94 protein-coding genes, 2 tRNA genes and 13 pseudogenes (2 of these 109 running past the window's edge) are annotated in these 115343 nt (G+C 67.2%); 57 read left to right on the plus strand and 52 right to left on the minus strand.

Annotated elements, in window-relative coordinates; genetic code table 11:
• Window positions 1–478, plus strand: the 3' portion of a protein-coding gene (locus tag L6444_RS24820; protein WP_236984413.1) for a hypothetical protein. 167 nt of this gene lie to the left of the window's left edge; the window shows 478 of its 645 coding nt (coding positions 168–645); its start codon lies beyond the left edge, outside the window; it ends in the stop codon at window positions 476–478.
• 198 nt (window positions 479–676) lie between these two features.
• Here the strand turns inward: L6444_RS24820 and L6444_RS24825 are convergent, their stop codons facing one another.
• The 4 genes from L6444_RS24825 to L6444_RS24840 form a co-directional block, all read right to left on the minus strand.
• Window positions 677–1666, minus strand: a complete 990-nt coding sequence (locus L6444_RS24825) for a hypothetical protein (protein ID WP_236977815.1) — start codon at window positions 1664–1666, stop codon at window positions 677–679.
• Between the two features lie 138 nt (window positions 1667–1804).
• A complete protein-coding gene (locus L6444_RS24830; protein ID WP_236977817.1) occupies window positions 1805–2542 on the minus strand; it encodes a glucose 1-dehydrogenase in 738 nt (245 codons plus the stop codon).
• Window positions 2543–2559: 17 nt separating this feature from the next.
• Window positions 2560–4014 carry a flavin-containing monooxygenase gene (locus L6444_RS24835; RefSeq protein WP_236977819.1) on the minus strand — a complete coding sequence of 485 codons (1455 nt, stop codon included), beginning with the start codon at window positions 4012–4014 and terminating at the stop codon, window positions 2560–2562.
• 44 nt (window positions 4015–4058) lie between these two features.
• Window positions 4059–5069 (minus strand): LLM class flavin-dependent oxidoreductase, encoded by a 1011-nt coding sequence (locus L6444_RS24840; protein WP_236977821.1) that lies wholly within the window; start codon window positions 5067–5069, stop codon window positions 4059–4061.
• Window positions 5070–5253: 184 nt separating this feature from the next.
• Between L6444_RS24840 and L6444_RS24845 the strand changes: the two genes are divergently transcribed.
• From L6444_RS24845 to L6444_RS31285, 4 genes and pseudogenes are all read left to right on the plus strand, one after another.
• On the plus strand, window positions 5254–5874 hold the full coding sequence (locus tag L6444_RS24845; RefSeq protein WP_236977823.1) for a TetR/AcrR family transcriptional regulator: 621 nt from the start codon (window positions 5254–5256) through the stop codon (window positions 5872–5874).
• A gap of 293 nt (window positions 5875–6167) precedes the next feature.
• Window positions 6168–7318 (plus strand): annotated as a pseudogene (locus L6444_RS24850) (IS3 family transposase).
• Window positions 7319–7889: 571 nt separating this feature from the next.
• Window positions 7890–8060, plus strand: coding sequence for a hypothetical protein (locus tag L6444_RS24855; protein ID WP_236977825.1), 171 nt, complete (start codon window positions 7890–7892; stop codon window positions 8058–8060).
• Complete coding sequence (locus L6444_RS31285) at window positions 8038–9057, plus strand: tyrosine-type recombinase/integrase (protein ID WP_459561258.1); 1020 nt, start codon at window positions 8038–8040, stop codon at window positions 9055–9057. Before L6444_RS24855 ends, L6444_RS31285 begins: the two co-directional genes overlap by 23 nt.
• 33 nt (window positions 9058–9090) lie before the next feature.
• Here L6444_RS31285 and L6444_RS24865 read toward each other — a convergent pair.
• The 5 genes and pseudogenes from L6444_RS24865 to L6444_RS24885 all read right to left on the minus strand — a co-directional run bounded on the left by L6444_RS24865 (window position 9091) and on the right by L6444_RS24885 (window position 13439).
• A tRNA-Ala gene (locus L6444_RS24865) sits at window positions 9091–9163 on the minus strand.
• Between the two features lie 49 nt (window positions 9164–9212).
• Window positions 9213–10280 (minus strand): divisome protein SepX/GlpR, encoded by a 1068-nt coding sequence (gene sepX, locus L6444_RS24870; protein WP_236977827.1) that lies wholly within the window; start codon window positions 10278–10280, stop codon window positions 9213–9215.
• 246 nt (window positions 10281–10526) lie between these two features.
• The gene (locus L6444_RS24875; RefSeq protein WP_236977829.1) at window positions 10527–11180 is read right to left on the minus strand and encodes a GNAT family N-acetyltransferase; all 654 of its coding nucleotides are present in this window, start codon (window positions 11178–11180) and stop codon (window positions 10527–10529) included.
• 12 nt (window positions 11181–11192) lie between these two features.
• Window positions 11193–12487: pseudogene (gene glp / locus L6444_RS24880) on the minus strand (molybdotransferase-like divisome protein Glp).
• Window positions 12488–12515: 28 nt separating this feature from the next.
• On the minus strand, window positions 12516–13439 hold the full coding sequence (locus L6444_RS24885) for a UTP--glucose-1-phosphate uridylyltransferase (RefSeq protein WP_236977831.1): 924 nt from the start codon (window positions 13437–13439) through the stop codon (window positions 12516–12518).
• Between the two features lie 67 nt (window positions 13440–13506).
• Here L6444_RS24885 and L6444_RS24890 point away from each other — a divergent pair, with 67 nt between their 5' ends.
• From L6444_RS24890 to mscL, 5 genes are all read left to right on the plus strand, one after another.
• Window positions 13507–14112 (plus strand): 5-formyltetrahydrofolate cyclo-ligase, encoded by a 606-nt coding sequence (locus L6444_RS24890; protein WP_236977832.1) that lies wholly within the window; start codon window positions 13507–13509, stop codon window positions 14110–14112.
• A 76-nt stretch (window positions 14113–14188) separates the two neighbouring features.
• Complete coding sequence (locus L6444_RS24895; RefSeq protein ID WP_236977833.1) at window positions 14189–14533, plus strand: FmdB family zinc ribbon protein; 345 nt, start codon at window positions 14189–14191, stop codon at window positions 14531–14533.
• A gap of 68 nt (window positions 14534–14601) precedes the next feature.
• Window positions 14602–15261 (plus strand): SAF domain-containing protein, encoded by a 660-nt coding sequence (locus L6444_RS24900; protein ID WP_236977834.1) that lies wholly within the window; start codon window positions 14602–14604, stop codon window positions 15259–15261.
• A gap of 68 nt (window positions 15262–15329) precedes the next feature.
• Window positions 15330–16214 (plus strand): polyprenyl synthetase family protein, encoded by an 885-nt coding sequence (locus L6444_RS24905; RefSeq protein ID WP_236977835.1) that lies wholly within the window; start codon window positions 15330–15332, stop codon window positions 16212–16214.
• Between the two features lie 124 nt (window positions 16215–16338).
• Window positions 16339–16812, plus strand: coding sequence for a large-conductance mechanosensitive channel protein MscL (mscL, locus tag L6444_RS24910; RefSeq protein ID WP_236977836.1), 474 nt, complete (start codon window positions 16339–16341; stop codon window positions 16810–16812).
• Window positions 16813–16825: 13 nt separating this feature from the next.
• On the opposite strand, the gene L6444_RS24915 is transcribed toward mscL, so the two are convergent.
• The 5 genes from L6444_RS24915 to rpmF all read right to left on the minus strand — a co-directional run bounded on the left by L6444_RS24915 (window position 16826) and on the right by rpmF (window position 21432).
• Complete coding sequence (locus L6444_RS24915; protein WP_236977837.1) at window positions 16826–17371, minus strand: MogA/MoaB family molybdenum cofactor biosynthesis protein; 546 nt, start codon at window positions 17369–17371, stop codon at window positions 16826–16828.
• Window positions 17371–18846, minus strand: a complete 1476-nt coding sequence (locus tag L6444_RS24920) for a S1C family serine protease (protein ID WP_236977839.1) — start codon at window positions 18844–18846, stop codon at window positions 17371–17373. Before L6444_RS24920 ends, L6444_RS24915 begins: the two co-directional genes overlap by 1 nt.
• Before the next feature lie 115 nt (window positions 18847–18961).
• On the minus strand, window positions 18962–20467 hold the full coding sequence (locus tag L6444_RS24925; protein WP_236977841.1) for a HAMP domain-containing sensor histidine kinase: 1506 nt from the start codon (window positions 20465–20467) through the stop codon (window positions 18962–18964).
• Window positions 20467–21153, minus strand: a complete 687-nt coding sequence (gene mprA / locus L6444_RS24930; RefSeq protein ID WP_236977843.1) for a two-component system response regulator MprA — start codon at window positions 21151–21153, stop codon at window positions 20467–20469. The genes L6444_RS24925 and mprA overlap by 1 nt, the downstream gene beginning before the upstream one ends.
• A 105-nt stretch (window positions 21154–21258) precedes the next feature.
• Complete coding sequence (gene rpmF, locus L6444_RS24935; RefSeq protein WP_236977845.1) at window positions 21259–21432, minus strand: 50S ribosomal protein L32; 174 nt, start codon at window positions 21430–21432, stop codon at window positions 21259–21261.
• Window positions 21433–21664: 232 nt separating this feature from the next.
• Between rpmF and L6444_RS24940 the strand changes: the two are divergent.
• From L6444_RS24940 to L6444_RS24985, 10 genes and pseudogenes are all read left to right on the plus strand, one after another.
• Window positions 21665–23366: pseudogene (locus L6444_RS24940) on the plus strand (acyclic terpene utilization AtuA family protein).
• The gene (locus L6444_RS24945; protein WP_236977846.1) at window positions 23363–24511 is read left to right on the plus strand and encodes an acyl-CoA dehydrogenase family protein; all 1149 of its coding nucleotides are present in this window, start codon (window positions 23363–23365) and stop codon (window positions 24509–24511) included. Before L6444_RS24940 ends, L6444_RS24945 begins: the two are co-directional and overlap by 4 nt.
• Before the next feature lie 52 nt (window positions 24512–24563).
• Window positions 24564–26153: an acyl-CoA carboxylase subunit beta gene (locus L6444_RS24950; protein ID WP_236984415.1), complete on the plus strand. Its 1590-nt coding sequence runs from the start codon at window positions 24564–24566 to the stop codon at window positions 26151–26153.
• A 5-nt stretch (window positions 26154–26158) separates the two neighbouring features.
• Window positions 26159–28147: an ATP-binding protein gene (locus tag L6444_RS24955; protein WP_236977847.1), complete on the plus strand. Its 1989-nt coding sequence runs from the start codon at window positions 26159–26161 to the stop codon at window positions 28145–28147.
• A pseudogene (locus L6444_RS24960) lies at window positions 28144–29311 on the plus strand (acyl-CoA dehydrogenase family protein). Before L6444_RS24955 ends, L6444_RS24960 begins: the two are co-directional and overlap by 4 nt.
• Window positions 29311–30087, plus strand: coding sequence for an enoyl-CoA hydratase family protein (locus L6444_RS24965; RefSeq protein ID WP_236977848.1), 777 nt, complete (start codon window positions 29311–29313; stop codon window positions 30085–30087). The pseudogene L6444_RS24960 and the gene L6444_RS24965 overlap by 1 nt, the downstream one beginning before the upstream one ends.
• 81 nt (window positions 30088–30168) lie before the next feature.
• A complete protein-coding gene (locus L6444_RS24970) occupies window positions 30169–30771 on the plus strand; it encodes a DUF1707 SHOCT-like domain-containing protein (RefSeq protein WP_236977849.1) in 603 nt (200 codons plus the stop codon).
• Between the two features lie 111 nt (window positions 30772–30882).
• Window positions 30883–31188, plus strand: coding sequence for a WXG100 family type VII secretion target (locus tag L6444_RS24975; RefSeq protein WP_236977850.1), 306 nt, complete (start codon window positions 30883–30885; stop codon window positions 31186–31188).
• Complete coding sequence (locus L6444_RS24980) at window positions 31185–31772, plus strand: hypothetical protein (RefSeq protein WP_236977851.1); 588 nt, start codon at window positions 31185–31187, stop codon at window positions 31770–31772. Before L6444_RS24975 ends, L6444_RS24980 begins: the two co-directional genes overlap by 4 nt.
• Entirely contained in the window at window positions 31769–32815 is a 1047-nt protein-coding gene (locus L6444_RS24985; RefSeq protein ID WP_236977852.1) for an alpha/beta hydrolase, read from the plus strand. The genes L6444_RS24980 and L6444_RS24985 overlap by 4 nt, the downstream gene beginning before the upstream one ends.
• Window positions 32816–32838: 23 nt before the next feature.
• Here the strand turns inward: L6444_RS24985 and L6444_RS24990 are convergent, their stop codons facing one another.
• The 7 genes and pseudogenes from L6444_RS24990 to L6444_RS25020 form a co-directional block, all read right to left on the minus strand.
• Entirely contained in the window at window positions 32839–34827 is a 1989-nt protein-coding gene (locus tag L6444_RS24990) for a vWA domain-containing protein (RefSeq protein ID WP_236977853.1), read from the minus strand.
• Complete coding sequence (locus tag L6444_RS24995) at window positions 34820–36202, minus strand: ATP-binding protein (protein WP_236977854.1); 1383 nt, start codon at window positions 36200–36202, stop codon at window positions 34820–34822. Before L6444_RS24995 ends, L6444_RS24990 begins: the two co-directional genes overlap by 8 nt.
• A gap of 106 nt (window positions 36203–36308) precedes the next feature.
• Window positions 36309–36887, minus strand: a complete 579-nt coding sequence (locus L6444_RS25000; protein WP_236977855.1) for an LGFP repeat-containing protein — start codon at window positions 36885–36887, stop codon at window positions 36309–36311.
• A gap of 70 nt (window positions 36888–36957) precedes the next feature.
• Window positions 36958–38526: a bifunctional phosphoribosylaminoimidazolecarboxamide formyltransferase/IMP cyclohydrolase gene (gene purH / locus L6444_RS25005; protein WP_236977856.1), complete on the minus strand. Its 1569-nt coding sequence runs from the start codon at window positions 38524–38526 to the stop codon at window positions 36958–36960.
• Window positions 38523–39152, minus strand: coding sequence for a phosphoribosylglycinamide formyltransferase (gene purN / locus L6444_RS25010; protein WP_236977857.1), 630 nt, complete (start codon window positions 39150–39152; stop codon window positions 38523–38525). The genes purH and purN overlap by 4 nt, the downstream gene beginning before the upstream one ends.
• 61 nt (window positions 39153–39213) lie before the next feature.
• Complete coding sequence (locus L6444_RS25015) at window positions 39214–40617, minus strand: cell division protein PerM (RefSeq protein ID WP_370653023.1); 1404 nt, start codon at window positions 40615–40617, stop codon at window positions 39214–39216.
• Window positions 40618–40670: 53 nt separating this feature from the next.
• A pseudogene (locus L6444_RS25020) lies at window positions 40671–41583 on the minus strand (DUF5336 domain-containing protein).
• Window positions 41584–41836: 253 nt separating this feature from the next.
• On the opposite strand from L6444_RS25020, the gene L6444_RS25025 reads away from it, so the two are divergent.
• The gene (locus L6444_RS25025; protein WP_236977859.1) at window positions 41837–42685 is read left to right on the plus strand and encodes an LLM class F420-dependent oxidoreductase; all 849 of its coding nucleotides are present in this window, start codon (window positions 41837–41839) and stop codon (window positions 42683–42685) included.
• A gap of 116 nt (window positions 42686–42801) precedes the next feature.
• Window positions 42802–44200: pseudogene (locus L6444_RS30285) on the plus strand (PE family protein); the annotation flags it as partial.
• 46 nt (window positions 44201–44246) lie between these two features.
• On the opposite strand, the gene L6444_RS25035 reads toward L6444_RS30285, so the two are convergent.
• Window positions 44247–45746 (minus strand): acetyl-CoA acetyltransferase, encoded by a 1500-nt coding sequence (locus L6444_RS25035; protein WP_236984416.1) that lies wholly within the window; start codon window positions 45744–45746, stop codon window positions 44247–44249.
• A gap of 202 nt (window positions 45747–45948) precedes the next feature.
• On the opposite strand from L6444_RS25035, the pseudogene L6444_RS30850 reads away from it, so the two are divergent.
• From L6444_RS30850 to L6444_RS25050, 3 genes and pseudogenes are all read left to right on the plus strand, one after another.
• A pseudogene (locus tag L6444_RS30850) lies at window positions 45949–46587 on the plus strand (PE family protein); the annotation flags it as partial.
• 167 nt (window positions 46588–46754) lie between these two features.
• Window positions 46755–47075, plus strand: a complete 321-nt coding sequence (locus L6444_RS25045; protein WP_236984650.1) for a hypothetical protein — start codon at window positions 46755–46757, stop codon at window positions 47073–47075.
• 596 nt (window positions 47076–47671) lie between these two features.
• A pseudogene (locus L6444_RS25050) lies at window positions 47672–48897 on the plus strand (PE family protein); the annotation flags it as partial.
• Between the two features lie 155 nt (window positions 48898–49052).
• Here L6444_RS25050 and sucD read toward each other — a convergent pair.
• A complete protein-coding gene (gene sucD, locus L6444_RS25055; RefSeq protein WP_236977862.1) occupies window positions 49053–49967 on the minus strand; it encodes a succinate--CoA ligase subunit alpha in 915 nt (304 codons plus the stop codon).
• A gap of 17 nt (window positions 49968–49984) precedes the next feature.
• Window positions 49985–51148 (minus strand): ADP-forming succinate--CoA ligase subunit beta, encoded by a 1164-nt coding sequence (gene sucC / locus L6444_RS25060; protein WP_236977863.1) that lies wholly within the window; start codon window positions 51146–51148, stop codon window positions 49985–49987.
• A gap of 278 nt (window positions 51149–51426) precedes the next feature.
• On the opposite strand from sucC, the gene L6444_RS25065 reads away from it, so the two are divergent.
• Together L6444_RS25065 and L6444_RS25070 are read left to right on the plus strand one after the other, a co-directional pair.
• A complete protein-coding gene (locus L6444_RS25065; RefSeq protein WP_236977864.1) occupies window positions 51427–52494 on the plus strand; it encodes a M23 family metallopeptidase in 1068 nt (355 codons plus the stop codon).
• A 3-nt stretch (window positions 52495–52497) separates the two neighbouring features.
• Window positions 52498–53067: a hypothetical protein gene (locus L6444_RS25070; RefSeq protein WP_370653024.1), complete on the plus strand. Its 570-nt coding sequence runs from the start codon at window positions 52498–52500 to the stop codon at window positions 53065–53067.
• 76 nt (window positions 53068–53143) lie between these two features.
• On the opposite strand, the gene pcrA is transcribed toward L6444_RS25070, so the two are convergent.
• The gene (gene pcrA / locus L6444_RS25075) at window positions 53144–55465 is read right to left on the minus strand and encodes a DNA helicase PcrA (protein WP_236977865.1); all 2322 of its coding nucleotides are present in this window, start codon (window positions 55463–55465) and stop codon (window positions 53144–53146) included.
• Window positions 55466–55518: 53 nt separating this feature from the next.
• Window positions 55519–57546 (minus strand): PPE family protein, encoded by a 2028-nt coding sequence (locus tag L6444_RS25080; RefSeq protein ID WP_236977866.1) that lies wholly within the window; start codon window positions 57544–57546, stop codon window positions 55519–55521.
• A gap of 375 nt (window positions 57547–57921) precedes the next feature.
• Here L6444_RS25080 and L6444_RS25085 point away from each other — a divergent pair, with 375 nt between their 5' ends.
• The 3 genes and pseudogenes from L6444_RS25085 (at window position 57922) to pgi (ending at window position 60630) form a co-directional block, all read left to right on the plus strand.
• Window positions 57922–58236 (plus strand): chorismate mutase, encoded by a 315-nt coding sequence (locus L6444_RS25085; protein WP_236977867.1) that lies wholly within the window; start codon window positions 57922–57924, stop codon window positions 58234–58236.
• Between the two features lie 76 nt (window positions 58237–58312).
• Window positions 58313–58962, plus strand: a pseudogene (locus L6444_RS25090) (alpha/beta hydrolase-fold protein).
• A gap of 9 nt (window positions 58963–58971) precedes the next feature.
• Complete coding sequence (pgi, locus tag L6444_RS25095) at window positions 58972–60630, plus strand: glucose-6-phosphate isomerase (protein WP_236977868.1); 1659 nt, start codon at window positions 58972–58974, stop codon at window positions 60628–60630.
• Between the two features lie 171 nt (window positions 60631–60801).
• On the opposite strand, the gene L6444_RS25100 is transcribed toward pgi, so the two are convergent.
• From L6444_RS25100 to cobF, 7 genes and pseudogenes are all read right to left on the minus strand, one after another.
• Window positions 60802–61551 (minus strand): SDR family oxidoreductase, encoded by a 750-nt coding sequence (locus L6444_RS25100; RefSeq protein ID WP_236977869.1) that lies wholly within the window; start codon window positions 61549–61551, stop codon window positions 60802–60804.
• Window positions 61552–61569: 18 nt separating this feature from the next.
• A complete protein-coding gene (locus L6444_RS25105; RefSeq protein ID WP_236984419.1) occupies window positions 61570–62028 on the minus strand; it encodes a zinc finger domain-containing protein in 459 nt (152 codons plus the stop codon).
• Between the two features lie 162 nt (window positions 62029–62190).
• Window positions 62191–62433: pseudogene (locus L6444_RS25110) on the minus strand (DNA-formamidopyrimidine glycosylase family protein); the annotation flags it as partial.
• A gap of 15 nt (window positions 62434–62448) precedes the next feature.
• A complete protein-coding gene (locus L6444_RS25115) occupies window positions 62449–63960 on the minus strand; it encodes a PE family protein (protein WP_236977871.1) in 1512 nt (503 codons plus the stop codon).
• A gap of 99 nt (window positions 63961–64059) precedes the next feature.
• A complete protein-coding gene (locus L6444_RS31290) occupies window positions 64060–64446 on the minus strand; it encodes a hypothetical protein (RefSeq protein ID WP_459561259.1) in 387 nt (128 codons plus the stop codon).
• A 703-nt stretch (window positions 64447–65149) separates the two neighbouring features.
• Window positions 65150–65785, minus strand: a pseudogene (locus L6444_RS31295) (PE family protein); the annotation flags it as partial.
• A gap of 136 nt (window positions 65786–65921) precedes the next feature.
• Complete coding sequence (cobF, locus tag L6444_RS25135) at window positions 65922–66698, minus strand: precorrin-6A synthase (deacetylating) (RefSeq protein WP_236977874.1); 777 nt, start codon at window positions 66696–66698, stop codon at window positions 65922–65924.
• Window positions 66699–66826: 128 nt separating this feature from the next.
• Here cobF and L6444_RS25140 point away from each other — a divergent pair, with 128 nt between their 5' ends.
• From L6444_RS25140 to L6444_RS25155, 4 genes are all read left to right on the plus strand, one after another.
• Window positions 66827–67732: an AurF N-oxygenase family protein gene (locus L6444_RS25140; RefSeq protein ID WP_236977875.1), complete on the plus strand. Its 906-nt coding sequence runs from the start codon at window positions 66827–66829 to the stop codon at window positions 67730–67732.
• A gap of 203 nt (window positions 67733–67935) precedes the next feature.
• Window positions 67936–68889: a DUF4873 domain-containing protein gene (locus tag L6444_RS25145; RefSeq protein WP_236984420.1), complete on the plus strand. Its 954-nt coding sequence runs from the start codon at window positions 67936–67938 to the stop codon at window positions 68887–68889.
• Window positions 68890–69324: 435 nt separating this feature from the next.
• The gene (locus L6444_RS25150; protein WP_236977876.1) at window positions 69325–70092 is read left to right on the plus strand and encodes an STAS domain-containing protein; all 768 of its coding nucleotides are present in this window, start codon (window positions 69325–69327) and stop codon (window positions 70090–70092) included.
• 76 nt (window positions 70093–70168) lie between these two features.
• Window positions 70169–71038, plus strand: a complete 870-nt coding sequence (locus L6444_RS25155; protein ID WP_236977877.1) for a TIGR03619 family F420-dependent LLM class oxidoreductase — start codon at window positions 70169–70171, stop codon at window positions 71036–71038.
• Between the two features lie 3 nt (window positions 71039–71041).
• On the opposite strand, the gene L6444_RS25160 is transcribed toward L6444_RS25155, so the two are convergent.
• From L6444_RS25160 to L6444_RS25170, 4 genes are all read right to left on the minus strand, one after another.
• Entirely contained in the window at window positions 71042–71857 is an 816-nt protein-coding gene (locus tag L6444_RS25160; RefSeq protein WP_370653025.1) for an enoyl-CoA hydratase/isomerase family protein, read from the minus strand.
• A 440-nt stretch (window positions 71858–72297) separates the two neighbouring features.
• Complete coding sequence (locus L6444_RS30855) at window positions 72298–72732, minus strand: GAF domain-containing protein (protein WP_370653026.1); 435 nt, start codon at window positions 72730–72732, stop codon at window positions 72298–72300.
• Window positions 72733–73249: 517 nt separating this feature from the next.
• Entirely contained in the window at window positions 73250–75175 is a 1926-nt protein-coding gene (locus L6444_RS25165) for a fumarylacetoacetate hydrolase family protein (RefSeq protein ID WP_236977878.1), read from the minus strand.
• Complete coding sequence (locus L6444_RS25170; protein ID WP_236977879.1) at window positions 75172–77448, minus strand: ATP-dependent DNA ligase; 2277 nt, start codon at window positions 77446–77448, stop codon at window positions 75172–75174. The genes L6444_RS25165 and L6444_RS25170 overlap by 4 nt, the downstream gene beginning before the upstream one ends.
• A 48-nt stretch (window positions 77449–77496) precedes the next feature.
• Between L6444_RS25170 and L6444_RS25175 the strand changes: the two genes are divergently transcribed.
• The 5 genes from L6444_RS25175 (at window position 77497) to L6444_RS25195 (ending at window position 84412) form a co-directional block, all read left to right on the plus strand.
• On the plus strand, window positions 77497–78714 hold the full coding sequence (locus L6444_RS25175) for a serine hydrolase domain-containing protein (protein ID WP_236977880.1): 1218 nt from the start codon (window positions 77497–77499) through the stop codon (window positions 78712–78714).
• Between the two features lie 14 nt (window positions 78715–78728).
• Window positions 78729–79601 (plus strand): carbohydrate kinase family protein, encoded by an 873-nt coding sequence (locus L6444_RS25180; protein WP_236977881.1) that lies wholly within the window; start codon window positions 78729–78731, stop codon window positions 79599–79601.
• 90 nt (window positions 79602–79691) lie between these two features.
• Window positions 79692–80618, plus strand: coding sequence for a non-homologous end joining protein Ku (ku, locus tag L6444_RS25185; RefSeq protein WP_236977882.1), 927 nt, complete (start codon window positions 79692–79694; stop codon window positions 80616–80618).
• A 99-nt stretch (window positions 80619–80717) separates the two neighbouring features.
• Window positions 80718–81842 carry a phosphate ABC transporter substrate-binding protein PstS gene (gene pstS / locus L6444_RS25190; protein WP_236977883.1) on the plus strand — a complete coding sequence of 375 codons (1125 nt, stop codon included), beginning with the start codon at window positions 80718–80720 and terminating at the stop codon, window positions 81840–81842.
• Window positions 81843–82171: 329 nt separating this feature from the next.
• Window positions 82172–84412, plus strand: coding sequence for a serine/threonine-protein kinase PknD (locus L6444_RS25195; RefSeq protein WP_236977884.1), 2241 nt, complete (start codon window positions 82172–82174; stop codon window positions 84410–84412).
• Between the two features lie 6 nt (window positions 84413–84418).
• On the opposite strand, the gene pstA is transcribed toward L6444_RS25195, so the two are convergent.
• From pstA to pstS (L6444_RS25210), 3 genes are read right to left on the minus strand one after another with little or no spacing between them, the layout of a single operon-like run.
• Complete coding sequence (pstA, locus tag L6444_RS25200) at window positions 84419–85330, minus strand: phosphate ABC transporter permease PstA (RefSeq protein WP_236977885.1); 912 nt, start codon at window positions 85328–85330, stop codon at window positions 84419–84421.
• Complete coding sequence (gene pstC, locus L6444_RS25205; protein WP_236977886.1) at window positions 85327–86301, minus strand: phosphate ABC transporter permease subunit PstC; 975 nt, start codon at window positions 86299–86301, stop codon at window positions 85327–85329. The genes pstA and pstC overlap by 4 nt, the downstream gene beginning before the upstream one ends.
• A gap of 12 nt (window positions 86302–86313) precedes the next feature.
• Entirely contained in the window at window positions 86314–87438 is a 1125-nt protein-coding gene (gene pstS / locus L6444_RS25210; protein ID WP_236977887.1) for a phosphate ABC transporter substrate-binding protein PstS, read from the minus strand.
• 243 nt (window positions 87439–87681) lie between these two features.
• Between pstS (L6444_RS25210) and L6444_RS25215 the strand changes: the two genes are divergently transcribed.
• The 4 genes from L6444_RS25215 (at window position 87682) to L6444_RS25230 (ending at window position 91039) form a co-directional block, all read left to right on the plus strand.
• Window positions 87682–88473 carry an SDR family oxidoreductase gene (locus L6444_RS25215; protein ID WP_236977889.1) on the plus strand — a complete coding sequence of 264 codons (792 nt, stop codon included), beginning with the start codon at window positions 87682–87684 and terminating at the stop codon, window positions 88471–88473.
• A gap of 10 nt (window positions 88474–88483) precedes the next feature.
• Window positions 88484–89563, plus strand: coding sequence for an NAD(P)H-dependent amine dehydrogenase family protein (locus tag L6444_RS25220; RefSeq protein ID WP_236977891.1), 1080 nt, complete (start codon window positions 88484–88486; stop codon window positions 89561–89563).
• Window positions 89564–89645: 82 nt separating this feature from the next.
• Window positions 89646–90872: an Nramp family divalent metal transporter gene (locus L6444_RS25225; protein WP_236977893.1), complete on the plus strand. Its 1227-nt coding sequence runs from the start codon at window positions 89646–89648 to the stop codon at window positions 90870–90872.
• Window positions 90873–90892: 20 nt separating this feature from the next.
• The gene (locus L6444_RS25230; protein ID WP_236977895.1) at window positions 90893–91039 is read left to right on the plus strand and encodes a hypothetical protein; all 147 of its coding nucleotides are present in this window, start codon (window positions 90893–90895) and stop codon (window positions 91037–91039) included.
• Between the two features lie 49 nt (window positions 91040–91088).
• Here the strand turns inward: L6444_RS25230 and L6444_RS30860 are convergent, their stop codons facing one another.
• Window positions 91089–91349, minus strand: coding sequence for a DUF3761 domain-containing protein (locus L6444_RS30860; protein WP_305071304.1), 261 nt, complete (start codon window positions 91347–91349; stop codon window positions 91089–91091).
• A gap of 283 nt (window positions 91350–91632) precedes the next feature.
• Here L6444_RS30860 and L6444_RS25235 point away from each other — a divergent pair.
• Together L6444_RS25235 and L6444_RS25240 are read left to right on the plus strand one after the other, a co-directional pair.
• Window positions 91633–92061 (plus strand): annotated as a pseudogene (locus tag L6444_RS25235) (gamma-glutamylcyclotransferase family protein); the annotation flags it as partial.
• Between the two features lie 52 nt (window positions 92062–92113).
• Complete coding sequence (locus L6444_RS25240) at window positions 92114–92932, plus strand: LLM class F420-dependent oxidoreductase (RefSeq protein WP_236977897.1); 819 nt, start codon at window positions 92114–92116, stop codon at window positions 92930–92932.
• Window positions 92933–93771: 839 nt separating this feature from the next.
• On the opposite strand, the gene L6444_RS31300 is transcribed toward L6444_RS25240, so the two are convergent.
• Both L6444_RS31300 and L6444_RS25245 read right to left on the minus strand, forming a co-directional pair.
• Window positions 93772–94257 (minus strand): carotenoid oxygenase family protein, encoded by a 486-nt coding sequence (locus L6444_RS31300; RefSeq protein WP_459561290.1) that lies wholly within the window; start codon window positions 94255–94257, stop codon window positions 93772–93774.
• The gene (locus tag L6444_RS25245; protein ID WP_459561260.1) at window positions 94145–95293 is read right to left on the minus strand and encodes a carotenoid oxygenase family protein; all 1149 of its coding nucleotides are present in this window, start codon (window positions 95291–95293) and stop codon (window positions 94145–94147) included. Before L6444_RS25245 ends, L6444_RS31300 begins: the two co-directional genes overlap by 113 nt.
• A 93-nt stretch (window positions 95294–95386) precedes the next feature.
• Here L6444_RS25245 and L6444_RS25250 point away from each other — a divergent pair, with 93 nt between their 5' ends.
• From L6444_RS25250 to L6444_RS25260, 3 genes are all read left to right on the plus strand, one after another.
• A complete protein-coding gene (locus L6444_RS25250; RefSeq protein WP_236977898.1) occupies window positions 95387–95947 on the plus strand; it encodes a TetR/AcrR family transcriptional regulator in 561 nt (186 codons plus the stop codon).
• 122 nt (window positions 95948–96069) lie between these two features.
• Window positions 96070–96142 (plus strand) — tRNA-Arg (locus L6444_RS25255).
• A gap of 272 nt (window positions 96143–96414) precedes the next feature.
• Window positions 96415–97275: a PE family protein gene (locus L6444_RS25260; RefSeq protein WP_236977899.1), complete on the plus strand. Its 861-nt coding sequence runs from the start codon at window positions 96415–96417 to the stop codon at window positions 97273–97275.
• 138 nt (window positions 97276–97413) lie between these two features.
• Here L6444_RS25260 and L6444_RS30295 read toward each other — a convergent pair whose 3' ends face one another.
• Window positions 97414–97707 (minus strand): hypothetical protein, encoded by a 294-nt coding sequence (locus tag L6444_RS30295; protein ID WP_459561261.1) that lies wholly within the window; start codon window positions 97705–97707, stop codon window positions 97414–97416.
• Window positions 97708–97725: 18 nt separating this feature from the next.
• Window positions 97726–98118, minus strand: coding sequence for a TetR/AcrR family transcriptional regulator (locus L6444_RS25275; RefSeq protein WP_236977900.1), 393 nt, complete (start codon window positions 98116–98118; stop codon window positions 97726–97728).
• Between the two features lie 144 nt (window positions 98119–98262).
• Between L6444_RS25275 and L6444_RS25280 the strand changes: the two genes are divergently transcribed.
• Window positions 98263–99414 (plus strand): acetyl-CoA C-acyltransferase, encoded by a 1152-nt coding sequence (locus tag L6444_RS25280; protein WP_236977901.1) that lies wholly within the window; start codon window positions 98263–98265, stop codon window positions 99412–99414.
• Between the two features lie 25 nt (window positions 99415–99439).
• Here L6444_RS25280 and L6444_RS25285 read toward each other — a convergent pair whose 3' ends face one another.
• Window positions 99440–100999: a flavin-containing monooxygenase gene (locus tag L6444_RS25285; RefSeq protein WP_236977902.1), complete on the minus strand. Its 1560-nt coding sequence runs from the start codon at window positions 100997–100999 to the stop codon at window positions 99440–99442.
• Window positions 100996–101865, minus strand: a complete 870-nt coding sequence (locus L6444_RS25290) for an alpha/beta hydrolase (RefSeq protein WP_236977903.1) — start codon at window positions 101863–101865, stop codon at window positions 100996–100998. The genes L6444_RS25285 and L6444_RS25290 overlap by 4 nt, the downstream gene beginning before the upstream one ends.
• A 234-nt stretch (window positions 101866–102099) precedes the next feature.
• On the opposite strand from L6444_RS25290, the gene L6444_RS25295 reads away from it, so the two are divergent.
• Genes L6444_RS25295 through L6444_RS25305 form a run of 3 tightly spaced genes read left to right on the plus strand, consistent with a single transcriptional unit; the run spans window position 102100 to window position 104857 of the window.
• On the plus strand, window positions 102100–102507 hold the full coding sequence (locus L6444_RS25295) for a Zn-ribbon domain-containing OB-fold protein (protein ID WP_236977904.1): 408 nt from the start codon (window positions 102100–102102) through the stop codon (window positions 102505–102507).
• A complete protein-coding gene (locus L6444_RS25300; RefSeq protein ID WP_236977905.1) occupies window positions 102504–103634 on the plus strand; it encodes a thiolase family protein in 1131 nt (376 codons plus the stop codon). The genes L6444_RS25295 and L6444_RS25300 overlap by 4 nt, the downstream gene beginning before the upstream one ends.
• Window positions 103635–103642: 8 nt before the next feature.
• A complete protein-coding gene (locus tag L6444_RS25305) occupies window positions 103643–104857 on the plus strand; it encodes a cytochrome P450 (RefSeq protein WP_236977907.1) in 1215 nt (404 codons plus the stop codon).
• Window positions 104858–104917: 60 nt separating this feature from the next.
• Here L6444_RS25305 and L6444_RS25310 read toward each other — a convergent pair whose 3' ends face one another.
• The 4 genes from L6444_RS25310 to L6444_RS25325 all read right to left on the minus strand — a co-directional run bounded on the left by L6444_RS25310 (window position 104918) and on the right by L6444_RS25325 (window position 109632).
• Window positions 104918–106255: a DEAD/DEAH box helicase gene (locus L6444_RS25310; protein WP_236977909.1), complete on the minus strand. Its 1338-nt coding sequence runs from the start codon at window positions 106253–106255 to the stop codon at window positions 104918–104920.
• A 236-nt stretch (window positions 106256–106491) separates the two neighbouring features.
• Window positions 106492–107250 carry a YoaK family protein gene (locus L6444_RS25315; protein WP_236977911.1) on the minus strand — a complete coding sequence of 253 codons (759 nt, stop codon included), beginning with the start codon at window positions 107248–107250 and terminating at the stop codon, window positions 106492–106494.
• A gap of 129 nt (window positions 107251–107379) precedes the next feature.
• On the minus strand, window positions 107380–108510 hold the full coding sequence (locus L6444_RS25320; protein ID WP_236977913.1) for a fatty acid desaturase family protein: 1131 nt from the start codon (window positions 108508–108510) through the stop codon (window positions 107380–107382).
• Window positions 108511–108519: 9 nt separating this feature from the next.
• Window positions 108520–109632: a ferredoxin reductase gene (locus tag L6444_RS25325; protein ID WP_236977915.1), complete on the minus strand. Its 1113-nt coding sequence runs from the start codon at window positions 109630–109632 to the stop codon at window positions 108520–108522.
• Window positions 109633–110072: 440 nt separating this feature from the next.
• Between L6444_RS25325 and L6444_RS25330 the strand changes: the two genes are divergently transcribed.
• From L6444_RS25330 to L6444_RS25350, 5 genes and pseudogenes are all read left to right on the plus strand, one after another.
• Window positions 110073–110939 (plus strand): PucR family transcriptional regulator, encoded by an 867-nt coding sequence (locus tag L6444_RS25330; protein WP_236977917.1) that lies wholly within the window; start codon window positions 110073–110075, stop codon window positions 110937–110939.
• A 254-nt stretch (window positions 110940–111193) separates the two neighbouring features.
• Window positions 111194–111634, plus strand: coding sequence for an STAS domain-containing protein (locus tag L6444_RS25335; RefSeq protein ID WP_236977919.1), 441 nt, complete (start codon window positions 111194–111196; stop codon window positions 111632–111634).
• Between the two features lie 279 nt (window positions 111635–111913).
• Window positions 111914–113131 (plus strand): annotated as a pseudogene (locus L6444_RS25340) (acetyl-CoA acetyltransferase).
• A 2-nt stretch (window positions 113132–113133) separates the two neighbouring features.
• Complete coding sequence (locus L6444_RS25345) at window positions 113134–114657, plus strand: carotenoid oxygenase family protein (protein ID WP_236977921.1); 1524 nt, start codon at window positions 113134–113136, stop codon at window positions 114655–114657.
• Window positions 114654–115121 (plus strand): VOC family protein, encoded by a 468-nt coding sequence (locus tag L6444_RS25350; RefSeq protein ID WP_236977923.1) that lies wholly within the window; start codon window positions 114654–114656, stop codon window positions 115119–115121. The genes L6444_RS25345 and L6444_RS25350 overlap by 4 nt, the downstream gene beginning before the upstream one ends.
• Before the next feature lie 12 nt (window positions 115122–115133).
• On the opposite strand, the gene L6444_RS25355 is transcribed toward L6444_RS25350, so the two are convergent.
• Window positions 115134–115343: the end of a hypothetical protein gene (locus L6444_RS25355; RefSeq protein WP_236977925.1), read on the minus strand. The gene runs 216 nt beyond the window's last position; 210 of the gene's 426 nt are visible here — the last part of the coding sequence; the start codon falls outside the window, past its right edge; it ends in the stop codon at window positions 115134–115136.

Below are 115343 nucleotides of genomic sequence, written 5' to 3' on the forward strand. Positions count from 1 at the left end.
GGATGCCTGGGCAACGGTTGGTCACCCCGAACTCTCGGCAGGCATACCAATCTATGCTGCCGTCGACCACATCCACGACTACGTAGTCCAAGCCCGGGGCGCGTTCGACCAGACAGTGCTCGGTGTACTACAGCTGAAAGATCGCAGCCAGCGAGTTGAAATCCGTGTCGTATTGCACGCGATCACCGCGCCACGCCTGCGCGAAACGTGCTCATGGAACGCCCGGAACCTCCCCTTCGTCGACCACGTCGCACTGATGGGCATGGAACACACCGGCTTCGCGATCGCCAACGAAGACACACTGTGGATCGACCCCGTCGACTACCAAGAGAAATTGAAGGCCGGCGTCCATATCCTCGCAGCAGCCGGGGTGAGCGTATCGATCTACAACCTCCCACTGTGCGTCCTCGACCCCAGCGTGAGACCCTTCGCAGTGCAATCGATCTCAGACTGGAAGAACGCCTACATCCACGAGTGAGAAGGATGCTCAGCCCGCAGCCAATGTGCGGGCTTCTTCTCCACCGGGCGACCCTGGTTCAGCCGAGGCATAGCAGCGATCTAGATTGTCCTGTCGCTGTCTCGGCCCGCAGACGTTCTCCGAGTCGCGGTTGGCCGGCTGACCTGACCAAGTGGTCAGTGCGACAAATCAACAGGTCCTCAGCGGCGACTGGAAGACTCACCACCGAGCGCACGCTTCAGCGACAGAGCGCCCCCCGTCGACGGTGTCGTGCAATCGCCGTTCGGGGGGGTCGAACGCGACAGCTGACGGCGTAGCGGAGGTACTCCCGGCGGGAAGCCTTGCGTCATCGTTGTCATCAGCGCTTGACCAGGGCAGCTTCAACGAGTCATCGACGACCCGGTCGTCGGGGGCCACGGGCAAAGCCAGGTCGGTCAGCGTCGCCATGGCGCAGCCGACCCTCGCCAACTCTTCAGCCGGTCTGACTGTAAGACCCATGACCCGCCAGGTCACTCGCGCCGGGGGGAGTTTTCGGGAAGCCTTCGCAGCAGCCAGATATTCACGCACGCCCACGTAACAATAACGAGGATAAAACTGATAAAGATCGGTGAATAGAAATAGGAATCGATAAAGCTGTAAGCGGCCAGTAGCGCTAGGGCTTGGGGGATTTGCGTCAGTTGCATAAGGACGGACTGCCCCTGACGAGATTGCCTGCGAATCATTAGAGCTGTACTGAATGGAAGTGGCGAAAAGACCGTCACGGCAAAGCTGACGAAATAAAGTTCGTCGTTTATCGCATCCTTTACGAGAAGCCAAAAAACGGACAAACCTACCGTGGCCAGTATCACCAGAACGGTAAAACCCTTCTGTTTCAGGAAGGGGGAAGGTTTCCGCACGACCATAGCGGGCAACAAAGTAGATCAACAGCATTTCGAGCGGGACAGTAATAAGCAGCACAAACCACCACGCTTTGCACCACCAGTGGCCGTACTGGTTGAACCATTTGTCATAGTAAACCAGGAATGATAAGTCGTGAGCGAAAATAAATATTGCGGTGGCCAGAGGTACTGCGTAGACCTTTTGCGAAATGGTCAATCTTATCGCTTCTATAAAGTAGACGAATCCAGCCAACACCGCAACGGCGTAAAACAGCAAAATAGATAGTGTATGGCTGTCGATTGCTTCCAATGCGGCATGCGGGTCGTACATAGCTACCTCGTTTATTCATGGTGTGAGACCTGGAGTAACAAAGGGGCCTGCGGTGATTTCCTGTTGGTTGAACCGGTCGTTCGGGTTTAATCCATCCAAGCGGTGAATGAGTAGGGACCCTGTGGGCTGCACGTTCAGTCAAGAGGCGGACCAGCCGCCGTCGGCGGTGAACTCGCAACCGGTTGTGTAGCTGGACTCGTCGGACGCCAGGAAGAGGATCATGTTGGCGATCTCGTCCGCTCTCCCGATCCGGCCCAGAGGCAGGTTCGGAGGAAGTATCTGATCAACTATGTCCCGTATGCCGCCCAGGATCGGGGTGTCGATCACGCCTGGGTGCACGGAGTTGACCCGGATGCGATCTGCGCCCAAGTCGAGGGCGGCTGACCGGGTCATGCCGCGCACCGCCCACTTCGACGCGCAGTAGGCCAGCGACTGCGCCATACCGACGAGACCGGCCAGAGACGACACGTTGATGATCGAGCCGCCCCCTGCGCGGCGCATGGCCGGGACGACCGCTTGCAAGCCGAGGAAGGTACCGAGGGCGTTGATGTCCATAACTCGGCGGAACTCGGCTTCCGCGAGATCGTCGATCGGAGCGCTTGAGGCGACGCCGGCACTGTTTACCAGGACGTGCACTGGGCCGAGCTCGGTGTTCACGCGCTCGAGGAGGGCGGTCCAGGCGGAGCCGTCGGTGACATCCAGCCTTGTCGGTCGGGCCTGCGACCCGATCTGCTCGGCGACTGTGGCAGCACCGGTCAGGTTGATGTCGGCAAGGACAACAGTCGCCCCCTCGGCCGCCAGCCGCCTGGCGGTTTCGGCGCCGATTCCGCTGGCTGCTCCGGTAATGATTGCGGTCTTGCCCGCTACCCGCTCCACGTCGGAGGTCCTTCCGGTCAGCCGACGGCGGGCAGCAGCGCCCGCCGGGTGGTGGCATGAAACATGGTGGCATCCACGCGGCGGCTGCGGCGGAGCATGTGGCGCATCGTTCCTGCGTACACCGCATGTACGTCGCCGCTGGGGTCCTGGTACCAGCTGTCGCAGCCGCCCGCGCCGAACACCGCCTTTGCGTGCTTCTCGCGTTGCTCTTGCTTCCAGGCATCGACCACCTCGGCCCGAATGTCCAGACTGGCCGCGCCCAGTTCGACGCGTGTGCGCAGCGCGGCGACGATGTAGTTGAGCTGGGCCTGCACCATCACGAAGTTGCAGCCGGTGCCCGCATTCGGGCCCCAGATCTGATACGCGTTCGGGAAACCCGGGACGCTGCTGCCCATGTACGCCTTGGGGTTGTCCCCGTACACCTCTGCCAGGGTGCGCCCATTTCGTCCGAGCAGCCGGGCTAGGAACGGCGGGTCAACGGTGTGGAAGCCGGTCGCCCAGATGATGGTGTCCACTTCGTGTTCGCTGCCGTCCTCGGCGACTATGGAGTGTTTTCGTACCTCTTTCAGCCCGTGTCCGACCACGGTGACATTGGTACGGGTAAGCGCGGGGTAGTACACGTTCGATGTCATGAATCGCTTGCAGCCAATTACATGGTGTGGCGTGAGGGTCCGGCGCAGCTTCGGGTCGCGCACGCTGGCCAGCAGGTGCAGCCGCCCGACCACGTGCAGCAGCCGGGCCAGGCGCACGCGCAGAAAGAGCATCAACACCAGGTCGTCGAAGGTGAATTGCAACCAACGGGCGAACCGCAGCAAGGTCGTCGAACGACGGTAGAGCGCGTACTCGAGCCGGCTGGTCCGCCAGTCCGGCTTGGGCATCACCCATCCTGCTGTCCGTTGCAGATAGGTCAAGTGAGCCACGTCCGGCTGAATCGAAGGGACAACCTGCACGGCGGTAGCGGCGGACCCGACCACCGCCACGCGCTTGCCGCGCAAATCATGGTCATGATTCCACCTGGCGGAGTGGAACTGGACGCCCTGGAAATCCGCGACGCCCGGCACGTTCGGTATGAATGGCTCGTTGAGGGCGCCGACACCGAACACCAGGGTCGCCGCAGCGAAGGCTCCGTTGGTGGTGTCCACCAACCAGCGCTGGGTGTCCTCGTCCCAGACGGTCCGGGTCACCTCGGTGCCCAGCAGGGCGCGGTCGGTAACCCCCAACTCGTCGGCCACTCGTCGCACGTAGGCCAGAATCTCGGGCTGAGGGGCGAACATCCGCGACCAGTTCGGGTTGGGAGCGAACTCGAAGGAATACAGCAGTGACGGGATGTCACAGGCGGCGCCGGGGTAGGTGTTGTCGTTCCAGGTGCCGCCGAGGCCGTCGCTCTTCTCGATGAGCAGAACGTCGTCAATCCCGGCCTCCTTGCGCAGCCGGACCACCGCCGCAATCCCGGAGATTCCTCCGCCGATCACGATCGCACCTCGCTCCTGGCGGACGGAGTCATTGACCTGACCGTTCACTGGGCATCACTTCCTCGGCGGAACGCATCGAGAACCTGCTGGTAGGCGTCGGCCGTCTCGTCAGCGGACAGCGGTGGCACATAGGGCGGATGCAACATCACGTGATCGATAACACCTTCCCAGCAGGCCAATTGTTCGCGACCTTCGTCGGGGGTGCCGGCGATGCTGAACGTGCGCACCAGCTCGTCGTCGGTCACCTCCGCCAGCGCCGCCGGGCCGCCGCTCATGATGGCGTCGCGTACCTCGTCTACTTGTTTGCGCAGTCCGTGAGCATCAATAACCCCGTCACTGACCGGATTTAGCACCAGCTGACCGACGTGGATGCGGGCGCGGCGCATCGCCACCTCTCGGTCCGGGTGCACGCAGCACACCACTTGGGTGATCGTGTCGAGTTCGGCGGCGTCGCGACCGGCCCGCTCGGCACCGATGGCCAGGTTTGGCCGCACCACGTCGGTGACGAATGTCCGCGAGTAACCGCCGCCTACCAGTCCGTCGCCAAGCTCACCGGCCAGCTGAATCATCTTCGGATTCATCCCGCCGAGGTACAGCGGAACTCTCCGGCGCACTGTCCGAGTGCCCAGCGGGTTACCCGGCAGCGGGGTGAACTGATAGTAATCGCCGCTGAGGTCCTCGGCCTCGCCGCCACTGAGGTAGGCCCAACTGCTCCGCAGCGCCAGCACGTACTCCCGCATGCGGGACAGCGGTCGATCGATCGCCGCGCCGTGCAGGGTAGCCATCAGCCCAGGAATGCCCAGTCCGACGCCGAGCAGTAGCCGGCCATCGGACAGGTCATCGACGTCGGCCGCGGCATTGGCCAGCTCGAACGGCGTCCGGGCCAAGGCGGTGACGACTCCAGTACCGAGCTGTATCCGGTCGGTGCGCATCGCGACGGCGGCCAGGACAGCCAGGGGGTTCTCGTACACCTCGTAGGTCCACACCGAGTCGAAACCAGACTGCTCGGCAGCTCGCGCCATCTCGGGGTATGCCCGCAGTGGATGCTTACCCATAGGCATAGTCACGCCGACTTGCACAGCGCTCCTTCCATACAGCTCGAAGTCGCTCTCACGATGAGTCGCATGAAATAATCTCAACAAAAAACGCTCTGTGTCAATGTTTGATAGTTCGGCACACCGTTGGGGTAGAGCTGGTCTGCCAAGCACGCAGCCTGCATCGAGCTCTAGAGTGAACAGCGTGTCCGCGTTGTCTCCCACTCCTGCGTCGGGCCACCGTAAACGCGGTCCAAAATCGATCCTCGGCGAGAACCCGCGTGACCGAATCCACGATGTCGCCTTAGCCTGCTTCGAACAACAGGGAATCGCCGCAACCAGCATGGACGATGTTGCCGGAAACCTCGGCGTATCTCGGCCGACGCTCTATTACTACTTCTCTTCCAAGGACGAACTAGTTCTCGAAGTCGTCGCGCGCCAGGGCGGAGCAATCCTGCGCGACCTGCCACACCGCCTGACTGCCACCGGCCTGGAGCGAATCGCCGAGGCCGCCTACCTCGGACTGATTGCCTCCCTGGATAATCCGTACGCTCGGCTGACAGTTGAGGCCGGCGCAACTTCGTTCACCGGTGCCGCGATGGAGAGTCCCCGGATGTGGGAGCTGCAACGGGCCTTCTGGCTACCACTGCTGGAGTATGCTCAGGGAAACTCTGACCTGCGGGGCGACCGCAGCCTCGACGAGATCATGAAACTGATTGTTTTCACCCAGTTCTCGCTAGCTACAGCTGGCATCGCGTTCGGCATGACTCGCGAGCAGATGCGCGAAATAATCACGACTTACCTGATCCCAGCTTTGCGTGGATAAAGTCCGGCCCTACCGTCGTGGTTGGCCGGAAATGCCACTGGCACAACGTATCGAATTCACTGACAATCTGTCTCTAGCGTCAATATTAACGACCGTCCCCGCCCGAAGCCGAGGGGGCCATCTGCGCTCCGATCGCAGCGTCCACCGCCAAGCGCAAGGCCGCGCGCGTCATCAAGTACAAAGGCAACAACAAGCTGGTTGCCGAGCGTGAACAAGAGGGTGATGTGCCCCGGGTTGCATGGAGTCAGTTTGCTTGACTTTTGGTCACGACATCCGATGAAGGAGCCGTGTCCGTGCCCAAGCGTTATCCCGAGGAGTTCCGCCGTAAGGTGCTCGATCTGGTGGCCGCTGGCCGCCCCGTGGCCCAGATCGCTGCCGATCTGGGCATCAGTGACCAGACGATTTACGGCTGGCGCAAACAAGAACTGATCGACACCGGGCAACTACCCGGTTTGAACCGCGCCGAACAAGCCGAGCTGACTGCGGCCAACAAGCGCATCCGCGAACTGGAGAACGAGGTAGTCATCCTGAAAAGGGCTCGTGAGCTGCTGCGGGAGCCGGACGACCCAAAAGGCGGTACGCGGCCATAGCCACGATGGCCGCGGAAGGACTGCCCGTGCAGCTAGCCTGCCGACTGTTGTCGGTGGCCGAATCGGGCTATTACGAGTGGCGCTCACGACCGCCGTCAGCGCGGGCTGTTCGTCATGCGTGGCTGACCGAACAGATCCGCGCCGTGCACAGCGCCTCACGGGGCACCTACGGCGCCCGCAGGGTCCACGCTGAACTGACCCTCGGGCTCGGACTGCAGGTCGGCCACAACCAGGTCGAGTTGTTGATGGCGCGGGCAGCGATCAAGGGGCTGCCGGGTAACCGCCGTCCTCGGCCGCGTCACGAGACACCGACAGCCGCTGATCTGGTCGAGCGAATGTTCACACGTGAAGCGCCAAATCGGTTGTGGGTCACCGACATCACCGAACATCGCACCTACGAAGGCAAGGTGTACTGCGCGGTGGTTCTTGACACCTTCTCCCGCCGGGTCGTCGGGTGGTCGATCGATTCCAGCCAGACCGCAGCGCTGGTCACCAACGCGCTGAGCATGGCCATCGCAAACCGTGATCCGCAGGGCGGTGGCGTCATCCACTCCGACCACGGCGTGCAATTCACCTCTTGGGCATTCACTGATCGAGCCAAGCGCTCGGGGCTGGTGCCCTCGATGGGCTCGATCGGGGATTGCTATGACAACGCAATGATCGAATCATTCTGGGGCAGAATGCAAACCGAGCTACTCAACCGCAAACGCTGGAAGACACGCATCGAGTTGGCCAACGCCATCTTCGACTACCTGGAAATCTTCCACAACCGCCAACGCCGCCATTCCGCCCTCGGGATGCGCACTCCGATAGAGTTCGAACTGCTACACCAATCCGCCCAACCCGTGGCCTGAAACCAAGTATGACGACACCGCCGAACCCGGGTACATCAGAGTCTCCGGACATGCCGGGGCGATTCAGAAACCTGTTCTGTGGTCATGAATTCGCCGCCATCCACCGGGCGCAGTTGTGGCGGTTGACTCGGGGGCATTCCGTTGCTCCTTGTGTTGGCGCGCCATCAGTTAGGGCGCTCTAGGTGCCAATGGTGCAGCACGCCGTTGACAGCGCCCACGTACAAAAGGCGTTATCTAGCAACGGAATTGCGCTTATGCCACCATTTGGTGGTTGCACCGCAACCAATCTCGGCGTGCACGGCACGTAGGCATAGGACGGCCACAAGCGGTGTGACCTGCACATTCACCTTGCAACCACAGGCACCCAGGGTTCCGGCCGCAAGAGGAGTTGTCCAGTTCGGCGAGGTCGTGGTTGTTGTCGACGTTGCCGAAGGCAATTACCTGGAACAGACTTAGTAGTCATGTTGACCTGGCGCACAGAACTTTTGCAATTCGTTCAACGCGTTGGGCACTTCGGTTGCACAGTGCATCATGTTGGTGGAAAGCCCACTAGCTACCAGGGCGGACAGACATGGCAACGAAACGCAATCGGCGCGCTGGCGTGGAGGACCGTTGGACGAAAACAGTGCGCGATGCCGATGGCAATGCCACGACGGTGCACCGCGCCACGCATGGCAAGGGGAAGCGTTGGCGCGCAATGTATGTGGACGATGCGGGCCGTGAGCACGGCAAGGTTTTTTGAACGGAAGGCGGCCGCGCAGCCGTGGCTCGATACCGAGGTGACCGCCAAGTTCGCGACGGGCAGTTATGTTGCGCCTTCGGCCGGAAAGGTCACCGTCGCCGCCGTCTACGCGGTGTGGTCGGCGGCGCAGGCGCACGTGTTGCCTGAGACAGTGGCGTCGCGGCGCAGCAGTTGGCGTAGCCGCGTTGAACCGCAGTGGGGCGACATGGCGGTGGCCGACGTACGGACAGCGGCGGTCCGCGCGTGGGTTGCGGCCATGGCAGCGGAAGGTGCTGGTGTACCGACAATGGAGAATGCGTTCGGGCTGCTGCGGCAGGTGCTCGGCGCGGCTGTCGAGGACGGCGGCCTTGCCCGCAACCCGTGCCAGGGTGTGCGGCTGCCTAAGCGTCAGCACGCCGACCGGGGTTACCTGAGCCATGTGCATGTGGCCGCGCTGGCCGCGGCCGTTGACCGCCAACCGGAGGTCATTCGGTTCCTTGCCTACACCGGATTGCGGTGGGGCGAGATGGCGGCGCTGCGGGTGTGCGACTTCGATATGCTGCGCCGCCGCGTCAACGTGTCACGGCCGGTCACCGAAGCTGGTGCGCTGGGAATGGCACCGAGCGCCGCTCCCACGTCTTCGGCGTTGACCACACAAGGCCGGCGGGGTGCTGCGGAATTCCAACTACCGCGGCCGCGTCTTTCAGTCCGCCGTGGAGACGTGCCAGGAGGCCGCGCTGGAACAACGGGCGAAGGAGACCGCAGCCAGCGGCATACCGAGCACCCCCGAGTTCCCGACGATCACACCGCACGACCTGAGGCACACCGCAGCCTCGCTCGCTGTGTCGGCGGGAGCCAACGTCAAGGCAGTGCAGCGGATGCTGGGGACGCGAAGGCGTCGATGACGCTCGACGTCTATGCCGACTTGTTCGACGACGACCTGGACGCCGTAGCGGCGAATTTGGACGCGGCGATCGAATCTGCTGCGGCACGACTGCGACACGCAGGCAATTCTTGAAATGTCCGGCCAGCGAAACCGCTGGTCAAGTTGTGGAGCTATGGGGAATCGAACCCCAGACCTACTCGATGCGAACGAGTCGCGCTACCAACTGCGCCATAGCCCCTGACCGCTAGCAGGCTACCAGCCGCTGGCCCGTTGGGCCGAACCGCGGGCTACTGGCCGACGGCGCGGGGAAGGTCGCGCGGCCAACCGTAGTTGCGGGCGGCCACCGCGTAGTCCAGGTGCTCGAAGATCGGGTCCTCGTCGTCGATCTCGAGGACCACCGCGCCCGGGCGCCGCAGCCGCGAGGGCACCACGTCGTAGTCGCGGTCCTCGGTGTTCTCCACACCCATGCGCGCGCGGGCCATCCGGCGCATCCGCCGCCGCCGCACCTGCTCCTCGATCTTGGTCTGCCGCCGCAGGTAGGCCAGGTAGAACAGGGTGATCGTGGTGGCGATCCCGCACACCCACCAGGCCAGCGAGGTCACCTCGAACGCCGCGATGGCCGAACCGACCAGGACCAGCGCCATCACCACCAGCACCCGCTTGCGGAAGGCGTACTTGCGGGCGCTGACCGCCGCAGCGGTCTTGTTGTCGTAGCGGCGGCGCCGCGACGCACCCGACGCGTAGGTCAGCGGCGCGTCCTCTTCGTCGTCCTCCTCGGGCTCCAAACCCGAAGAGTCGTCGACGTATTCGTACTCGTCCTCGGCGAGGTCCGCGTCGGTTTCGGTCTCGGTGCCGGTTTCGTCGACAGGCTCGGCCTCGTCCTCGGCTACCTCGTCTTTGACCACGAGCAGCGCCGCGCCGTCGGCAGCGGCGGCGCCGGCACCCACCGGCAGTGCGGGCGCATCCTCGTCGACGATATCGACGTCGAGGTAGTCGTCCCCGCCGTCTGCTGCGGCCTTGTCGGCCTTGGTCAGCGTCGCCACGGCGGACCGCTGGCCCACCACCACGTCGGTGTCGACGTCGTGGTCCTGGTCAGCGTCGGCGTAGGCCCCGTCGATGCGGTCGGTGTCCCACTCCTCCTCGGGCTGCCAGTCGGGATCGGTGCGGTGACCCGCGGCGGGTCCGGTCCGTTTGAGCAGGCGGGAACCGGCGCCGCCGTTGAGGACTCTGGTCGCCAGGGCCACATCGCTGGTGCGCCGTACCGCGTCCCGTTTGCTGATCAGCATCGGCACCAGCACGAACAACCAGAGCACCACAAGCGAGATCCACAACAACGACTGCGGGATGCTTGGCATGATGACCTGCTCTCTTCGGTTCCGCTATCCGCGAGGCACCTCGTTGGCCAGCGCGGCCGGGTCTGTCGTGACCAGGGCAATTACACACCTGTAATTTGCCTCTTTCAAGCATCACACGCCACATATGTCACGCCAGCCACACTTTTATTTCGATTTACTCAGCAAAAGCGCGCCCGGATCGTGTCCCAGTGCCTCCCAGCGCCTCCCAGCGCCCTTCGAGACGCCCGGCCGGCCGCGCCCCCGGGCTCAGACCCAGCTGGCGCGACCGGCCCTGACCAGCGTCGATGCCACCGACCCGTACACCTCTTCCACCGTCAGCCCCACCAGCAGATGGTCGCGCCAACCGCGGTCGACCTCGAGATATCGGCGCAGTAGGCCCTCTTCCCGGAACCCGACCTTGGCCAGCACGGCGCGGCTGGCCGCGTTCTCCGGGCGCACGGTGGCCTCCACCCGGTGCAGTCGCACCGGGCCGAAGCAGTGATCCAGGCCCAGCGCTACGGCTCCGGTTGCCACGCCGCCGCCGGTGCATTCACTGGACACCCAGTAGCCGATCCACGCTGAGCGCAGCGCCCCGTGCGTGACGTTGCCGATGGTCAGCTGCCCGCAGAACTGCCCGTCCAGCTCGATCGCGTAGGGCAGCATCCGGCCCTTGCGCGCCTCGGCACGCAGACTCGAACACACCGCCGGCCACGCGGCAGTGGAATGACGGATCGCCCAGTCACCGTCGGCGCTGGGTTCCCACGGCTCGAGGTGCGCCCGATCCGACAACCGAATCCGGCTCCACTGCGCGCCGTCGCGCATCCGCACCGCGCGCAGCCGGATCACCCCCGCGGCAACCCGTAGCGGGCCCACCGTCATCGGCCAACCCGGGTGCCGGGCACTGGAACGCAGCAGGTTCACGCGCGGTGGGGCTCAGCCGTGCTGAGCCAGGAAGGCGACGTCGACGATCTCCCCGGTACGGATCTGCTCCGCCCCACTGGGAACCACCACCAGGCAGTTGGCCTCGGCCAGCGTCGCCAGCAGATGCGACGACGCCCCCGGCCCGCCACCCAGGGCCTGCACCAGGTACTCGCCGCTCTCCTGATCACGCATCAGCTGACCGCGCAGATACCCCTTGCGCCCGGCCACCGAGGTGATCGGCGAGAGCGTGCGCGCCTGTACCACCCGCCGCATCGGGTGCCGTCGGCCCAGCGACAGCCGGATCAGCGGACGGACCATCACCTCGAACACCACCAGCGCGCTCACCGGATTGGCCGGTAGCAGAAAGGTCGGCACACCGTCTCGGCCCAGTTGCCCGAATCCCTGGACGGAGCCCGGATGCATCGCGACCCGGACCACCTCCATGTCCCCGAGTTCGGACAACACCGCACGCACCCCTTCGGCCGCGGCGCCGCCCACTCCCCCCGGCGATCACCAGCACCTCGGCCCGGTTGAGCTGCCCCTTCGACCACCTGGCCGAGTTCCTTGGGGTCGTTGCTGACGATGCCGACACGGTTCACCTCGGCACCGGCATCGCGGGCGGCGGCTGCCAGCGCGTAGGAGTTCACGTCGTAGACCTGCCCGTTGCCGGGGTTGCGGGAGATGTCGACAAGCTCGCCGCCGACGGCCATCACCGACACCCGCGGCCGTGGATGCACCAGCACCCGCTCCCGGCCGACCGCCGCCAGCAGTCCGACCTGGGCGGCACCGATGATCGTCCCCGACCGCACCGCCACATCACCGGGCTGCACGTCGTCACCGGTGCGCCGCACGTATGCGCCCGACGGCGCACCGCGCAGGATCCGCACCCGGTTCATCCCCCCGTCGGTCCAGCGCAACGGCAGCACGGCGTCGGCGAGCGTCGGCAGCGGCGCACCGGTCTGCACCCGGGCTGCCTGGCGGGGCTGCAGCCGGCTGGGCGTGCGCGCGCCGGCCTCGATGGTCCCCATCACCGGTAGGGTCACCACCTCACGACCTTCGACACCGATCTCGCCGCCCTCGCCGCCGAACGCGACTTCGACCGGTCCCGAATCGCCGACCCCGAGCACGTCGACGCTGCGCACCGCGTAGCCGTCGATGGCGGCCTGATCGAACCCGGGCAGCGGGCGTTCGGTCACCACCTCTTCGGCGCACAACAGTCCCTGCGCCTCGGCAATGGCAACCTTGATCGGCCTCGGAGCCACAGCGGCTGCCGAGATCCGTGCCTGCTGCTCCTCCACAGAACGCACAGTGCGCCTTCCTGCCGCCGGCTTGCGCCTACTGTTCGGTCAGGCCCAATCGCGCTACCAACCACCGCCGAAGTTCCGGGCCGTAGTCGTCACGATCCAAAGCAAAGTCAACCGCAGCCTTGAGGTAGCCGCCGGGATTTCCCAAGTCGTGTCGGGATCCGCGGTGCACCACGACGTGAACCGGATGCCCCTCGGAGATCAGCAGCGCGATGGCATCCGTCAGCTGCACCTCACCGCCGGCGCCGCGGTCGATGCGGCGTAGCGCGTCGAAGATCGCCCGGTCGAGCACGTAGCGCCCGGCTGCTGCGAGCAGCGACGGAGCATCCTCGGTCTTGGGCTTCTCGACCATGCCCTTGACCTTGAGGACATCGGGGTTGGCGGCCCCTGCGTCACCGGCCAGGGGCTCGACGTCGAACACGCCGTAGGCGCTGATCTCGTCGGGCTCGACTTCGATGGCGCACAAGACCGTGCCGCCGTGCTGCGCGCGCACCTGCGACATCGTCTCCAACACCCCGGTCGGGAGCACCAGGTCATCGGGGAGCAGCACCATCACCGCGTCCTCGTCGGCCGACAGCGTCGGTTCCACGCAGCCGATGGCGTGGCCCAACCCGAGCGGCTCGGCCTGCACCACCGACTCGACCTTGAGCAGCGCGGGCGCCCGGCGGACCTTGGCCAGCATGGCCTTCTTGCCCCGGGCCTCGAGGGTGCCCTCCAGCACCAGGTCCTCGACGAAATGGGCGACCACGCCGTCCTTGCCTTCGGAGGTGATGATCACCAGCCGTTCGGCACCGGCGTCGGCGGCCTCCGCGGCGACCAGCTCGATGCCCGGCGTGTCGACGACGGGAAGCAGTTCCTTGGGCACCGTCTTGGTCGCGGGGAGGAAGCGCGTTCCCAGTCCGGCAGCGGGGACGATCGCCGTGAACGGGATCGGGTTTGGCGAGGGTAGTGACATCGATTCACACCATAACCTGCTGCGACGCTGTGGCGCCGGGAACACCGCAGCTGTCATGGTGGACGGCATGACCGACGGCGGTGGCGCAGCGAGTAAGGCTGCCTGGCGAGAACGGCTGAGCGCGGCCCGGTCAGAAGTTGCCGACGACGTCCGCGCCGCCGAGGCCGCGATGCTCACCCACCACCTCGAGGCAGCGGTGACCAGCGGCAGCACGGTTTGTGCCTACGTGGCGGTGGGGTCGGAGCCGGGTTCGATCGCCATGCTCGACGCGTTGCTGAGCCGCGCCGCCAGGGTGCTTTTGCCGGTGGCGCGCACCTCGACCAACGACGCCGCGGAGCCCCTGCAGTGGGGGGAATACCGAACCGGAAACCTGGTGACCGCGCGGTGGGGGCTGCGCGAACCGCCCGGGCCGTGGCTTGCGGCCACAGCCCTGGCCGAAGCGGATCTGGTGCTGCTGCCGGCGCTGGCGGTCGACCGGCGCGGCGTACGGCTGGGCCGCGGACGCGGCTTCTACGACCTGTCGCTGCCGCTGCGCAATCCGCGGGCCCGCCTGGTTGCGGTGGTGCGCGACACGGAACTGGTCGACGAGTTGCCGTGCGAACCGCATGATGTGCCGATGACGCATGCGCTCACCCCGACGTTGGGACTGATCGCACTGCCGATCCGGGAATGATTGCGATCACGTGGCGGTTCTAGCACTTAAGACGGTAGAGTGCTAACTCAGACTTACTCATCATCCGGAGGTTTTTGTGCCCACGTACAGCTACGCGTGCACCGAGTGCGGCCACCGCTTCGACAAGGTGCAGGCCTTCACCGACGACGCGCTGACCACCTGCGACCAGTGCTCCGGCCGGCTGCGCAAATTGTTCAACTCGGTCGGGGTCGTCTTCAAGGGCAGCGGGTTCTACCGCACCGACAGTCGCGAGGCGAGCAAGAAGAGTTCGACCAACGGCTCCTCGTCCAGCGATTCGGGGTCCAACGGCTCGGGCTCCGGCGACACCAAGTCGTCGGCCTCGGGTGAGAGCAAGTCGTCGGGGTCCGGTGAGAAGGCCAGCAGCTCGCCTGCGCCCGCCGCGGCCGCGGCATCCAGCTAGACCGGTTATCCACACCCCCGTCGCCCCGCGGACCCCATCGGCGCGCTACGCCACCTAACGTGGCGGACGTGCGGGAGTCACCGACGCTCAACCCTTCGCTGATCGACCGGATCGGCGCGCTCGTGCGTCCGGATTGGGCGCGCACCGTGCTGGCCCGGCGGGTCGCTGCCGCTGCGCTCGTGGTGCTGGCAGGCATCGCGGCGCTCCGCGCCAATCCCGAGGGCGACCGGGTCGACGTGCTGGTGGCCAGCCACGACCTGACCTCGGGAACCGCGCTGACCCCGGACGACGTGCGGCTGGAAAGACGGTTGAGCACGACCGTTCCCGACGGCTCGCAAGCGAAGCTGGAAACCGCACTGGGTTCCACGCTGGCCAGTCCGGCCCGCCGCGGCGAAGTGATCACCGATGTGCGGCTGCTGGGCAGCCGGCTGGCCGAGTCGACGGCGGGGCCGGGCGCCCGGATCGTGCCGCTGCACCTCGCCGACTCCGCGCTGATCGACCTGGTCAGGGTCGGCGATGTGGTCGACGTCCTGGCCGCACCGGCCGGCGAGGCGTCGGCATCCTCCCGCGTGCTGGCCGCCGATGCGACGGTGGTGCTGATCTCGGCTCGATCCAAGACGCACACCGACAGCGACGACCGCGTGGTGTTGGTGGCGCTGCCGGCCCGGCTGGCCGCCGCGGTCGCGGGCGCGGCGCTGGGTCAGACGGTGACCGTCGTGCTGCACTGACACGCACGAATCGCTGCCGGCAACAAGGCAACTCAGCGCGATACCGGCCCAGCCCCTATGTTGTACGCGTGAGCTCTGCATCCGAGAACGCGTGCCGTCGGCTGGACGACGCCCGGTTCGCCGCCGGCGTGCGCGACGGTGTCTCCCGGATCGCAGACCTGATCGACCGCGAACTCGCCCTGGACGACGACGTCGTACACGACGGCGTCACGCAGGACGACGTCGTTGCCGCAACCACCCAGCTGCGAGCGCTGTTCACCGTCCTGGCCGCACAACTGGGCCCCGACCCAGACGCGTGGCAGGTCACGACCGTCGGCGCAGCACTCGAGTTGATGCACCAGGCCACCCTGTGCCACTACGACGTTGCCGAAGACGAAGACGACGTTGCCGAAGACGAAGACGACGTTGCCGAAGACGCCGCCTCCGAAGACGGCGGCGCCGAGGGCAGGGCCGCCTACCGCGCACGGGTCAGCTCGGCCATTCTCACCGGCGACCACCGGTACGCGACAGCCTCGCGCCTGGGCTCGCGGCTGGGCCCGGAAGCCTTCGGCGTGATCGCCGAGACGTTCGCCGAAGTGGTCACCGGTCAAATGCGTCAGAAACGTTATACTGCAACACATTTCGAAAACGCCGAGCACCACTTGCGCATTGCGCGGGAGAAATCCGGCTCGCTGCTCGCGGCGTGTGGGCGGCTGGGTGCGCTGTGCGCCGGCGCGCCGGACGACGTGATTGCCCGCATGGGGCGGTTGGGGCACCTGGTCGGTGTCACGGTGCATCTGGGTTCTGTCGAAGCCTCGGGCGAACTGCCCGGCATCAGGGCCGCGGCCGCGAGCCATGCCGCGCGCGCACATCAGGAACTGGTCGAGCTACCCGATTCCGAGATCCGACAAGCCTTCTCGATCCTGGTCGACTCGGTGTACCCGGGCGGCGAATCCGAGCAGCGTTCGCACTGACCGGAACTGCCGCCGCAAAGGCGCGCCCCACACTTAGTCGTGGCAAATCGCGCCGACTGGGTTAGGTTTGCCCTGGGGTAGGAATTCTGAGATCAACCGAAGCCCACTGCAGAAAGGACGTCCCATGCTCAAAGGGTTCAAGGAGTTTCTCTCGCGGGGCAATATCATCGACCTGTCGGTCGCGGTCGTCATCGGTACCGCGTTCACGGCGTTGGTCAAGAGCTTCACCGACAGCGTCATCAACCCACTGGTGAGCTCGGTCGGCTTCAACCAGGAGTCGAAGCACGGCATCCTCAACCTGCACATCCCGGGCACCGACCTCTACATCGACCTCAACACGGTGCTGTCGGCCGCGATCAACTTCTTCCTGGTCGCCGCGGTGGTGTACTTCCTGATCGTGTTGCCGTACAGCAAACTGCGCAAGCAGGGCGAGGTGGAGCAGGCCGACGACGCACAGGTCGTGCTGCTGGAGGAGATCCGCGATCTGCTCGCGCAAACCAACGGCGCAGCCTCCTCGGGCCGGCACGGCGGCGCACCCGCAGCCGGCGAGGTTCCGCTGTCGCCGCCGCCCAACTACGGACCGCGCGGCGACCGCTGAGCCGGAGGCAGCCTCAGATCTCGAGGCTGGACAGCTGCCCGATGATGTGGGCTGCCAGGGGGTTCAGGGTCGCCATACCGTCCCGCACGGCGTAGCGCGAACCGGCCAGGTTCACCACCAGCGTGCTGCCGGAGACCCCGGCCAGCCCGCGGGACAAGCCGGCGTCCGTGATGCCGGCGGACAGGCCGGAAGCGCGGATGGCCTCGGCGATGCCCAGGATCTCCCGGTCCAGGATGTCGCGGGTGGCTTCCGGGGCGACGTCGCGCGGCGTGACGCCGGTCCCGCCGACCGAGACCACCAGGTCGACCCCGCCGATCACGGCGGTGTTCAACGCATTGCGGATCTCCACCTCGTCCGCCTCGACCGCCACGACACCGTCGACGACGAACCCCGCCTCGGTGAGCAACTCGGTGACCAGCGGGCCGCTGTGGTCCTCGTCGCCGTGCGCGGTGCGATCGTCGACGACCACCACCAGCGCCCGGCCGACAACCAGCTCCGCGTCCTGTTCCATGGGTGCGACCGTATATCCGAGGTCGGACAGCTGCCCCTCGGCCTTCATCACTGATCCGCCTTTCCGAGCGTGACCTGCACCGTGCGGCTCCCGCCGGCAGGATCCTCAAATGTCAGCGACACCTTGTCCCCCGGCGCTTTGGAACGCACCGCGGCGACCAACGCGTCGGCGCTGTTGATCGTACGGTCGTCGACTTTGGTGACGATGACCCCCTTGGGCACCCCGGCGTTGGCGGCGGCGCCGTTGGCGACGACCTCCATCACCTTGGCGCCGGGGACGCCCTTGTCGGTGGTCACCTGCACGCCCAGCGAAGCGTGCGAAGCCTTACCAGTGCTGATCAACTCGTCGGCGATGCGCTTGGCCTGGTCGACCGGGATCGCGAAGCCCAATCCGATCGAGCCGCTCTGCGCGTCACCGGAGTCAGCGCCCAGCGTGGCGATCGCCGAGTTGATGCCGACGAGTTGCGAGTTCATGTTGACCAGTGCACCGCCGGAGTTGCCCGGGTTGATGGCGGCGTCGGTCTGAATCGCGTCGAGCACGGTGTTCTGGTTGCCGGCCTCACCGGTGGTCGACACCGGCCGGTTGAGTGCGCTGACAATGCCGGTGGTGACGGTACCCGCCAGTCCCAGCGGCGAGCCGATGGCCAGCACCGGCTGCCCCACCCGCAGACCCGCCGATGAACCCATCTGGATCGGGGTGAGCCCGGAGGCGCCCTGCACCCGCACGACGGCGATATCGCTGGTCGGGTCCGCTCCGACGACGGTGAAAGAGGAGGTGTGCCCGTCGGAGAACGTCACCGTGGTCTTCGGCGGCGGGCTGCCGGCCGGCGGTTTCGCGGCGGCGGCCACGACGTGGTTGTTGGTCAGGACCAGACCGTCAGCGGACAGGATGACTCCGGAACCTTCCTCGGACTGACGCCCCAGGTCGGTCTCCAGCATCACGACGCTGGGCACCACCTTGGCCGCGACCTGTTCCACCGAGCCGGGCGGCATGTTCGCCGCCGGGACGCTGGGCGCCGAACCCGAGGCCACCGTGGTGCCGTGCGCGCCGCCGGACTGATGCCCCAGCTCGACCACCGTCGCCGCCGCGCCACCGATTCCCGCCGACACCACCGCGATGGCCAGCGCGCCGAAGATCAGTCCGCCCGAACGGCGTCGCCGCGGCGGGGGACCCATCGGCGGGTACATGCCGGGGATGGGGCCCGACATCGTCGCTCCCGGTAGGGGGCCGTGCATGGTTGCGCCGGGGACCGGACCGACCCCGGTGCCACCGGGAATGGTGCGGGCGCCGGTTCCGCCGGGTATCGGGCCGGGCCCGGTCCCGCTGGGAACCGGGCGTCCCCCGGTGCCGCTCAGCGGGTCGAAGGATCGGTACTCCGGCTGCGTGGCCGATTGGTAGCGCCAGTCGAACTGCTGGTTGTAGCTTTGCTGCCCCTGGGCATAGGCGGGCGGCACCGGCTGGTTGGACGCGGCACTGTAACCCGGCTGTTGCGGCGGTGGCGAATACCTCGGGTGATTCGTCATGGCGCTAAGACGCTCTTCCTCTACTACTACGTGGGGCTTGCTTACGGCCTAGAACATGCGTGGCTTGCATGGCTCAGGTTTTCAACACTAACTGCAACCAGCGTCCGCGCGCGGACTAAGAGTCCACTGAGATAACGTTCGCCGAACCCCGTGAGTTCTCGTTGTGACCAGTTTCTTCGTGCCGCATTTCCGCGGCAGCCGGGGGGTAGGCGCCCGGCGGCATCGGCCGGCCGGGTAACAGCACGTGAATCGAGGTTCCCGGCGGTTGAGCGGTGGGATCGGTGTCCTCGACGCGCAGTGATCCACCGTGGTTGAGCACCACCTGTTTCACGATCGCCAGACCCAGACCGGAGCCCGGCATCGCGCGCGCCGAGGTGGACCGGTAGAAGCGTTCGAACACCAGGCGCCGCTCTTGGGGCGGGATTCCCGGCCCCTGGTCGGACACCACGAGTTCGGCGTGCGACGGATCGAGCTGGCGCAGCACGACGCCCACTCGCCCGCCCGGCGGGCTCCACTTGGCCGCGTTGTCCATCAGGTTCAGCGCCGCCCGCGACAAACCCGCGGAATCGCCGTAGACCTGCCAGGGAACGACATCGACGTCGAAGTGAATGTCGTTGCGCCGCCGGCGAACTCGTTCCAGGCTGCGGTCGACCACCTCGGCCAGGTCGACCGGCTCGTGCACCACCTGACCGGCGTCGCCGCGGGTCAGGTCCACCAAATCGCCGACCAGCGTGGACAATTCCTCGATCTGCGCCAGCACGTCGGCGCGCAGGTCGACCATCTCCTGCTCGGGCAGCCGGGGGGCGCCGGGCTCCATCGAGGCCATCAACAGCTCGACATTGGTGCGCAAAGACGTCAGCGGGGTGCGCAGTTCGTGCCCGGCGTCGGTGACCAGGCGCGCCTGCCGCTCGCGCGATTCGGCCAGCGCCCGCAGCATCAGGTTGAACGCCTCGGTGAGCCGGGCCAGCTCGTCACTGCCGAACACCGGGATGGGCCGCAGGTCGTCGGTGCGGGCCACCCGCTCGGCGGCCTCGGTGAGACGCCCGACCGGTCGCAGCCCCGCGCGGCTGACCATGCCCCCGGCAACCGCGGCCACCGCGACGCCGACCCCGCCGACCATCAGCAGCACGAACCGGAGTTTGGCCATGACGTGATCGGTGGGTTTGAGGCTCTTGGAAATCAACAGCGAGCTGCCGTTGGGTAGGTGGATGGCGAGTACCCGCTGGTCGGAGGCGGTACGACGGGACATGAACAACTCACCGCGGATGACCGCCTTCTCCGGCGAGCCGACCGGCAGGGTCTGCCCCGGCTGGTTGGCGGTGTAGATGGACCGGCCCGGGTTCACCAGCATCGCGTTGACGTCCGAGTAGGCGGTGCCCTCGATGGCTTTGCCCGGGTCCGCGGCGAGCGAGCCGCTGGCGATCAGCAGCTGCGCGCGGCTCTGCAGTTGATTGTCCAGGTCGCTGTAGAGGGCAGCCGAGATCACCGCATAGACGGCGAACGACATCAGCACCACGCCGAGGGCGACCATCGACATCGCCAGCAGCATCACCCGCCACCGCAGCGACAGCGAGCTCGTCGCGCGCAGCGGCACGCGCCTCTTGCGGCGGAGCGAAAGCATCAGGGCGGCGTTTCGCGTAGCACGTAACCCACCCCGCGCACGGTGTGGATCAGCCGCGGCTCGCCGTCGGCCTCGGTCTTACGGCGCAGGTACCCGACGTACACCTCGAGCGCGTTGCCCGAGGTGGGGAAGTCGAATCCCCATACCTCCTCCAGGATGCGGCTGCGGGTCAGCACCCGGCGCGGATTGGCGATCAGCATCTCCAGCAGGGCGAACTCGGTGCGGGTCAGGCTGATGCGACGCTGACCGCGGGTGACCTCGCGGGTTACCGGGTCCAAGGTCAGATCGGAGAAGACCATCGCCACCGAGTCGGCGGCGTCCTCGGGCTTGGTCCGGCGCAGCAGCGCGCGCATCCGGGCCAGCAGCTCTTCGAGCGCGAACGGTTTGGGCAGGTAGTCGTCGGCTCCGGCATCGAGACCCGCGACGCGCTCGGAAACCGAGTCGCGGGCGGTCAGGACCAGAATCGGCAGGTCGTCGCCGGTGCTGCGGAGCTGCCGGCACACCTCCAGGCCGTCCAGCCGGGGCATCATCACGTCCAGAACGACCGCATCGGGCCGGTCGCTGGCTATCCGCTCGAGAGCCTCCACCCCGTCATGGGCCAGCTCAACCGAGTAGCCGTTGAAGGAGAGCGACCTGCGCAGCGACTCGCGCACGGCGCGATCGTCGTCGACGACAAGTATTCGCACGGAGCCTAGTTTCGTACGAGCGCCTGAGACTGGGCTGAGAGGCGCGCCGACGCCCGACGAGGAGGCGCTGCTGCGCAGCCGGTCAATCCAGCGCCGACCGTCGGGTCAGCGCTTGTCGAGGTCGATCAGGCCCAGGCGTGCGGCCTTGAGCAGCCGGCGCGGCACCTTGTGCTTGTGACCTGCGACGTTGACGCCCACCAGCTCGGTCGAGGTGGCCTTCCACTGCGAGCGCCGGCTGCGGGTATTCGAGCGCGACATTCTGCGCTTGGGTGTGGCCATGGTCGGGCCTTACTCCTCGATCGGGTTTTCGGGTGGGGCGTGTCGCAGGGGCCGTTGCTGACCGGATGTGGCGACAGTTGTCGATCAGGATAGTCGGTGGGCCTGCCGCTCACCAAAATGACTTCGGCCGCGGCGCCTCATCCCGGGGCGGTGCCGGTTGACGGGACACCCGACAGACGGGCTAACCTACCGGTTGGTTGGTCGTGTTCACGCCGATCCCGGGAGGATGCGCATGGCAGCTCTGGACGCCGTCCGGATCGCGAACTGCTCCGGTTTCTACGGCGACCGGCACTCGGCGATGCGCGAGATGCTCACCGGCGGCGACGTCGACTACATCACCGGGGACTACCTGGCCGAACTGACCATGCTGATCCTGGGCCGCGACCGGATGAAAAGCCCCGAACGCGGTTACGCCAAGACCTTCCTGACCCAACTCGAGGACTGCTTGGGACTGGCTCACCAGCGCGGCGTGCGCATCGTCGCCAACGCCGGCGGGCTGAATCCCGCCGGGCTGGCCGACGCGGTACGCGCCTTGGCGCAGCGCCTGGGCATCCCGGCCCGGGTGGCCCACGTCGAGGGTGACGACCTGCAGCCGCGCGCCGCCGAACTCGGTCTGGGTTCGCCGCTGACGGCGAATGCCTACCTGGGCGGCTGGGGCATCGCGGACTGTCTGCGGGCCGGGGCCGACGTGGTGGTCACCGGGCGGGTCACCGACGCCTCGGTGATCGTCGGGTCCGCCGCCGCGCACTTCGGTTGGGGCCGTAACGATTACGACGCACTGGCCGGCGCGGTGGTCGCCGGACACATCATCGAGTGCGGCACCCAGGCCACCGGCGGCAACTTCTCCTTCTTCACCGAGATCCCCGACCTGACCTACCCCGGTTTCCCGCTGGCCGAGGTGGCGGCCGACGGCTCCGCGGTGATCACCAAGCACCCGGGCACCGGTGGTCTGGTCAGCGTCGACACCGTAACCGCCCAGCTGCTCTACGAGATCGCCGGCGCCCGATACGCCAACCCGGACGTGACGGCGCGGATGGACACCATCTCCCTGTCCTCGGACGGGCCCGACCGGGGTACGGATCAGCGGCGTGATCGGCGAGCCGCCGCCGCCCACGCTGAAGGTGTCGCTGAACAGCATCGGCGGGTTCCGCAACGCGATGACGTTCGTGTTGACCGGGTTGGACATCGAGGCCAAGGCGGAGTTGGTGCGACGCCAGCTCGAGGCCACCCTGACGGTCAAGCCTGCCGAGATGCAGTGGACGCTGTCGCGCACCGATCGCCCCGACGCCGACACCGAGGAGACCGCCAGCGCGCTGCTCAGCTGCGTGGTCCGCGATCCCGATCCCGCCAACGTGGGACGCAAATTCTCCGGCGCCGCAGTCGAATTGGCGCTGGCCAGTTATCCGGGCTTCACCGCCACCACGCCGCCGGGCGACGGCCAGGTGTACGGGGTCTTCACACCGGGCTACGTGGATGCCGCCCTGGTGCCGCACGTCGCCGTGCATGCCGATGGCACCCGCGTCGAAATCCCCTGTGCTGAACAGACTTTGACGCTGGCGCCGACCGCTGCCGCGCCGCTGCCCGACCCGCTGCCGCCCGGACCGGCCCGCCGCGTCCCGCTGGGGCTGATCGCCGGGGCCCGCAGCGGCGACAAGGGCGGCTCGGCCAACGTCGGGGTGTGGGTACGCACCGACGACCAATGGCGCTGGCTCGCACATACTTTGACCGTCGAGTTGCTCAAGGAACTACTACCCGAGGCCGCCGAGCTCGACGTCACCCGCCATGTACTGCCCAACCTGCGGGCGGTGAACTTCGTGATCGAGGGAATCCTCGGCCAGGGCGTTGCCTACCAGGCGCGTTTTGATCCGCAGGCCAAGGGGCTGGGCGAATGGTTGCGCAGCCGCCACGTCGACATTCCGGAGGCGCTGTTATGACCATCTGGACCACACCGGAGCGCGAGCAGCTGCGAAAAACGGTCCACTCCTTCGTCGAACGGGAGGTCCTGCCGCACGTCGACGAGTGGGAGCGCACCGGCGACCTGCCTCGCGAACTGCACCGCCGCGCCGGCGAAGCGGGCCTGCTGGGCGCCAACTTTCCCGCCGCGGTCGGCGGCGGTGACGGCGACGGCGCCGACGCGGTGGTGATCTGCGAGGAGTTCCACCAGTCCGGCGCGCCCGGCGGGGTTTTCGCCTCGTTGTTCACCTGCGGCATCGCGGTGCCGCACATCATCGCCTCCGGCGACGAGCGGTTGATCGAGACCTACGTGCGCCCGACGCTGGCCGGCGAGAAGATCGGTGCGCTGGCCATCACCGAGCCGGGCGGTGGCTCGGACGTCGGGCACCTGCGGACCTCGGCGGTGCGCGACGGTGACCACTACGTCGTCAACGGCGCCAAGACCTACATCACCTCCGGGGTGCGCGCGGACTTCGTGGTGACCGCGGTCCGCACCGGCGGCCCCGGCGCTGCCGGGGTTTCGCTGCTGGTGGTCGATAAGGACACACCCGGGTTCGCGGTGACCCGCAAGCTGGACAAGATGGGCTGGCGGTCCTCGGACACCGCGGAACTGTCCTACACCGATGTACGGGTGCCGGTGGCCAACCTGGTCGGCGCCGAGAACAGCGGCTTCGGCCAGATCGCGCAGGCATTCGTCTCCGAGCGGATCGGCCTTGCCGCACAAGCCTATTCGAGTGCGCAGCGGTGCCTGGACATCACCGCGCAGTGGTGCCGGGACCGGGAGACCTTCGGCCGGCCGCTGATCTCGCGCCAGGCGGTGCAGAACACGCTGGCCGAGATGGCTCGCCGCGTCGACGTCGCCCGTGTCTATTCACGCAATGTGGTGGAGCGGCAACTGGCCGGCGAGACGAACCTGATTGCGCAGGTGTGCTTCGCCAAGAACACCGCCGTCGAAGCCGGCGAGTGGGTCGCCAACCAGGGCGTCCAATTGTTCGGCGGGATGGGCTATATGGCCGAATCCGAGATCGAACGCCAGTACCGGGACATGCGGATCCTGGGTATCGGCGGGGGCACCACCGAGATCATGACCGCATTGGCCGCCAAACTCCTGGGGTATCAACAATGATCACAGCTCCTTTTCCTCATCGCTTCGCTCTGCATCGCCGGAGCTGGCAATGATTCTGCGGTCCACGCTCGATCCCGCTGCCGACGCTTTCACCGAGGCCGCCGCGGCGGCGACCACCAAACTCGACGAGATCGCCGCCGAACTGGCCAACGCTGTCGAAGGCGGCGGACCCAAATACGTTGAACGCCATCATGCCCGGGGCAAGCTGACCGCCCGGGAGCGAATCGAACTGCTGGTCGACGCGGACTCCCCGTTCCTGGAGTTGAGCCCCCTGGCGGCCTGGGGCAGTCCGTTCAAGGTGGGCGCCAGCGCGGTCACCGGAATCGGCGTCGTCGAAGGCGTCGAATGCATGATCGCCGCCCACGACCCCACGGTGAAGGGCGGCACCAGCAACCCGTGGACCTTGAAGAAGATCCTGCGGGCCAACCAGATCGCCTTCGAGAACCGGCTCCCGGTGATCTCGCTGGTCGAGTCCGGCGGCGCGGACCTGCCGACGCAGAAAGAGATCTTCGTTCCCGGCGGCCGGATGTTCCGCGACCTGACCCGCCTTTCGGCGGCCGGAATACCGACCATCGCACTGGTTTTCGGCAATTCGACCGCCGGTGGCGCCTACATCCCGGGCATGTCGGATCATGTGGTGATGATCAAGGAACGCTCCAAGGTGTTCCTGGCCGGTCCCCCGCTGGTGAAGATGGCCACCGGTGAGGAATCCGACGACGAATCACTGGGCGGCGCCGAAATGCATGCCCGGGTATCAGGTCTGGCCGACTACTTCGCCCAGGACGAATTCGACGCGATCCGCATCGGCCGCCGCGTCGTGGCCCGGCTCAACTGGCGCAAGCAAGGCCCGCAGCCGCGTCCGGTGACCGAACCGCTGTTCGACACCGAGGAACTCATCGGCATCGTCCCGGCGGACCTGCGGATCCCGTTCGACCCGCGCGAGGTGATCGCCCGGATCGTCGACGGCTCCGAATTCGACGAGTTCAAACCGCTGTACGGGTCGTCGCTGGTGACCGGCTGGGCGCAGCTGCACGGCTATCCGATCGGCATCCTGGCCAATGCCCGCGGCGTGCTGTTCAGCGAGGAATCGCAGAAGGCCACCCAGTTCATCCAGCTGGCCAACCGCTACGACACACCACTGTTGTTCTTGCACAACACCACCGGCTACATGGTGGGCAAGGACTACGAGGAGGGCGGGATGATCAAGCACGGCTCGATGATGATCAACGCTGTGTCCAACTCGAAGGTCCCGCACATCTCGCTGCTGATCGGCGCATCCTACGGCGCCGGGCACTACGGCATGTGCGGCCGCGCCTACGACCCCCGGTTCCTGTTCGCCTGGCCCACCGCCAAATCCGCGGTGATGGGTGGCGCCCAGCTGGCGGGGGTGCTGTCGATCGTGGCCCGGGCGGCTGCCGAGGCCCGCGGTCAGCAGGTCGACGAAGAGGCCGACGCCGCCATGCGGGCCGCCGTCGAAGGCCAGATCGAAGCCGAGTCGCTGCCCATGGTGCTCTCCGGAATGCTCTACGACGACGGGGTGATCGACCCCCGCGACACTCGCACGGTGCTGGGAATCTGTCTGTCCGCCATAGCGAATGGCGCGATCGAGGGGACGCCGAACTTCGGCGTCTTCCGGATGTGAGCCCCATGATTACTCGAGTGCTGGTCGCCAATCGCGGTGAGATCGCCCGGCGGGTGTTCGCCACCTGCCGTCGGCTCGGTCTGGGCACCGTCGCGGTCTACACCGAACCGGACTCCACATCCCCGCACGTCGGCGAGGCCGATGCCCGGGTCCGATTGCTCAACACCAACGACTACCTCAACGCCGAGGCCATCATCGCGGCGGCCGAAGCCGCGGGCGCCGACGCCGTGCACCCCGGCTACGGATTCCTCTCGGAGAACGCCGAATTCGCCGCTGCCGTGCAGAACGCCGGCCTGGCCTGGATCGGGCCACCGGTGGACGCGGTGCGCGCCATGGGCTCCAAAATCGAATCCAAGAAGCTGATGTCGGCGGCCGGAGTCCCGGTGCTCGAGGAACTCGACCCGGCCACCGTCACGCAGCAGCAGCTGCCGGTACTGGTCAAGGCCTCTGCCGGCGGCGGCGGTCGGGGCATGCGTGTGGTACGCGAATTGTCCGCACTACCAGGCGAAGTCGAGGCGGCCCAGCGCGAAGCGCAGTCGGCATTCGGCGACCCGACGGTGTTCTGCGAGCGCTACCTGCCCGCCGGGCACCACATCGAGGTCCAGGTGATGGCCGACAACCACGGCACAGTCTGGGCCGTCGGTGAACGGGAATGCTCCATCCAGCGGCGCCACCAGAAAGTGATCGAAGAGGCCCCCTCGCCGCTGGTGGAGCGTGTTCCGGGGATGCGTGCCAAGCTGTTCGAAGCGGCCCGGCTGGCGGCCGCCGCGATCGGTTACAGCGGCGCGGGCACCGTGGAGTTCCTGGCCGACGACCACGGCGAGTTCTTCTTCCTGGAGATGAACACCCGGCTGCAGGTCGAGCACCCGGTCACCGAGGAGACCACCGGGCTGGACCTGGTCGAGTTGCAGCTCGACGTCGCCGGCGGCGGCAAGCTGGGCGCCGAACCATCGGTGACACAAGGACATTCGATCGAAGCGCGACTCTACGCCGAAGACCCCGCACGCGGCTGGCAGCCGCAGGCCGGCCAGGTGCACGCCATCCACCTGCCGTCGGTGCGAGCCGAGTTCGGCGCCCTTGGACACCGGACCGGGATCCGGCTCGACTCGGGCATCGTCGACGGCTCCGTGGTCTCGATCCATTACGACCCGATGCTGGCCAAGGTGATCTCCTGGGCCCCGACTCGCCGGCAAGCGGCGCTGGTGCTCGCCGACGCGCTGGCCCGCGCCCACCTGCACGGCCTGCGCACCAACCGTGAACTGCTGGTCAACGTGCTGCGCCAGCCCGCCTTCCTCGACGGCGCCACCGACACAGCGTTTTTCCACACGCACGGGCTGGCCGAGCTGGCCGCACCGCTGGCCGATGCCCAGGCGGTCCGGTTGTCGGCACTCGCCGCCGCGCTGGCCGACGCGGCGCACAACCGCGCCGCTGCCACCGTGCTGGCCGCCGTTCCCAGCGGCTGGCGCAATCTGGCATCGGGCTTTCAGTCCAAGGCCTACCGGGACGACGACGACAACGAACAACTGGTCCGATACCGTTACACCAGAACGGGTTTGGCCCTTCCCGATGACCCTGCCGTGCAGTTGGTGTCGGCAACGCCGGATCAGGTGGTGCTGGCCGAACACGGGGTCGCGGTCGGCTTCGCCGTCTCCCGCTACGGTCACGACGTCTACGTCGACTCGGCACGCGGACCCGTGCACCTGCACGTACTACCGCGCTATCCCGAGCCCGGATCTTCCGTCGAGCAGGGGTCGCTGGTTGCGCCCATGCCCGGCAACGTGATCCGCGTCGGCGCCGACGTCGGCGACACGGTCACCGCCGGCCAGCCGCTGATCTGGCTGGAAGCCATGAAGATGGAACACACCATCGCCGCACCGAACGACGGCGTACTCGCCGAACTCAACGTCCAAGCCGGCCAACAAGTCGAAGTCGGCGCCCTATTGGCGCGCGTCGAAACACCCGAAGCACCGCAAGCAGAAGGGGATCCCCAATGACCGACACCAGTTTCATCGAGAGCGAAGACCGTCAGGCATTGCGCAAGGCGGTGCGCGAATGGGCGTCCGGCTACGGCGCCGAGTACTACCTGAAGAAGGCGCGCGCCCAGGAACACACCGACGAATTGTTGGAGCGAGGCAGGAAAACTCGGCTTTCTCGGGGTGAACCTGCCCGAGGAGTACGGTGGCGGCGGCGCCGGCATGTACGAGCTGTCGCTGGTGATGGAGGAGATGGCGGCCGCCGGCAGCGCACTGCTGCTGATGGTGGTGTCACCGGCCATCAACGGCACCATCATCAGCAAGTTCGGCACCGAGGAGCAGAAGAAGCGCTGGATTCCCGGCATCGCCGACGGCACGCTGACCATGGCGTTCGCCATCACCGAACCCGACGCGGGCTCCAACTCGCACAAGATCACCACGACCGCCCGCCGCGACGGCAGCGACTGGATCCTCAAGGGCCAGAAGGTCTACATCTCCGGCGTCGACCAGGCCCAGGCGGTGCTGGTGGTCGGGCGCACCGAGGAAGCGAAAACCGGCAAGCTGCGGCCGGCGCTGTTCGTGGTGCCCACCGACACCCCGGGCTTCACTTACACCCCGATCGACATGGAGATCGTCAGCCCCGAACGGCAGTTCCAGGTCTTCATCGACGACGTGCGGCTACCGTCGGATGCCCTGGTCGGCGCCGAAGACGCCGCCATCGCACAGCTTTTCGCCGGCCTGAACCCCGAACGCATCATGGGCGCGGCCAGCGCGGTCGGCATGGGGCGCTGCGCACTCGGCAAGGCTGTCGAATACGTCAACACACGCAAGGTCTGGTCCACCCCGATCGGGGCGCACCAGGGCCTGGCACATCCGTTGGCGCAGTGTCACATCGAGGTCGAGCTGGCCAAGCTGATGATGCAGAAGGCCGCGACGCTCTACGACAGCGGTGACGACGCCGGCGCGGCCGAGGCGGCCAACATGGCCAAGTACGCCGCGGCCGAGGCCGCCAACCGCGCGGTGGACCAGGCCGTTCAGTCGCTGGGCGGCAACGGGCTGACCAAGGAGTACGGCGTGGCCGCCATGATGTCGTCAGCTCGGCTGGCGCGGATCGCGCCGATCAGCCGCGAGATGGTGCTGAACTTCGTCGCGCAGACCTCGCTGGGCCTGCCCCGCTCCTACTGATGGACACCCTGGTCGACTACGCACGCGTCGGTGTCGTCGCACGGCTGACGCTGAACTCCCCGCACAACCGCAATGCCCTGTCGACCGCCCTGGTCACCCAGTTGCACGACGGCCTGCGGGCCGCCGCGGCGGACCCGGCGGTGCGGGTGGTGGTGCTGGGGCACACCGGCGGCACGTTCTGCGCCGGCGCCGACCTCAGCGAAGCGGGCAGCGGCGACCCCTACGAACTGGCGGTGGCGCGGGCCCAGGAGATGACCACGCTGCTGCGCAGCATCGTCTCCTCGCCGCTGCCGGTGATCGGCGCCGTCAACGGGCATGTGCGGGCCGGCGGGTTCGGTCTGGTCGGGGCGTGCGACATCGTGGTCGCCGGACCCAGGAGCACCTTTGCCCTGACCGAGGCCCGGATCGGCGTCGCGCCCGCGATCATCTCGCTGACCCTGCTGCCGAAACTGTCGGCGCGGGCGGCGGCGCGCTACTACCTCACCGGAGAAACGTTCGGCGCCAGCGAAGCCGCCGAGATCGGGTTGATCAGCCTGGCCGCCGACGACGTGGACGCCGCGGTGGCCAGGCTGGTCGCCGACGTCGGCCGCGGGTCACCGCAGGGCCTGGCGGCGTCCAAGGCGCTGACCACCGCGGCCGTGCTGGATGGTTTCGACCGCGACGCGCAGCGGCTCACCGAGGAGTCGGCCCGACTGTTCGTCTCCGACGAAGCACGCGAAGGGATGCTGGCATTCTTACAGAAACGGCCCCCCAGCTGGGCTTCTGCACCGGAATAGGACTGGGCCGACGGCGCGAAGATTGCAGTTTAGCCAAACCCTCTTGCAGCAAAAATATGAAGTCGTAAGCTCGCCTGTGAGATGACCAACCCAGCCCAACGTAATGTGAAGGCCTTACGCGACGAGCTGTCGCGCGCAGAGGACACCGATCGCATCCAGATTGCGCAGTTGCTGGCCTACGCCGCCGAGCAGGGCCGCCTGCAGCTCAACGAGTACGAAGATCGGCTGACCAAGGCCTACGCGGCGACGACGTACCGGGAACTCGATCAGTTACGCGCCGACCTGCCGGGCACCGTGGTGAGCGAGCGCCGCGGCGGTAGCTGCAATCCGGCGCCGTCCACGCTGCTGCTGGCCATCATGAGCGGCTTCGAGCGCCGCGGGCGCTGGAACGTGCCGAAGAAGCTGACCACTTTCACGTTCTGGGGCAGCGGGGTGGTGGACCTGCGCTACGCCGACTTCACCTCCACCGAGGTCGAGATCCACGCGTACTCGATCATGAGCGCGCAAACCATCCTGTTGCCGCCGGAGGTCAACGTCGAGATCGACGGCCACGGGATCATGGGCAACTTCGACCAGTCGGTGGTCGGCGAGGGCAGCCCGGGCGCACCCAACATCCGGATCCACGGCTTCTCGCTGTGGGGCGGGGTCGCCATCAAGCGCAAGCCGCGCAAGCCTCGCAAGTAATCCACAGACACCACATCGGGTAATCCACACGGGCCACCGCAGTGAGTGGCCCGTCGTTTTGACCGCTGCCACGCTTTCGCCGGAAGTTCACCTCGGCGGAGGACGGATGGTATGGCGGAAGAACTGCGCGTGGCTCCCCACGTGCTCGCCCAGGTTGGGACGGCGCTGGCCGACCACGGCCAGGCGTTGCTGGATCTGCAGCAGGCGTGTCACACCGACGCCGACGGCGCCCAGCCCGGCTGGGTGGGCGCTTCGGCCGGCGCCCTGTCGGGGCTGTTGGACGGCTGGACGGCCTCGAGTGCTGACCACCTTGGTCGCATTGACCAGCATGCGGCTGGGATGCATTGTGCTGCAGCCGGTTTCGCTGAGCTGGAGCACGCCGGCGCGGCACAGCTGACCGGTCGGTCGGCGCCATGACCGTGACCCCGGCCGATATCGAGCGCTGGGATCCCGAGGCGATCCGTGCCGTGTTCGACGCGGCGATCCGGCGCGCACATGGCACCCGCACCGCCTCGGCGGCGGTCACGGAGACGATGCGGCTGCTGAACTTCGGCGGCGACACCGCCGACGCGGCGCAAGCAGCCACCCGGCACACCGCACTGGTTCTGGACGGCCACGCCGACGCCTGCGAAGCCGTCGCGCGCGCCGCCGAGCAGTCCGCCGACGAAGTCACCGCAATCAAGCTGCAGCTGAGCACAATCCGCGATCTGGCCCGGTACAGCCGGGTGGTCATCGACGACGAGAGCGGCGCGGTGCTGCCGCCCTCCGACTTCACCTCGCTGCCCGCCGACGACCAGCAGCGCATCCTGGACGCGGCGCTCAGGCTCACCGAAAGTATGTGGAATCTGTTGGTGTCGGCCGAGATCGCCGATGAAGATCTGGCGGCGGCGATCCGCGGCGCTGACGGCGATCTCTCCCCGACCAGCTCAGCGCGCAACTCGGTCACCAACCGACCGGCCTGCCGGCGCTGCCGCCCAGCGGCAGCACCCCCGATCAGGTGAGCAGCTGGTGGCATGCATTGACACCGAGCCAGCAGGACCGGGTCGAGGAATCGGCCCCGGACGCCATCCGCAACCTCGACGGTATTCCAGTCGCCGTCCGCAGCCGGCTCAATCTGCCGGTGCTGCAACACGAAATCACCCGTCTGCAGCGAGGCTGGTTCGACGGCGCCGGCCTCTGGCACACCGATCCGGAGAAGATGGCCGACCTGCGGGCGCTGCGCAGCGCCCTGGACGCCAATCCCGGATCCAGCCTGATCCTGTTGGACACCACCGGGCTTGCCGGAAAGGTGCTGGCGGCGGTCGGAGTCGGCGACGTCGACAACGCCGAGTGCGTCGGCGTCATGGTGGGCGGCTTGAACACCCGGGTCAGTGCCAGCGTCTTCGACGTGACGAATCAGGCTGCGGCACAGCGGGACAAAGCGCGCGAACTCCGCACGGCGGCGCACCGCAGCAATCCCGGCGCGGTCGCGTCCATCGCCTGGCTGGGATACGACGCACCCGACAGCCTGCGCGACGTCACGCACGACTGGCATGCCCGCGACGGAGCCGACAAACTCAACCGCTTCTACAAAGGGCTTGCCGCGGCGAGTAACGTTGCCGATCAACACATCACCGCGTTCGGCCACTCCTACGGCTCGCTGGTCACCAGCCTGGCCCTGCAGCAGGGCGCACCGGTGAGCGACGTCGTCCTGTACGGTTCGCCGGGCGGCGAACTCACCGACGCGTCTCAGCTGGGCGTACAGCCCGGCCACGCGTTCTACCTGAACGGCGTGAACGACTATGTGGCGCAGACCATTCCCGGATTCGGCGCGTTCGGCCCGGCTTTGCAGGACGTGCCGGGGATGATGCCACTGTCGACCGGGACGGGCGTGGCGCCGCCCAACGAATACGGCGACGGGCAACTGCACGAACGCGCCTACGGCCATTCGGACTACGCCCGAATGGGCAGCAACGGGCAACTACGCATGAGCGCCTACAACATGGCCGCGGTGCTGGCCGGCTTGCCCGACGACCTGATCCGGCCGGCCGGGCCGCGCCGATGAGCCGGCCCCTCCGTCCGCGAGCCCTACCGGCGACGCCGCCGCGACCGCAGGTAGTCCCCGACCACCGCGGCACCCAGCCCGTCCAGATCGGGCACCACCACCCGGCCCTCCACCCGCCGGGCCACCTGGTCGATGAACCGCGCCAGCCCGGGATCGCTGCCCAGCCGGAAGATGGTGATCTGCGCGCCGAGCCGGGCCATGTCGTCGAAACCCTTGACGGTGAACGAGATGGTGCGCGGATGCGGCGGATAGTCAAAGAACACCGACGTGCCGTCGCCGTTGAAATCCTCCAGGTGGGCCGTCGGTTCGCCGTCGGTGACGATCAGCACCACCGGCTGCGCATTGGGGTGACGACGCAGGTGGCGCCCGGCCAGCGCCAGCGCGTGATGCAGGTTGGTGCCCTGCTCGTACACGCCCTCCAGCCCGGTCAACTCACCCGCCGTCACGGTGCGCGCGTAACGTCCGAAAGCGATGATCTGCAAGGCATCCGAGCGAAACCGGGTGGTCACCAGATGGTTCAGCGCCAGCGCCGTCTGCTTCATCGGCAACCAGCGGTTCTCCATCACCATCGAGAACGAGGTGTCCACCAGCAACGCCACCGCGGCCTGGGTGCGGGTCTCGGTCTCGGAGATCTCGACGTCGTCCACGGCGATGCGCAGCGACGGGCGGCCCTCGTCGAGGGTGTGCGTACCCGCTTGGCGCAGTACGGCATTGGTGAGCGTGCGGGAGATGTTCCACGGTTCGGTGTCGCCGAATTGCCAGGGCCGGGTCGCTCCGGTCAGCTCGCCGGCCGCACCCGCGCGCCGATGGTCACGCTCGCCGTGCCGGCCGGAAAGCTGTTGCGCCACATCGCGTAACGCGGTCTCCCCGAGCCTGCGCAACGCCTTCGGGGACAGCCGCCACTGCCCGTCGGAACCGCGATCCAGAAAGCCCTGATTGACCAGGGCGCGTTCGAGTTCGGCCAGGGTGCGGGCGTCGACGGCGGCCTCGTCGCCGAGCTGGCGGGCCAGCGCGTCGAGGTCGACGTCGTCCATGGTGGCACCGGGGTACGCCTGCGAAAGCTGTTCGGCGAGTTGCTCGAGCTCTCCGATGTCGGCCAGCGCCTGCGCTCCCTCGCCCATGCCCAGCGGGTTGTCACCGGAGAACTGCTGCGACCCTTCCCAATCCTCGCCCGGGCGGGCGGCCTGCAGATGCGCGTCCAGCCGGCCCAGCGCCTGCATCAGCGACGGTGAACCGAAAGCCTGCTGCGCCAAGGCATCCAGCTCGTCGCGCTGCTCCTGGGACAGGCTGTTGCGGAACCGCTGCGCGGCAGCGGCGCGCTTGCCCAGCGAGTCCAGCAACTCCTCCACGTTCTGTGGGTTCTCCGGGAAGAACTCACCGTGGGCGTCCATAAAATCCTGAAAGTCCTGCTGAGTGTCCTCGCCGCGAGAGTGCTTGTCCAGCAAGTTGTTCAGGTCGTTGAGCATGTCGTTGACCCGCTGGCGGTCCTCGTCGGTGGCGCCTTCCAGCGCCTGCTTCATGCCGGCGAAGCGTTGGTCGAGCATCTCGCGGCCCAGCAGATCCTTGATCTGCTCGTACTTCTGCCGGGCCTCGGGACTGCGCCAGTTGTATTCGGACAGTTCCTGCACGGCCTTGGCCGGAGACGGCGGCAGCGCTTCCAGCTGCAGCTCGGAGAAGCGTGCGTCGTCGTCCAGTGCGCGCGCCAGTTCCTTGCGCTCGGCCAGCACGGCCTCGTCGAGCAGCTTCTTGATTTCCTGCAGCGTGCCGTCCAAGTTGTTGCGGCGCAACAGGTCCCGGCGGCGGCGGTTGGCCTCGGCGGCCAGCCGGTCGGCGCCGCGCATGTTCTCGGTGCCGCGCCTCAGCAGCTCGGACAGCGCGCGGCGCGGCGAGGTGCCGGCCATCACGTCCTGGCCGATCTGTTCGAGCGCCTCACGCAGGTCCACCGGCGGAGCCAGCGGGTCGGGCCCGCCGGTGTACGCCGAGTACCGCGACGAGTGCCCTCTGTTAGCCATAGACGGTCTGCCCTTCTCCGGACACCTTGTCGACCCGCTTCGCCAGGTACAACGCTTCGAGTGCCAACTCCAAGGCGGCGGCCCGCTCGCCCTCGGATTCGGCGCCGAGCTTGCGGGCGATGGCGTCCACCACCGGCAGTCCGGGCACCGCGGCCAGCACGTCCTTGGCCGACACCCGTTCGCCCGTGGTCACCGCGGAACCGCCTTCGACAGCGGTCACCAGGGTGCCGACGTCGATGCCACCGAGCACGCGGGACGCGGTGTCGGCGGTGGCGCGGCGCAGCAGGTGCTCGAGCACGGCCTGCTCGCGACCCTCCTCGCCGGACTCGAATTCCAGCTTGCCGCGCAGCACGTCGATCACGGTGCCCAGGTCGACCACCCGGGCCACCGGGTCGGTTTCTCCCAGGATCGCACCGCGGTGGCGGGCCGCGGCGGCGACGGTCTCGGCGGCGGCGATGGCGAACCGCGCCGACACCCCGGAGCGCTGGTCGACCGAGCTGGACTCCCGCAGATAACGGGCGAACCGGGCGATCACCTGCAGCAGATAATCCGGCACCTGCGCGCTCAGGTGCGCCTCCTGGGCGATGACGCCCATTTCGGCCTCGAGTTCCAGCGGGTAGTGGGTGCGGATCTCGGCGCCGAACCGGTCCTTGAGCGGGGTGATGATCCGGCCGCGGTTGGTGTAGTCCTCCGGGTTCGCGCTGGCCACCACCAGCACGTCCAGCGGCAACCGCAGCGTGTAGCCGCGGACCTGGATGTCGCGCTCCTCCATCACGTTGAGCATGGACACCTGGATGCGCTCGGCGAGGTCGGGCAGCTCGTTGACGGCGACGATCCCGCGGTGCGCGCGCGGGATCAGGCCGTAGGCGATGGTCTCGGGGTCGCCCAGGCTGCGGCCCTCGGCGACCTTGATCGGGTCGATGTCGCCGACCAGGTCGGCGACGCTGGTGTCGGGGGTGGCCAGCTTTTCGGTGTAGCGCTCGCTGCGGTGCTTCCACGCGATCGGCAGGTCGTCCTGGGCCTGGGCGGCGCGGCGGATCCACTCCGGGGTGATCGGGGTGTAGGGGTGCTCGCCCAGCTCGGAACCCTCGATCACCGGGGTCCACTCGTCGAGCAACCCGGTCAGCGCGCGCAGCAGCCGGGTCTTGCCCTGGCCTCGTTCGCCCAGCAGCACGAAGTCGTGCCCGGCGATCAGCGCCCGCTCCAGCTGCGGGATCACGGTGTCTTCGAAGCCCAGGATGCCCGGCCACACGTCGTCGCCGTCGGCCAGCGCGGTGAGCAGATTCTCGCGGATTTCCTGCTTGACGCCGCGCTCGCGATGACCGGAGGCGCGCAGCTCGCCGACGGTTCTGGGCAGATTGCTCGGTGAAGTCACCTCTCCACGCTACGACCATGCCGCGGATTCGGCACGGGCGCGTTCCTCGAATGCACACAAGGCCGGGCAATCAAGTTGATCGCCCGGCCCTCGCGCATTGCCTCGGTCAGCTGGTCGTGACGGTGGCGTCGGCGTCGCCCGGCTTCCAGGTGATGGTGCCGTGCTCGAACGTCGACTTGTAGGTGCCGTCCGGCTGCACCTGCTCGTCAGCGGTGGGGTAGCCCAGCTTGCCCTGCGAAGCCTGGTTGGCGTTCCACGCGTCGCGGATCTTGCCCCAGACGAAGTAGACCGGGCCACCATTGCGGTAGATCAGCACTCCGCCGTCGAACTGCTGGTAGACGCCGCTGTTGTCGAGGGTGTTCTTCTGGTTGTCGAAGGGCGCGCCGAGGTCCTTCTTCTGGGCCTCGGTCAGGGTCTGCCACTTCGCCAGAATGGGCCCTTCGACCGTGTACTGGGTGCCGTTGGCGCCGGGGATCTGGGTCGAGCTGGCCGCCGCACTCGAGCTGGGGCTCGACGCCGACGACGTCGCGCTGGATACTGCGCTCGAGGCCGCCGAGCTCGCCGAACTGGCGGAACTGGAAGCCCCGCCGGACTTGTTCGAGTTGCTGCAGCCGGCGCCGATCACACCGAATGCGGCAATCGCCGCAGCAAACGCCGCTGTTTGTCTGGTTATCGCACGCATCATTGCCTCCGAATCTTCAGTCCCGTCCCTAATTGACGATGCTTTCAGTTTCGGGGTCGCACGACAAGGGCCCTCAGTGCGCGAAGTGCCGGGCGCCGGTCAAATACAGCGTGATCCCAGCGTTGGCGGCGGCGGCGGTCACCTCGTCGTCGCGCACCGAACCGCCGGGGTGCACGATCGCCCTGACCCCGGCGGCGGTGAGCGTCTCGAGGCCGTCCGGGAACGGGAAGAACGCATCCGACGCGCCGACCGCTCCCCGGACCCGCTCGCCGCCACGCTCCACGGCAAGGCGGGCGGCGTCCACCCGGTTCACCTGGCCCATACCCACCCCGATGGTGGCGCCGCCGGCGACGATGACGATCGCGTTGGATTTCACCGCCCGGCAGGCCCGCCAGGCGAACACGAGGTCGGTCAGGGTGGCCGGGTCGGCGGGTTCGCCGGTGGCCAGGGTCCAGTTGTTGGGGTCGTCACCGGTGGCGTCGAGTTGGTCGCGCTGCTGGATCAGCAGTCCCCCGCTGATCGGACGCAGTTCGTGGGCGCCGCTGAGCGGTTCGGAGGCCACCAGCACCCGGATGTTCTTCTTCTTGGCCAACACCTCCACCGCACCCGGCTCGTAGGCGGGCGCGACGATCACCTCGGTGAAGATGGTGCTGACGTACTCGGCCATCTCCACGCTGACTTCGGTGTTGGCCGCGATCACCCCGCCGAAAGCACTCAACGGGTCGCATTCGTGGGCTTTGCGGTGCGCATCGGCAACCGAGATGTCGGAAATCGCGATGCCGCACGGGTTGGCGTGCTTGATGATCGCCACGCAGGTCTGCTCGTGGTCGAAGGCTGCCCGCCAGGCCGCGTCGGCATCGGTGAAGTTGTTGTAGGACATCTCTTTTCCGTGCAACTGCTCAGCCTGCGCCAGGCCCGGCCACGCGGCGGGGTCGGTGTAGAGGGCGGCCTGCTGGTGCGGATTCTCGCCGTAGCGCAGCGTCGCCGCTCGGCGCCAGTTGCGGGCGAAGAAATGCGGGAATTCCTGCGGGGGATCCTCGGGCGCGAGGTTGGACTGCATCCAGTTGGCGACCGCGATGTCGTATTCGGCGGTGTGCTGAAACGCCAGGGAGGCAAGCTTTTTGCGCTCGGCGAGGGTGAAGCCGCCGTGCCGTACCGCGGCCAGTACGCCGTCGTAGCCGCGCGGATCGGTTACCACGGCGACGCTGGGGTGGTTCTTGGCCGCCGCACGCACCATCGACGGACCGCCGATGTCGATCTGCTCGACGCATTCGTCTTCCGACGCACCGGATTCGACGGTCTGGGTGAACGGATAGAGGTTGACGACGACGAGTTGGAACGCCTCGATGCCGAGTTCAGCCAGCGCCTTCTCGTGGGCGGTCTTGCGCAGGTCGGCGAGCAGGCCGGCGTGCACCCGCGGGTGCAGGGTCTTGACGCGCCCGTCGAGCACCTCGGGGAAGCCGGTCAGTTCCTCGACCCGGGTCACCGGAATCGCTTTGTCCGCAATGGTCTTCGCGGTCGAACCGGTCGACACGATCTCGACGCCGGCGTCGGCCAGCCCCCGCGCCAGATCGACCAGACCGGTCTTGTCGTACACGCTGATCAACGCGCGGCGGATCGGCCTCTTGTCGATGGTGCTCATCCCAGGGTCGCCTTTCGTCCCGTCACCGTCACGCCGCGGGTGGCGATCGCGGCTACCACATCCACCAGCAGTTGTCGTTCCACGACCTTGATGCGTTCGTGCAGCGTCTCTTGGTCGTCGCCGTCGAGTACCTCGACGGGTTGCTGGGCCAATATCGGACCGGTGTCCACGCCGGCATCCACCAGATGCACCGTACAGCCCGTCACCTTGACACCGTAGGCCAACGCGTCGGCCACACCGTGCGCGCCCGGGAAGGCCGGCAGCAACGCCGGATGGGTGTTTACGGTACGGCCGGAGAATCGCGAAAGAAATTGCGGGCCAAGGATTCTCATGAATCCGGCGGACACTATCAGGTCGGGGCGCTGCGCGGCGGTGGCGGCGGTGATGGCGCCGTCCCAGGCGTCGCGGCTCGGGTGGTCGCCGACCCGGACGGTGAAAGCGGGGATGTCGGCGGCGGCGGCGATCGTAGTGGCCCGGCAGTCGCGATCGACGCCGACGGCCACCACCCGGGCCGGATAGTCGCCTTGGGCCGCGTCGAGCAAGGAGTTGAGCAGCGAACCGGTGCCCGAGGCCAGCACCACCAGCCGCGCCGGTGCACTTGGGGGTACCCGGAGCGGTTCCTGCACACGGCGAGCCTAATCTGCCGCCGCCGAGTGTGCGTGGGGGGCTTTGGGTATGGATCCGGCCTCAGTCCCGGCTCTCGCGCGGGTGGCCGGACGACGGGTTGCCGCCGTCGTCGGGCAGGATCTCGTCGCCGACCGGGTTCGCGCCGCCGGTCGGGCTCTCCCCGCCGACCGGGGCGTCACCGTCGTCGGGCACATCTTCGTCGGCGTCGTCGGCGAACTCGCCGGCCTCGAGGTCGTGGTCGAAAGATCCCAGCAACGGATCTTCCTGGTCGTTGTCGGGCTCCGGCGCAACGGGCCGGGGGCGGGGACGTCGCCGCCGTCGCCGGACCCCGCCGGCCATTATGACGGTCATCGCGCCCACGACGGTGAACCAGAACAGCACCCCGAGGAACATCGCCGACAGATCCACGCCGACGTCGCCGAAGTTGCCCAACCGGCCGCCGCCACCTAACCCGAGCAACGTCATCATCAGCGCCCCGACCACCGCGGCGACCACCAGCTTGGCCATCGCCGCCGGCAATGGCAGCGGCCGCCGCGCGCACTGCTGCCCGACCGCCACCCCGGACGACGCACCCACGATCAGCAGCGCCACCCAGGCCGGACCCAGCTGCGGGGTGGGCGCGGCGGCCAAGATCGGCACCGCCGGCACGTCGCCGCCGAACACCGCGAACGCGCTGAAAGTCGCAAACCCGATATGAGCGCTGGAACCGACCGCAACCGCCGCGGCCCCCACCATGACGTTAGGCGTATAGAGCACCGACAGCACCGCAAGGTTGAACTGTCCCCAGATTGAATCGGTGATGCCGAACAGGTCCTGCATGGTCGCCCAATGCACCACCAGCGATCCCGTCGTCACCGCGCCGGAGAGACCCAGCAGGGCCAGCACTCCGGCGACGGAGGCGCGCAGTGCATCGCCCAGCCAGTTGGGCAACGGGGTCGCGGCCAGCGCACGCCGGCCGACCTGGGACCACACGCCGATCGTGGCGCCGATCAGATGTACCGCCAGCACGCTGGTGAACGCCCGCAGCGCGTTGGGCGTCTGCAGTTCGGTGAGCACCGACGAGGCGTCGTGGATGACCGCCAGCGCGATCGCCGTCATCAGCAGCGGCCCGCCCAGGGCTGAGGCCACCACCCACCGCACCACCAGCCACGACGAATACGGTGACGTCGCGCGCGCCGTGGTGCGTGCGGTGCCCCAGATCATCAGCAGCACCGGCAGTAGCGGCATGATGCCCAGGTCGCGGCCACCGATCGAGACCGGGACCTGGTGCACGCCGAGCCACATGCTGGCGATGGCGCCGAGGGCGCCGGTCATGTCGCTGTTGGCGATCAGCAGTTCCAGCAGCGTCACCGCGGCGATGATGACCAGCGCCACCACGGCCGGCGCGAACGCGACCCTGACCAGGTCACGTGCCTGACGGGCGCCTGCCCGATTGTCCCCGCGTCTTGCCGACACGCTGCTCACTCTTCGCGTGTCACTCTTCGTGCACCGACGCGACTAGGCGCGAAAGCGCATGGTTAGGCCGGCGCCGAACCAGGCTGGCCGTAGGACTGCTGTCCGCCGGACGGATTCGAGTAGTTGGCAGGCGCCGAGCCGCCGCCCTGTGAGTCGCTGCCGGCCGACACCGGTGGCGGCGGGCTGAAGCTGGGGAAGCCGGTGGGCGGGGTGTGCGTCGGCGGTCCCTGATGCTGCGGCTGGTTGACCACCTGGGTGGGCTGTGCCGCGAAACCACCGGATTGCGGGTTCGGGCTGGACGAGTAGCCGCCGTATTGCGACCCGTAGCCGGGCGCCTGGCCCGGGTTGGGCGTGGGCTGCTGTGCACCTGGCTGACCGTAGTACCCACCGGGCTGTGCGCCGTACTGGCCGTACTGACCGTATTGTCCGTAACCGCTGAACGGGTCGTATTTGGGACGCGGCGTCGGCGCGGTGATCACGCCGGCGTCCAGCAGCAACGCGCCGATCGCGGCCACCGCTTGGAACACGATGCAGACCAGGACGATCCACAGCGCCCAGCCGGCCGAGAAGCCCTCCGGTTTGTTGAACGTCGAGGAGATGATCAGCAGCACCGCCGCAACCGAAAGCACCGCCGCGACCGGTATGTAGTTCTTGACCTTCGGCAGCAGGCTCACCCCGGCCAGCAGCGCGGCCAGAATCGCCACCGGAACCGCGTACCCGGCATCCCCGTGCAGGTCGCCGGTGATCTCGGATTTATAGGTGAACATCGGGCCGAAGCTGAAGAAGTAAGCCAGCAGGCCCAACCCGAGCACCGCGCTGGCCAGAATCAGGCCCAGCTTGCTTTCGGGGGCGGCCGGTTCGGCCGCCGGCTGGGTGGCCACCGGGCCGGAGGCCGGGTTTGCCGCGGGGGGTGCTGCCGCTGTAGGAGCCGCCCTGCTGGGATGGATAGCCGGGACTACCGGGCGAGTAGGTCATGGACTCCTCCTATTGCTTCCGGTCTGTTGCTTCCGGTTCGTTGCTTGCTTCTGGTGCTCTGCGAGCCGGGGCGGCGCCACTGCCGCCGTAGCAGGCAGTGCAGTGCCGCGCTGCCCGCGACGCGTTCCGATCACCCACGCTAGCGCACTGCGCCGGACAAATACCCCCGCCGGTCGCCGCAGCTCGCGCCGGTGGCCCCGGCTCGCGGGAGGGGTGCCTGCGGGCAAAAATAGAACACGTTCTAAATTGGGGCATGGACTACGGACTGGTTCTGTTCACCAGCGACCGCGGCATTGCCCCGGCGGCGGCCGCCAAATTGGCCGACGACCACGGTTTTCACACCTTCTACGTGCCCGAACACACCCATATCCCGATCAAGCGGGAGGCTGCCCACCCGACCACCGGTGACGAGACGCTGCCCGACGACCGCTATATGCGCACGCTGGACCCGTGGGTCAGCCTGGGCGCGGCCTCGGCGGTCACCAGGCGGGTCCGGTTATCCACCGCGGTGGCTCTGCCCGTCGAGCACGACCCGATCACGCTGGCGAAAAGTATCGCCACGCTGGACCATCTGTCCGGGGGCCGGGTCAGCCTCGGCGTCGGATTCGGCTGGAATACCGACGAGCTCGCCGACCACAACGTGCCGGCCGGGCGGCGTCGCACCATGTTGCGCGAGTACCTCGAGGCGATGCGCGCGCTGTGGACGCAGGAAGAGGCCGAGTACGACGGCGAGTTCGTGAAGTTCGGGCCGAGCTGGGCCTGGCCCAAGCCGGTGCAGGCGCACATCCCGGTGCTGGTGGGTGCGGCGGGCAACGAGAAGAACTTCAAGTGGATCGCGCGCAGCGCCGACGGCTGGATCACCACGCCACGGGATTTCGACATCGACGCGCCGGTGAAGTTGCTGCAGGACACTTGGGCGGCGGCCGGTCGCGACGGGGCGCCGCAGATCGTGGCCCTGGACTTCAAGCCGGATGCCGAGAAGCTGGCACGCTGGGCCGATCTGGGTGTGACCGAGGTGCTGTTCGGGCTGCCGGACAGCGACGAGGACAAGGTCGCGGCCTATGTAGAGCGATTGGCCGCCAAGCTGGCCAGCCTGGGGTAGCGCGAAGCTCTGCGGCGGGCGATCGACACGCAGGTAGCCCAATACTCGGTGCTGCCCATTCCCCGACGGCGATACTGATGCCCGGGACCGCCATCGTTCGCGTCGGAGGGTACGAAATGTCGTTCGTCATCGTGACACCTGATCTTGTGACCGCTGCTGCGTCGGATCTGTCGAATATCGGCCGGGCAATCGGCCAGGCCAATGCGGCGGCATCGGCACCGACGACTGAGCTGCTTGCGGCGGGCGCCGACGAGGTGTCGACGGCCGTCGCCGAGCTGTTCGGTGCGCACGCCCGGGTGTATCAGCAGCTGAGTGCGGATGCGGCCGCTTTCCACAGCCGATTCGCGGAATTGATGAGCACCGCCGCGGGGCAGTATGCGTCAGCCGAAGCCGCGGCCGCATCGCCCTTGCAGCAGGTACTCGACGCGATCAACGCGCCCACCCAGCTGCTGCTCGGGCGCCCGTTGATCGGCAACGGCGCGAACGCCGCCCCGGGTAGCGGCGCCAAGGGGGCGACGGGGGTTGCTGTTCGGCAACGGTGGCGCGGGCGGCTCCGGCCAGTCCGGAGTTCCCGGCGGAAATGGTGGGGCAGCCGGACTGTTCGGCAACGGCGGAGCCGGCGGCAGCGGCTCTGGAAATGGCGGGACCGGCGGCCTCCTGTTCGGCAACGGCGGAGCCGGCGGACCTGGATTCAACGGCGGCAATGGCGGCGCCGCCGGTCTGTTCGGTAACGGAGGCGCCGGTGGCGCGGGCACACCCGGCATACCTGGGAACGGCGGAATGGGTGGTACCGGAGGTGCCGGCGGAATGATCTTCGGCTCCGGCGGGATCGGCGGCGGCGGGGGCGCCGGGTTGGAGGAAATCACCAACAGCATCGGCGGCGCCGGCGGAACCGGCGGCAGCGCCGGCATGTTCGGGTTCGGCGGCGCCGGCGGCACGGGCGGGTTCGGCCGGCTTGCCGGCGGCGCCGGCGGAACCGGCGGAGCCGGCGGCACCCTGCTCGGAGTCGGCGGGGCCGGCGGCACCGGCGGGCCGGCCTCGGCGATGTACCCGGGCAATCCCGCCGGCGTCTTTGCAGGCTACGGCGGAACCGGCGGAACCGGCGGCACCGGCGGAATCCTCTACGGAGTCGGCGGCACCGGCGGCAACGGCGGATACGGCTACGTTGGCGGGTTGGGCGGCGACGGCGGCAGCGGTGCACTGCTGGGCGGCGACGGCGGCGAAGGCGGCGCCGGCGGGTACGGACTGATATACGGCGGTCACGGCGGTCACGGCGGGCACGGCGGCACCATCATCGGCTCCGGCGGCAACGGCGGCGTCGGCGCGACTTCTCGCTACCCGTTTGCCGCGGCCGCCGGCGGCGTCGCCGGTGGCGACGGCGGCGACGGTGGCGATGCGGGGCTGTTCGGCATCGGCGGCAGCGGCGGCAACGGCGGCCGCATTGCCGGCAATCCCGCGATAAGCGGCGAGGGTGGTGCGGGCGGCGCGGGCGGGCCGTTGTTCGGCCTCAACGGGTTGGCCGGCCTGCACGGCTGACGCCGGATCCCGCGCCGCGGAACCGTCAGCCCGGCAGGCAGCGGTTGCCGTAGTCGAAGGACTTCACCTGCACCGGCTTGCCGAGCGGATCCCCGTCGATCAGCTGCGCCAGTAGGTCGTCGTCCTCGGTGGTGGCCAGGAAGCGGCTGCCGTCGGCGTCCAGTCGGCCGATGATGATTCCGGTGGGCCGGCCGCCGTCGCGGCGCACGGTGTAGGTCTCGATGACGCCGGCGCCGTCGGGCGACTCGGTGACCGGCACGGTGGGCCGACTGTCGATCTGGGTCTGCAACGCGGCGCTGCGATCGGCACGCCAGGGCGCTGGTGCGGTGGAATAGATCCCGACCGAGTACTTGCTCTGGATGCCGCCGTTGGCCCCGACGAGACCGAATTGCCCTGGCGCACTTCGCATCCGGGCCACCGTCTCGGCGACGCCGTGCATCGAGTAGTTGTTGCCCGCGCCACCGAAGTACGGCAGTCCGCCGGTCAGGGTCAGCCCGCGGGGGTCGTCGGTGGCAATCCCGAGGCCGTCGCAGAAGTTGAACACCGGCACCGGGAAGCAGCTGTAGAGGTCGAAGGTGGCGATGTCGTCGACGCCGATGCCGGCCACCTCGAGAGCCTCGCGCGCCGCCAACACGGCCGCCGGGTAGCTGCCCAAGTCCTCGCGCTGCAGGAACGGCTGCGACTCGAGATCGGCGTGCCCGCGCAGATACACCCACTTGTCCTCGGGCACACCGAGTCGCCGCGCCGCTGCCACCGACATCAGTAACGCCGCCGCGCCCTGGTTCACCTGGTCACGCGCGACCAGCAACCTCGGATAAGGCTCGGTGATCATCCGGTTGCTCTCGGTGACGGTGATCAGTTCGTCGACGGTCCGTTCGACCGGCGCCGCGGAAAACGGGTTGGCGGCAGCAACTTTGGTGAACGGCGAGAACAGCTCGCCCATCCGCCGCAGATACTCGGCCGGCCCCAGCCCGGTGCCGGCCCGCCGGGCGTTCTCCATCAACGCGTACTGGGTGGGCGCGTCCACCAGGCCGTGGATCACGGTGTAGCGCGAGATCAGCTTCTCGATGCCCGGCCCGCGGTCTTCCAGGTCGCCTTCGACGGTCTCGCTGAAGTCCGGCTTGTCGTCGCGCCCCGCGAAATAGCGCAGGGTAGACGTCGCGTCCGAACCGAAGATCAGGGCGACCTCCGAGTGGCCCGCGGCGATCTCCCCGGCCAACTCGGTGATCAGATGCTGCGGCCCCTGCCCGCCGACGATCTCCAGGATCGCGCGCCGCGGTTCGGCACCGATCCGTTTTGCCACCGAGCGGGGGTAGTTATTGGATCGGCCCAGCGGGGCCGTGGCCACCGGCCCGGAGATCTCGAACTGCCGGGTGGCCGCGATGGTGTCGATCTCGGTGGCCACCGCTGTGGCGCCGGAGTCGTCCAGCGCGGCCTGGGCCGCGGCGGCGGCCAGTTCGACCGGTGACATGGCCCGGTATCCGGGGTCGTCGATGCGTTCGGCGGCCTGCCCGACGCCGACGATGACGGGCGTCCGGGGGGTCTAAATTCATAGCCTTACTATCTACCGGAGTGGCAGCAGACGCAAAATCCCCCCTGTCTTGGGTTAGAAAAGGCGATTTTGCGTCAGCCCGGCGAAAACTTGGGATCGGTAGCCGGCAGGGTGACAATACGGTTCTGCTTATCGGGGACCAGCGGGCGGTCGCCGCAGCATTCGGAGGCCGGAAATGGCGTATGTAATCGCGGTACCCGAGTTCCTGACGGCGGCGGCATCGGATTTGGCAAATATCGGCTCGGCGATTAGTGCGGCCAATTCGGCGGCGACGGTCCCGACTTCGACGCTGCTGGCCGCCGCCGGCGATGAGGTGTCGGCGGCGGTCGCGGCGTTGTTCAGCGCACACGCGCAGGCCTACCAGGACCTCAGCGTCGGCGCGGCGGAGTTTCACCAGCAATTCGTCCAACTCCTGACCTCTGGGGCCGGCACCTACGCGACCGCCGAGACAGCGAACGCCAATTCCCTGCTCGCTGCGATCAATGACCCATTCCTGCGGTTCTTGGGCCGCCCACTGATCGGCGACGGCGCCAACGGCGTCGACGGAACCGGCGCCAGCGGCCAGAACGGCGGGCTGCTGTGGGGCAGCGGCGGCAACGGTGGAGCCGGCGCCGCCGGCCAGAACGGCGGCAGCGGCGGTGACGGCGGCTTCCTCTACGGCAACGGCGGCCGTGGCGGAGCCGGAGGTGCCGTTCCTAACGGCTTCGCCGGCTCCGGCGGCAACGGCGGCAACGCCGTCGGCCTCTTCGGCAACGGCGGTCCCGGCGGGATCGGCGGGGCCGGCGGGACCGGCGTGGCCGGCGACGGCGGCAACGGGGGCAGTGGCGGGCTCCTGCTGGGCAACGGGGTGCCGGCGGTGCCGGCGGGCGGGGCTTCGTCGCTGGCTGGGGCGGGTTCGGCGGCGACGGACTCGGGCTGCTCTACGGTGCCGGCGCCGGCGGCGGCGGTGGCGAGACCCCGTTCAACGGCGGCGTCCCCGGAGTGGGCGGCACCGGCGGCAGCGGCAACGTCCTGTTCAACCTGATCAGCACCGGCGCCGACGGTGGTGCCGGCGGGGCAGCAGCCGGCACCACCACCGGCGGCCAGGGTGGCCAGGGCGGTGGCGGCGCCGGCCAGTCGCTCGGGTTGGGCGGCAACGGCGGGGCCGGCGGGGCAAACCTCGGCTCCGGCCACGGCGGCCCGGGCGGAAACGGCGGCGACGGCGGCGCCTACTTCGGAATCGGTGGCTCCGGCGGCGTCGGTGGAGCCTCGGGGCGGGTGGCACGGGTGGCGTCGGCGGCATCGGCGGGCTCGGCGGACTGATCTTCGGGCTCGGCGGCGCCGGCGGCAACGGCTTCGGTGCGTCCAATCTGGCTATCGGAGGCAACGGCGGCCAGGGCGGCTACGGCGGCGTCATCTTCGGCATCGGTGGGCCCGGCGGCAACGGCGGCATAGGGGCTACCCCGGGCATCGGCGCCCCCGGTGGCTTCGGTGGCTATTTCTTGGGCGGCCCGATCGGACGGCCCGGGGTGACCCCGCTGTGAACCAGTCCTACGCAACGCGAAATCGTCGCGGGGTCGGCAGCGACGGCGGCGACGCGGGACTGATCGGGAACGGCGGCAATGGCGGCTACGCGCCGTTCTGGGCGCCCCTCAGTACGCCCAGCGCCGGCGGGCAGGGCGGGCTGCTGCTGGGCGCGGCCGGCCTGCCCGGCTACCCGGCAGCTAACCAAACAGTCACAGCGGCGGGTCTGCGGCGATGGCTCCGGTGCGGCTTCCTGCGTCTGCGGGTGAAACCTACTCGTGTGAACTCGATGTGCATTCGCCTGGATCGTCCTATTATCCAAGTCAGCCGATCACATCAATTTGACTTGTTCGGGCGACGTCTTAATCAATCTGGCCACATGCGGGAGGTGGCAGGTGTCGTTTGTCATTGCAGCGCCAGAGTTTGTGACGGCGGCGGCTTCGGATCTGGCAAATATCGGCTCTACTATCCGGGCGGCAAATGCGGCCGCGGCCGGATCGACCTCGCAGGTGTTCGCCGCGGGCGCCGACGAAATCTCGGCGGCCGTGGCCGCGCTGTTCGAGGCGCATTCCCAGAGCTATCAGGTGCTCAGCGCTCAGGCAGCGGCATTCCACGACCAGGTTGCTCAACTCATGAGCGCAGGTGCGGGCCAATACGCGATGGCCGAGGCTGCGGCCGCTACTCCGCTGCAATCTGTTGAGCAACAGTTGCTGGACGTAATCAACATGCCCACGAACCTACTGCTGGGACGTCCGCTGATCGGCAACGGAGCCAACGGAGCCCCGGGGGCCGACGGCCAGGCCGGCGGCCTCCTGATCGGCAACGGCGGAGCAGGCGGGGCCGGCACCACCGCCCATCCCACCGGCGGGAATGGCGGTGCCGGCGGGATCTTCGGCTCGGGCGGAATCGGCGGAACCGGCGGGTCCAAGGGCGCCGGCGGCAACGGCGGCGCCGGCGGGTTGTTCGGCAATGGCGGCGCTGGGGGCAGCGGCGGATTCAGCGGTGCCGGCGGCGCCGGGGGGTCGGCCGGGCTGTTATTCGGCACCGGCGGTGTCGGCGGTGCCGGCGGACTCGCAGTCGACGGCGCCGGTGGGGCAGGCGGCGCCGGCGGAGCCGGCGGATTGTTCGGCACCGGCGGAGCCGGCGGGCGCGGCGGCACCGGTAGCTCTGGCGCCTTGGGTACCGCCGGACCCGGTGGCGCGGGCGGCGCCGGTGGCGCCGGCGGAATCGTCCTGGGTTCCGGCGGAAATGGCGGCGCCGCCGGGGATGGGTTTGCGGGGCCCGGGGCGACCGGCGGAGCCGGCGGCCACGGCGGATTCCTCAACGGCACCGGCGGCATCGGCGGCGCAGGCGGATTCGGCGGAACCGGCGGAACCGGTGGGGCAGGCGGTGGCGGCGGCACGCTGTCCGGCTCGGGCGGCGCCGGCGGCCTCGGTGGCGCGGGCGGCAACACCGGGGCACCGGCGGCGCCGGCGGCGACGCGGGCTTGCTGTTCGGTGACGGCGGTACTGGCGGCTCCGGAGGATCCGCGATCACCAAAGGCGGCAACGGCGCACCCGGTGGACACGCCGGTCTGATCGCCGGTTTCGGCGGAAACGGTGGCAACGGGGGACCCGGAAACCAGGTGGGCAAGGGCGGCGCGGGCGGCGACGGGGGGCAGTTGCTCGGGGCGCCAGGCGCGCCCGGTTTGCCCTAGCGCGACCTGCACCAGCCCCATCAGCAGACGCGAAATCCCCCATTTCGGCACGAATGGGGGATTTTGCGTCTGTTCGCGATCTACAGCGTCTGGAGGATCTCCCGGGCCAGCGCCGCCGTCTCGGACGGCGTCTTGCCGACCTTCACCCCGGCCGCCTCCAACGCTTCCTTCTTGGCGGCCGCGGTGCCCGACGAGCCGGACACGATCGCACCCGCGTGGCCCATCGTCTTGCCCTCCGGCGCGGTGAAGCCCGCGACGTAGCCGACCACCGGCTTGGTGACGTTGGCCTTGATGAAGTCGGCGGCCCGCTCCTCGGCGTCGCCGCCGATCTCCCCGATCATCACGATCAGCTTGGTGTCGGGGTCCTTCTCGAACGCCTCGATGGCGTCGATGTGGGTGGTGCCGATCACCGGGTCGCCGCCGATGCCGATCGAGGTGGTGAAGCCGAAATCGCGCAGCTCGTACATCATCTGGTAGGTCAGCGTGCCCGACTTGGACACCAGGCCGACCGGGCCGGGCCCGGTGATGTTGGCCGGGGTGATGCCCACCAGCGACTGTCCGGGGCTGATGATGCCCGGGCAGTTCGGCCCGATGATGCGGGTCTTCGGAGTCTTGCCGCCACCTTTTTGTAGGTTGTAGGCCCACGCATATGCGCTGTCCTGCACCGGAATTCCCTCGGTGATGACCACCAGCAGCGGGATCTCGGCGTCGATGGCCTCGATCATCGCGTCCTTGGCGAATTTCGGCGGCACGAAGATGATCGACACGTCGGCGCCGGTCTTCTCGATGGCCTCGACGACGGTGCCGAACACCGGCAACTCCACGGGGTTGCCGTCAACGTCCTTGTGCGACACCGTCGTTCCCGCCTTGCGGGCGTTGACGCCGCCGACGATCTGGGTGCCCGCCTTGAGCATCCGCGCGGTGTGGGTGGTGGCCTCGCCGCCGGTGATGCCCTGGACGATGACCTTGTTGTCCGAGTTCAGAAAGATAGCCATTGGGTCATGTCTCCTTGTCAGGCGTTCGCCAGCTCGGCGGCTTTGTCGGCACCGGCGTCCATGGTCTCGGCCTGGATCACCAGCGGGTGGTTGGCCTCGGCCAGGATTCGCCGGCCCTCCTCGACGTTGTTGCCGTCCAACCGGACCACCAACGGCTTGTTGGCCTCGTCGCCCAGGATCTCCAGCGCCTTGACGATGCCGGTGGCCACCGCGTCGCAGGCGGTGATTCCGCCGAAGACGTTGACGAACACGCTCTTGACCTCGGGGTCGCCCAGGATCACGTCCAGCCCGGCAGCCATCACCTCGGCCGAGGCGCCGCCGCCGATGTCCAGGAAGTTGGCCGGCTTGACCCCGCCGTGCTTCTCACCGGCGTAGGCGACGACGTCCAGCGTCGACATGACCAGGCCGGCGCCGTTACCGATGATCCCGACCTCGCCGCTGAGCTTGACGTAGTTGAGGTCGTGCTCCTTGGCCTTGAGTTCCAGCGGGTCGGTGGCCTCTTTGTCCTCGAACTCGGCGTGGCCGGGCTGGCGGAAGTCGGCGTTGGCGTCCAGGGTGACCTTGCCGTCCAGCGCCAGGATCCGGTCGTCAGGCGTGCGCACCAGCGGGTTGACCTCGACCAGGGTTGCGTCTTCGCCGACGAACACGTCCCATAGCTTCGCGATCGTGACCGCGGCCGCGTCGAGCACCTCGGCCGGCAGGTGGCCCTGTTCGGCGATCGAGCGCGCGAAGGCCAGGTCGACACCCTTGACGGCGTCCACCGGCACCTTGGCCAGCCGGTCGGGCTTGGTCGCTGCGACCTCCTCGATCTCCATGCCGCCCTCGACCGAGCACATCGCCAGGTAACTGCGATTGGCCCGGTCCAGCAGGAATGAGACGTAGTACTCCTCGGCGATGTCGCTGGCCTCGGCGACCAGCAGCTTCTTCACGATGTGGCCCTTGATGTCGAGGCCGAGGATGTTCTTGGCGTGCTCGTAGGCCTCGTCCGGAGTGGCGGCGTACTTCACCCCGCCGGCCTTGCCCCGTCCGCCCACCTTCACCTGGGCCTTGACCATCACGGGCTTGCCGACTTCTTCGGCGATGGCGCGCGCGCCTTCGGCGGTGTCGGTCACCCGGCCCTGCGTGCCGGGCACACCGTGTTTGAGGAACAACTCCTTGGCTTGATATTCGAAAAGATCCATTGGGCGTCACTGCCTTCGCTCGGCTTGCTTACTAGGCCAATTGGTGGCGGTGCCGGTAATCGGCAACTCGCACGCAGGCACTGTATCCACATGCCGAACGAGGCCCGTCGCCGCATCCGATCGCTGTGGCATACGTCACGTATGATTCGGGCGCTTCAAACGTGATCCAAGTCACAAAATTGGCCGGTTTTGGCACCGAGGTTGCCAGTCCCATACGTTTGCGGATACCTTCTCAAAGGTCCAGATAACGTTATGGTCACGATACAAGGACATTCAGGTTGTCCCAGCACCGTTTCGCCCGCACTGCCGCAGCCGGCTCGACTCTCGCATCCCGGGATCGCTGGCCGCATCACCACCGCAACGAAGTCACCGAGATCATCCCGTTAGATGGGTTTGATGAACTCGACGACATGGAACTCGCCGATCTGGACGAGCTGGACTTCGGAGAAGCCGAGTTCGACACCTCGGCGCAGCTGCTGCAGGCACCCGAACTCGACGATCTGGACGACACCGACAACCTGAGCCCGCTGTGGCTGGCCGCGCCCGTCACCGAGGTGCTGCCCCCGGTCGCTGCCGACGACCCGCGCCCGCCGCGCATTGTCCGTACGCACACCACGAACGTCACCCCGGTGCCCCGCCGCGGCGGAAGCCACCGCAAGCAACCCACCAGCGCCGCCAAGGGCCGCATGCTGATCGGGGCGATGGCCGCCGGCGCCGCGGCCGCAGCCACCCACTCGGCGCTCAACCAGTCGGACGCGCCGAAGATCGAGACGGTGCTGACCGCCAACGCTTCCACGATGTCCGGCGGCTCCGGCACCAACGGGCCGCGCGGCGTCCAGGTGGTGGCCGCGCAGCCGGGCAATGTCGCGGTGCACAACGAGGAGTTCGCCCGCGGGGTGGCCTTCGCGCAAGAGCGCGCGCAGCGTGAGGCACGGCTGCAGCAGCCGCTCTTCGTGATGCCGACCAAAGGCATCTACACCTCGAACTTCGGCTACCGGTGGGGCGTGCTGCACGCCGGCATCGACCTGGCCAACTCGATCGGCACCCCGATCTACGCAGTGTCCGACGGCGTCGTGATCGACGCCGGGCCGACAGCCGGCTACGGCATGTGGGTCAAGCTGCTGCACGCCGACGGCACCGTCACCCTCTACGGCCATGTCAACACAACTCTGGTCAGCGTCGGAGAGCGGGTGATGGCCGGCGACCAGATCGCGACGATGGGCAACCGGGGCTTCTCCACCGGGCCGCATCTGCACTTCGAGGTACTGCTGGGCGGCACCGAGCGAATCGACCCGGTGCCGTGGCTGGCCAAGCGAGGACTGTCCGTCGGCAACTACGCCGGCTGACCAGTGACCGCGCCGAACGACCCCGCCGACGCCGCCGCACCCGAATCGCAAGAGTCAACCGAGGAACCACGGACTCGGATCATCAGGCGCGCGCCGACGGCGCCGCTGCCGCCGATCGCGTCGCCGCCCACCACCCAGCTTCCGCGCAGCCCAACGTCTTTGGATGCGCGGACCGGCGTACCGCCGCTGCCCGGCCTGTTGCCTCCCGCGCCGCTTGCCCGGACGGCCGTGGCGGCCAGTGCGGTGAGCATCGTCAGCGGCTGGGCCACTTCGGTGGTCGCCACCGACCTGATCGCCGGCTGGTGGCACACCGACCGGTTGTTCTGCGTCGCGGTCGGATTCCTGGCCATGGTCTTCGCGATCACCACGGTCTCCGGGGTGATCACGCTGCTGCTGCACCGCCCGGTCGGGCGGTACCTGATCATGGCCGGCGCAGCCGTCGCGCTGTTGACGTATCTGGGCGTGTTCATCGCCGGGGCGCGCGTGGCGTGGGTGGTGCATGCGCTGCCGCTGCTGCCGGTCGCCAGCGCCGTGCTGGCGTCGCTCCCGGAAACGAAGCGTTGGGTCGACTAGCCGGGTCAGGCGCCGGAACTGCACCGGGACAAGACTTCTCGCGCTTCGGCCCCGGGCCTGCCTCGGGGCCGAACGCTCACAGCTTGCTGATCGGGGCGTGGTTGTGCATCAGCTTCACCCGGCCCGCGCTGCCGAAGTCGATCAGCGACATCGCCGATTCGCCGGCGCCGGAGACTTCCTCGACCCGCCCCAGACCGTACTTGTCGTGCGTCACCCGATCACCGGGCTCCAGCACGATCAGTGGGCGCTTGCCCGCCCCGGAACGCGCCGGTGCGACGCGCGGCGTACCGAACCGGCCGGCGCCGCTCACCGGCGCACTGAACGACGGCTTCGGCGCGACGCGGCGCCAGTCGATGAGCTGTTGCGGAATCTCGCGCAGGAACCGCGATTCCGGGTTCAGCATCGGCTGTCCCCACGATGACCGGACGATGGCCCTGCTCACGTACAGCCGCTGCCGGGCCCGGGTGATGCCGACATAGGCCAGCCGCCGTTCCTCGGAAAGCTCCACCGGGTCGTCCAGCGCCCGCATGTGCGGGAACATCCCGTCCTCCCAGCCGGTCACGAACACCACCGGGAACTCCAGGCCCTTGGCGGTGTGCAGCGTCATCAGCGTGACGACGCCGGAGCTGTGCTCGGGGATCTCGTCGCTGTCGGCGACCAGCGACACCCGCTCCAGGAACGCGGCCAACACCCCGGTGTCGGGGACGTCTTCGGTGTCGGTCTCGGATTCCAGTGCGGCCGCTTCGTTGGTTTGCAAGGCCCGGTCGATGCTGAATTCGTGTGCGACGCTGACGAGTTCGTTGAGGTTGTCCAGCCGCGCCAGCTCCTGCGGGTCGGTCGAGGACTCCAGCTCGCGCCGGTATCCGGTGCGCTCCAGCACCGCCTCGACCAGATCACCGAGGTCGTCGTCGAGATGCCCGCGCAGTTCGTCGAGCAGTTCGACGAAACCGGCGATGCACTTCTCGGCGCGAGAGTTGAGCATCGGCACCTTGCCGGCGGCGGCGGCCTGCAGTGCGTCGGCGAAGCTGGCGCCGGTGTTCTCGGCGTACACCGCCACGCACGCCTCGGCTCGCTCGCCGATGCCGCGGCGCGGCGTGTTCAGGATGCGCCGCATGCTGACCGCGTCGCCGGGGTTGTCCAGCACCCGCAGGTAGGCGACGATGTCGCGGATCTCTTTGCGCTCGTAGAAGCGCACTCCGCCAACGACTTTGTACGGGATCCCGGCCCGGATGAACACCTCTTCCAGCGAGCGCGAGGAGTTGTTGGTGCGGTAGAACACTGCGACGTCGTTGTAGGTGATCTCACCCCGGTCGGCCAGCGCGTCGATCTCGTCGGCCACGAAGCGGGCCTCGTCGTGCTCGTTGTCGGCGACGTAGCCCACGATCAGTTCGCCCTCGCCGGCGTCGGTCCACAGCCGCTTTTCGCGGCGCCCGGAGTTGCGGGCGATCACCGAGTTGGCCGCCGACAGGATGTTCTGCGTCGAGCGGTAATTCTGTTCCAGCAGAATCGTTGTCGCGTCCGGGTAGTCGCGCTCGAAGTCCTCGATGTTGCGAATGGTGGCGCCGCGGAAGGCGTAGATGGACTGGTCGGCGTCACCGACCACACACAGCTCGGCCGGCGGCACGTCGTCCTGGGCATCGTGGCCGACCAACTCGCGCACCAGCACGTATTGCGCGTGGTTGGTGTCCTGGTATTCGTCGACCAGCACGTGCCGGAACCGCCGCCGGTAGTACTGCGCGATATCCGGGAACGTCTGCAGGACCGCGACGGTCTCGCCGATCAGATCGTCGAAGTCCAGTGCGTTGGCCGCGCGCAGCCGCCGCTGGTATTCGCCGAAGACGGCGGCGACGGTGCGGGTCAGCTCGTCGGACTCGTCGGTCAGGTTCGCCACCGCCTGGTGCGGGTCGATCAGTTCGTTCTTCAGATTGGAGATGGCGTTGGCCAACAACCGCGGCGAGTACCGCTTGATGTCCAGTCCCATGTCGCGGCCGATCATCTGCAGCAGCCGGCGCGAGTCGTCGGCGTCGTAGATGGAGAAGTTGGAGTTCAGTCCCTCGATCAGCGCGGCCTGGTTGCGCAGTATCCGCACGCAGGACGAGTGGAACGTCGACACCCACATGTAGCGGGCACGGGGACCGACGAGGTTGACCACCCGTTCGCGCATCTCGGCGGCGGCTTTGTTGGTGAAGGTGATCGCCAGGATCTGGCCGACGCTGACGCCGCGCTCGGCGATCAGGTAGGCGATGCGGCGGGTCAGCACCGCGGTCTTGCCCGAGCCGGCGCCCGCGACGATCAGCAGCGGCGAACCCTGATGGACCACCGCCTGGCGTTGTTGCGGGTTGAGGCCCTCCAGCAGTTGGTCGGCTTCGGATTTTGCGTCAGCAGCGTGCACACTCATGTCGGTCCAAACTTACCGCCGTCCACCGACGGCCTACCCGGCAACCGATCGAGTCACCCGGCGATGGGCAACGGGAGCCGGTTGACCCAACTTGCGAACCCGGATTGCTGGTTGCCCTGGTGGAATCCGCCCGAGCTGCCGTTACCGGAGTTGGCCAGACCGGAGTTACCGGTGCCGGTGTTGCCGTATCCGGAGTTGTCGGTGCCGGTGTTCAGGAAGCCCACGTTGCCCGGCCCGCCGCCGTTAGCCCAACCGATGCTGAGGTTGGCCGTGTTCGAGATACCGACGTCGTTGGTGCCCGAGTTGAAGAATCCCGTGTTGTTGGCGTTGGTGTTCTGGAACCCGGTCTGGTTGTTGCCGACGTTTCCGTAACCCTCACTGTTGTTGCCGGTGTTCTGGAATCCCGAGGTGTTGTTTCCGTGGTTGTTGAATCCGGACGTGCCGGTGCCGACGTTGCCGAAGCCCGAACTCGACGCGCCGGTATCGGTGGCGCTGCCGAACCCGGTGTTGACATCGCCGGCATTGCCGCCACCGGTGTTGACGTTGCCCGAGTTCCAGATTCCGGTGTTGGTGTTGCCCGAGTTTCCGTAGCCGGTGTCGCCCGAACCCGAATTGCCGAAGCCCACGCTGCTGCTGCCGGAGTTACCGAAGCCCACGGTTCCGCTGGCGCCGGAGTTCAGCCCGCCTACCGCGAAGCTGCCGGCGTTGCCGAATCCGACGTTGTCGTGGCCGGCGTTCCAGAACCCCAGATCGCCGGCGCCGGAGTTGCCGAACCCGAAGCCGGTGTTGGCGGAGTTCGCCCAGCCGGTGTCCAGGCTGCCGGTGTTCCAGAAGCCGGTGTTGGTGCTGCCGGCGTTGCCGAAACCGGTGTTGAAATTGCCCGAGTTTCCGAACCCGAAGTTGCCGTTGCCGGAGTTGAAGAAGCCGACGTTGTTGTTGCCGGAATTGAAGAGTCCGATATTGCCGCTGCCTGAATTCAGCAGGCCGGCGAAGTTGATACCGACCTGGTTGTCGCCGGACAGCCCGATGCCGAAGTTGTTGTTGCCGGTGTTGCCGAAGCCCAGGTTGTTGTTGCCGAGATTGCCGAAGCCGATGTTGCTCAGACCGTTGTTGCCGATCCCGATGTTGAGGTTGTTGGTGTTGCCGAAGCCGAAGTTGTTAGCGCCGCGGTTGCCGAAGCCGTAGTTGGTGTTCCCGAAGTTCCCGCTGCCGATGTTGTAGTTGCCGGTGTTGCCGCTGCCGACGTTTCCGCTGCCGCTGTTTCCGCCGCCGACGTTGCCGCCCCCGGTGCTGGAGTAGTTGCCGAAGCCCACGTTGGCGTTCCCGCGGTTTCCGCCGCCGAGGTTGCTGCTGCCGATATTGCCACTGCCCAGGTTGAAGCTGCCGGTGTTGCCGTCGCCGACGTTGAGGTTTCCGTTGGCGTTTCCACTGCCCAGGTTGAGGTTGCCCTTGTTGCCGCCGCCGAAATTCACACTGCCGGTGTTGCCGCTGCCAAGGTTCAGGCTGCCGATGTTGCCCAGCCCGAGGTTCGCGGCACCGATGTTGCTCGCGGACGCGAGCGCGGGAAGCACCTGCTGCCAGGGCAACAACGCCTCGGCCACCGCCGACACCCCGCTGTGGTAACCGAACATCGCCGCGACGTCCTGGGCCCACATCTCCTCGTACACGCCCTCAGCGGCCGCGATGGCCGGGGCGTTCTGGCCGAACAGATTCGACAGCACCAGCTGCACAACCTGCGAGCGGTTGAGCGCAACCGCCACCGGCTGCACCGTCGCCGCCCGGGCCGCCTCGAAGACTCCGGCCACGGTGCGTGCGAGTCCCGCCGCACCCGCCGCCTGCGCGGCCGCGGCATTGAGCCAGCTCGCGTAGGGGGCCGCCGCGGCCGCCATCGCCATGGACGCCGGCCCCTGCCATGCGGCGGCCGTCAGTCCCGACGTCAATGCACCGAAAGACGTTGCCGCCGAATCGAGTTCCCCGGCCAGGCCCTCCCAGGCGGCTGCGGCCTCCAACATCGGCATCGATCCCGCTCCGGAGAACATCCGCAGCGAGTTGATCTCGGGGGGCAGCAACGAAAACGTCATCAGCACATTCCTTCCCCGCCCTTCCGAGGGCGTCAATATGGCGGATGGAATTCTAGGTCGCAGCCCGGCGTCCGCACCGGCGTTTCTTCAGAACCGATCCGATCGCTCGGTGGCGACCAGTTGATCTGCAGGACAACGCCGATCGGCGGGCGGCGGCGACGGGCGCGGCTCGCTCCCGGTTGGCGAACGCGGGGAATTTGCGCCAAGTTTTTGCGCGGGCGCGGCCCTTAGTGGCACACTCGACGCGTGCTCAACACGCAGCCTCGATTTTTTTACGGGTACCCGACAGCGGTGCCCGTGGTCTAGCTGCTTTTCGCAGAGCCCCGTGGTCCGCTTCGGATTCGGGGCTCGTCTCTTGTGTGAGGCCCGAACCGGATGAGACCAGACCCCCCACCTCACGAAAACACGGAGATTGCAGAGATGAACACCGAGACCCTCGATTCCGAAGAGCTCAGCATCGAAGAATTGCGCGCGGAGATCGACCGCCTGGACGCCGAGATCCTGGCCGCGGTCAAGCGTCGCGCCGAAGTATCCCAGGCGATCGGCCGGGCGCGGATGGCATCGGGCGGCACCCGTCTGGTGCACAACCGCGAAATGAAGGTCATCGAGCGTTACAGCGAGCTGGGTCCCGAGGGCAAAGATCTCGCGATGCTGCTGCTGCGGTTGGGACGGGGACGGCTCGGCCACTAAGAGTCGGCCTCTAATCGGTTGCGACCGTCGTTACATTCGGCTGATTCCGGCTTTGCTGGGGTAAATTTCGCCGAAAATGGTTACGGCATCGACAGCTGGGCTTTCGCCGTTGCGCCGGTTGAGATTCCTGTCGGCCGCAGCGTTGCTCGCTCTGCTGGGTGGGGTGTCGGGTACGGGTTCCTCGGCGGCGTGGTCGCGGCAAGGCCAGCCGTACCTGCTCGACGGGATGCTGGCCCGAGACGACTTCAACGGCTGGGACATTCACCTTCCGGTGTTCGAATGGTTCGGCCAGTCCGGTCTGTCCCTGGTGATGCCGGTCGGCGGGGAGGCCAGCTTCCGCTCGAATTGGTACCGGCCCGCCGTCGGCAGCGGCGGCACCCACACCTACAAGTGGGAGACGTTTCTCGCCGACGAACTACCTCAGTGGCTGGCGACCAACGGCCAACGACCCGACGGTCAACGTGCCGAAAATGGTCGCCAACAACACCCGCGTCTGGGTGTACACCGGCAACGGCGGCGACCGGCACAAAGCTGGATGCCAGCCTGCTGGAGAGCGCCACCCGGATCAGCAACAAGGTCTTCGCCGCCAGATACCAGGCCAAGGGCGGTACAACGGCGTCTTCAACTTTCCAGACAGCGGCGCTCACCTGGCAGTACTGGGGTGAACAGTTGCAGACGATGCTGCCGGATCTGCAGCAAGTGCTCGGTAGCGCGGGGCCGCATTAGGGTCGAACTATGACCTCCCAGCCATCAGACATCACCGCCACCTCTGAGTGGGACGCCCTGCGCAAGCACCACGACCAGATCGGTTCAACCCACCTGCGGCAGTTGTTCGCCGACGATCCCAAGCGCGGCCGCGACCTGACCCTGACGGTCGGCGATCTGTACATCGACTACAGCAAACATCGCATCACCCGCGAGACGATAGAGCTGCTGATCGACCTGGCTCGCGCGGCGGGGCTGGAGCAGCGCCGCGACGCCATGTTCGCCGGCGAACACATCAACACCTCGGAGGACCGCGCGGTGCTGCACACCGCGCTGCGGCTGCCGCGCAACGCACAGCTGGAGGTCGACGGCCAGAACGTGGTCAGGGACGTGCACGAAGTGCTCGATGCGATGGGTGACTTCACCGATCGGCTGCGCAACGGCGACTGGACCGGGGCCACCGGCGAGCGGATCCGCACCGTGGTCAACATCGGCATCGGCGGCTCGGACCTGGGCCCGGTGATGGTGTACCAGGCGTTGCGGCACTACGCCGACGCGGGGATCTCGGCGCGTTTCGTCTCCAACGTCGACCCGGCCGACCTGGTCGCCACCCTGGCCGACTTGGAGCCTGCCACAACACTTTTCATCGTCGCGTCGAAGACGTTCTCGACGCTGGAGACGTTGACCAATGCGACGGCGGCGCGGCGCTGGCTCACCGATGCGCTGGGTGACAGCGCGGTGGCCAAGCACTTCGTCGCGGTCTCCACCAACAAGCGACTGGTCGACGAATTCGGGATCAACACCGACAACATGTTCGGGTTCTGGGACTGGGTCGGCGGACGCTACTCGGTGGACTCGGCGATCGGGCTTTCGGTGATGGCCGTCATCGGCCGAGAAGCGTTCGCAGACTTCCTTGCCGGGTTCCGCATCGTTGACGAGCATTTCAAGACCGCGCCGCTGAAGTCGAATGCCCCTGCGCTGCTTGGTCTTATCGGCCTGTGGTACTCGAACTTCTTGGACGCCCAATCCCGGGCGGTTCTGCCGTACTCCAACGACCTGGCCCGGTTCGCGGCCTATCTGCAGCAGCTGACCATGGAATCGAACGGCAAGTCCATCCGCGCCGACGGTACCCCGGTCACCACCGACACCGGCGAAATCTATTGGGGTGAGCCGGGAACCAACGGTCAGCACGCTTTCTACCAGTTGCTGCACCAGGGCACCCGGTTGATTCCGGCCGACTTCATCGGGTTCAGCCAGCCCCTCGACGACCTGCCCACCGCCGAGGGCGACGGCAGCATGCACGACCTGTTGATGAGTAACTTCTTCGCCCAGACCCAGGTGCTGGCGTTCGGCAAGACCGCCAAGGAGATCGCGGCCGAAGGCACCCCGAAGGACGTGGTGCCGCACAAGGTGATGCCCGGAAATCGGCCGTCGACCTCGATCCTGGCAAACCGTCTGACGCCGTCGGTGCTGGGCCAGTTGATCGCGCTGTACGAGCACCAGGTGTTCACCGAGGGTGTGGTGTGGGGTATCGACTCGTTCGACCAGTGGGGTGTGGAACTGGGCAAGACACAAGCCAAGGCGCTGTTGCCGGTGATCACCAGCGAGGCGTCGCCGGCCAAACAGACCGACAGCTCAACGGACGCGCTGGTGCGCCGCTATCGCGCCGAACGCGGCCGGGTGGAGTAACGCCAGCGCCCCGACGGCCCCGAGCCCCGAGTGCCGACCGCCGACCGCCGACCGCCGACCGCCGAGCGCCGAGCGCCGAGCGCGAATTTCACGACACGACACGCCGTTTCGGCGTCGCGGATTTCACACTGGGCGGCTGGAGTTGGGTCGGGCGAACGGGCTGGGATCGGGTCAGGCGAAGGGTTTGGTCAGCTGCGGCGGCAGCACCCGCATCGGCTGCACCAGCGGCGCCCACGGCCACCACGGAATCGCGGCCCGGCCGGGCTCGCGTTCGATGGCGCCGACGAGCGCCTTGACGCCGGTTTCGTTGTCCACCATCAGCATTGTGCTGTTCGACTTGGCCGTCATCTCCGACTCGATGTAGCCCGGCTCGATCACCGACACCTTGATCGGCCCCTTCGCATACTCGGCGCGCAGCGATTCACCGAGTGACCGCAGGCCGGCTTTGCTTGCGGCATAGGCGGCTTTGACGCCCGGGACGCCCTTGTTGCCGAGCACGGACGAAATCAGCACCAGGTGACCCGAACCGCTCTTCTGGAACATCTCCAGCGCGGTCTCGATCTGGACCAGCGCCGCGATCAGATTGGTCTCTAGCGTCGCCTTGTTGGCCCACACCTTGCCGGAGCCCAGCCGGGCACCTTTGCCGATGCCGGCGTTGACGATCACCCGGTCGATGCCGCCGAGCTCGTCGCTGAGCTCGGCGAACACCTTGGGCACCTGCTCGTGGTCGTTGACGTCCAACTGCGCCACCGCGACTTTGATCGACGGATACCGTTGTGTCAGTTCGTCTTTGAGCTCATCGAGGCGGTCGGTGCGGCGGGCGCACAGCGCCAGGTCGCGCCCTTTGGCGGCGAAGGCCCGCGCCATCCCGGCGCCCAGGCCGGAACTGGCTCCGGTGATCAAAATTTTCTGACGAGTCACCCGCGCAGCATATCGGTGCTACTTGAGCAGTCGCGACATGCGCCGGTCGGCCAGTACCTTGCCACCGGTCTGGCACGTCGGGCAGTACTGAAATGACTTGTCCGCGAACGACACTTCCCGCACGGTGTCGCCACACACCGGGCAGGGCAGGCCGGTGCGGGCGTGCACCCGCAGTCCCGAGCGCTTCTCGCCCTTCAACGTGGCGGCGCCCTGCCCGACGGAGCGGCGCACGGCATCGTTGAGCACCGAGATCATCGCGTCGTGCAGAACGGTGAGTTGTTCCGCGGTGAGTTTGCCGGCGGTGGCGAACGGGGACAGCCGGGCGACGTGCAGGATCTCGTCGCTGTAGGCGTTGCCGATGCCGGCGATCACCTTCTGGTCGGTGATGACGGTCTTGATCCGCCCGGTGTTGCCGGCCAGCATTCGGGCCAGGTCTTCGGGGCCGAGTTCCAGGGCGTCGGGACCCAGCGAGGCGATCTGCGGGACCTGCTGCGGATCTTCGACGAGCCAGACCGCGAGCCGTTTCTGGGTGCCGGCCTCGGTGAGGTCGAAGCCCGGCGCCGCACCCGGGGTGCCCAGGTGGACGCGCAGCGCGATCGGCCCCTTGCCCGGCCGCAACGGCGCGGCGGCGAGCTTGTCCGACCAGCGCAGCCAGCCGGCCCGCGACAGGTGGGTGATCAGCCACAGGTCACCGGCCTGCAGGCCCAGGTATTTGCCCCACCGGCCGGCGCCGGCGACGGTCTGGCCGTGCAATGCGTGGATCGGCGGGTCGAAGGTCTTGAGCACCGACAGTGCCGCGACGTCGACGCGGCCGATGGGCAGTCCGACGGCGTGCCGGCGCAGATGGTCGGCCAGCGCTTCGATCTCGGGGAGTTCGGGCACCGGTCCAGTCTGCCCCTAGGTCCTGATGCCCGGCGTTCCGGCGGCTCCCGAGATAAGCCCCATGTTGCCGCCGGCGGCCGGGGGGTCGCCGTTGCCGCCGCGGCCGCCGTTGCCGTACAGGCTGGCGTTGCCGCCGTGGCCGCCTGCGCCGTTGGCGCCGAGGGTGCCGGTGTACGTCGTGCCACCGACCGTGTTTTGCCCGGGAGGCCCGGCCAGACCACCGTCGCCGCCGTCGCCGCCGTTGCCGAGCCAGCCCGAGGCGCCTCCCGCAGCGCCCGAACCTCCGGCACCTCCGTTACCCGAGGCCGGGGCCGCGACGCTCAAGCCCTGGTTCCCGCCTCGCCCGCCGCCACCACCGAACCCGCCGGCGCCACCGTCGCCGACGACGTAGCCGCCGCGACCGCCCAGCCCACCGTTACCTCCGGCGCCACCGTCGCCGCCGTTTTCGTACCTGGCGCTGCCGCCGAACCCACCCAGACCACCGTTGCCGCCGGCACCACCCGCGCCGAATAGTCCGGCGTCGCCACCCGCTCCAGCCGTAAGACCGGCCGCGCCACCCTCGGCGCCCTTGACGACTTGGGACCCGCCGCCGGCCAGACCCCCGCCATCTCCGCTGTCGCCGCCGTGCCCACCGTTGCCGGACAACCACCCCGCATGGCCGCCGTTGCCGCCGAGGCCGCCCGTTCCGCCAGTGCCGGCAACCGTGGTACTGGTGTTGTGGCTGGTGGAGCCGCTGCCCTGCCCCCCGGCGCCGCCCGCCGCACCGGCACCGCCGTCACCGAACAGGTAGCCGCCGCGGCCGCCGGCGCCACCGTTCCCACCGATGCCGCCGTTCGCGCCGGAGCCGCCGGAAGCGCTGTTGTTGAGACCGGCATTGCCGCCGGTCCCGCCTATCCCGCCCTGCCCGCCGTTACCCCAGATCCAGCCGCCGGCCCCACCGTTGCCGCCGTTACCACCGTTGGCACCCGCCAGGGCCGTGCTGCCCGACAGGCTGTTGGCGCCCGCTCCGCCGGCACCGCCGCGACCGCCGTTGCCGAAGAACCCGGCCGACCCGCCGTTACCGCCGTTCTGGCCGGCCCCACCATTGGCGCCGTTACCGCCGTTGCCCCACAGGATCCCGCCGTCCTGACCGTTGGCGCCGGCGGTGGCGCCGTTGGCACCGTTGCCGATCAGCGGCCGGTTCAGCAGAGCCTGGGTGGGCGCGTTGATCGCAGCAAGCACCTCCTGCTCGGCGGTCTGCAGCACGTTGGATGCCTCGGCGCTGGCGTACTGCCCAGCACCTGCGCTCATCAGCTGCACGAACTGCTCGTGGAACTGCGCCGCCTGCGCGCTCAGCGCCTGATAGGCCTGGGCATGCGCCCCGAACATCGCGGCGATGGCGGCCGAAACCTCGTCGGCCCCGGCGGCCAGCACGCTGGACGTGGGAAACAACGCCGCTGCATTCGCCTGGCTGATCGTCGAGCCGATCCCGGCCAGATCGGATGCGGCAGCATTGACAAACTCCGGCGTAGCGTTCACAAACGACACAAGCGGACCTCCTACGACCCGCATGCTACTGCGATCAAGATCACATTTTGGGCGTTTGGCCCGAATTCGATTGAGGCCGAAGAAGTTCAGCCCCGGCCGCTATGCGGACCCGGGTGCTCCGTCCTTGCCGGAGATCGTCCCGCCGGAGCCGCCGCTGCCCCCAGGCTGGTTGAACCTGCTGTCCCCGCCGTGGCCGCCGGCGCCGAACAGACCCGCGTCGCCGCCGTTGCCACCGATACCGGTGTGAATGTTGAACGGCGCTCCCGACGGCGAAAGCCCGGCGTTGCCGCCGCCCCCGCCGTTGCCGAACAGCCAGCCGCCCTGACCGCCGTCGCCGCCGTTGCTGACCGCGGGAACCAGGAAGGAGGTGGTACCGGTGTCGCCGCCGTCACCGCCGCGTCCACCGCTGCCGAACAGCCGGGCGTCGCCGCCGAGGCCGCCGTCGCCGCCGACGCCGGAGTATCCGTTACCGGCATCTCCGGGCACGCCTATGGTGCCGCCGTTGCCGCCGGCGCCGCCCCTTCCGCCGGCACCCCAGAGCCGATCACGCCGCCGCGGCCGCCGTCTCCGCCGGTGCCTCCGACGCCACCGTTGCCCCCGTCACCGCCGTTACTGGTTCCACCGAGGCCGCCCGTTCCGCCGACTCCCCGACGCCACCGTTGCCCCACAGCAATCCGCCGTCGCCGCCGTTGCCGGCGAAGCCACCCTGCCCGCCGTATCCGCCGGATCCGTTGGCGACGCTCGCAGCCTGGCCGTCGCCCCCGTAACCGCCGTTCCCGCCGGCCCCACCGTGGCCGAACAGACCGGCATCGCCGCCGTTACCGGCGTGGACGTCGAACAGGTAGTAGCCGTTGGCAGAACCGTTGACCCCTTCGTCGATGGGCGTGTTGCCCGGGTTGGTGAAGGACCCGCCCCTGCCGCTGTCCCCGCCGGCGCCGCCGTCGCCCGCGATCAATCCACCGTGGCCTCCGTCGCCACCGGCACCGGCCAGGCCACTCACGCCGGCCCTGCCGATCCCGCTGATGGCCTGGGAACCCACGGCGTCGCCCCCGGCCCCACCGGTGCCGCCGGTGCCGCCGCTACCGAACAGCCCGGCCGACCCGCCGTTGCCGCCGCCACCGCCCGGGCCCGCGTTGCTGCCGCCCGTGATCGAAGACTGGTAGTAGCCGTTGCCGCCGTTGCCGCCGAGACCACCGCCCCCGCCGTTGCCGTAGAGCCACCCGCCATTGCCGCCGTTGCCGCCGAGGCCGGCCGCCTGCCCGGATCGGGCAGTGCTGTCGCCGGCGACGCCGTTGGCGCCGTTCCCGCCGGTGCCGCCTTGGCCTCCGTTGCCGATCAGCCCCGCCGAACCGCCGTTACCACCGTTCTGGCCGACGCCACCGGCCGCGCCGTTGCCGCCGTTGCCCCACAGCAGTCCGCCGGCTTGGCCGCTGGCGCCCGCTGTGGCCCCGTTGGCGCCATTGCCGATGAGCGGCCTGTTGAATAGCGCCATGGTGGGGGCGTTGACGACGCCGAGCACATCCTGGCCGGCCGCAGCAAGCACGTTGGACGCTTCGGCGCTGGCATATTCCGTGGCGCCGCCGCTCATCAGCTGCACGAACTGCTCGTGGAAGAGCGCCGCCTGCGCGCTGATCGCTTGGTAGGCCTGGGCGTGCGCACCGAACATCGCCGCGATGGCCGCCGAGACGTCGTCGGCGCCGGCCGCCATGACCGCCGCGGTGGGCGCGGCCGCGGCGGAACTGGCGGCGTTGATCGAGGATCCGATGTTGGCAAGGTCCGACGCCGCAGCGGCAACCCACTCCGGCGTGGCGAACACATACGACATCCGGCAACCTCTTCCCGACCGAATCTCTTTCCCGGCCGATGCTGTGTTTAACACGTGTCAAGCACGCGAGCAATGATCGTATCGTGCCGGGGGGCGCTTGGAGCACACGTTCTTCGTGGGATTCGGCGAACCTCAGCTACCGGTCACCGGCGTCACGGCCCTCGGGCGCCCGCAACAGGTAGGTATCCATGATCCAGCCGTGTCGGGCGCGGGCCTGCGCACGAAGCTCGGCGATGCGCTTCCCCACCCCGCCGACCGTTCCCGCCACCAACAATTCGTCCGGGGTGCCCAGGTAAGCGCCCCACCAGATCCGGGTGTCGGGCGCGCAGGCCGCAAACGAGCATTCGGCATCGAGCATCACCACCGCTGTCCCGGACAGCCCGTGCGTGCGCAGTTGGCGGCCGGTGGTGATCAGCACCGGTTCGCCGACGTCGTTGAGGGGGATGCGGTGCCGCGCGGTCAGCGCCTGCACCGCGGTGATCCCCGGGATGACGTCGTAGCTGAGGTCGATCTGCGCGGCCACCGCGTCCAGGATCCGCAGCGTGCTGTCGTAGAGCGATGGATCACCCCAGGCCAGAAAGGCCCCGCACCCGTCGGGCCGCAATTCGTCGGCGATCGCCGCCGCCCAGATCCGGGCGCGCTCCGCGTGCCAGTCGGCAACGGCTTGCCGGTACTGCGCAGCATCCCCGGCGCCAGCGGCGCGGCGCGGATCGGGCAGCTCGACGAACCGATAGCCCGGCTGGCGGATGTAGCGGGCGCAGATCTGCTGCCGCAACGCCACCAGATCACTCTTGGCTTCCCCTTTGTCCACCGCGAAGAACACCTGGGTGTCGTTGAGCGCCTCGACCGCTTGCACCGTCACATAACCGGGATCACCTGCGCCGATACCGATGACGTGAATGCGCCGGCCCATACGGCTCAACCTAGATAGGGCGCTGGGTCAGCACCAACACGAGACCAGCGGTACCCGGTACCCGGGGTATTGACTAATGAGTGTGACCTCCCTAACGTTTTCAACTATCCGACGGAGGGAGGCCAACGATGACCACTGCGGTGCGGCCAAGCGGGCCGAGTCGCGAAGAATTCTCCGAACGCCTGTTGAAGGGCTCGGTCAAGAAGTCCTACGAACCGGTCGTCGACATCGACTGGGATGCCCCACTGGACCCCGACCGGTTCTTCCTGCCCCCGCGACTGGTGTCGCTGTATGGCACTCCGATGTGGGACGAGATGACCCGCGACCAGCAGATCGAGTTGTCGCGGCAAGAACTGGTCAACACCCTATCGGCCGGGATCTGGTTCGAGAACATGCTCAACCAGTCTCTGTTGCGCACCATCCTGCACGAGGATCCCACCAGTCGCTCGACGCACTACAAGCTGACCGAACTGGGTGACGAAACCCGCCATATGGTGATGTTCGGCAAAGCCATCGAGCGTGTCGGCGCAAAACCGGTGCGGCCGAAGCGGTTTCACCGCTGGGTCATCAACCTGCTGCCGCTGGCCTTCCAACGCGGTTCGATGCTGTGGGTGGCGGCGCTGATCGGTGAGGAGATCTTCGACTCGTTGCAACGGCAGATGATGGACGATCCGGAGTTGCAGCCGATCATCCAGCGGCTCATGCGAATTCACGTCACCGAAGAAGCCCGCCACATTCAGTTCGCCCGCGACGGAGCCCGCAAACGGGTGGCCGAGATGCCCCGGCTCAATCGGTGGTTCATGGCCAACATCAACGGGCTGGGCGGATACTTTTTCAACTACCTGTTCAGCAACCCGGTGCCGTATGCGCGCACCGGCCTGGACGTCAAACGCGCCAAGCATCTGGCCCGCACCAGCGCGCACCGCCGCGAGGTACAGGTTGCCGGATTCGCTCCGCTAGCAGCGTTTCTGACCGAGGTGGGGTTGATGGGCCGGATCGGCCGCCGTGCCTGGCAGCGCAGCAGGTTTCTGTGACGGTGATCGTCGTCGGGGCGGGTGTCCCGGACGTCGAGGCGGCGTTGTCGCAAGCCGGCATCGGTGACGTCACGACACTCGAGCGGGCAGTGCTGCGTTCGGAATTCGATGAGGACACCGACTCCTGGATCCTGCACACCGACGCAGCACCGCTGCGCACTCGCGTCGTAATCGCCACGGACGGAGGTCTTTTCACCCCATTCATACCGACAATCAACGGCCACAACGAATTTCGAGGCGAATCCTGTCACGCGGCGGCATGGGACCCGCATTTCCATCCGGCCGGAAAACACGTCGCAGTCATCGGCACCGATTCGTGGGCCGGACATCACCTCGGCCGACTGGTCGAATCCGCGCGGTCGGTGACCGTCTTCCCGCATGCCCCGCGCCGGGTGGTCACCGAATTGCCTCGCTGGACCACGCGCACCGCGCGCCGGCTGCGGCGCCGCCGTCCCGCTGCGGGCCCGCAGATCGGATCGACCATCACTGCCGTCACCGCGTCGGGCATCCGCACCCCCGATGGCCTCGAGCACCCCGTCGACGCCATCGTCTACGGCACCGGCTTGGCGACCACGGATGAGTCGCTGATCGGGGTCGGCGGACGCACCCTGCGCGAAGCCTGGCACGACGGGATGGAGCCCTTCGCCGGAGTTGCCGTGCACGGCTTCCCCAACTACTTCTTCCTCGCCGGTCCCGACGTCGCTGCGCAAGCGCGCTACATCGCCCGCTGCCTGGCGACGATGGAACGCACCGGCAGTCGCCGGATCGAGGTGCGTCGCTCCACCCAGCAGGTGTTCAACGAACGCGCTCAGTTGGGGCCGTTCTCGCCGCCCGCGCCGACCGGCGCGTTCGAAACCTTCGAACTGTCGTCCGGCGCGCCGGACTACGAAGACACCTACGACGGCGCCGCCACCCTCGAAATCGGCGGCACCCGCCATTCGGTGCGCGTCCGCCTGGTCGGCCACCTCGACCCGCTCGACGGGAACTACCACTGGCAGGGAACCCTGTTCGACGCCCCGCCCGACGACTCCCTGACCAAGGCCCGGGCGGGCACCCTGACCGTCGGCCAGCGCAGCGCGGCGGCCCGCATCGTCGAGAAGACGCCGTGGGGTACCCACTCGGTCACCGGGGTGGGCGCGCCGCCGTATCCCTGCTGACCTCGCCAGGCCCCGCTGCCCGCCGCCCGCCGCCCGGTGCCTTTTCTGCCGAGCGTCACGCCAGGGCAACAGCGGACGCCGAACGTCACGCCAGCGCGACGCTCGACGCGGGTGGGGCGGGAAAAATATTTGCCGCTGAGGATTGATCGCGCTCCAAACGGGTAACTCGTGTTTGGGGTGCGCGCCACGGGCGCGCTGTTGCGGTAAGCGATACAGCGAGAACGGCGAGCTCGGCGTGTTGGTGACCAGGCGAAACGCACGGCTCCGGGGGAAGTCTGCCGGCGGTGCATATTCGCGTATCCATGTCGGTCCAGGCGTGTCGACCGCACCCTTTTTTCACAAATCGGGCAGTTTGCTTGAAGATAGGTCCTTAGCAACGACGGGGGCGCAGCACTGAAGACCATCGATGACGGGGCAGAAGTTCGAGGAGCTGGAATGAGCGCGGTGGCCAAGTCCTCCGGTTCGTTGGCCCTGCAGGCCCGCACCGAGCAAGGGGTGGTCCTGCTGGCCGCCGAGGGCGTGCTGGACGCCAACAACGCCGCGGCGCTGCGCGACAGCGTCACCAAGGCCACGCTCGACGTGCCCACCGCCGTCGTCGTCGACGTCAACGCCCTGCAGGTACCCGACGAATCGACCTGGTCGGCGGCGTTCGTCAGCGCGCGCTGGCAGTTGAACTCACGGCCCGATGTCCCGATCGTGCTGGTGTCGGGCAACCGCGCGGCCCGCGACGCGATCACCCGCAGCGGCGCCGCCCGGTTCATGCCGGTGTACCCGACCGACAAGGGCGCCCTGAAAGCCGTCACCCGGCTCGGGCGGCGCAAGTTGCAGCATGCCCAGGCGAAGCTGCCGGCCAATCTGTCCAGCCTGCGCGAGTCCCGCCAACTGGTCCGCGAATGGCTCACCAACTGGTCGAAACCGGGACTGATCCCGGTCGCGTTGGTGGTGGTCAACGTGTTCGTCGAGAATGTGCTCGAGCACACCGGCAGCGAACCGGTGATGCGGATCGAATGCGACGGCCAGACCGCTACCATCGCCGTCTCCGACACCAGCACCGCACCCGCGCTCCGGTTGGCGTCGCCCCCCAAGGGCATCGACGTGTCCGGGCTGGCCATCGTCGACGCGTTGTGCCGCGCCTGGGACAGCACACCGACGTCGTCGGGCAAGACGGTATGGGCGATCATCGGGCCGGAGAACCAGCTCTGAGGAAGCCCGCTGCGGGCCGAACTGCAACACGTTCTAACCTCGATCGGGATGCCCCTCCGAGGAAAGCAGGGACGACGTGCGGTTCAGTTACGCCGAGTCATTGACCGACCCCCAGTTCTATATTCCGCTGGCCAAAGCGGCCGAGGCGGCGGGCTATCACAGCATGACGATCGCCGACAGCCTGGCGTACCCCTTCGAGTCCAACTCGAATTACCCCTACACCCCAGACGGTGGCCGCGAGTTCCTCGACGGTAAGGAGATTGTCGAATCTTTCGTTCTGGCAGCGGCATTGAGTGCGGTGACGACGACCTTGCGGTTCAATTTCTTCGTCCTGAAGCTGCCAGTGCGACATCCGGCGTTGACGGCCAAGCAGGCCGGGTCGCTGGCCGCATTGTTCGGCAACCGGCTGGGCCTGGGGGTGGGCAGCAGTCCGTGGCCGGAGGACTACGAGCTGATGGGTATCCCATTCGTCAAGCGCGGCAAGCGAATGGACGAATGTATCGAGATCGTGCAGGGGCTGACCACCGGGGAGTACTTCGAATTCCACGGCGAGTTCTACGACATTCCCAAGACGAAGATGAGCCCGGCGCCCGCCCAGCCGATCCCGATCCTGGTGGGCGGACACGCCGACGTCGCACTGCGACGGGCCGCGCGGCTGGACGGCTGGATGCACGGCGGCGGCAGCTCACCGGAAGAATTGGACCGACTTATCGCCCGGGTCAGGAAGTTTCGCGACGAGGAGGGCAAGACGGGACCGTTCGAGGTGCATGTCATCTCGACCGACGCCTACACCGTCGACGGCATCAAGCGCCTCGAAGACAAAGGCGTCACCGATGTCATCGTGGGGTTCCGCTGGCCCTACATCATTGGGCCCGACAAAGACCCGCTGGGCAAGAAGGTCCACCTGCTGGAGAAGTTCGCCGACCAGGTGATCGCGAAAGTCTAACGCTTACAGCGAATCCCAGTTGGGCGCCCGCTTCTCACGGTGCGCCATAGCCGCTTCGGTTGGATTGTTGGTGAAGCCGGTCAGGATCTGGGTGCGGTTCTCGATTTCGATGGCATGCCGCAAACTCGGCGCATCCAGCGCGGCATTCAAGCCGATCTTGGTCTGCCACACGCCGAAAGCGTTGTTGGCGGCTATCTCTCGCGCCTTGTCCAGCGCGGCGGTCATCAGGTCGGCGGCCGGCACCACCTGGTGCACCAGCTTGATGCGGTAGGCCTCGTCGGCGTCGATCATCCGCCCGGTCAGCATCAGTTCGCGCGCCACGCCGGCGCCGACGATCTTGGGCAGCAGGTAGCTGGTGCCCATGTCCATCGAGGAGAACCCGGCCTTGATGAACGCCGACCCGAAGCGGGCGCTCGCCGCGGCGATCCGGATGTCGGAGTGCAGCGCGAACGCCAACCCGCCCCCGACCGCCACCCCGTTGACGGCCGCGATCACCGGGATGGGCAGCTCGTAGAGCCGGATGAACAGCTCGGCCAGCCGCACCTGCGAGTCGTAGCTGACCTTGAAACGCGGGGTCGACGGCTTGACCTCGGTCCAGGCCTCGCCGGTGCCGCTCAGGTCGGCGCCGGCGCAGAAGCCGCGACCCGCGCCGGTGAGGATCGCCACCCGGTGCTCGCCGCGGCTCAACACGTCCAGGGCGTCGTCGGTGGCCCTGATCAGCGCTCCGTCGATGGCGTTCAACAGCTTGGGCCGGTTGAGGGTGAGGCGCGCGATGCCGTCTTCGAGGGTTTCCAGCGTCACTGCGGGTTCGGATGCCATACCCGAACCGTAAGCGACTCAGCACACGTCCAGGCAGCGGGCATACCGTGAACGTCATGACACGGTCGGGCCTCGGCTCGCGGAGTTTCTGCAACGCCCCCAGCATCGCCGGCAAAAATCCAGATCGCCTCCCGGGCAGAACGCTGTCAGCGCCCGGCGCGCTCCCGCTCGATTTCCTGCTCGACTTCCTGGCGAACGCGCTGTCGAACATCATCGAAGTACCGGTCAGGGTTATCCAGGATTTCTTTCGCTCGCCGGTCCTCAGGAGGTGCTATTTGAACCGCCATTGCAGCCGCCGCCCTTCTCACACGGTATGGGGTTTCACACCTATCGTTCGCCCGACCTCTCAGGCCGGTCATTCTAATCTGTAGTCTGCTGGACGCCGAGCTGATCAGAGCTTCCAGCCGTAATGCTACGGACGCACATTCTCAGCCTTCCAGCTATGGATCATGAGTGGTGGCCATCGCCGCAGCGACAACATCAGCAACCACCCTCAGTACATCGAGATCCAGCGCCGAGAGGTCGCCGGGACTCAGCGAATCAACCGTTAGTAACCCGTAAGCCACATTCCCCGCGACTACGGGGACGGAGATGCACGTTTTCCATCTGGCCCCAGCGGCCACGAAGTCATCGAACCCCGGGGGCGCATCCTCGTCAAGGTTCGGGTAGAACTCGGCCTGATTCCTCCTCACCTTGTCGAGTGCGTAATCACCATGCGGCGTCCCTTCTTTGAACGCGAATTGGACTACCTGATCTGGACGGCCACCCCAGTAAGTCGATGCGACAAGCTGTTGCGGCGGCCCGGCCTCGAAATAGGTAGTACGCGCGCGAGGAATTCGGTGGCCCCATGATCCGGGGAGTGGTTTCGACTGCAAGCCTCAGAACTGTGTTGCGAAGTCCCCGGCGGATTCCGGGGCGCTGAACTGGCCTGGCTGTGCGTAGGTCCGCGGCACCGTCGGCCAAGCTGCGAACGATCGGGTCAAGCGCTCCGCCTACTTCCACACGCGCCTTGGTGCGCGCGTCGATTTCCTCCGCTTTGCAAGCGGCGGCCGTACGAGCTTCTCGCCGCTTCGAACGAAGCGCCGTGATCGCGGGCAGCGCCGTGGCAAGGAGAACGGATCCGATCTGACCGACAAGTACCCATCCGTAGACCCCGTCGCCCTCCGGGCGCTTGAGTAGCGCTGCGCAGACGGTTGACGTAGCTACGAATATTAGGGTCAACGGGATCGCGACGTAGTCCCACCGCGTTAGTGTCGAGCGCAATTGCACACGGTTAGCCGATGTGTCGCCCACGGCGCGACGATAACAGGCAGCTCCGACGCTATTGTCGCTGGCTCGTAGCAACGGCTCCGGGCCCGAGGCCGCCCTGGGCAATGGAGTCCAGTGTCATACCTACTGATGCTTCGCCAGCCACTCCGCCTGCATCGCAAACAAATTCAGCAACTCCGGCTGCGGGGTGTCGGGATCCAATTCGCAGTAGCGCCGGAAGATGTTGACCACCACCCGCTCGGAGTCCAGCCAGGACGCGTACTCCCCCAGTTCGACGGCATCCACCGCTTCGGCCAGCGACAGTCCCTTGCGGTGCGCCTCGTCGGCGTACTCGGTGATGTGCACGAAATAGCCTCGCACTGCGCGGATTCCGTCGGAATCGGTGATCGGCCCGTGCCCCGGTACCACGATCGGCGCGTCCAGCGCGATCATGGTGTCGCACGCCGCGATCCAGTTGGCGATCGGCCCGGCCCACACGATCGGGGTGCAGCCGATGAACAACAGGTCCCCGGCGAACAGCACCCCGGCGTCGGGCACGTGCGCCACCGAGTCCGCGGCTGTGTGCGCCGGCCCCAGATTGAGCAGGTCCACCCGCCGGCCGCCGACCTCGATGGTCAACGCGCGCTCAAATGTCTCATCGGCGTTGCGCAGCACAATGCCGCTGAAATCGAAGGGCCCGAACCGGTCTCGCGCGAACGTCGTCGCCACCGGACCCAGGTCGGCGGTCTGGATGCCGACCAGCCGGTCGACGCCGGCCTCGTGCGCGATTTCCGCCGCGGTGCCGGCGGCGGCGAGGATGCGAACACCCCTGTCCAGCAACTGGTTTCCGTGGGTGTGGTCGCCGTTGGAGTGGGTGATCAGGGCATCGGTGATGGGCGCCGAGTCGGTGACGGGCCGCATCGCGTCGAACATCTCGCGCGTGAGCGCCAGGTCGAACAGGGTATCCACCAACAGCGACGCGCCGTCACCGGCGACCAGACCGGCGTTGCTCCAACCGTATCCGCCGTCGGGCAGCGTCCAGGCCCACACCCGGTCGGCGACCTGGTGCAGGCCACGGGTGTAGGGCACCTTCGCCGGAGCCGGGTTGACCCGGGAAGCTACCCCCACTGAGGCCGGATTAGGCCGCGGCGCAAGCGGATACGGCGCCGGCGTGGCCCGCACCGTCTGCCGGGTCTCACCCAGCGCCTCGACCTGCAGCGTCACCACGTCCCCGGGGGACAACCAGCCCGGGAAGGCGTCACCTTTGGGCAGGTGCTCGACGAGGGTGCAGGTCGGCACGGTGCCCGAGCCGATCACGTCACCTGGATGCAGGGTCACCCCGCGCGAGATGTAGGAGATCACTTCGGCGAACGTCCAGTCCATGGTCCCGGTCGATCCCGACCCGATCACCGTGTCGTTGACCAATGCGCTCACCTGCAGGTGCAGCCTGCCGTCGCGGCGGTAGGGCTCGAGTTCGTCGGCGGTGACCAGGTAGGGGCCCAGCGTGACACCGCTGTCCTTGCCTTTCGCCTGCCCGATCCGCAGCTGACCTTCCAGCATCTGCAGGTCGCGGGCGGACCAGTCGTTGAAGATCGTGTAGCCGACGATGGCCTGTTCGGCCTGTTCGACGGTCAGGTCCTTGCCGGTGGTTCCGATCACCGCGGCGATCTCCAATTCGAAATCCTGCCAGGCACTTCCGGGCGCCATCGGGGCGTCGTCGTAAGGCCCCAATACCGTTGCCGGACAGGCGAAGTAGAACGCTGGGATGCGATACCAGGTGTCCATCAGCACCCGTCCGCCGCCGGTGGCCTGCTGGCAGTTGCGCATGTGGTCCAGAAAGCACAGCGTGTCGCGGATCGACGGCGGGCGCGGGATCGGGGCGGCCAGTGTCACCTCACCCAACAACACGGTCGTATCGGGCGACACCAGCGCCTGCGAGCCCTCCTCCGGCAACCGGCCGGCGGCGATCAGGTCAAGCAGGGTCGCGCCCGGCGCGAGCGCGTGAATCCGATCGCCGTCGAGTACCCCGACGCGTTCGCCGTCGGAGTCCCGATAGGTCACCCACTTCATTCCCGTACCACCTCACTCGCTTTCTTGTCGCGTCGCAGTCCACGCCAACTCGACTGCCGTAACCGGTTGTCCGGGGTCCACTCGCCGTAGCGCACCTCGCCGACCAGCGTCGGCTTCAGGAACGTGACGCCCTTGGCCTCGCGGGCGGGAAGTGAAGTGCCGAAGGGTGATTCGTCGGTGTGCAGCGGTTTGAACACCTTCTTCAGGTCGGCCAACTCGCGTTCGGTGAACCCGGTGCCGACCCGGCCGACGAATTGCAGGCCGTCGGGGCCGGGTACGCCCATCAGCAGCGCCCCGATACCGCTGCTGCGCCCGCCCTCGCCGGCTCGCCAGCCGCCGATCACGACTTCCTGGGTGTTCCAGTGCTTGTCCTTGACCCACGATGCCGAACGACGCCCCGGCTGGTAAGTCGAATCGCGCCTCTTGGCGACCACGCCTTCCCACCCGTGCTTGTGGGAATAGTCCAAGGCGTGTTCGCCGTCGTCACCGGGCAGCAGCGGCGGGACAATGAGATCGCCGGTGCTGCCCAGAGTTTCCAGCAACTTACGCCGATCGGCGTACTTGGCCCGCAACAGCGATCGCCCGTCGAGGTAGAGCAGGTCGAAAGCCCAGAACTCGATCCGGGTGGCCCGGACACGGTTCTGCAGTTGGTTGAAGCTGGGCACTCCGGCTTTGTCCAGGGCCACCACCTCACCGTCGAGGACGACGTGGTGATCGGCGAAAGCATCAGCCAGGGAAGCTAATTGGGGAAAATCCTTGGTGATGTCGCGGCCGCTGCGGGACCGCAGCCGGACTGCGCCGTGGTCGGCGTCGACCAATAGCCGGTAGCCGTCCCACTTGCCCTCGAATGCCCACTGTCCCTTCTTCAGAGCGGCCACCGACCCGTGCGTGGCCAGCATCGGGGCCAACCCGTCGAAGTCGAATACCTTCTGCTCCTTCATGCGGTGCGCCAGCCATTGGTCCCCGTTGGTCTGAATCAGCGCATACCGTCCGGAGATTCGACGACCGTGCAGGTTCACGATCACCTCGTGATCGTTGAACTTCTCGGCCTCGTAGGTGCCCGAGTCCCAGATCACCACCTTGCCCGCACCGTACTCGCCTTTGGGAATCTGGCCCTCGAAGCCGCCGTATTCCAGCGGATGGTCCTCGGTGTGCACCGCCAGGTGGTTGACCGAGGTGGTCTCGGGCAGATTCTTGGGCACCGCCCACGACACCAGCACCCCGTCGCGTTCCAGCCGGAAGTCGTAGTGCAGCCGGCGGGCGTGGTGCTCTTGGATGACAAAGGTATTGCCTTGCCCGGCTTGGGGTTTGGATTTCGGCACCGGCTCGGGAGTTTTCGACGCGTCCCGCATGCTGCGGTATCTGGTCAGCCGGTCAGGATCGTCGGCGCCCGGCGCTGCCGGATCCAGCGCGGCGAGCAGGTCGCCGTCGCGCTGCACTCGCGCCAGCACTTCGTCGTAGCGCAACTGGCTCAGGTCGGGGTCGTCGAGTTCGTCCCAACTGCGCGGCGCCGCGACTGTCGGATGGTCCCGACCGCGCAGTGAGTACGGCGCGATGGTGGTTTTCGAGCCGCTGTTCTGGCTCCAGTCCAGGAACACCTTGCCGGTGCGCAGGCTCTTGGTCATCGTCGAGGTGACCAGTTTCGGCATCGACTTCTCCAGTTGCTGCGCAACGCGTTTGGCCAACACGGTGGCGCCCCGGCTGCTCACCGGCTCGGCCAGCGGCGCGTAAAGGTGCAGCCCCTTGCTGCCGCTGGTCAACGGGTAGAGGGTCAGCCCGATATCGGAGATGAGCTCTCGCACGGCCCGGGCCACGTCGGACAGTTGGGCGATTGTCACGCCCTCGCCGGGGTCCAGGTCGAAGACCAGCCGGGTGGCCGGGCCCGGCGCAAGGCTTTCCCCGGCACGGGTCCACTGTGCGACGAACCGCCACTGCGGGACGTGCACCTCCAGCGCGGCCTGCTGGGCGATCCAGGCCAGCCCGTCGGTGCTGTCGATGATCGGGTAGGTGGTGGTCCCGGACCGGTGGGTGACGCTCGCGCGGGGCAACCAGTCCGGGGCCGACGACGCCAGCTGTTTCTCGAAGAACGAAGGCTTGTCGACTCCGTTGGGCCAGCGTTTGCGCGTCACCGGCCGCCCGGCGATGTGCGGGATCATCACCTCGGCGATGCGGGTGTAGTAGTCGAAGATGTCGGCCTTGGTGGTGCCGGTCGCCGGATAGAGCACCTTGTCGGTGTTGGTCAGCTTGACCCGCTGCTCCGGCGCCGAACTCATAAGGCCAACCTAGTCGTCCTCGCCGCGGCAATCTCGTACGCTCGGCGAATGGGCAACCCGGGCCATCTCCTGCAGGGCGACGTCGACGAGGGCTACGGGAAGGTCGCCGACGCCTTCCGCGCGAATTTGAGCAGCGGGCAGGAGGTCGGCGCCGCCGTCTCGGTGTATCGGGAGGGCCGCAAGGTCGTCGACCTGTGGGGCGGTTACCGCAACGGGGAGACCAAAGCGCCGTGGACCCAAGACACCCTGGTGAACGTCTTCTCCTCGACGAAAGGTGTTGCCTCCCTTTGTGTCGCGCTCGCCGTGTCCCGGGGCTATCTCAGCTACGACGCGAAAGTCACCGACTACTGGCCGGAATTCGCGCAGGCGGGCAAGGCGGCGGTGACCGTGCGGCAGCTGCTGGCGCATCAGGCTGGGCTGCCGGTCGTCACCCCAGCGCTGACGCTGCAGGAGCTGGCCGACCCGCCGGCGATGTCTGCGAAACTCGCGGCGCAGGCACCGGCCTGGGCGCCCGGCACCCGGCACGGCTACCACGGGATCACGCTGGGCTGGTATGAGGGCGAGCTGATCCGCCGCACCGATCCCGCGGGACGGACTTTGGGCCGGTTCTTCGCCGACGAAATCGCCGGTCCGCTCGGCTTGGATTTTCATATCGGCCTGCCGGCCTCGGTGGACCGCAACCGCGTGGCGCACCTTTCCGCCTGGTCGTTCGCCAGCCTGATCTGGCATGTCAACACGATGCCGCCGCGCTTCGTCGCGGCATTGCTCAACCCGCACAGCCTGGCGGCGCGCGCGCTGGTGTTCGCCAAGGACGTCAACCACCCCGCTGCCTTCAACCGCGACGAGCTGCGGGTGGTGGAGATGCCGGCGGTCAACGGCACCGGCACCGCGCGGTCCCTGGCCAAACTCTACGGCGCTGCGGCAACCGGCGATCCGGCGCTGGGGTTGAGCGCGGACACGTTCGACGCATTGCAGAAGCCGGCACGGCCGCCGACGAAGGGGTTGCGCGACAAGGTGCTGCACATCGACACGACGTTCTCCCTCGGCTTCAACAAGCCGATTCCCAAGTGCGTCTTCGGAACTTCGGACAATGCGTTCGGAACGCCGGGCGCCGGAGGATCTTTCGGGTTCGCCGACCCGGACACCGGTATCGGCTTCGGGTATGTGATGAACAAGATGGGCTTCCACCTGATCAGCGATCCCCGCGAACTCACCCTGCGCAACGCCGTGTTCCGCGACGTATTGGGCGCCCGGCCGCAAGTCTGAAACGCCCGGAGCTCATGAATCCGCGGGGGTTGGTGATCGGCGAGGCGCTGATCGATATCGTCGAGGGGCAGCCCGAACAGGTCGGCGGCAGCCCGCTCAATGTCGCCGTCGGCCTGGCCCGGCTGGGTCGCGGTGTCGACCTGCTGACCCACATCGGCGGCGACGCCCGCGGCCGGCTTATCGCCCGGTACGTCAAAGACGCTGGGGTGCAGCTTGTTTCGGGAAGCGTCACGGCGCAGCGCACACCCACCGCGGTGGCCACGCTGGCCGCGGACGGCTCGGCGAGCTATTCGTTCGACCTGGATTGGCGCCTCGATGCCACACCGCCGGTACCGCCGCCGCTGTTCGTGCACACCGGATCGATTGCCGCGGTGCGCGAACCGGGCTGCCTGGCGGTGGCCGCGTTGCTCAACGCCTACCGGCCGTCGGCCACCGTCAGCTTCGACCCCAACGTCCGGCCGTCGCTGATCGCCGATCGCGACCAGGCGCGCGGCCGCATCGACAAGCTCGTCCAGCGCAGCGACATCGTCAAGGCCAGCGACGAGGACCTGCGCTGGCTGGCACCCGAGCGGCCGGCACTGGACACCGCCCGCGGCTGGCTGGCGTCCGGACCTGCGATCGTCGTGCTCACCATGGGCGCGCAGGGTTCGGTGGGACTGTGCGCGGCCGGGGAAGTGACGGTCGCGGCCAAACCGGCCACGGTGGTCGACACGATCGGCGCCGGGGACGCCTTCATGGTCGGTCTGCTGGACAGTCTGTGGAGTTCGGGCCTGTTGGGCGGTGACCGGCGCGAGCGACTGCGCGGCATAGGTCTGCAAGCAATGCGGTCGGCACTCGACGAAGCGGCTGCGGCGGCGGCGCGGGCGGTCTCCCGCGCCGGCCCCTGATGGTGGCGATAGCAGACGCAAAATCCCCGGCACGCCGGGCGTGCCGGGTGATTTTGCGTCTGGTCGGCACCTAGTGGGCATACTGACCCAATGCGCTCCATTTGGAAGGGCTCGATCGCCTTCGGCCTGGTGAACGTGCCGGTCAAGGTGTACACCGCCACCCAGGACCACGACATCAAGTTCCACCAGGTGCACGACAAGGACAACGGACGCATCCGGTACAAGCGGGTCTGCGAGGTGTGCGGGGAGGTGGTCGACTACAACCACATCGCCCGCGCCTTCGAATCCGACGACGGCAAGAGCGTGGTGATCACCGACGACGACATCGCCACCCTGCCCGAAGAGCGCAGCCGCGAGATCGAAGTGCTCGAGTTCGTCCCGGCCAGCGAAGTGGACCCGATGCTGTTCGACCGCAGCTACTTCCTGGAGCCCGATTCGAAATCCTCCAAATCGTATGTGCTGCTTGCTAAGACGCTCGCCGATACCGACCGGATGGCGATCGTGCACTTCACGCTGCGCAGCAAGACCCGGCTGGCCGCGTTGCGCGTCAAGGATTTCGGCAAACGCGACGTGATGGTGATCCACACGCTGTTGTGGCCGGATGAAATCCGCGACCCGGACTTCCCGGTGCTGGACAAGGAAGTGGAGATCAAGCCGGCCGAACTGAAGATGGCCGGCCAGGTGGTGGAGTCGATGTCCGACGACTTCGACCCGGACCGCTACCACGACACCTACCAGGAACAGTTGCTGGAACTGGTCGAGGCGAAACTCGAAGGCAGCGAAGCGTTTACGGTCGAGGAGCAGCCGACCGAGTTGGACGAGTCCGAAGACGTGTCCGACCTGCTGGCCAAGCTGGAGGCCAGCGTGAAGGCCCGCTCGGGCGGCGCGACGGAATCGTCGCCGAAGAACGACACGGCGAAAAAGAGTCCGGCCAAAAAGACTCCGGCCAAGAAGGCGCCCGCGAAGAAGGCGCCGGCCAAGAAAGCGGCCAAGAAGGCACCTGCCAGGAAATCCTGAGCGGCACGGGCTTCAGCAAATCAACATCGTGTGTTCAACTCCTATGGGGTGTTTGTTCACCTATGCTCATCGTGCTGCCGATTCTTCGGAGGAGTCGCCATGAAGTTTCCTCGATCCGCCGCCGCAATCGGACTGCTTGTTGTTGCGGCATTGGCGATGTCGGGTTGCGGCGGCAATTCGGGCAAGACTTCGTCGTCGGGATCCAGCGCCGCCCCCGTCGTCCCGGTGAACTGCGGCGGCAAGAAGAAGATCCTGGCCGGTGGCTCCACCGCGCAAAAGAACGCGATGGAGCAGTTCGTGTACGCCTACATCCATGCCTGCCCGGGTCACACGCTGGACTATGCGGCCAACGGTTCCGGTGCCGGCATGGCGGCTTTCATTGCCGGCGAGACCGACTTGGCCGGCTCTGACTCGCCGATGAATCAGGACAAGGGTGAACCCGACAGCGCGCGAGCGCGCTGCAACTCGCCGGCCTGGGACATTCCGGTCGTGTTCGGACCGATCGCGGTCACGTACAACATCAACGGCGTCAGCTCGCTGAACCTGGACGGGCCCACCACCGCGAAAATTTTCAACGGCGCCATCACCAGGTGGGACGACCCGGCGATCAAGGCGCTCAATTCCGGGGTCAACCTGCCGTCGACCCCAATCCACGTCGTCTTCCGCTCCGACAAGTCCGGTACCACTGACAACTTCCAGAAGTACCTGGACGCGGCGTCCAACGGCGCCTGGGGCAAGGGTGCCGGCCAGGTGTTCAACGGCGGCGTCGGCGAGGGAGCCGCCGGTAACGACGGCACGTCGCAGGCCATGAAGGCCACCGACGGCTCGATCACCTACAACGAATGGTCCTTCGCCGAGGGCCACCAGCTGAACAAGGCCCAGATCATCACCTCGGCCGGTCCGGAGGCGGTGTCGATCAGCCCGGAGTCGGTCGGCAAGACCATAGCCGGCGCCACCTTCAAGGGCGGCACCGAGCCCAACGACCTCGTGGTGGACACCTCGTCGTTCTATCGGCCGACTCAGTCCGGCTCGTATCCGATCGTGTTGGTGACCTACGAAATCGTCTGCTCGAAGTATCCCGACTCCCCCACCGGCCAAGCGGTAAAGGCATTCATGCAAGCCACAATTGGCGACGGCCAGATCGGTTTGCAGGAGTACGGTTACATTCCGCTGCCGGACTCGTTGCAGAAGAAGCTGATACCGGTGGTCAACGCCATCGGGTGACCGCTAGTCACCGCCGCGAGCGCCGGGACACGTTGCGGGGCGGTCGGTTCCGCCGCCTTCGCCACCTCGAAGAGGTTAATGTTCAAGCACACCAACGGTTTTCAGGGCTGGCAGCGTTTTCAGACCGGTACCCGACCGGCCGGACGACCCAACCCCGTTACGCACTCGTGATCAAAAATCGTGCCGAGTCCCCGGATTTGGTTGTGTGCCCACTCCACGAGGATTTACCGTGTGTTAACCATTCGTTTCGGCGCCGCGGCAGCGTGGCCGCCGGTACGTGACCGCTACCGGATGCGGCGTGGGGTGTCCGGGCGAAGGGAGCGTCGACGGTGACCAACACCGGTTCGGAATCGCGGGTGGGCTCGCATTTTGGGCCCTACCAGTTGGTGCGCCTGATCGGCCGCGGCGGCATGGGCGAGGTTTACGAGGCCGAGGACACCCGTAAGCATCGGGTGGTGGCGCTCAAGCTGATTTCGACGGCGTACTCGGGCAATCCGGTTTTCGCTGCCCGGATGCAGCGCGAAGCCGATATCGCCGGGCGGCTGACCGAACCGCACGTGGTGCCGATCCACGACTACGGCGAGATCGACGGACAGTTCTACGTGGAGATGCGCCTGATCGACGGGGTGTCGCTGCGCTCGATGCTGACGCAGTACGGGCCGCTCACGCCGGCCCGGACGGTGGCCATTGTGCGGCAGGTCGCCGCGGCGCTGGATGCCGCGCACGCCAGCGGGATCACGCATCGCGACGTGAAGCCGGAGAACATCCTCGTCGCCGCCAACGACTTTGCGTATCTGGTCGACTTCGGCATCGCCCGCGCCGGTCAAGATCCCAGTCTCACGCAGAGCGGGATGGCGGTGGGCACCTACAACTACATGGCTCCGGAGCGGTTCACCGGCGACGAAGTCACGTATCGGGCCGACATCTACGCGCTGGCCTGCGTGCTGGGTGAATGCCTGACCGGGGCACCACCGTACCGGGCGGACAGCGTGGAGCGGCTGATCGCGTCGCATCTGATGGAGCCGATCCCGCGGCCCAGCGTGCTGCGGCCGGGCCGGGTTCCGGAGGCGCTGGACGCGGTGATTGCCAAAGGCATGGCGAAGAACCCCACCGAGCGCTACATGACGGCCGGCGACCTCGCCGCCGCCGCCCACGACGCGCTGACCACTCCCGAGCAGCGCCAAGAGGCCACCATCCTGCGGCAAGGCGACAATCAGACGCTCATCGCGCCCGTCGTCGACCCGAGCCTGGCCGGCGGCTGGAACAGTCGCGGCGGCGCCAGCGGGCAACCGTCCGGCCCGGCGGCCATGCCTGCTGCGCCCGCTCAGTACGCCGCCGCGGACCAGACCATGCGGACACCGATTCCGCCGTACGGCTCCGGCACGCGGACACCGGCGCCGCCGTACCCCACCGGCGACCAGACCGCCCGAATACCGTCGTATCCGACCGGGGACCAGACCGCGCGGATCCCGTCGTATTCGACCCGGGACGAGACCAGGGTCGCGCCGGCGAACCCCACCGGGTGGCGCTCCGAACCTGGACAGAACTCCGAGCAGTGGACGCAAGCCGCCCCGGTCGCAGCCGCCGCTTGGGCCAGCCAGCCGGGCGCTGCCGCCGGTGCGCGTGCTGGTGCGCCACCGTCGCCCAGCCAGCCCCCGGCAAGCGGCCCGCCGCCGGCGAAGTCGCGTAAGCCGCTGATCATCGGTGCGATCGCGGCGGCGCTGCTGCTGGTAGTCGGCGCGGTGACCGCGTTCCTGCTGTTCGGATCGAAGGACAGCGGCGGTGATGCGGCGGACGCCAAGGGCCAGCAGGTTATGCCCTTCAAGGACTTCAACTTCCGCTTCGCACCGGGTGGGGTCACGGTCGACGCCAACGGCACCGTCTACGTCACCAACCAGACCATGTACGGCAAGGTGGTGACGCTGCCGCAGGGATCCAGCTCCCCCACGGTGATGCCGGTGAGCGGACTCTACGAACCACAGGGCATCGCCGTGGACGGCAACGGGACGATCTACGTCAGCGACTTCAACAACCGGGTGGTGTCGGTGCCGGCGGGCTCCAACAAACCAACCGTGCTGGGGTTCAGCGGCCTCAGCTACCCCGAGGGTGTCGCGGTGGACCCCCAGGGCAACGTCTACGTCGCCGACCGCGGCAACAACAGGGTGCTGAAGCTGCCGCCGAACAGCAACGCGCAGGTCGAGGTGCCGTTCAGCGGACTGAAGAATCCCGACGGCGTGGCACTGGATACCGACGGGAACATCTACGTCACCGACACCGACAACAACCGGGTGCTCAAACTCGACGCCGGCACCACCAATCAGACGGTGCTGCCGTTCACCGGCTTGAGCGCACCGTGGGGCATCACGGTCGACGGCGCCGGCGCCGTCTACGTCACCGAACACGACAACAACGTGGTGGTGAAGTTGCCCGCCGGTGGTGCGGCCAGCGAAGAACTGCCGTTCACCGGGCTGAACACCCCGTTGTCGGTCGCGGTGGATAAGAAAGGCAACGTCTACGTCGCCGACCGCGGCAACGGCAGGGTGTTGCGACTCGCGCCTTCCCCGAAGTAGCGCGGCTCAGCGCGACCGCGTGGCCACCAACCGCATCCCGGCGGCGATCAGGTTGATCACCGCCACCAGGATGATCAGGGTCAGCGCCGCTCCCCACACGCGCAGGAACCCGGCGTGTTCGGGGTTGGTGAGTTCGGTGTAGATCAGCAGCGGCAGCGAGGCCATGTTGCCTTCGAAGATGTCGAGGTTGATCGAGCGGCTGTACCCGACGAGCACCAGTACCGGCGCGGTTTCCCCGATCACCCGGGCCACCGCCAGCAGCACGCCCGACACGATGCCCGGCATCGCGATGGGCGTCACGATCCGCACGATCGTCTTCCATTTCGGAACGCCCAAGGCGTAACTGGCTTCTCGTAGTTCGTCGGGTACCAACCGCAGCATCTCCTCGGTGGAGCGCACCACCACCGGCAGCATCAGCAGGACCAGGGCCAGCGACACCGCAAACGCGCTCTGCTGGAATCCCAATGTGGCGATCCACAGGCTGAAGATGAACAGCGCCGCCACGATCGAGGGCACGCCGGCGAGGACGTCCACCATGAACGTGGTCACCCGGGCGAGCCGACCGGTGCCGTACTCGACCAGGTAGACAGCGGTCATCAAGCCGAGCGGCACCGCGATCACGCCCGCGACACCTGCCTGCACCAACGTCCCGTACAGCGCGTGGTAGACGCCGCCGGCGAACTCCTCGGGCAACACCCCACGCAGCGAGTGGGTCCACCAGTCCGCGGTGATGACGGCGTGGTAGCCGCGGATGATCACCACCGCGAGCACCCAGACCAGCGGCACCAGCGCGATCACGAACGACGCGAGGAAGAAGGTCGTGGCGATGTCGTTCTTGATCCGGCGAACCAGGCTCAGCGGACGGAAGACGACGGCCTTGACGGGCTGCTCGAGCGCGTCGGCGCTGAGTTGGCTCATCCGTTGACCTTTCCGCCGGCGACCGCGCGCGCTGCCGCGTTGACCACGAAAGTCAGGACGAACAATGCGAAGCCGGCCGAGATGTAGGCCCCCGTCGGCAGGGGCCGGCTGAATTCGGCTGCGGCAGAAGCGATCTTGGAGGCGAACGTGTAGCCGCCGTCGAACAGCGACCATGTCCCGGGCCGCGCCGCCGAGCGCAGGATGATCAGCACCGCCACCGTCTCACCCAGCGCACGACCCAAGCCCAGCATCGAGGCGGCGATGACACCGCTGCGCCCGAACGGCAGCACTGTGGTGCGCACCACCTCCCACTTGGTCGCACCGAGCGCTTGCGCCGCCTCGATCTGCATCGGCGGGGTCTGCCGGAACACCTCGCGTGACACCGACGTGATGATCGGCAGGATCATCACGGCCAGCACGATGCTCGCGGTGAAGATCGTGCCGCCGCCGGCCAGGGACACGTTGCCGCTCTTGAACAGGAAGAACCAGCCCAGATGACGGTTGAGGAACTCCGCCAGCGGCTCCAGCTTCGGTGCCAGCACGAAGATCCCCCACAGCCCGAAGATGATCGAGGGCACCGCGGCCAGCAGGTCCACCATCGCACTGAACGGCCGCGACAGCCGTTTCGGTGCGTACTGCGTGACGAAGACCGCGATGCCGACGGCGATCGGCACCGCGAGCGCCAGCGCGGTGATGGAACTGAGCACCGTGACCATCAGCAGATCGCTGATCCCGAACGCCAGCTTCTGGTCGTCGGTGGTGTCGAACCGCGCGCTGGTGAAGAAGTTGACGGTGTTTGCGCGCAGCGACGGGACGGCCCGTAGCAGCAGGAACACCGCAATCAACACGATCGCCACCACGATGGTGGAACCGGCGGCCGCGGCAAGCGATCTGAACAACCGATCGGCTCGCCGCGACGCGCGCGCGTCCACCTCCGCTAGCGCATGCTTTGCCAGCGGGGGATTGGCCACGTCAACCTCCGATCAGGAGATCGCGTTGACCGCGGTCGACAGCCTCGACTTGAAGGAATCCGGGATCGGGGCATACCCGTTGTCCCCCAAGCCATTTTGACCGGGTCCGATGGTCGACTGCAGGAATGCCTTCACCGCGGTTCCGACGGCGGCGTCGGGGTACTTCGAGCAGACGATCTCGTAGGTGGCCAGCACGATCGGGTAGGAGCCGGGCTGGGTGGGCCGGTAGAACGAGGCGGTGTCGAGCACCAGGTCGTTGCCCTGGCCCTTGACGGTGGCGCCGCCGATGGTCTTGCCCACCGACTCGGCGCCGATGGCGACGGCGTCCGGTCCGGCCGAGGTGATGATCTTCGCGATGCTCAGCTTCTGGGCCTGCGCGAACGACCACTCGTTGTAGGTGATGGCGCCCTCGGTGTTCTTGATGGCCGCCGACGTGCCGTCGTTGCCCTTGGCGCCTTCACCGACGCCGCCCTGGAACGACTTGCCGGCGCCTTTGCCCCATGCGCCGTTGGAGGCGGCGTCGAGATAGTGCTGGAAGTTGTCCGTGGTTCCCGACTCGTCGCTGCGGAACACCACGTGGATGTCCGTTCCGGGCAGGTTGGTGCCGGGGTTGAGGGCCGCGATTGCCGGGTCGTTCCACTTCTTCACGCCGCCGTTGAAGATCTTGGCCAGGGTGGGCCCGTCGAGGTTCAGTGAGCTCACTCCCCCGACGTTGTAGGTGACCGCGATGGGGCCGAACACCACCGGCAGGTTCCACGCCGGCGCACCGCCGCAACGTTGTTGGGCCGCGGCCGCCTGGTCCTGGGTAAGCGGAGAGTCGGAACCGCCGAAATCTGTTTGGTTGCCGGTGAATTCGCTGATGCCGGCGCCGGAGCCGTTGGCTGTGTAGTTCAACGTCTGCCCGGGACAAGCCGATTCGAATGCCTTGACGAAGCGGGTCATCGCGTTGTTCTGCGCGGACGAACCGCTGGCCTTCAGCGCCTTCTTGCCGCCGCAGCTCACGTTGCCCGACGACGCACTGCCCGACGCGCCTGAGCTGCCCCCGCCTGCGTTGTTGTTGTCGCTGCCACAAGCCGACAACACCAGCGCGCCTGATGCCAGCACACTCAGAGCAGCACCAAATCGGTTGAGTTTCAATTCAGTTCCTAACTGGTAGTGATGAAAGATGCTAGACGCCGCCCACCCGTCGCGGCTTCCTGAGAACCCCTTTCATTACAGCTATTCACCTACATTAACAACAGGTTACGTGCGGTGAAAGAGTTGCTGACGGACGCGACGCAAGCCCTTCGGCACCCCTGTGCCAAACTAGAACCTGTTACAGAAATCATCGAGGCGATGGCCGCCGCCGTCGTGTCGTCCGACGAATGAAACGAGGCCGCCGTGATCCTCGACAGGTTCCGACTCGACGACAAGATCGCCGTCATCACCGGCGCGGGCCGCGGCCTGGGCGCGGCCATCGCACTGGCGTTCGCCGAGGCGGGCGCCGACGTGGTGATCGCGTCGCGCACCCGGTCGCAGTTGGACGAGGTCGCCGAGCAGGTGCGCGCCGCCGGGCGCCGTGCCCACGTGGTGGCCGCGGACCTGGCTCGCCCCGAGGAGACCGAGAAGCTCGCCGCGGTGGCCGTCGAGGCATTCGGGAAGCTGGACATCGTCGTCAACAACGTCGGGGGCAGCATGCCGAACACGCTGCTGACCACGTCGACCAAAGAGCTCAGGGACGCGTTCACGTTCAACGTCGCCACCGCCCATGCGCTCACCGTCGCCGCGGTGCCGCTGATCCTCGAGCATTCCGGCGGCGGCAGCATCATCAACATCACCTCGGCCATCGGCCGGCTGGCCGGGCGCGGCTTCGCCGCCTATGGCACCGCCAAAGCCGCGCTGACGCACTACACGCGATTGACGGCACTGGACTTGTGCCCCCGCATCCGGGTGAACGCGATCGCGCCGGGATCGATCCTGACCTCCGCACTCGACGTGGTGGCCAACAACGACGAGCTGCGCAAACCGATGGAACAGGCGACGCCGTTGCGCCGCCTCGGTGATCCGCTTGACATCGCCGCTGCCGCAGTCTATTTGGCGTCGCCCGCGGGTGGTTTCCTGACCGGCAAGACGCTGGAGGTCGACGGCGGCCTCACCTTCCCCAATCTCACGATCCCCGTCCCGGATCTGTAAGGAGTCGGTCATGGCAATACGTGTCGCCCAACTGGGCACCGGCAACGTCGGCATCCACTCGCTGCGTGCGCTGATCACCAACCCGGAGTTCGAGCTCACCGGAGTGTGGGTGTCGTCGGACGCCAAGGCCGGAAAGGACGCGGCCGAGTTGGCCGGACTCGAGCAGGCCACGGGAGTCAAAGCGACCACCGATCTGGACGCCGTGCTTGCCACCGCGCCACAGTGTGCGGTCTACAACGCGATGGCCGACAACCGCCTTCCCGAAGCGCTGGAAGACTACCGGCGCGTGCTGGCGGCCGGGATCAACATGGTGGGCAGCGGTCCGGTGTTCCTGCAGTACCCGTGGCAGGTGCTGCCGCAAAACTTGATCGAACCGATCGAAGAGGCTGCGCGGCAAGGTAATTCGAGCCTGTACGTCAGTGGCATCGACCCGGGCTTCGCCAACGACCTACTGCCGATGGCGCTGGCCGGCACCTGTCAGAGCGTCGAGCAGGTGCGCTGCATGGAGATCGTCGACTACGCGACATATGACAGCGCCGTCGTCATGTTCGACGTGATGGGGTTCGGCAGGCCGATGGAGGACATCCCGATGCTGCTGCAGCCCGGGGTGCTCAGCCTGGCGTGGGGCTCGGTGGTCCGCCAACTCGCTGCGGGACTTGGCATTTCGCTCGACGAGGTGACCGAGAAGTACGTCCGGGTGCCCGCGCCCGAGGCCTTCGACATCGCATCGGGCCACATTGCGCAGGGCAGTGCCGCCGCGCTGCGGTTCGAGGTGCTCGGCATGCTCGACGGCCGCCCCGCCGTCGTGCTCGAGCACATCACCCGGCTGCGCGAAGACTTGTGCCCGGACTGGCCGCAACCCGCGCAGCCCGGTGGTTCGTACCGCGTGGAGATCACCGGTGAGCCGTCGTACGCCATGGACATCTGCCTGAGCAGTCGGCTCGGCGACCACAACCATGCCGGGCTCGTCGCGACGGCGATGCGCATCGTCAACGCCATACCCGCGGTGGTGGCCGCCCCGCCTGGGATCCGGACCACGCTCGAGTTGCCGTTGATTACCGGCCGCGGCCTGTACCTCCCCGCCGACTAAGCTCGGGCCGCCAACAAACCTGCGGCCGGTTTCGGATAACCTCACTTTTTTATTCGAACCCTCTGACCTCTAGGGCGGTGAGTTGGCGCAGGACGTCACGACCTCGGACAAAGCAAGCTGGTACCTGCTGGGACCGGCGTTCGTCGCCGCAATCGCCTACGTCGACCCCGGCAACGTCGCCGCCAACGTCAGCTCCGGCACCCAATTCGGCTACCTGCTGTTATGGGTCATCGTCGTGGCCAACGTGATGGCCGGGCTGGTTCAGTACCTCTCGGCCAAGCTCGGCCTGGTCACCGGCCGCTCGCTGCCCGAATCGATCGGCGACCGGATGGGTCGGCCCGCGCGGCTGGTCTACTGGGCACAGGCCGAGATCGTCGCGATGTCGACGGATGTGGCCGAGGTGATCGGCGGGGCCATCGCACTGCGCATCCTGTTCGGGTTGCCGCTGCCGCTGGGCGGGCTGATCACCGGCGTGATCTCGTTGCTGCTGCTGATGGTCAAGGACCGTCGCGGCCAGCGGTTGTTCGAGGTGGTCATCACCGGGCTGCTGCTGATCATCGCGCTGGGCTTCACCGCCAGCTTCTTCGTCGCCACACCGCCGGCCGGCGAAGTCGTGTCCGGCCTGCTGCCACGCTTCCACGGCACCGAGAGCGTGTTGCTGGCCGCCGCGATCCTGGGGGCCACCGTGATGCCCCACGCGGTCTACCTGCACTCCGGGTTGGCCCGCGACCGGCACGGCCAGCCCGCGCCCGGGCCGGACCGCCGTCGACTGTTGCGCATCACCCGGGTGGACGTCGGGATCGCCATGGTGATCGCCGGCGGAGTCAACGCGGCGATGCTGCTGGTCGCCGCCTTCAACATGCGCGGGCACGGTGACGTCGGGTCCATCGATGCCGCCTACGTCGCGGTCCGAGACACGCTAGGCCCGACGATCGCGGTGCTGTTCGCGGTCGGTTTGTTGACTTCGGGTTTGGCGTCGTCGTCGGTGGGCGCCTACGCCGGCGCGATGATCATGCAGGGGCTGCTGCACAAGTCGGTGCCGATGGCGCTCCGCCGCCTGGTCACCGTCTGCCCCGCGATAGCGCTGTTGGCGCTGGACGTGGACCCCACCCGGGCACTGGTGATCTCCCAGGTGGTGCTGTCGTTCGGGATACCGTTCGCGGTGCTGCCGCTGGTCAGGCTCACCGGAAACCGGGAACTGATGGGCGCCGACGCCAACCACCGGTTGACAACGGCCATTGGCTGGGTGGTCGCGGTGATGATTAGTGTGCTCAACGTGGCGCTCATCTATCTGACGGTGACGGGCTGAATGAAAAGGTGCTTCTAGCTGTGAAAATGCCCTTACTGGGTGTCGGCCAGGACAGCGCGCGGCACCCAAGCAAGCGGGTGGCCGTCGACCTCAAGGTGGTCAGCGAGGCAGGCAACGGTGGCGATCAGCAGTTCGGTAGTCATGCCGACATGCTGCACCAGTCCTGACCTGCGGTGAAGCACAACATTGTGCGCTATTACCAAGGGCGGCAATGGTTTACAAGACTTTCTTTGCGCCGCCGTGTCCGCTGCATGTGTCATCCTCGCTGGGATTCTCACTGAACGACCAGCAACCGTCGTTACACAACGCGGTGGCACCGTCCGGCTGTGTAGACACTCCGCAGATTGGCCGGTGTACGCAGTTGCCAGAAGCGGCCTTGTAGTAGCCCTTGGAGCACGATTGCGCGCTGGCTTGCGGCGGCGGGGCAAGCGCGGCCGTGCCGATGAACGCTGCGACGACAACTATCCGAAGAAACATGGCTACCCCTTCCCGGTGGTGATCCAACAGGGCGCAGCGTAGGCGGACACCGACCCGACTGGGAACAATTTCGGTGAAATGCCGCACCAAGAAGCCCGCAAGAGAGTCGGGCACTACGGGGGTGATGTACTTGATTGGTGCACCGCTCAGGAGACGCCACGGACGGGTCGGCTCACCTTAAGATAATGAGCCGCACAACGGACACCAGCAACCACGTTTTTGCAGGTCAAAGCACAATGGTGAGTAAGTGCTAACGCTGATCTATCTGACGGTGACGGGCTGAATGCGAGCGGGCCGACACCTCTACTTCGCATACGGATCGAATCTGTGCGTGCGCCAGATGGCGGCCCGCTGCCCCGACGCAGGCGACCCGCGCCCGGCGGTGCTCGGCGACCACTGCTGGCTGATCAACCAACGCGGCGTAGCCACCGTCGAGCCGCTGGCCGGTGGTGAGGTGCACGGCGTACTGTGGCGGCTCTCCGACGACGACCTAACCCGGTTGGACAGCGCCGAGGGCGTGCCGGTGCGCTACCGGCGCGATGAGCTGACCGTGCGACTGGGTAATGGTTCGACAGCGGCGGCGTGGGTGTACATCGACCCGCGGGTGAGCGCGGGGCCGCCCCGGCCGGGCTATCTGCAGCGCATCATCGACGGCGCAGTGCACCACGGGTTGCCGCAACGCTGGATCGACTTCTTGCACCGCTGGGATCCGGTGAGCTCCGCGCCGGCCGCGCGGTGTTTCTCCTAGTAGAGGGAGTTTATTGGTGGCCAAGGACTTTCGGTTCGGGTTGAGCCTGCGATTCTTCAAGTCCCGCGATGCTCTGGTGGACACCGCCAAGCGCGCCGAGGATTCGGGGTTCGACATACTCTGTGTGCCGGACCATCTCGGTGCGGCGGCACCGTTTCCGACGCTGACCGCAGCCGCCATGGTCACCACGACGCTGCGGCTGAGCATGTATGTGCTCAACGCCGCCTTCTACAAGCCGGCCCTACTGAGCCGAGACCTGGGTTGTCTGGACTTGATCAGCGACCAGCGTGTCGAGGTCGGGCTCGGAACTGGTTATGTCCGTGAGGAATTCGAGGCGGCCGAGCTGCCATACCCCAGCGCCGGAGCACGCGTCGACTACCTCGAGCACATGACGAAATGCCTCAGTGAGCATCACCCGAAGATGCCGATCCTGATCGCCGGCAACGGTGACCGGGTGCTGACCCTTGCTGCGCGTTATGCCGACATCGTCGGGTTGACCGGGGCCCGGGTGCGCGAGGCCGACGACCCGCTGACCGAACGCGTCGAGTTCGTCCGGGCCGCTGCCGGCGACCGCTTCGACTCGCTGGAGCTGAACCTCGCGGTGACGGCGATGCCACGTGCTGGGGAGACCGTGCCCGACTTGGCGATGACGCGGCGCTACTCGCCGGGGATGTCGGACGAGGAGCTGCTGGCGATGCACTCGGTGCTCACCGGGTCGCCGGGTGCGATCGCCGACACGCTGCGGGAATACCGGGACAAGTACGGCGTGACGTCGATTACCGTGCAGGACAACAACCTCCAGAATTTCGCGAAGGTGATCGACAAGCTGCGCTGATCGCGTTTGGGCTCCCGAACCCTGCATTCCCAGCGCCCTCGCTGCTTGGGTTGTCGGGCCTGAGCGCCGCGCGTGAAGCCTCGGCGTCCGGCGTGAACCCTGGGCGTCGGGCGTGAACCCTAGGCGTCCGGCGTGAAGCCTGGGCGGGAATTCGGCCAAAATGCCGCCCTACGCTCACACCCAAAACCCTTAGCTCACACCGAAAGCCGTAGATTCACACCCATCGCCAAGGATGCACAACCAAACGGGGTCAACCCGACCCCGCCCCTGCTCTATACCACACTTCGGCCCCGCTCCCGCTTCCCGCGTGAACCCTCGGCGTCGGGCGTGAACCCTAGGCGCCGGGCGTGAAGCCTGGGCGTCGGGCGTGAAGCCTCGGCGGGAATTCGGCCAAAATGCCGCCCTACGCTCACACCCAAAACCCTTAGCTCACACCGAAAGCCGTAGATTCACACCCATCGCCAAGGATGCACAACCAAATGGGGTCAACCCGACCCCGCCCTGCTCTGTACCACACTTCGGCCCCGCGCCCGCTTCCCGCGTGAACCCTGGGCGCCGGGCGTGAACCCTGGGCGCCGGGCGTGAAGCCTGGGCGCCGGGCGTGAACCCTGAACGTCGGGCGTGAACCCTGGGCGCCGGGCGTGAAGCCTGGGCGTCCCCCGTGAAGCCTAGGCGGGAATCCGGCCGAAATCCCGCCCTACGCTCACACCCAAAACCCTTAGCTCACACCGAAAGCCGTAGATTCACACCCATCGCCAAGGATGCACACACCAGCGCAGAAAATGGCTGCCACGACTACGACGCGGGATTCACTCGCGGTAGCAGGTATCGCGCGTGATTCAGGCTGGGGCTGGTCGTGGCGCAAAGTTGCCGTGGAACCCCTGCGGGATGTGGTGGGTGAGCTGAGCAGTGGCGACCGGTCCGCTGCTGGGATCACGCGCGTCCAGGATCACCAGTCGGGACACATGTTGCCGAGCTTGATATTCGACGGTGAGCAGCCAGCCTTCGTCCTCGGCGGACGCATCGGGACGAGGGACGAACACCGGTTCGCAGAAGCTGTTGCCGGCGCCCGCCGCGGTGTAGGTGTTCTCGGAGTGGTCGCTGAGGTCGACCTTGGTGATCGAGTCGTACAGCGACGACAAGTGCCGGCGGCTGGTGAAGTAGGCGTAACGGTGTGGCATACCCTCGCGGTCAGGATGATGACGTGGGAACTCACAGATGCTGTCGCTCAGCGTTTCTCGAAGCACGCGTCCAAATTTGGTGAGCCGGAATCGGGTCAGCTTCGAGGGTGATTCGCGCAGCGGCGTGGTCTGAAAACGTGCGATACTCCTGAGCAGCTGCGGGTTTTTCGTAGGTGACTGCGTCGACAACGACTTCGTCGCCGTCGTCGTAGGCGTTGCTGAGGTGGAATTGCAGGACTGCCGGCGACTCAATGCGGCGGATCTCCCCGCCGTCGCGGGGCACGAGGATGAACGCAGTGCCCTTCTCGGGGCGGTAACGCAGCGCGTCGCCGATCGGCTTGCGGCCCAACGCAACCGACATAAGGTCCGGGATGATCGGCGATACCAGGAACACCAGGTAGCGCTCGGTGATGGCGAAGTCGTGCGTCATGGCCAGATAGGGCAGCCGCGCCGAACGCAAATATCGCAGGCTGCCCTTCGGGTCGGTGTGGTAGATGCGAAGGTGCGGACGCGGAATGAATTCGACACCGAAGTTGTACATGTCGCCGGTGCGAGGACATATGCTCGGATGCGCGGAATAGGCGCCCATCCTGGCCAACTCTCCGCCGAATCGGCGTGGCCCAACGGTTTCCAGCGTGTCAGGGTTGATCTCGTAGGGAGCCCCGCCCTCCCACAGCGCGTAGAGGCGGCCAGCGTGCTCGACGATGTTGGTATTGGCCAGGTTTGGCGGCGTCTTGCCGATGTTGGCCCGCCAGCCGCCCGGCGCCGCGGTGCCCAGATGGGTGACGCCGCCCTTGCCCTGGTAGTGCCGGGTACGTACGTAGCGGTTCCGATAGTGCACTGCACCATCGCGGATGGTGAACGCCGAGAGCATGCCGTCGCCGTCGAAGAGGTGGTGCAGCGGCCGGCCCGTGTGGTCCTGCCAGCGGCCGGGGCCGTTGCGGTAGAGCGTGCCGCACAGTTCGGCGGGGATGGCGCCGTCGACCTGGTCCACCGCGTAGTCGAATTCGCTGGGTTGGGGTTCGCTGACGCCGAGGCTGAGCAGGTCGTCGCCGGACAACGCCGAGAGCCGCGCGGTGGCCCTGGCTCGCTCCTCCAACGGCAGCGACGCCAGATACCGGCGTAGCGCCGGTAGTGCGGTCAGGTCGAGCGGGGTCGTGGTCTGCGTCGGTTGCGTCACCGCGCACCGTCCTCCGACTAGGAAACTGAGACGAATCGTAAAGTTAGTCTCAGTTGGCGGTGGAGTCAACAACCTGCGGTACAAATACCGGTGATGCCCTCAACTCGTTCCTGGGACGCGCTGGTACAGGCGACGTTGCTGTTGATCGCCGAAAGCGGCATCGACTCGCTGACCTTGAGCCAGGTCGCCGAACGGGCGGGGGTCTCCCGCGCCACGGCCTACCGCGAGTTCGGCGACAAAGACGGATTGATATCCGCGGTGGCGCAACACGAGATCCAGCAGATGGCCGTCGCGGTGATGACCCGCGCCGACGCACACGCCGACCCCGCGACGTTGGTGCCCACGACCGTCCTGGCCGCCTTGCGCTACCTGCGCAACCACGCCGCCTTCACCTATGTGCGCGACCACGAACCGCACTGGCTGCTACAGGCAGTGGTGCGAGTCGGCGAGGCGCGGATGAACGTCATACAAACCGTGTCCGCAACCGTCGCGCCGGCGATCGCCGCCACAAAGTATCCGTATCCGCTGCTGCCGCCACTGCAGGCAGCCGAAATCATCGTTCGCACAGTGCTTTCGCACACCTTGATCGAGCGCAGCGCGCTCACCGACGAGCAGGTCGCCGACGCGGTGACGCGCGCGATCACCATCGGCTGAGCCGTGCGGCGGTGAGCACGGCGCGGACCACCGGCGCACGCCCTGATGCCGCACTTTCGCCGCCCTCCGATTAGCATGAGGGATCCTCGCGGGTTCTCAGCACCTATTTCGGTAGGCCACTCGCCCCCGTAGCTCAGGGGATAGAGCACGGCTCTCCTAAAGCCGGTGTCGCAGGTTCGAATCCTGCCGGGGGCACGAGGTCTGAAATGCCTGCTCAGTGCCGATTTTTAGTCAGCGTCAGCCAGCACCTGAATCCAGCGTGTCGGTCAGCTGACCGAAGGATGACCGCGCCGGATGGCGCCGCGGTTTTCGGGTGGTTCCGGGCCCGCGGCGGTGACGGTGACTCAGTGCCGGGATTTTGGACTTGCGATTCGTCCCGCACCGGCCGCCCCATCTGGTTACTATCGCGCTGTCGTCGTTTCGGGCTCGCGACATCTCTCGACGTAACTGATTTGTTGGAGGTGCGGGTGTCCTACGTCAGCGTAGTGCCGGAAACGGTGGCGGCTGCGGCGTCGAACTTGGCGAATCTCGGTTCCACGATCAGCGCGGCCAACGCAGCGGCGGCAGCCCCGACCACCAGCGTGTTGGCTGCTGCCCAGGATGAGGTGTCCACGGCGATCGCCGCGCTGTTCGGCAGCCATGCACACCAATTCCAGGCGCTCAGTGCTAAAGCTGCGGCGTTTCACGACCAGTTCGTACAGGCCTTGACCGGCGGCGCCGCCTCCTATGTGAAAGCTGAGGCCGCCAACGTGCTGGGGTTGATGTCCGGCTCGCAGGCCGGAGCACTTGGAGCGGCAGCGGCCGCGGGCGGCCCGGCGGCTTTCGATGTCGGAAGTATCTTCAATTTTCTTGGCGAGATCGCGCCCGCAACGGAAAAGTTTCTTGACCAGTTAACACCAAAGTTAGAGGCGGACTTCAAAGCAGCGGAATTAGCGGCGCGAGATCTGCGTAGTAAGCAGCTGGTAGCCAAGGGTCTCAGAATCCTTGCCAAGGACGGAGCGATACTCTATACCGACGGTAAGGAAATCCTCGCAGTCGGGGGCCGCTATCCGTTTCTCTACAGTCCAGACTTCATCTATGCCAGAAAATTCATTACGGACGCCTGGGGAGTTACCCCGCAAACTTTGAATACTCTTTTGCAATCGGAAATACACGTCTTTGCGCGCAGCGAAGGGCTCGCCCAAAATTTCTTCCAGAAGGTCGGCAACCAGATCTATCAGATCGAGACCAACGCCCAAGGCACCGTCATCAACAAGTTCTTGACGACCGAAGCGATATTCAAGCGGTGGGTAGCCATGACCGCCAACGGCCCCCGGTTGAGGGTCTAGCCGTTCCATCCGTCCCGAGTTGGCTCATCTTAGTGTTCAAGTTGGACGCCGATTGGGTATTACCTCGGGTGAGGCCTGACAGTGTTTCGGCTGACGCTTGACAGTTGTGTCGCTTGATCTTTGACTCTCCGATCCGGCTCAGGAGTGGTTCCGGGCGATCTCCTTGAGTGCCGCCTTCTCCAGCTCCGCATCGGCCAACAGTCGCTTGAGCATTGCGTTCTCGCGCTCGCAGTCTTCGAGCCGCTTGGCGTCCTCGGCCCCCAGCCGGGACGGGACGCATAACCCGCCGAGCACGATGTCGCTGATTTGCGCGATCATGTCGTCTCCGCCGATCGGGCCTTCGGGATTCCACCACTTGGTGAGCCAGTTGCAAGCCCCGATCATGGTCATGGCGGCTACATGGGGGGTGGACTGTGCTCCGGAAGGTGCCATCCGCAACTGCGGCCGCCATCACCCCCCCTCCACGAGGCGAATGTATTCGCGGTCTCGCTCGTGCCAGTCCTCGGCGAGGTTCGACATGGCGATCTCGTGCAGGTATACGGCGGCGAAGTCGTAGATGTCGATGATCACCCGGATATGAAGGGCGATGAGCGCACGAACCTTCTGTTCCGAAGTCTGGTCCGACTCGGCGATGACGCCCGACTCCCGCACGATGCGCTCGGTGGGAATCCGAATCACGGCGGTAAGCAGGTCCTCTTTGGTGCTGATGTAGTTGTAGAGGCTCCCCTTGAGCATGCCGAGATTGTCGGCGATCTCCTCTAGGGTCGCTTGGGCGAATCCACGCTGACGAAACACCTTGGCAGCGGATGCAACCACGTCGTCCCAGCGGTTCGGTCTCGCCATCGATTGTCTTCTCCCCGCGCCCTCGCGCCGTTGAATCAAACATTGGTTTGCTCTGCAGCATACCAAAACCGGCGGGTTGACACCGCAAAGTTGGACAAACTACGGTTTGGTTAAATTCACGCGACTCGATCCAGGAGGTAGAGCGTGGTCGAGGTCCACATCGTCGAGGCGCTACGCACACCGATGGGCCGCAAGCGCGGCAGCCTCAGCCAGGTGCACCCGGTCGATATCGGGGCCTACGTCCTGAGCGGCCTGATCGACCGGGCCGGGATCGACCCCGACCGGGTGGACGACGTCATCTTCGGCTGCGTCGGGCAGATCGGACCACAGTCGGCGAACCTGGCGCGCTACTGCTGGCTGGCCGCCGGGCTCCCCGAGCACGTGCCGGCAGTCACGATCGACCGCCAGTGCGGTTCTTCGCAGCAGGCGGTTCATTTCGCGGCCCAGGGCATCCTGGCGGGCAGTTACGAGATCGCCGTCGCGGGTGGCGTCGAATCTATGAACACGGTGCCGTTGAACTCCAATTTCGAGTGGGGACCGAAGCTTGGCATGGGTCTGCCCGCCGAGGCCAAGCAGTGGGTCAAGCGTTACGGTGACGAGCCCGTCCACCAGTTCACCGCGGGCGATCTGATCGCCCGCCACTGGAACCTGGACCGCGAATCCATGGACCGGTTTGCGGTCGAGAGCCATCACCGGGCGGCGGCCGCATGGGACCAGGGCCGCTTCGACAGCCAGATCCTGCCCATCGAGGGGTTCGAGCGGGACGAGACCATCCGGCCGGACACCTCGATGGAGGCGGTCGCGGGTCTCAAGCCCATCCGTGCGGGCAGTCGGCTCACCATCGGCACCGCCAGCCAGATCGCCGACGGCGGATCCGCTGTGCTGCTCGCGTCCGGGGACGCGGTCCGCAGGCTCGGACTGCGCTCGATGGGAATCATCCGCGGCATGACGGTTGTGGGCAGCGATCCGAAACTCATGCTGACCGGCCCGATCCCGGCCACCCGACAGCTGCTGGACAAGGCCGGTCTGACGGTAGCCGACATCGACTTGTTCGAAGTGAACGAGGCGTTCGCCGCCGTCGTGCTCGCGTGGGCTATCGAGACCGGCGCGGACCTGGACCGCACGAATGTCAACGGAGGTGCCATCGCTCTCGGACACGCGCTCGGCTCCACCGGAACACGTCTGTTGACGACCCTGCTCCATGAGCTCGACCGACGCGGCGGACGGTATGGAGTCGAGACGATCTGCGAGGGCGGGGGCCTGGCCAACGCGACGTTGATCGAGCGGGTGCCCTGACAAGACACGGCAAGCGATCGCAAATCTACGACGTGCTGGCCTTCGCGCTGCGCAGCTCACTGTTCAACGCCGGCACAAAGGCTGTGACCGATGTCTTGGTCTCGAACCGGTAGTCGTTGAGCGGGAAGGTCCTGCTTGCCCGCTTCGACTGCCGTCCCGAGGTGGGGCGGATGGCGGTGACGTCTCCATGTTGATCGAAGTAGTAGCTGTTGGCGGCGGCGCAGTTGTTGGTGAACCACAGTGACGTAGTCATCTTGCTTGCGACGACCCGGTGGTAACGCTCGGTCGCTTCCCGCGTCACCTCGACCGCCGTCGCGCCGCGCCGGCGTGCTTCCTGAATGACGCGGACGATGTGGCGACCGCCGTTTTCGACCATCACGTGGTAGGCACCCCCCGTCCCCCCGTACGGGCCGTAGATCATGAAATGGTTGGGCAGGCCGGGCATCGTGATCGACTCGTAGGCCTGGTAGCGCTCACGTTCGAAGTAGTCGGCAAGGTTGAAACCATTTCGCCCCACCACGGGTGACCGACGGTAAACCTCGGGTGAGAACGCCATGTGGAAACCCGTGGCCAGGACAATCGCGTCGACGGGGCGGTCCTTGCCGTCGACGGTGCGGATGCCCTCGGGCGTGATCTGTTCGATCGTGTCCGTCACCAGATCGACATTGTCGCGTTCGAACGCCGCGAGATAGGTGTTGCTGAAGCTCGGCCGTTTACAGGCGAAGCCGTAGTCCGGCGTCAATTGCCGGCGCAGCACGGGATCGCAGACTGATCGTTCGAGATGGTCACGCGCCGCGCGCTCGATGCGATGGGCGAACCACGGCGCCTTGGCATGGTGGACGGGCAGTTTGATGGTGAACAGCTCCGAGAGCGCGGTGACGATGCGGTTGCCGAGGCGCGTCGCCAGGGGCACCCGGGTGAACAGGTCCTTCATCCACGGCGGGATGTCTGGATCGAACTTCTTCAGCACCCAGATCGGAGTGCGCTGGTACACGTCCAGGTGGGCGACCTGAGAAGCGATGGCCGGCACGATCTGCAGCGCACTCGCACCTGTACCGACCACCGCGACCCGCTTGCCGGCGATGTCGTAGTTCTCATCCCATGTGGTCGAGTGCATGATTTTGCCGCGGAACTCGCCGATTCCGTCGATCTGGGCGGGCTTGGGCTCGGGGAATACTCCGATCGCACTCACCACGTACCGGGTGGTTATCTCCCGGGTCCCGTTGAGCACCACCCGCCAAACGTGCTCCTGCTCGTCCCAGGTCCGTGACGACACCGACGTGCGCAGTTCGATGTGCGGCTGCAGACCGTATCGATCGACCATGCCGCGCAGGTACGCCCTGACTTCCGCCCCGGGGGCGAACACCCGCGACCAGCCCGGGTTGGGATCGAAGCTGAACTGGTAGGCCATTGCCGGGATGTCGACGGCGACCCCCGGATATCGGTTTGCGTGCCAGACACCGCCAACTCCGTCAGCGCGGTCGACGATCTTGAAGTCGGTGATTCCTGCCTCGCGCAATGCGATACCGACGCCGATTCCCCCGATCCCGGCTCCGATGACAAGAACCTCGTGGTCGGGCGTCATTTCGCCACACAACTTTGCACGAACCGGCCGATAGCCTCAATGGCTTCCTGCGCCTCTGGGAGTTCGTGGGCAAAAAGTTGGTATACGTGCACCATCTCGTAGGCGACCTGCAGATCCACGCTGACCCCAGCGCCACGTGCCCGCTCGGCGACCCGGACGGCGTCGGCCAACAGAATGTCACTGGTGCCGACCTGAACGAGAAGCGGCGGCAGCCCCTTCAGGTCGCCGAACAGCGGCGAGGCGCGCACATCACGCGGATCAGCTCCGGCCAGGTAGCCCGCAACCATTTGCTCCGCCGACTCGCGCGAGCTGACCGGGTCGGCTTCGGCGAACAATTCGATCGTGTCACCGGAAAGGGTGAGATCGGCGAACGGGGACAGCAACACCGCGCAGGCTGGCAGCGGATCCCCGGCGTCACGCAGACCGACCAGCGCGGCCAGCGCCAACCCGCCGCCCGCGGAATCACCGGCTAACACAAGGTGATCCGGATCGGCGCCGTGGTTCAGGAGGGCGTGATACGCGGCGAGGACGTCGTCGTAGGCCGCGGGGAACGGTCGTTCTGGGGCCAGCGAGTAGTCCAGCAGCAGGACGCGCGCGCGGGCGGTTCGCGCGATCCTGGCCCCGAGATCGGCGTAGCCCGCCGAGGAACCCAACATGAATCCGCCCCCGTGCAGATACAGCAGTGTTGCCGGCCCGGGCTCGCCTACTTCGACCTGCCTGCCCGGGACCCCGCCGACGACCACATCCTTCACCACCGCGTCGGGTGCCGGCCCTGGCAGCATCCGGTCGAACCCCTCGCGCATCCCGGCCAGGTCGACACCGCCTCCGTGCCATGCCCCATAGGCGGCGGTGGCTATGGCATTCACCCGCTTTGACACCACCAGTCATCACTTCCTTCGTCCAGGGCGGTCGCCGCCACGCACCAGAATGAGCAAACCATAGTTTGTTCATTGAGGGCAAGAGGTCTCCAAGAAATGCCCGGTCCGAGGTTTGGTTTTGATCTGCTGGCTTAGCCTTTAGTTGACTTTATGTTTGTTTAAAAGCTAACGTGCCCTCAGGCACTCACCCCGAGGGCCCGTTCGAGGGAGGACAGCGCGTCCGTGCCTGCTTCGCCCACCCATAAGAGTGCCGCCCCGGCACCCGACCCGCGCCCGGTCATCCGCGTCCACGGCGATTTCGCCATGGTCGCTGGCGTGCGTTGCATCGCTTGCGGGCATCCCCTGATCGAGCAGGTGGACGCCTGCCCGGTGTGCCGCGCGCGGGTGAGCCGGGACAATTTCGGGCCCGGCGGCACCGTATTCGCCGCAACCGTCCTGCGCATCGCCCTGCCCGAACGCCCGCCGCCCTACGGCCTCGCCTACGTGGATCTCGACGGCGGTCCCCGCATCCTGGCCCATGGCTACGCCGACCGCGACACCTGCAGACCGTTGGCACCCGGGGACCGGGTGCGACTGACCGGGCAGACCGCCCTCGGCGATCCGCTCGTCGAGCTCGAAACTCCGCTATGAGACCGGCGATATGGGGCGTTGGCACAACGTCGTTCGGCAAGCAACCGGGCCGGTCGGCGGGCGCACTGGTCCGCGAGGCGGTGCACGAGGCCTTCGCCGATGCCGACGTCACCGAAGTGGACGCGGTTTACGCCGGCACCGTATTCGGGGCGCCCGGGTCGACACAGCGCGCGCTGCAAACCACCGGGGTGATCGACGTTCCGATCGTCACCGTCGAGAACGCCTGCGCCAGCGGCACAACGGCGTTCCACGAGGCCGCTCAGGCGGTCTCGACCGGGCGCTACGAACGGGTGCTGGCCCTCGGGTTCGAGACCATGACGACCCAGTTCGCGACCGCGATCGTTCCCGAGGAAACCGACCGCGAAGGCCGAACCGGCCTGGCGATGCCGGGGATCTACGCGATGGCCGCGAGCCGTTACGTCGCGGAGTTCGGCGTCACCCCGGCCCAACTCGCGGCCGTCGCGGTCAAGAACCGCCGCCACGGCGCCGCCAACCCCAGGGCACAACACGGCAGCGTGGTCACCGCGCAGGAGGTCCTGGCCTCGCGCATGATCGCCGACCCGCTGACCCTGCTGCAGTGCTGCTCGATCTCCGACGCCGCGGCGGCGGCGGTTATCGGACCCCCCAGGCACGATCGGGAGGTCCTGCTGCGCGGCAGTGCCTTGTGTTCCGGCGGACTCTGGGACCACCGCTGCACCCGTGTGTGGGGGTGGAACCTCATCAACCGGACCGCCGAGCTGGCCTACCAGACTGCCGGGATCGGGCCCGAGGACGCAGACCTGTTCGAAGTGCATGACGCGTTCACCATCGGGGAGATCGTCACGGTGGAAGCCCTGGGGCTAGCGAAGCTCGGTGACGGGGCCCAGCTAGCCGTCGACGGCACCAGCGCGCTCGGCGGCCGCTCCCCAGTGAACCCATCCGGCGGACTGCTGGCCAGGGGCCACCCGCTCGGCGCCACCGGGCTCGCGCAGGTTGCGGAGGCGGTCTGGCAGCTGCGCGGCCGGGCCAGGAACCGCCAGGTCGACGGGGCCCGGCTCGCTGTCGTCGAAACCATGGGCGGCGGCGCCGCCGGCGTGGACGGCAACGGATGCGTGGTTGCGGTTCTGGAAGGGGTTGGACCGACGTGATCACCAGGGTGGACGACAATCTGCTCTCACCGGCGAACGTGGCCGATCCGTATCCGGCGCTCGCACAGCTGCTGGCAGAGGGCCCAGTTCGATGGAGCAACGCGCACGAAGCCTGGATGGTGCTCGGCCACGCGAGCCTAATTCAGGCGCTGCGGGACGGCAGCCTGTCATCCGACCGGGTCATGCCCGTGTTCGAGACCCAGCTGTCACCCGAGGCCAGACAGCAGCGGGCCCCCACTTTCGAGGTTCTCCGCCATTGGATGGTGTTCAACGACCCGCCGAATCACACCCGACTGCGCGCACTGGTCAGCCGGGCCTTCACCCCACGCTCAATCGAGCGCCTTACGCCCAGAATCGAGCAGATCGTCGCCGACACCCTCGACGAGTTGCAGGACCGGGGCACTGTCGACCTGATCCGCGACTTCGCCTTTCCGATCCCGGCCATCGTCATCGCGGAGTTGCTCGGCGTCCCCGTCGCGGATCGCGACCTGTTCAAAGATTGGTCCGACTGCATCATGACGTTGGTCTTCGGCGGATCCACTACCGTCGACCGGCGTGAACGCGGCCAGGACGGGTTGCTCGAACTGGGAGCCTACCTGCGGTCGCGCGTCGCGGACGCCCGTTCCGGCCGCGCGGACAACATGCTGGGCATGCTGGCGACCGCCCAAGATGGTGACGACACCCTGACCGAGGACGAAATCGTCGCCACCTGCACACTGCTGCTGTTTGCCGGACATGAGACGACGACGAACCTGATCGGAAACGGCGCCCGCGCATTGCTGGAGCATCCCGCCGAGTTGGTCCGTTTCCGAACCGATCCGGGCGTCGCCCGCACTGCCATTGAGGAGATCCTGCGCTTCGACGGCCCCTCGAAGGTGGAAGTCCGCCGAGTCGTGCGACCCGTGAGCTTGGGCGGATGCGAGCTGCGAGAAGGCCAGCAGGTCCTGTTGCTGCAAGCCGCCGCCAACCGCGATCCCGACCAGTTCGATAACCCCACCCTGTTCGATCTCACGCGTTACCCGAACCGCCATGTCGGCTTCGGGTTCGGCCTGCACCACTGCCTGGGTGCGTCGCTTGCCCGGCTCGAGGGCGCGATCGCGCTGCGGAGGCTCTTCGAGCGCTTCCCTGCACTAGCGCCCGCAGGCCCGGACCCGACGTGGCACCCCGTGCTCATCAGCCGGGGCATGTCGTCCTACCGCGTCAATCTCGGCCACCCACGATAAGCATTGGCGATAAGCGGGCCGACGCGAACCGCCACGACCCGAAAACCCTAGCGACGATGCTTACCGCGTACCGGCCTGCTGCGGCCGCACCGCGCGGCGCCGCCGCGTCCCCTGCCGCGCACCGGAGTCACCGACCGGACCCTGAACACGATGTCCCCGAACAGGTTTGCGCCCTCGCGCCGCCGACGGCCGGCTCCTGGCCGGCTGACTGGGCGCGACTGCGGGCGGATATGCCGGCATGGCGACCTCACCGACCAGCACGTGCACCGACTCCGAATCGGCCGTAACTTGTTGCGGGCGAACGTCGATGCCGGCCTTACGCATCAGCGACTGCTGGTCGCGACGTTGTTCGGGCAGCACCACGGTGACCACGTCACCGGCATTGCCGGCCCGCGCGGTGCGACCGGAGCGGTGCAGGTAAGCCTTGTGGTCAGCCGGCGGGTCCACATGGACGACCAGTTCCACGTCGTCGACATGCACGCCGCGCGCCGCGATGTCGGTGGCGACCAGGACGCGGGCCTCGCCGCTGCTGAACGCCGCCAGGTTGCGGTCGCGAGCGGGTTGAGAAAGGTTGCCGTGCAAGTCAACTGACGGAACACCGGACTGGGTGAGCTGCTTGGCGAGCTTGCGCGCCTGATGCTTGGTGCGCATGAACAACACTCGGCGACCGGTGCCGGAGGCCAGTCGGTGCACGAGTTCCTTCTTGGCCTCGGCACCGGTGACGTGGAACACGTGGTGGGTCATCGCGGCCACCGGCGACTCGGCGGAATCGACACTGTGTGTCACCGGGGTGTTCAGGAAACGCCGCACCAGCTTGTCGACGCCGTTGTCCAGGGTCGCCGAGAACATCATGCGTTGGCCACCCGTCGGTGTCGCCGCCAGGATTCGGGTAACCGACGGCAGGAAACCCAGGTCGGCCATGTGGTCGGCTTCGTCGAGCACGGTCACCTGGATTTTGTCCAGGCTGAGCAGGCGCTGCTTCATCAGGTCTTCCAGGCGGCCCGGGCACGCGACGACGATGTCGATGCCGGCCCGCAGCGCCGCCACCTGGCGGCCCTGCGGCACGCCGCCGAAGATCGTGGTGACCTTCAGGCCGTGAACGGCCGCCAACGGCTGCAGGACAGCGGCGATCTGAGTGGCCAGTTCACGGGTGGGCGCCAGGATCAAACCGGCCGGGCCGGACGAACGACGGGCGCCGGCCAGCCGCTCGACCAGCGGGATACAAAACGCCAGCGTCTTTCCGCTGCCGGTCTTGCCGCGACCAAGCGCGTCGTGCCCGGCCAGGGTGTCTGGCAGGGTCGCGACCTGGATTGGGAACGGTGAGGAGATGCCGCGGGCCGACAGCGCACGGACGGTCGCTTCGCCGACACCGAGTTCGGCGAAAGAAGGTGTGGTCATATCAAAGTGCTTTCACGTCTGGATGCGCCGATCGTGGCGCAGCTTGGCGAGATTGCCGGTGGGCAAAATCGATCGCCGTAAGAGAGCCGATGCGGGTGCACGGACAGCTACGTTCAATGGCTTCGGGGGCCGGGGAGAGAACGGTGTACGCGGAGGCGATTGTCACGCGTAACGCTTGTTGCCCACCCTATCACGGGGTGGCCGGGCATCCCGAATCGTCGGTGCGGGCATCCAGTTCAGGCAACAGCCACCTCGGCGGCCCGGTCTTGCGGTTCCTTCCGGTATCCGCGGCTGTGCAACAGATTTGCCGCCGCCACCGCCACACACATGGCAGCCGGAACCACCAGCGCATACCCCCCGATCCGGGCACCGATCAGCAACCCCGCGATGGCACCGACCAAGAACAGCAACAGCGTCACCGAAAGGATTGCGGCCTTCCACTTCTCGATTCCGTGCTCGCGACTGCGGCCCAGCATCAGCCCGAGATCGGTGACGGTGCCGGTGAAGTGGGTGGTGCGCACGGCCATGCCGCGGAAACTCGACGTCAGCGCGTTCTGCAGGCCAAGGGCGGTGGCAGCGAAAAACGCTTGCGCCGCGGCCAGTTCCACGCCGAACGACTCGATCTGCGTCCTGACGAAGGGTTCCTCGACGCCCAGTGCAGCCAGCAGCAACAGTCCAGCCTCAAGCGTCAGCACTACCGCATGTCGGCGTCCGGTGATGCCGTCGGTGGGTGCCAGTAGCGCCCCGGCCATCGTCGCGCCGGCCAGGAATCCGATCAGGATCGCAGCCAGCATGTGGCCTTCGTACAACCACGGGTTGGCGGTGTTCATCCCGATCTGCGTGGTGACAGCGGTGAGATTGCCGACCGGGAAGGCCAGGATCAGCAGCGCGACCGCATTGACGAATCCCGCGATCAGCGCCAGGACCGCACTGTAGGCGAGCATCTGCGCACGAGGAGGATGCCCGTCCGCGCGGGCCGGATTGGGCTGCGGCATAGCTGCCCTCTACCCGCCGACCGCGTCCACACAAACCCTGCGCCGCGCCGTCGAACTCCCTCGCTGCTCCCGGAATCGTTAGGCGGCAATGGTTTACGATGAAGTTAGGAGTTTTATCTGAACACGCGATCAGGCGGCGTTGGCTTGCCGCGGCCTTGAAAAGATCGTCTCGGCCGCCTTGCGCGGGAAGTCGTTGGGCAGCGACAGCCGGAACACCTTCTTCCAGGCCGAGGCGACCTGGTGCGGCAGGCTGCCGGTGGTGTAGGTGAGTCCGTAGCGCTCGAATATCTCCTGCACTTTCGCCGCGATCTCCTGGTAGCGGTTGCTGGGCAGGTCCGGATAGAGGTGGTGCTCGATCTGGAACGACAGGTTGCCGGTCATGAAGTGCAGCACCGCGTTGCCGCTGATGTTGGCCGAACCGAGCATCTGGCGCAGGTACCACTGGCCGCGGGTCTCACCCACGATCGAGGTCTTCTCGTAGGTCTGTACGCCTTCCGGGAAATGCCCGCACATGATGACCGAGTGTGTCCATAGATTCCGGACCAGGTTGGCGGTCAGATTCGCCGTTATGGTCGTGACCGCCGAGGGTCCCGACAGCAGTGGGTGTAGTACGTAGTCGCGCATCAGGTGCTTGCGCACCTTGGCCACAACCTTGGCGCCCTGACGGCGGAATTCGTCTTTGTCGCTACGCCCCTGCAGGTACTTGCCGATCTCGAGATCGTATGCGGCGATGCCATATTGGAACAGGCAGGCATTGATCAGGTTCCACAGCGGCTGAGCCAGGTAGAACGGCTTCCAGCGCTGGTTCTCGTCGACCCGCATGATCCCGTATCCCAGGTCATGGTCTTTGCCGAGCACATTGGTGTAGGCGTGGTGCACCTCGTTGTGCGAGTGCTTCCACATCTGTGCCGGGGAGGCGTTGTCCCACTCCCAACTGGTGGAGTGGATCTTGGGATCGCGCATCCAGTCCCACTGGCCGTGCATCACGTTGTGCCCGATCTCCATGTTCTCCACGATCTTGGAGACCGACAAGCCCGCAGTCCCCACCAGCCATGCCGGCGGAAACAACGAGAACAGCAGCACCGCACGGCTGGCGAGCTCGAGCCTGCGCTGTCCGTCGATGACCCGGCGGATGTAGGCGGCGTCCCGCTCGCCGCGGCCGGCGAGCACGTTTTCCCGGATCGCGTCCAGCTCGCGACCCAAGTTTTCGATGTCTTCGTCGGACAGGTGGGCGGTTGGATCCGCTTGGGCGGCAGTCATGTTGGCTCCTTACAGGTCGATCTCGCAGGCGCCTGCGGCGGCTGACACGCAGGTTTGGACTTGCACGTTGTCCCCGGCGGTGGTGATCTCGCCGTTGCGCAGGTCACGCACCGCGCCCTGCTTCAGGGGCGCGACGCAGCCGAAGCAGATTCCCATCCGGCATCCCGACGGCATCAACACCCCGGCGGACTCGCCGGCGTCGAGCAAGGTCTGAGCTCCCTCGGCGGCTACCACGCTGCCGGTTTTCGCAAAGGTCACCGCGCCGCCTTCGCCGGTGGCGATGACGGCCGGACGGAATCGTTCGATGTGCAGCCGGTCGGCGATTGCGTCGGCGGTCCATCGTTGTTCGAGGGCATTGAGCAGTCCGGCCGGACCGCACGCCCAGGTCTGACGCTCGGCGAAGTCGGGGACGATCTCGTCCAGGCGTGCCACGTCGAGCATGCCGTCGACGTCGGTGTGCTTCTCCACCAACCGGATTCGGCCCTGACGGGCCAGCATGCGCAGGTCCCAGCCGAAGATCGCGTCGTCGGCAGTGGGTGCGGAATGCACGACGACGATGTCGGGGTCACCGACGCCGCCCAGGTTGCGCAGCATCCCCATCACCGGGGTGATGCCGCTGCCGGCGGTGAGGAACAGGATCTTGGCGGGTGGCTGGTCGCCGAGGGTGAAGTCGCCGGTCGCCTGGTCGAGTTGGACGACGGCGCCGACGGTGGCGCGTCGGACCAGGTGGTTGCTGACCACGCCGTCGGGGATCGCCTTGACGGTGATCGCGAGGCAACCGTCACGCCGGTGGGTCTTGGAGGTCAGCGAGTACGCCCGCCAGTGTCGGACGCCGTCGACGTCGACGCCGACCCGGACGTATTGGCCGGGGATGTGGGGGCGCCAGCCGCGGCCCGGCCTGATCAGCAGGGTGGCGGCGTCGCGGGTCTCCGGGTGGATCGCCACGATCCGCCCGCGCAGGCTCACTCCGGAGCGCAGCGGATCGATCACGTCGAGGTAGTCGGCGGGAACCAGCGGCGTGGCCAGTGGCATGGCTACCCGCTCGGCAAACTTCAGCACGCGCTGACGCAGTGCGCCGGCGAAGGTGGGCCCGGCTGCCGCTCGGCCTGCGGTGGTGGTCATGTCCACCATATTGGTTGTTCACGGATGTAAACTCTTGGACGTAAAACGTGAAATTCATCGGTTATTTTGTTCAGAAAGAATAGATTTGTCGGATTCGGCACCACGCCTCGCTGGCCTCCAGCTGGACGAACCCGTGGTCAGAGCGCTGGAGGCGAGCCTGCCGGCGATGGCCGAGCGCACCGTGACGGCTATCACCATCGAGGTGCCCAGTTACGCCGACGCGTTCAGCGGGCACATGGGCCAGAACATCGAGAACGCGGTACAGACGTCGCTGGGGGTGTTCCTGCGGCTGGCCACCCGCGCCGCGGATTCCGACCCCGGCCCGCCGCTGTCGCCCGCCCTCGATGGCGCCTACGAACTCGGCCGCGGCGAGGCCCGCCAGGGCCGTTCCATCGACGCGTTGCTGTCGGCGTTTCGGGTGGGCGCGCGGGTGGCTTGGCGTGAGTTGTCCACGACGGCGGTGGCAGCAGGGGCTGCCGGCGGCGACCATCGCCCGCTTCGCCGAACTGGTGTTCGCCTACATCGACCAATTGTCCGCGGCCAGCGTGTCCGGCCACGCCGACGAGCTGGCCACCTCGGGACGGGTCCGGCAGCGCTACCTCGATCGGCTGGCCCAGGACCTGCTGGCCGGCGAGCCCGCGGCCACCCTGCACGCCGACGCCGACAAAGCGGGCTGGCAGCCGCCCGAAACCCTCACCGTGGTGCTGCTGCCGGTCACCCAAACGCGAAGTCTGGCAGCATATTTCGGCCAATCGACGCTGCAGCTGTCCGAAGACCTGCCCGGCGTCGACCCGGCCGCCGGACTTTCGGCATTGCTGGTGCCGGACATGGCGGGAAGCCAACGGCGTCAATTGATTTCGACGCTATCCAACCGAAATGCATTGGTGGGTCCGGCCCGCCCTTGGTTGGCGGTCAGCTCGTCCTACCGACGCGCACTGCGGGCGCGGGATCTGGTGCACACCGAAAGCACCGACGTGGTCGATACCGACGACCACCTGGTCGAACTGGTACTCGGGGCCGATCGCGAAGCCGCCGCTGACCTGCGGGCCCGCGCACTGGCACCGCTGGCCAACCTGCCGCCGAACACTGCCGAACGACTCACCGAGACGCTGCGCTCGTGGGTGCTGAACCAAGGCCGGCGCGATGCGGTGGCCGCCGACCTGTTCATCCACGCGCAGACCGTGCGCTACCGAATGACTCAACTACGCGAGCTCTACGGCGACCGGCTCAGCGATCCGCGGACAGTGCTGGAACTGACCGTCGCGCTAGGCTTGGAGGCTGAACACCCATCAGGCGTCGGCACCTAATCATGTTCTAGGAGAACATCTTTCATCGGGGGCCGGCGCAGTTGTCCAGCCGCGCACCAGGTGGCCGCTGTCCAAACAGCAGAAACTGGGCTAGGCTTCGTTACTAACAAGTTGAAGGCACAGCCTGTGGACACGCGCAGCAACACATCCAATGACGTCGCGCTCCCCTCGCGAAGTGATGGGCACAGCACTCGTCAGATCTGACTGCGGCGTATCGAATCATTTTGCAGCAACGATCGAATCGAGTTCCGAGGATGATCACTTCGCATTACCCAGACTCCGCAGCACGCGGATTCACCACCCACTCCGGCCCCTGCACCGTCTACTGCAATGGCACCCAGATGCGAGCGTACTGCCGGCACGGGGTGACTGTGGTCCAAGTCACCGGCGAGATCGACGCCACCAACATCGACCGCGTCTACCACTACGCCCATCGATTCGTCGACGTCGCCCCCGGGCTGATCCTCGACCTCAGCGAAGTCGACTTCATGTGCGCCAGAGGCATTTTCGCGTTGTACGCGCTTTCCCACGAATGCCGTATCGCCAGAACCGACTGGATCGTGCTGACCAGCCCGGCCGTGGCCCGACTGCTGGGCGTCGGGGACCCCAACCGGGTGATCCCCGCCACCGACTCGGAGCACCTGGCACTGGCTGGCGTCGCAGGTCACCAGCGGGCGGGCCGGTCGGCGTCCTGACCTCGGAGGCCGATCCGTGCGGGCGGGCGGCGCCGTTCAGGTGGTGCCGGATCTCTGCCAACATGTTTGTCATCGGCCAGAGATGGCAATGATCAAACGGAGGTGGGCGTATCGGCCGGCCTATATGCCCACCGAGGTCCCGTCGGTTCAGCCCGAGAGCCGACGGGACCGCTTTAATTTCCGGGGGGTCGCAGCAGCCGCGAGCCCGTCACCGGGATGGGCGGGGATCACCGGGGATCGCACGGATAACCATGCCGACCTCGGAGTACCGTGCCGCGTATGGACAGCGTGTGGATTCTGGGCGGGTACCAGAGCGACTTCGCCCGCAATCTGACCCGTGAGCAGCGGGACTTCGCCGCGCTGACCGCCGAGGTGGTGGACGCCACGCTGGCCGCGGCCCAGGTGGACGGCGCCGAGATCGAAGTGGTGCACGTCGGGAACGCCTTCGGCGAGATGTTCGCCGCCCAGGGGCACCTCGGTGCCATGCCCGCCACGGTGTGCGGCGACCTGTGGGACACGCCGGCGTCGCGCCACGAGGCCGCCTGCGCCTCGGGCAGCGTCGCCGCGCTTTCGGCGATGGCCGACCTACGCTCGGGATCCTACGACTGTGCGCTGGTCGTCGGCCTCGAATTGGAGAAGACCGTTCCCGGCGACACCGCGGCCCGGTATCTGGGCGCGGCAGCCTGGACGGGCCACGAAGGAGCCCAGGCGCGCTACCTGTGGCCTTCGATGTTCGCCCAGGTCGCCGACGAGTACGACCGGCGCTACGGCCTGGACGACACGCATCTGCGGGCTATCGCCGGCCTTAATTTCGCCAACGCGCGCCGTAACCCCAACGCCCAGACCCGCAGCTGGTCGGTGCCGGACCCGATCACCGACGACGACGCCGTCAACCCGGTCACCGAGGGCCGGTTGCGCCGATTCGACTGCAGCCAGATGACCGACGGCGGCGCAGCAGTGGTGTTGGTTAACGACGGTTATCTCCGCGCGCACCCGTCGGCACGACCCATCGGCCGGATCGACGGGTGGGGGCACCGCACCGTCGGGCTGGGATTACGCCAGAAGTTGGACCGTGCCAACGACGATCCGTATGTCCTGCCGCACGTGCGGGCCGCGGTCCTCGATGCGCTGCGCCGCGCGCAGGCAACCCTGGACGACGTCGACGGCTTCGAGGTGCACGACTGCTTCACCCCCCAGCGAATACCTCGCCATCGACCACATCGGGCTCACCGGGCCCGGCGAATCGTGGAAGGCAATCGAGAACGGCGAAATCGAGATCGGTGGCCGGCTGCCGATCAACCCCAGCGGAGGCTTGATCGGCGGCGGGCACCCCGTCGGGGCGTCCGGGGTGCGCATGCTGCTGGACGCGGCCAAGCAGGTCAGCGGCGCGGCGGGTGACTACCAGGTCGAAGGCGCCCGGCGGTTCGGCACCCTCAACTTCGGTTCGGGGGGAGTACGGCCACCACGGTCAGTTTCGTTGTCAGCAAAGGCGATTGATGATGGACGTGCAGATTGTCGGCAAATACCTGTCCACGCTGCCCGAGGACGACGACCATCCCTACCGTACCGGCCCCTGGCGGCCGCAGACCACCGAGTGGGATGCCGACGACCTGACCGTGCTGGACGGCGAAATCCCGGCCGACCTGGACGGCGTCTACCTGCGCAACACCGAGAACCCGCTGCACCCGGCGTTCAAGACGTATCACCCGTTCGACGGTGACGGCATGGTGCACGTGGTCGGATTCCGGGATGGAAAGGCGTTCTACCGCAACCGTTTTGTGCAGACTGAGGGCTTTCTGGCCGAAAACGAGGCCGGTGGCCCGTTGTGGCCCGGCCTTGCCGAGCCGGTGCAGTTTGCCAAACGCGAAAAAGGCTGGGGTGCACGCGAACTGATGAAAGACGCATCCAGCACCGACGTCGTCGTACACCGCGGCATCGCGCTGACCAGCTTCTACCAGTGCGGCGACCTGTACCGATTGGACCCGTATTCGGGCAACACGCTGGGCAAGGAGAGCTTCAACGGTGGATTCCCGGTCGACTGGGGCGTGTCCGCACATCCCAAGGTGGACAACAAGACCGGCGAGCTGCTGTTCTTCAACTACAGCAAGCAGGACCCGTACATGCATTACGGGGTGGTGGATGCGAACAACGATCTGGCCCACTACGTCGACATCCCGCTGCCCGGACCGCGTCTGCCGCACGACATGGCGTTCACCGAGAACTACGCGATTCTCAACGACTTCCCGCTGTTCTGGGATCCCGCGCTGCTCGAACACCGGGTGCACCTGCCGCGCTACCACCCGGACATGCCCTCGCGATTCGCGGTGATTCCGCGCCGCGGTAACACCGCCGAGATCCGCTGGTTCGAGGCGGATCCGACGTTCGTGCTGCACTTCACCAACGCCTTCGAGGACGGCGACGAAATCGTGCTGGACGGCTTCTTCGAAGGGTCGCCGCAGCCGCTGGAAAGCGGCGCCGGCCCAACTGGCAAATGGGAGAAGCTTTTCCGATTCCTGGCCCTGGACCGAATGCAGGCCAGGCTGCACCGCTGGCGGTTCAACCTGGTGACCGGGGCGGTGCGCGAGGAGCAACTGTCGGACTCGATCACCGAGTTCGGCATGATCAACGCCGACTACGCGACCAGCAACTACCGCTACGTGTATGCCGCGTCCGGCAAGCCGGGCTGGTTCCTGTTCGACGGGCTGGTCAAGCACGATCTGGCCACCGGCAACGAGGACCGCTTCGCATTCGGGGACGGGGTGTACGGCAGCGAGACGGCGATGGCGCCACGCCGAGGAGGCGCAGGTGAGGACGACGGCTACCTGGTCACGCTCGTCACGGACATGAACGCCGACGCCTCCTACTGCCTGGTGTTCGACGCCGCCCGAGTGGGCGACGGCCCGGTATGCAAACTCGCACTGCCCGAACGTGTTTCCAGCGGCACGCATTCAACCTGGGTAGCCGGCACAGAGCTGCGCCGGTGGGCGCACGCGGAGTCGGCGGCGGATGCGGTGGCGTTGTGACCGCCAAGCGGGAAACCCATTGGCCCGCCCGGTTGGCGTCGATCGGTGGCATCCGATTCGCCCGGCGCTCGGCGAACTACGCCGAGACGGTGCGGTTCTACCGCGAGCTGGTGGGGCTGCCGCTGCACGAGACGTTCAGCGAGAGCTACGGCAGCACCGGCGCGATCTTCGGGCTGCCGAACTGGAACCTGACGATGGAGATCGTCGAGGCAACCGAGGATGTGCCGGTGGACCCTCACGACCAGCTCTGCCTGTACTTCCCGGACCGGCCGGCCCGCGACGCCGCCGTCGCGCGCCTGCAGGCGGCGGGGCAGCGACCGGTCGAACAGCACCCGTATTGGGCGGCGACGGGCGCGCTCACCTACCGTGATCCCGACGGCCGGGAGGTCGTGTTCGCACCGTTCATCTACGGGGTCAACGAGCCGGCCGACAGCTCGGCCGCGGGCCGGCACGACTTCCAGTAGACCCCGGCGCCGTCAGCGCCGGGCGCCCCCGCCGAACAACGATTCGGCCACCGCCCACAACGCGCACAGCACCGCGCCTCCCGCGGCCACCGCACCAAGGTAGAGCCCGTACTCGGCGCTCACCTGGGCACCGACGTTGCGCTGGTAGTACAGCACCAGCATGCCCACGACAAGCAGCGAAATGATCAGTGCGGCAATCGAAGCCGCACGCTGCGAGAGTCC

Origin of the sequence: Mycobacterium kiyosense, assembly GCA_021654635.1 — a bacterium.
Classification (GTDB): Bacteria; Actinomycetota; Actinomycetes; order Mycobacteriales; family Mycobacteriaceae; genus Mycobacterium; species Mycobacterium kiyosense.

Coding starts and splice junctions, on each gene's coding strand:
- pstA (WP_236977885.1), bottom strand. CDS start 85,330: ATGAGCCAACTCAGCGCCGACGCGCTCGAGCAGCCCGTCAAGGCCGTC.
- L6444_RS25285 (WP_236977902.1), bottom strand. CDS start 100,999: ATGACGCCCGACCACGAGGTTCTTGTCATCGGAGCCGGGATCGGGGGA.
- rpmF (WP_236977845.1), bottom strand. CDS start 21,432: ATGGCCACACCCAAGCGCAGAATGTCGCGCTCGAATACCCGCAGCCGG.
- L6444_RS24975 (WP_236977850.1), top strand. CDS start 30,883: ATGGCGGAAGAACTGCGCGTGGCTCCCCACGTGCTCGCCCAGGTTGGG.
- L6444_RS25220 (WP_236977891.1), top strand. CDS start 88,484: ATGGCAATACGTGTCGCCCAACTGGGCACCGGCAACGTCGGCATCCAC.
- L6444_RS25315 (WP_236977911.1), bottom strand. CDS start 107,250: ATGCCGCAGCCCAATCCGGCCCGCGCGGACGGGCATCCTCCTCGTGCG.
- pcrA (WP_236977865.1), bottom strand. CDS start 55,465: ATGAGTGTGCACGCTGCTGACGCAAAATCCGAAGCCGACCAACTGCTG.
- L6444_RS24925 (WP_236977841.1), bottom strand. CDS start 20,467: ATGCTTTCGCTCCGCCGCAAGAGGCGCGTGCCGCTGCGCGCGACGAGC.
- L6444_RS24885 (WP_236977831.1), bottom strand. CDS start 13,439: ATGTCACTACCCTCGCCAAACCCGATCCCGTTCACGGCGATCGTCCCC.
- L6444_RS24990 (WP_236977853.1), bottom strand. CDS start 34,827: ATGGCTAACAGAGGGCACTCGTCGCGGTACTCGGCGTACACCGGCGGG.
- sucD (WP_236977862.1), bottom strand. CDS start 49,967: ATGGCTATCTTTCTGAACTCGGACAACAAGGTCATCGTCCAGGGCATC.
- L6444_RS25325 (WP_236977915.1), bottom strand. CDS start 109,632: ATGACCACCACCGCAGGCCGAGCGGCAGCCGGGCCCACCTTCGCCGGC.
- L6444_RS25160 (WP_370653025.1), bottom strand. CDS start 71,857: ATGGCATCCGAACCCGCAGTGACGCTGGAAACCCTCGAAGACGGCATC.
- L6444_RS25335 (WP_236977919.1), top strand. CDS start 111,194: ATGATCACTTCGCATTACCCAGACTCCGCAGCACGCGGATTCACCACC.
- ku (WP_236977882.1), top strand. CDS start 79,692: ATGCGCTCCATTTGGAAGGGCTCGATCGCCTTCGGCCTGGTGAACGTG.
- L6444_RS24965 (WP_236977848.1), top strand. CDS start 29,311: ATGGACACCCTGGTCGACTACGCACGCGTCGGTGTCGTCGCACGGCTG.
- L6444_RS24945 (WP_236977846.1), top strand. CDS start 23,363: ATGACCATCTGGACCACACCGGAGCGCGAGCAGCTGCGAAAAACGGTC.
- L6444_RS25320 (WP_236977913.1), bottom strand. CDS start 108,510: ATGACTGCCGCCCAAGCGGATCCAACCGCCCACCTGTCCGACGAAGAC.
- L6444_RS25170 (WP_236977879.1), bottom strand. CDS start 77,448: ATGAGTTCGGCGCCGGAGCAGCGGGTCAAGCTGACCAACACCGACAAG.
- L6444_RS25150 (WP_236977876.1), top strand. CDS start 69,325: ATGAGCGCGGTGGCCAAGTCCTCCGGTTCGTTGGCCCTGCAGGCCCGC.
- L6444_RS25000 (WP_236977855.1), bottom strand. CDS start 36,887: ATGATGCGTGCGATAACCAGACAAACAGCGGCGTTTGCTGCGGCGATT.
- L6444_RS24890 (WP_236977832.1), top strand. CDS start 13,507: ATGACCGACGGCGGTGGCGCAGCGAGTAAGGCTGCCTGGCGAGAACGG.
- mscL (WP_236977836.1), top strand. CDS start 16,339: ATGCTCAAAGGGTTCAAGGAGTTTCTCTCGCGGGGCAATATCATCGAC.
- L6444_RS25080 (WP_236977866.1), bottom strand. CDS start 57,546: ATGACGTTTTCGTTGCTGCCCCCCGAGATCAACTCGCTGCGGATGTTC.
- L6444_RS25180 (WP_236977881.1), top strand. CDS start 78,729: ATGAATCCGCGGGGGTTGGTGATCGGCGAGGCGCTGATCGATATCGTC.
- L6444_RS24920 (WP_236977839.1), bottom strand. CDS start 18,846: ATGACGAATCACCCGAGGTATTCGCCACCGCCGCAACAGCCGGGTTAC.
- sucC (WP_236977863.1), bottom strand. CDS start 51,148: ATGGATCTTTTCGAATATCAAGCCAAGGAGTTGTTCCTCAAACACGGT.
- L6444_RS30295 (WP_459561261.1), bottom strand. CDS start 97,707: ATGGCACCTTCCGGAGCACAGTCCACCCCCCATGTAGCCGCCATGACC.
- L6444_RS24840 (WP_236977821.1), bottom strand. CDS start 5,069: ATGGGTAAGCATCCACTGCGGGCATACCCCGAGATGGCGCGAGCTGCC.
- L6444_RS25300 (WP_236977905.1), top strand. CDS start 102,504: ATGAGACCGGCGATATGGGGCGTTGGCACAACGTCGTTCGGCAAGCAA.
- L6444_RS25025 (WP_236977859.1), top strand. CDS start 41,837: ATGGACTACGGACTGGTTCTGTTCACCAGCGACCGCGGCATTGCCCCG.
- L6444_RS25140 (WP_236977875.1), top strand. CDS start 66,827: ATGACCACTGCGGTGCGGCCAAGCGGGCCGAGTCGCGAAGAATTCTCC.
- L6444_RS24955 (WP_236977847.1), top strand. CDS start 26,159: ATGATTACTCGAGTGCTGGTCGCCAATCGCGGTGAGATCGCCCGGCGG.
- sepX (WP_236977827.1), bottom strand. CDS start 10,280: ATGCCAAGCATCCCGCAGTCGTTGTTGTGGATCTCGCTTGTGGTGCTC.
- pstS (WP_236977883.1), top strand. CDS start 80,718: ATGAAGTTTCCTCGATCCGCCGCCGCAATCGGACTGCTTGTTGTTGCG.
- L6444_RS30860 (WP_305071304.1), bottom strand. CDS start 91,349: ATGTTTCTTCGGATAGTTGTCGTCGCAGCGTTCATCGGCACGGCCGCG.
- L6444_RS25310 (WP_236977909.1), bottom strand. CDS start 106,255: ATGACCACACCTTCTTTCGCCGAACTCGGTGTCGGCGAAGCGACCGTC.
- L6444_RS24825 (WP_236977815.1), bottom strand. CDS start 1,666: ATGTACGACCCGCATGCCGCATTGGAAGCAATCGACAGCCATACACTA.
- pgi (WP_236977868.1), top strand. CDS start 58,972: ATGACCTCCCAGCCATCAGACATCACCGCCACCTCTGAGTGGGACGCC.
- purH (WP_236977856.1), bottom strand. CDS start 38,526: ATGAGCACCATCGACAAGAGGCCGATCCGCCGCGCGTTGATCAGCGTG.
- L6444_RS25085 (WP_236977867.1), top strand. CDS start 57,922: ATGAGACCAGACCCCCCACCTCACGAAAACACGGAGATTGCAGAGATG.
- L6444_RS25175 (WP_236977880.1), top strand. CDS start 77,497: ATGGGCAACCCGGGCCATCTCCTGCAGGGCGACGTCGACGAGGGCTAC.
- L6444_RS24970 (WP_236977849.1), top strand. CDS start 30,169: ATGACCAACCCAGCCCAACGTAATGTGAAGGCCTTACGCGACGAGCTG.
- L6444_RS25250 (WP_236977898.1), top strand. CDS start 95,387: ATGCCCTCAACTCGTTCCTGGGACGCGCTGGTACAGGCGACGTTGCTG.
- cobF (WP_236977874.1), bottom strand. CDS start 66,698: ATGGGCCGGCGCATTCACGTCATCGGTATCGGCGCAGGTGATCCCGGT.
- L6444_RS25165 (WP_236977878.1), bottom strand. CDS start 75,175: ATGAAGTGGGTGACCTATCGGGACTCCGACGGCGAACGCGTCGGGGTA.
- L6444_RS24915 (WP_236977837.1), bottom strand. CDS start 17,371: ATGAAGGCCGAGGGGCAGCTGTCCGACCTCGGATATACGGTCGCACCC.
- L6444_RS25345 (WP_236977921.1), top strand. CDS start 113,134: ATGGACGTGCAGATTGTCGGCAAATACCTGTCCACGCTGCCCGAGGAC.
- L6444_RS25275 (WP_236977900.1), bottom strand. CDS start 98,118: ATGGCGAGACCGAACCGCTGGGACGACGTGGTTGCATCCGCTGCCAAG.
- L6444_RS24980 (WP_236977851.1), top strand. CDS start 31,185: ATGACCGTGACCCCGGCCGATATCGAGCGCTGGGATCCCGAGGCGATC.
- L6444_RS24855 (WP_236977825.1), top strand. CDS start 7,890: ATGGCAACGAAACGCAATCGGCGCGCTGGCGTGGAGGACCGTTGGACG.